Origin of the sequence: Delftia sp. SD018 (assembly GCF_017355445.1) — a bacterium.
Classification (GTDB): domain Bacteria; phylum Pseudomonadota; class Gammaproteobacteria; order Burkholderiales; family Burkholderiaceae_C; genus Comamonas; species Comamonas acidovorans.
The window spans coordinates 56,493-171,835 of record NZ_JADDRN010000013.1 but is presented as its reverse complement, the minus strand read 5'-3'; the positions used below and the strand labels follow the sequence as shown (position 1 = coordinate 171,835).

Genomic DNA, 115,343 nt, shown 5'->3' with positions numbered 1-115,343 from the left:
GCCCGAAGAGCCCCAGGGCGAGACAGATGCCACGGAATCGGACGGGGCAGATGCCGCAATGGCAGCAGATACGGCTCAAGCAAATACAGCAGACCTGTCGGATGCAGCGGATGCGGCAGACGCAGCGGATGCGGCAGAGACAACAGACGCAACGGATACAGCGGATACAACGGATACGGACGGCACTGCAAAGCAGGCCGAAGAAGGAAAGCCATGACGGGTAGTGATATCTCCAAAGACCAGGACGCCCAGCCGGCGTCCGATGAGGCCGGCGCGCAGCGCAAGGCCCGCCCTGCGCGCTCGCGCGCTCCCAAGGCCGGGGCGCGGCCCGGCGCCAAGCCTGTGCGCAAGCCGCGTCCGGCCGCCGAGGCGGTGCATGCCGAAGACACCGTGCAAGAGCTGGTGCCGGCTGATGCATCAGAGCCGACCGACTCAGGGTCTGTCGAAGGCTACGGTTTTGCGGACGTCATCTCGGGCGAACTCGACGCCGCCGAAGAACGCGACGATGCCGCGCCTGCCAAGCGTGTGCTGCTGCCCCAGGTCGATTCGCCCAAGCTGCACAAGGTGCTGGCCCAGGCCGGGCTGGGATCGCGCCTCGAAATGGAGCAGCTCATTCTTGAAGGCCGCATCTCGGTCAACAACGAGCCTGCCCACGTGGGCCAGCGCATCCAGTTCGGCGACCAGATCAAGGTCAATGGCCAGCCCATCCGCTTTCGCATCGACCCGCCGCCGGCGCGTGTCATCGCCTATCACAAGCCCGTGGGCGAGGTCGTCACGCATGACGATCCGCAAAACCGTCCCACGGTGTTCCGCAAGCTGCCTCGCCTGCAGCATGGCAAATGGCAATCGGTGGGCCGCCTGGACCTGAACACCGAAGGCCTGCTGCTGTTCACCAGCTCGGGCGAGCTGGCCAACTCCCTGATGCACCCGCGCTTCGGCCTGGAGCGCGAATACGCAGCCCGTGTGCTGGGTGCGCTCAGCAAGGAAGAAAAGCAGCGCCTGACCGACGGCGTGCAGCTGGAAGACGGCGTGGCCGCCTTCGGCTCCATTGAGGACGGCGGTGGTGAAGGCGCCAACTGCTGGTACCGCGTGACCATTTCCGAAGGCCGCAACCGCGAAGTGCGCCGCATGTTCGAGGCGGTGGGCCATGCCGTGAGCCGGCTGATCCGCATCCGCTACGGCGCCATGGTGCTGCCGCGCGGCCTCAAGCGCGGCGCCTGGGTGGAGCTGGACCAGGCCGATATCCAGTCCCTGGCTTCGGCAGCCGGCATGCAGGCGCGTGCGCCCGCTGCACCCAAGCCACCGGTCGGAGGCCGCCGTGGTGGCCCGGCCGACCGCAATACCGTTCGCCGCGAAGGCGGCGGCCGCTACTTCGACGGCAATCGCCCGGCGCCCAACGCCATGCTCGACGGCCCGCGTGCCAAGCCTGCCGCCAAGGGCGGCAAGGCTGACGGCGGCCAGGGACAGGGCAAGGGGCAGGGCGGTGCAGGCGGGCGGGGCAAGGGCGGCGGCAGCCAGCAGCCCGATCCGATGCGTACATCGGTGGGCTACATCGGCTCCGACAGCCTGTCGCGTGCACGCCAGAACGCCAAGCGCAAGCCGGGAGGACGCCGCTGAAAGGCGGCCGGGCCGTCCGCCTTCTGGTTCATCCAGAGGTGGTCGGCCCGCCCTGTAAGCCTGCCATTTGGCAGCACCATGTCATCAAGGACTTTGATGGCACAGCTAGAATCAACGGTTTTGTCCAATTGACAAAAATCCATAGTAACCCTGATTAGGAACCATTCAAATGGCCATCGAACGCACTCTTTCCATCATCAAGCCCGACGCCGTTGCCAAGAACGTGATCGGCCAGATCTACGCACGCTTCGAAGGCGCTGGCCTGAAGGTCATCGCTGCCAAGATGGTGCACCTGTCGCGCGGCGAAGCCGAGCAGTTCTACGGCGTCCACAAGGAGCGTCCTTTCTTCAAGGACCTGGTGGACTTCATGGTCTCCGGCCCCGTGATGATCCAGGCTCTGGAAGGCGAGAACGCCATCCTGAAGAACCGCGAACTGATGGGCGCCACCGACCCCAAGAAGGCTGAGAAGGGCACGATCCGCGCCGACTTCGCCGACAGCATCGACGCCAACGCCGTGCACGGCTCTGACGCCGCTGAAACTGCAGCCGTGGAAGTGGCTTTCTTCTTCCCCGGCATGAACGTCTACTCGCGCTAATCCCCGCGTCTTCCGCGGCCGTCATGGTCTGTCCGGTGCAGGCCGTGCCTGCCGCGGAAGAGCCGAGAGCGGCGTGGCACCGGCCTGCCGACATGAATACCAATTTGCTAGATTTTGATCTCGACGGACTTGCCGCTTACTGCGAGCAACTCGGCGAGAAGCGTTTCCGCGCGACGCAGCTGTTCCGCTGGATCCACCAGCGAGGCGCCAGCGACTTCGACCAGATGAGCGATCTGGCCAAGTCCCTGCGCGAAAAGCTCAAGGCGTGTGCCCACATCACGGCCCTGCCGGTTCTGACCGAGCATGTGTCTGCCGATGGAACAGTCAAGTGGCTGTTCGACGTGGGAGGCGGCGATGCCGTCGAAGCCGTTTTCATTCCCGAAGATGACCGGGGCACGCTGTGCGTGTCGTCCCAGGCGGGCTGCGCCGTGGGCTGCCGCTTCTGCTCCACGGGTCACCAGGGCTTCAGCCGCAACCTCAGCACGGGCGAGATCCTGGCCCAGCTGTGGTACGCCGAGCATGCGCTGCGCAAGCGCCTGGGCACGGGCGGCGAGCGCGTCATCTCCAACGTGGTGATGATGGGCATGGGCGAGCCGCTGCAGAACTACACGGCCCTGGTGCCGGCGCTGCGCGCCATGCTCGATGACCATGGCTACGGCCTCTCGCGCCGCCGCGTGACCGTGTCCACCTCGGGCGTGGTGCCGATGATCGACCGGCTGTCCCAGGACTGCGCCGTGGCCATGGCCGTGTCGCTGCATGCGCCCAATGACGAGCTGCGCGACCCGCTGGTGCCGTTGAACCGCAAGTACCCCATCCACGAGCTGCTCGATGCCTGCGAGCGCTACCTGGAATTCGCGCCCCGTGACTTCATCACGTTCGAATACTGCATGCTCGATGGCGTCAATGACCAGCCTGAGCATGCGCGCCAACTGATAGAGTTGGTCCGCGCGCGTGGCGATGGCCGCAGCTGGTGCAAGTTCAACCTGATTCCGTTCAATCCGTTCCCGGCCTCGGGGCTGCTGCGTTCACCCGCAGCGCGGGTGACGGAATTCGCCAGCCTGCTGAGCAATGCCGGCATCGTGACCACGGTGCGCAAGACACGTGGCGACGACATCGACGCAGCCTGCGGACAGCTGGCTGGCGATGTCAAGGACCGCACGCGCGCTGCCGAGCGCATGGCCAGGCAGCGCACCATTGTTCTCAAGCAGGTGCCTTGAGAAGACCTGGGGCATGCCTGGCATGCCCCGACGGAACAAAGGACAGTTCATGAAGTCAGTGGCTCGGCGGCTGCGAACGGGGGATTTCGGTACAGGCATGCGCTGGGCAGTGCCCGCGCTGGTTCTTTTCTTGGCGGGCTGCGCAGGCAAGCAGCCTTTGGTGCCCCCGACGAATTCTGGCTCCGGCAACGCTTCCTCCGTCTCCAATGCCTCGATGGCTTCTGCCGCCGAGGCCGATCCCCGCCGCCGCGCAAGCATCCGCCTGGAGCTGGCGGCTTCCTATTTCCAGGCTGGCCGCATCGATGTGGCCCTGGAAGAGGTAAACCAGGCGCTGGCCGCTGACCCCAGTTCCGCCGACGGTTACGGCCTGCTGGCCCTGATCTACATGCGCAACCAGGACTGGGACCAGGCCGACGCCAGCCTGCGCAAGGCGATGTCGCTGCGTCCCCAGGACGGCGACCTGCAGCACAACTACGGCTGGCTGCTGTGCCAGCGCAAGCAATACGCGCAAGCCCAGGAATGGCTGGACAAGGCCCTGGCCCAGCCCGGCTACCTGGAGCGCCCCAAGACCTGGATGGCCAAGGGCCTGTGCCTGCAGCAGGCCGGCCTGCTGGTCGAGGCCCAGCAGGCGCTGCTCAAGGGCTATGAACTCGATCCCGCCAACCCGGTGATCGCCTACCACCTGAGCAACGTGATGCTGCAGGGCGGCGACGCCAAGAGGGCGCAGTTCTACATCCGGCGCCTGAACAGCAGTCCCCAGTCCAATGCGGAAAGCCTGTGGCTGGGGATCAAGATAGAGAGGGCGCTGCAGCAATCTGCAGCGATGCGGCAGCTGGCTGACCAGCTGCACCAGCGCTTCCCCGAGTCCCGCCAATGGCTGGCCTACGAGCGTGGAGCATTCAATGAGTGAGGTGTTGGCGGTGCATGACGAAGCAGGTACGCAAGGCGAGAACGCACAAACTTCCATGACGGCGGGCACGCTGCTGCGCCAGGCGCGCGAGGCGGCGGGTCTGTCTCTGGCCGGGCTGGCGGCGGCACTCAAGGTGCCAGCCCCCAAGCTGGAGGCGCTGGAGGCGGATGACTACGCCGCATTCCAGGACCATGTCTTCATGCGGGCCCTGGCGCAAAGCGTCTGCCGCACGCTGCGCATGGACTCGGCATCGGTGCTGGCCCTGCTGCCGCGCACCCAGCTCAAGAGCCTGGCCGATGATCGCGGCAGCATCAACGCCACGTTCAAGGAGCGCTCCTTCAAGGCCACCGGAACATCGCTGGGACGTGAAAACGGCTCGCGCAAGGTGGCCATCATCGTGCTGCTGCTGCTGGCTGCTGCCGCTGCCGTCTACTTCCTGCCCAAGCATGAAGGCGACGCCGAAGAGCCGCAGGCCGGCGCTTCCGATGCCGCTGCCCTGGTGCAGCCTGCAGGGACTGTGTCCGAGCCCGTGGCCGCCCAGGAGCCCGTTGCGCCTGCGGCGACGACGCCGGCCGATGTGCCGGCTGCATCTGCACCTGCACCCGCATCTGCCTCTGCACCGGCAACTTCAGCGCCTGCAGCGGCAGCCGTTCCGGCTCCTGCGTCCACCACAACGCCTGCTGCCCCTGCCGCCGATGCGCCTGCCGAGGGCGCCGCAGCGACATCGGCAGCCACTGCGGCGCAAACGCCTGGTGGCGTGCTGGTCATGAAGGCCAACGCACAATCGTGGGTGCAGGTCAAGGATTCCAGCGGCCGCGTGGTGCTGCAAAAGACGCTGGCGGCCGGTGAATCCATTGGCGCCGAGGGCGCGCTGCCGCTGTCGGTCATCGTCGGCAATGCCAGCGGCACCGAGGTACGTGTGCGTGGCGAATTGCTGGAAGTCGCCAAGACCACCCGCGACAATGTGGCCCGCTTTGAGGTGAAGTGACCGTGCAAGATCTCCCCATCACGCAGCAGCCGATAGCGATTGCCTCGCCGCTGCCGCGCAAGTCCCGCCAGGCCCGTGTGGTCTGGCGCAACAACGTCGTCACCGTGGGTGGCGATGCGCCTGTGCGCGTGCAGTCCATGACCAACACCGATACGGTGGACGCGGTCGAGACGGCCATTCAGGTGCGCCAACTGGCCCAGGCCGGCTCGGAGATGGTGCGCATCACCGTCAACACGCCCGAGGCGGCCGCCGCCGTGCCCTATATCCGCGAGCAGCTGGACCGCATGGGCGAGTACGTGCCGCTGGTGGGTGACTTCCACTACAACGGCCACCGCCTGCTCACTGAATACCCGGCCTGCGCCGAGGCACTGTCCAAGTACCGCATCAACCCCGGCAACGTGGGCAAGGGCGACAAGAAGGACAAGCAGTTCGGCCAGATGATCGAGGCGGCGGCCCGCTACGACAAGGCCGTGCGCATCGGTGTCAACTGGGGCTCGCTGGACCAGGAACTGATGGCCCGGCTGATGGACGAGAATTCGCGCCGCGCCCAGCCCTGGGACACGCGCCAGGTCATGTTCGAGGCGCTGATCTCCTCGGCCGTCGATTCCGCGCGCCTGGCCGAGTCCATGGGGCTGAACGGCGACAACATCATCCTGTCGTGCAAGGTCAGCGGCGTGCAGGACCTGATCTCGGTCTACCGGGCCCTTGCGCAGCGCTGCGACTATGCGCTGCACCTGGGCCTGACCGAAGCCGGCATGGGCACCAAGGGCACGGTGGCCTCGGCCGCCGCGCTGTCCGTGCTGCTGCAGGAAGGCATTGGCGACACCATCCGCGTCTCGCTCACGCCCCAGCCCGGCGAAGCGCGCACGCAGGAAGTGGTGGTCGCCTCCGAAATCCTGCAGGCCCTGGGCCTGCGCATCTTCGTGCCCAGCGTCACGGCCTGCCCGGGCTGCGGCCGCACCACCAGCACCACCTTCCAGGAACTGGCCAAGCAGATCGATGACTATCTGCGTGGCCAGATGCCGCTGTGGCGCATGAAGTATCCCGGTGTCGAGGCGATGAAGGTGGCCGTGATGGGCTGCATCGTCAACGGTCCCGGCGAGAGCAAGCACGCCAACATCGGCATCAGCCTTCCCGGCACGGGCGAGGCGCCCGCCGCCCCCGTCTACATCGACGGGGAAAAGGCGCTCACGCTGCGCGGCGAGCGGATTGCCGAGGAATTCCAGGCACTGGTCGAAAATTATGTGGCGCGCACCTATGGCGCCACCGCCGCTGCACCCGCCTGATCGGCTGCATCGAGCATTGCAGTTATTGCAAAATAGATAGCGCACCACGCTTTGCCTCATTGGCTCTCACGCGAAACAGGCGTTGAGAGTATGGGCGAAAAAAGCGGGGTCAGCGCCTGTTTCCGAGCATTCATCGAACGAGAACAACGTGGCCAAACCCGAAAAACTTTCCGCCGTCAAAGGCATGAACGACATTCTTCCCGCCGAGTCCGCTCGCTGGGAATGGCTGGAAGCGCAGGTGCGTGAATTGATGGCGCGCTTTGCCTACCGCAACGTGCGCACGCCCATCGTCGAGCATACGCAGCTGTTCGTTCGTGGCATCGGCGAGGTGACGGACATTGTCGAGAAGGAGATGTACTCCTTCGAGGACAAGCTCAACGGCGAGCGCCTGACGCTGCGCCCCGAAGGCACGGCCAGCCTGGTGCGCGCCACCATCGAGAACAATCTGCTGTACGACGGCGGCAAGCGCATGTGGTACATGGGCCCCATGTTCCGCCATGAGCGCCCGCAGCGCGGCCGTTACCGCCAGTTCCACCAGATCGGCGCCGAGGCCCTGGGCTTTGCCGGCCCCGATGTCGATGCCGAACTCATCATGCTGGCCGTTTCCCTGTGGAAGCAGCTGGGCCTGACCCAGTGGCGCCTGGAAATCAACAGCCTGGGCCAGCCTGAGGAGCGCCAGGCACACCGCCAGGCCCTGATCGCCTACCTGGAGCAGCACCAGGACGTGATGGACGAAGAGGCCAAGCGCCGCATGTACAGCAACCCGCTGCGCGTGCTGGACACCAAGAACCCCGCCATGCAGGACATGGTCAACGGCGCGCCGCGCCTGCTGGACTTCCTGGGCGAGGGCTCGCTGGCCCACTTCGACGGGCTCAAGGCCATCCTGGACGCCAACGGCGTGCCCTGGACCGTGAACCCGCGCCTGGTGCGCGGCCTGGACTACTACAACCTGACGGTGTTCGAGTTCATCACCGACATGCTGGGCTCGCAGGGCACCATCTGCGCGGGCGGCCGCTACGACTACCTGATCGAACAGGTGGGCGGCAAGAGCGCGCCTGCCGTGGGCTGGGCATTGGGTGTGGAGCGTGTGCTGGAACTCGTCAAGGAGCTCGGCACCGACATTCCCGCGCCCACGCTGCATGCCTACGCCATCGTCCCCGACGTGGCCGCCATGCCCGTGGCGCTGCGCACCCTGCAGCAGCTGCGTGAGGCCGGTGTGCGCGTGCAGATGCACGCGGCCAGCGCCGAAGGCATGGGCAGCATGAAGTCGCAGTTCAAGAAGGCCGATGCCAGCGGCGCGCATTTCGCGCTGATCTTCGGCTCCGATGAGCTGCAGCAGGGCCTGGTCACCGTCAAGTCGCTGCGCGACGGCGCGGGCCAGCAGGTGCAGCAAGCCCTGGCTGATGCGGCCCAATGGGCTGCCACCCTACAATCGGCGGTTTGACCAGCATCCGCAGCTTTTCAAGCGACCGCTCCAGCGGCGACCTCCATACATAAAGCGACACAGGCGATCCATGGCAAACCATTTCGATCTCGAAGAACAAGAGCAGATAGAGCAGCTCAAGCATTTCTGGAATACCTGGGGCACGTTGATCACCGGCGTGCTCGTGGTCATCTTCGTCGGCTTTGCCGGCTGGAATGGCTACCAGTACTGGGAAAAGCGCCAGGCCACGCAGGCTGCCGCTCTGGCGCATGCCGTTGACGTGGCGCTGGCTGGCAAGGACGCGGCGCGCGCCGGCCAGGCCTTCGCCGATCTCAAGGACAAGTACGCCGGCACCACGCAGGCGGCCCAGGCCGGCCTGCTGCTGGCCAAGGCTGCAGTGGACGAAGGCAAGCTCGATGACGCCAAGGCAGCCCTGAGCTGGGTGGCCGACAAGGGCGACGAAGGCTACAAGGCCCTGGCCAAGCTGCGCCTGAGCGCCGTGCTGGAGCAGAAAAAGCAATACGACGAAGCCCTCAAGGCGCTGGAAGGCAGCATGCCCGAATCCTTCGCCGGCATCGTGGCCGATCGCCGTGGCGACATTCTTGCGGCCCAGGGCAAGCAGGCCGAGGCCATTGACGCCTACCAGCGCGCCCATGCCGCCCTGGACAAGGGTGTGGACTATGGCCGTCTGATCGAGTTCAAGCTCAATGCGCTGGGTGCTGAACCCACCGTGCTGGCACAGGCCAAGACGTCGACTTCGGAGAAGCAACCTTGAAAACCTCGACTGATCAATTGATGGCGATTTCGCGCCCGCGCGGCGTTGCGCGCTGGATGGCTCTGGGCCTGCTGGCCGGTGCCCTGGGTGGCTGCTCCACCGTGTCCTCGTGGTTCAGCAGCGACACCAAGCCCAAGCCCCAGGAGCTGGGTGCCAACCCCGGCCTGCTGGCCGTGCACCAGGCCTGGACCGCCAAGCTCGGCGCCGAAGTGCCGCTGGCCACCGACATCCATGTGCAGGGCGACACGCTGCTGATCGCTGCCAAGGACGGCAGCGTCACGGCCCTCGATGCACGCAACGGCAGCCAGCTGTCGCGCTTCACTGTTGGCGAGCCGCTGACCGCAGGCGTGGGCGGTGACGCCGAGCGCCAGGCCGTGCTCACGCGCAGCAACCAGGTCATCGTCTACTCGCAAGGCAAGCAGCTGTGGAAGCAGCCGCTGCCCGCAGCCGCCTACACGCCGCCTCTGGTGGCGGGAGGCCGCGTCTTCGTGCTGGCAGCCGACCGCTCGCTGGCCGCTTTCGATGCCGCCAACGGCCGCAAGCTGTGGACCGCGCAGCGCCCGGGCGAGCCCCTGGTGCTGCGCCAGCCCGGCGTGCTGATCGCCGTGGGCAACACGCTGGTGGCCGGCCTGTCGGGCCGCATGGTGGGTATCGATCCCGACACCGGCGCCGTGCGCTGGGAGGCCCCGCTGGCCAGCCCGCGCGGCACCAATGACGTGGAGCGCCTGGTGGACCTCGTGGGCCGCGTCAGCCGTGTCGGTGACAGCGTCTGCGCGCGTGCCTTCCAGGCTGCCGTGGGCTGTGTGGATACGCAAAACGCATCGGTGCGCTGGACCCAGCCGTCCAAGGGTGCCGATGGCATCGACGGCGATGGTGATTTCGTGTTCGGCGCCGAGAGCAATGGCACCGTCCAGGCCTGGCGCCGCGGCGACGGCTCGCGCGTGTGGTCCATCGACCAGCTGCAGCACCGCCGCCTGACGGCGCCGTTGATGCTGGGCCGCTCGGTGGTGTTTGGTGATGACTATGGTGTGGTGCACCTGCTGTCCAAGACGGACGGACAGGCGCTGGCACGATTGAAGACGGACGACTCCGGCGTGGCCTCGCCCCCGGTATCGGCTGCCAATACGCTGGTGGTGGTAAGCCGCAGCGGAACTGTGTACGGCTTCAGGCCGGATTGATAGGTATTTTCGGGAATGAAGCCAGTTATTGCCCTGGTAGGGCGACCCAATGTGGGCAAATCGACGCTGTTCAATCGGCTGACCAAGTCGAGGGATGCAATCGTCGCGGATTTCGCGGGCCTCACGCGTGACCGCCACTATGGACAGGGCCGCCAGGGTAAGCACGAGTACATCGTGATCGATACCGGCGGTTTTGAGCCAGATGCATCCAGCGGCATCTTCAAGGAGATGGCGCGCCAGACGCAGCAGGCTGTTGCCGAGGCTGACGTCGTTGTCTTCGTTGTCGATGCGCGCCTGGGCATGTCCGCCCAGGACCACGACATCGCCAAGTACCTGCGCCGGCTGGGCAAGCCCTGCGTGCTCGTGGCCAACAAGGCCGAGGGCATGAAGGAAGGCGTGCAGCTGACCGAGTTCTACGAACTGGGCCTGGGCGATGTGCTGCCGGTTTCCGCGGCACACGGGCAGGGCGTGCGCGACCTGCTCGACCTGGCCCTGGGCCAGCTCAACCTGCCCGAGCCCGAGGAAGATGACCCCTTCGACGATGTGGCCCAAAAGCCCATCCGCCTCACCGTGGCAGGGCGCCCCAACGTCGGCAAATCCACGCTGATCAACACCTGGCTGGGTGAGGAGCGACTGGTCGCCTTCGACATGCCGGGCACCACGCGCGACGCCATCTCGGTGCCCTTCGAGCGCGCCGGTCAGAAGTTCGAGCTGATCGACACGGCAGGCCTGCGCCGCAAGGGCCGGGTGTTCGAGGCCATCGAGAAGTTCTCCGTGGTCAAGACGCTGCAGGCCATCGAAAGCGCCAACGTCGTGCTGCTGCTCATCGATGCCACGCAGGGCGTGACCGACCAGGATGCGCACATTGCCGGCTACGTGCTGGAAAGCGGCCGTGCCGTGGTGCTGGCCGTGAACAAATGGGATGCGGTGGACGACTACCAGCGCCAGATGCTGGAGCGCTCGATCGAGACGCGCCTGTCCTTCCTCAAGTTCGCTCCCATGCATTTCATCTCGGCGGAAAAGCGCCAGGGCCTGGGTCCGCTGTGGAACTCCATCATCCAGGCGCACAAGGCTGCCACCTGCAAGATGCCCACGCCGGTGCTCACGCGCCTGCTGATGGAGGCCGTACAGTTCCAGACGCCCAAGAAGACGGGCATCTACCGCCCCAAGATGCGCTATGCGCACCAGGGTGGCATGAACCCTCCGGTCATCGTCATACACGGCAATTCGCTCGAGCATGTGACGGAGGCCTACAAGCGCTTCCTCGAAGGGCGATTCCGGAAGGAATTCAATTTGGTCGGCACGCCGTTGCGGATCGAGTTGAAAACCTCTCATAATCCTTTTGCCGACAAGGACAAGTAACAAGCTACGGGATTTCGGGAAAACCCTTGTGCGAACAAGGGCCCCAAAACACTGTGGTAAGGTGTCGGTTTACAACAACACTCTTCGAACACGGAGAATATCGTGAGCAACAAAGGCCAACTCCTCCAAGACCCGTTCCTGAACGCGCTTCGCCGCGAACATGTTCCGGTGTCCATCTACCTCGTCAACGGCATCAAGCTGCAAGGCCAGATCGAATCCTTCGACCAGTACGTGGTTCTGCTTCGCAACACCGTCACGCAGATGGTTTACAAGCACGCCATCTCCACCATTGTTCCCGGCCGCGCCGTGAACTTCTCCACGGCCGAAGCTGCCGGCAGCGACGCCAGCGCTTGAGCTCGCTGCGCCCTGATGCCTCCCCGCACCGCCGGGGAGCTTCCTCACCCTTCGGGAGAGGTTTTTCTTGAGTTCTGAATCTTTTGACCGGTCCACGCCAACGCCAGTGCTGCTGGTGGGCGTGGATTTCGGCTTTCCCCATTTCGATGGCGAGTTGGAAGAGCTGGGCCTGCTGGCCGGCACGGCCGGCCTGCGTCCCGTTGCACGCCTGACCTGCAAGCGCAAGGTGCCCGATGCGGCGCTGTTCGTGGGCAGTGGCAAGGCTGACGAAATCCGCATGCTCGCCCAGATGCACGGTGCCCAGGAAGTGCTGTTCGACCAGGCCCTGAGCCCGGCCCAGCAGCGCAATCTGGAACGCCATCTGCAGATGCCGGTCAACGACCGCACTTTGCTGATCCTGGAGATCTTCGCCCAGCGCGCGCGCAGCCATGAAGGCAAGCTGCAGGTGGAACTGGCGCGCCTGCAATACGTGGCCACGCGCCTCGTGCGGCGCTGGACCCACCTGGAGCGGCAGATGGGCGGCATCGGCGGCCGTGGCGGTCCTGGCGAAAAGCAGATCGAGCTGGACCGCCGCATGATCGACGAGTCGATCAAGCGCACCAAGGAGCGGCTGCAGAAGGTCAAGAAGCAGCGCGCCACGCAGCGTCGGCGGCGCGAGCGCCATGGCATCTTCAATATCTCTCTGGTTGGCTACACCAACGCCGGCAAGTCCACGCTGTTCAATGCGCTGGTCAAGGCGCGCGCCTATGCGGCCGACCAGCTGTTCGCCACGCTGGATACGACCACGCGCCAGCTGTACCTGAATGAAGCCCAGCAATCGGTGTCCCTGTCGGATACCGTGGGGTTCATCCGCGACCTGCCGCACGGCCTGGTCGATGCATTCCAGGCCACGCTGCAGGAGGCGATCGATGCCGATCTTCTGCTGCATGTGGTCGACGCCTCCAATCCGAATTTCCCAGAGCAAATCCAACAAGTCCAGAAAGTTCTGAAGGAAATCGGTGCCCAGGAGGTGCCTCTGGTACTGGTTTTCAACAAATTGGACGCCGTCGATCCGGAGCGGCTTCCAGCGCAGTTGCAGGACCAGTACGAGCTTGACGGGCTGCCTGTTTCACGGGTGTTCGTCAGCGCCCGCTCCGGCGAGGGGCTGCCGCAGCTGCGGCAGTTGCTGGCCGAGCATGCGCTGCGCGCGGAGGCGGAACACGCCGAAGCGCACGGTGGTGATGAGCGGGATCAGGAGGAGGTGGATGGCGCGATGCCCCCTGGGCAGGACGCCGAATACTAGGGGCTAGCGCCCTGATTGGGCAAAATGCCGATTGGGTCCCTGTCTTTACCGAAGAAACCGAGACTTCTCGCATGAATCTTTCACAACGCGCCCATCGCTGGGCGATGCTGCCGCAGCGCCTTCGCGGGATGTTCAACCTGAATGATCCGCGATGGGGACGTGGCGACGACAAGAACGACGATGCTTCGCGCCCCGATGCCGACCGTCCCGCGCCGCCGCCCCCGCCTGCGGAACCTGCACGCGACAACCGCGACAGCCGTGACAACCGCCCCTCGTCGGGCGTCGGCCAGCCGCCTGATCTGGATGAGCTGTGGCGCGACCTCAACCGCAAGCTCTCGGGCCTGTTCGGCGGCAAGCCGGGCGGCGGCCGTGGCCAGCCTCCCATCCGCAATGGCGGCGGCAGCCAGCCGCCGGACATGCGCAGCGCCGGCATGGGCGTGGGCCTGATCGCCGGCATTGCCTTCATCATCTGGATGGGCACGGGCATCTTCATCGTCCAGGAAGGCCAGCAGGCCGTCATCACCCAGTTCGGCAAGTACAAGAGCACGGTGGGCGCCGGCATCAACTGGCGGCTGCCGTACCCGATCCAGCGCCATGAACTGGTCTTCGTGACGCAGATCCGTTCGGCCGACGTGGGGCGCGACACCATCATCAAGAGCACGGGCCTGCGCGAGTCGGCCATGCTCACCGAGGACGAGAACATCGTCGAGATCAAGTTCGCCGTCCAGTACCGTCTGAGCGACGCGCGCGCCTGGCTCTTCGAGAGCAAGAACCCGTCCGAAGCCGTGGTCCAGGCCGCAGAGACTGCCGTGCGCGAAGTCGTCGGCAAGATGAAGATGGATACGGCGCTGGCCGAGGAGCGCGACCAGATCGCCCCGCGCGTGCGCGACCTGATGCAGACCATCCTGGACCGCTACAAGGTGGGCGTGGAAGTCGTGGGCATCAACCTGCAGCAAGGTGGCGTGCGTCCGCCCGAGCAGGTTCAGGCCGCCTTCGACGACGTGCTGCGTGCCGGCCAGGAGCGTGAGCGTGCCAAGAACGAAGCGCAGGCCTACGCCAACGACGTGGTGCCGCGCGCAGCCGGCTCGGCAGCGCGCCTGCTGGAAGAGTCCAACGGCTACAAGGCCCGCATCGTGGCCCAGGCCCAGGGTGATGCGCAGCGCTTCAGCTCGGTGTTCACCGAGTACCAGAAGGCTCCCCAGGTCACGCGCGACCGCATGTACCTGGAAACCATGCAGCAGATCTACGGCAACGTGACCAAGGTGCTGGTGGAATCGCGCCAGGGCTCCAACCTGCTGTACCTGCCGCTGGACAAGATCATGCAAGGCGTGAGCGGCAATGTGCCGGCAGCCGACAGCTCGGCGGCCCCCAGCACCCAGGCGCCTGCGCCTGCCGCCATTCCCGGCCTTTCGAACGATGCGCGCAGCCGCGACAGCAGTCGCAGCCGTGACCGCGAAGCACGCTGAGGAGCAGCCCAAGTGAACCGAGTTGGATTTTTCATCACCAGCATTCTTCTGGCGCTCGCGCTGCTCAGCTCCATGCTGTTCGTCGTCGATCAGCGCCAGTTCGGCGTGGTCTATGCCCTGGGTCAGATCAAGGAAGTGATCACCGAGCCGGGCCTGAACATCAAGATGCCGCCGCCGTTCCAGAACGTGCGCTACATCGACAAGCGCCTGCTCACGCTGGACAGCACCGACACCGAGCCCATGCTCACTGCCGAAAAGCAGCGCGTGGTCATCGACTGGTACGTGCGCTGGCGCATCTCCGATCCGTCGGAGTACATCCGCAATGTGGGCCTGGACGAGTCGGCCGGCGCCATGCAGCTCAACCGCGTGGTGCGCAATGCCTTCCAGGAGGAAATCAACCGCCGCACCGTGCGCGAACTGCTGTCCAGCAAGCGCGATGCGCTTATGAACGACGTCAAGCGCGAAGTGCTGGAGACCGTGCGCGGCGCCAAGCCCTGGGGCGTGGACGTGGTGGATGTGCGCATCACGCGCGTGGACTATGCCGAGACGATCACGGAATCGGTCTACCGCCGCATGGAAGCCGAGCGCAAGCGCGTGGCCAACGAGCTGCGCTCCACCGGCGCCGCCGAAGGCGAGAAGATCCGCGCCGAGGCCGATCGCCAGCGCGAGATCACCATCGCCAATGCCTACCGTGATGCCCAGAAGATCAAGGGCGAGGGCGATGCCGAGGCCGCCCGGACCTACGCCGAGGCCTTTGGCAAGGACCCGCAGTTTGCGCAGTTCTACCGCAGCCTGGAGGCCTACAAGGCCAGCTTTGCCAAGAAGAGCGATGTGCTCGTGCTCGATCCTTCGCAGACCGATTTTTTCAAGGCCTACCGCAGTGGTGGAAGCTCTGGAAAATAAGCGCGCCTGAGCGGTAACGCCGCCCGGCCCCTGCACGGCGCCCCTGTTGGGGCGCCGTTTTTTCTTGCGCCGCCGCTGTCGCCCGTGCACCGAATCGATTCGGAATACCGAACACCCGCCGTGGGCCTTGGGTCACCCCCAATTTGGGCTGGCCCGCAACAGCCGGTAGAATCACGTTTTTAACAGCCTCCCCCTTTTCCATGTCTGCTTGGGTCCTGCCGGATCACATCGCCGATGTCTTGCCTTCCGAGGCCCGGCACATCGAAGAATTGCGTCGAGGCCTGCTCGATACAGCGCGTGGCTATGGCTATGAACTGGTCATGCCGCCCATGCTGGAGTACCTCGAATCCCTGCTCACCGGCACAGGGGAGGCGCTGGACCTGCAGACCTGCAAGCTCATCGACCAGCTGACAGGCCGCACCATGGGTCTGCGTGCAGACACCACGCAGCAGGTGGCCCGCATCGACGCCCATCTTCTCAACCGCAAGGGCCTCACGCGCCTGTGCTACTGCGGCCCCGTCGTCCATGCCCGCCCTGACCGCCCCCGCGCCACGCGCGAGCCGCTGCAGTTCGGTGCCGAGATCTACGGCCACCAGGGCATGGAAGCCGACCTGGAGGCACTGCACCTGGCGCTGGACTGCCTGCGCAGCGCAGGCGTCACCAACATCAATGTCGATCTGGCCGATGTGCGCATCGTGCGCAGCCTGCTGGCTGGCGTGATGGTGGACATGCAGGTGCTGCGCGGCGTGCACGCTGCGCTGGCCGCCAAGGATGCGAGCGAGCTCGAGCGTCTCACACGCGACTTCCCTGCCGCATCGCGCGAAGGCCTGATGGCCCTGCTGCAGCTGTATGGCGGCATCGAGGTGCTGGACCGCGCTGAGAAGCTGCTGGCCCGCACCGCAGGCGTGCAGCCTCTGCTGGACCAGCTGCGCTGGCTGGCGCAGCGCCTCGAAGGCGTGAGCGTGAGCTTCGATCTGGCCGATCTGCGCGGCTATGCCTACTACAGCGGCACGCGCTTCGCCATCTATGTGCCGGGTGCCAGCGATGCGCTGGTGCGCGGCGGCCGCTATGACGAGGTGGGTGCGGTCTTTGGCCGCAACCGGCCCGCCGCCGGCTTCAGCCTGGACATCAAGCAGCTCGTCGCCGTCGTGCCCGAGCGCCCGCTCAAGGCTGCCATCCGCGCGCCCTGGGGCGACGATCCCCAGGTTGCGGCTGCCATTGCTGCATTGCGCCGGCAGGGCGAGACCGTGGTCTGCGTGCTGCCAGGGCATGAAAGCGAAGTGGACGAATTCCACTGCGACCGCGAGCTCGTGCAGGTTGCCGGGCAGTGGGCCGTGCAAGCCATCTGACGCATTTGTCAATTTCTTCGGATTTCATCGGATTTGAATATGAAAGCTACCAAAGGTCGCAACGTGGTCGTGGTCGGCACCCAGTGGGGTGACGAAGGCAAGGGCAAGCTGGTGGACTGGCTGACCGAAAGCGCCCAGGGCGTGGTCCGCTTCCAGGGTGGCCACAACGCTGGCCACACGCTGGTCATCAACGGCGTGAAGACCGCACTGCACCTGATCCCCAGCGGCATCATGCGCCCCGGCGTGAAGTGCTATATCGGCAACGGCGTGGTGCTCTCTGCCGCCAAGCTGTTCGAGGAAATCGAAGGTCTGGAGAAGGCCGGCGTGCAGGTGCGTGACCGTCTGCGCGTGTCCGAAGCCTGCCCGCTGATCCTGCCCTTCCACTCGGCGCTGGACGTGGCGCGCGAAGCTGCGCGCGAGCAGGGCGGCACCGAGAAGATCGGCACCACCGGCCGTGGCATCGGCCCCGCCTACGAAGACAAGATTGCCCGCCGCGCACTGCGCGTGCAGGACCTCAAGTACCCCGAGCGCTTCGCCACCAAGCTGCGCGAACTGCTGGCTCTGCACAACCACATCCTGGTCAACGTGCTGGGTTCGAAGAACTTCACCTTCGGTGACGCGCTCAAGCCGTACATCAAGGATGGCGAAGTGCAATTCGACGCGGTGTACGAAGAGGCCATGCGCCATGCCGAGCTGCTCAAGCCCATGATGGCCGACGTCTCCCGCGAGCTGAACGCCGCGCACGCCGAAGGCGCCAACCTGCTGTTCGAAGGCGCGCAGGGCACGCTGCTGGACGTGGACCACGGCACCTATCCCTATGTCACCTCGTCCAACTGCGTCGCCGGCAATGCGGCTGCAGGCTCGGGCGTGGGCCCCGGCATGCTGCACTACATCCTGGGCATCACCAAGGCCTACTGCACCCGCGTGGGCGGCGGTCCTTTCCCCACCGAACTGGATTGGGAAAAGGAAGGCACGCCGGGCTGGCACATGAGCACCGTGGGCGCCGAAAAGGGCGTGACCACCGGCCGCTCGCGCCGCTGCGGCTGGTTTGACGCCGCGCTGCTCAAGCGCAGCGCCCAGGTCAACGGCCTGTCGGGCCTGTGCATCACCAAGCTCGACGTGCTCGACGGCCTGCAGGAACTGCTGCTGTGCGTGGGCTACGAGCTCGATGGCGAGAAGATCGACCTGCTGCCCATGGGCGCCGACGAGATCGCACGCTGCAAGCCCATCTATGAGTCCATCCCCGGCTGGACCGATTCCACCGTGGGCGTGACCGACTACGACAAGCTGCCGGCCAATGCCCGCCGCTATCTGGAGCGCATCGAGGAAGTGACGGGCGTGCCCATCGCCATGGTTTCGACCAGCCCCGACCGGGATCACACCATCCTGATGCAAAACCCCTACGCCGCCCAGTGAACCACTGGCGGCTGAACCCCAAGATTGAACCAGGAGCCATTCCATGCTGACGGAAGACGGTCAACACCTGTATGTGAGCTACGACGAATACCACGGACTGATCGAAAAGCTCGCGATCAAAGTGCACCAGTCCGGCTGGGAATTCGACACCATTCTCTGCCTGGCCCGTGGCGGCCTGCGTCCCGGTGACATGCTCAGCCGCATCTTCGACAAGCCGCTGGCCATCATGTCCACCAGCTCCTACCGCGCCGAAGCCGGCACGGTGCAGGGCCATCTGGACATCGCGCGCTTCATCACCACGCCCAAGGGCGAGATCGCCGGCCGCGTGCTGCTGGTCGATGACCTGGCCGATTCGGGCCACACGCTGAACGCCGTGATCGCCATGCTCAAGACCAACTACCCGCCGATCACCGAGCTGCGCAGCGCCGTGATCTGGACCAAGGGCCTGTCGGCTTTCACGCCCGACTACTCGGTGGACTACCTGCCGACCAACCCCTGGATCCACCAGCCCTTCGAGCACTACGACACCCTGCGTCCCGAAAAGCTCATGGAGAAGTGGAAGATCTGATCGCCACTGCGCCTTCGGGCGCATGCCAGCGAAGGGAGCCTGTCGGCTCCCTTTTTCGTTGTGGCGGGTATTTCCATGCGCCGTTGTCATGCCTTGATGCAAGTCATGGATTGGCGCGCTTGCCGCGATATCTCGGGCCAACGTCGCGCAAATGTCGGTTTTTTGCACAGCAGCAAAAGCCGATGCCCCAGAGCGTCCGAGGGGCTGATTGGCGCAGCTACACTGCGCAGATTCTCAGAAGGTGGTGCTTTGTGAAACGTCTTTCCGTCGGGCGCTTGAGCGCGGCTGTGGCTTTGGTTGTGGGCGGCGGTGCGCTGGCCTGGCTGGCCGTGGCATCCCTGCCCGGATCCAAATCGGCCCGCGCGGCCTCGGCCACGTCTGCTGCCGTGCAGGCGCAAGCCGCATCGGCCCAGGCGGCCGCCGTTCCTGCCGCGCCTTCCGTTCCCTCGGCTACGGCAGCTCCCGCGGCCCCGGTCGCGCGTGTCACGCCGCCACCGCAGACCCAGGGCCCCACGCCCATCTTTGTGCTCAACTCGCTTGATGCCAACATCAGCATCGTGGACCCGGTCACCTGGCAGGAGACGGCACGCATTCCCACGGGCAAGGAGCCGCATCACCTGTACCTCACGCCGGACGAGAAATCGCTGGTCGTGGCCAATGCGCTGGGCGACACCCTGACCCTGGTCGATCCGCGCACGGGCGAGGTGCAGCGCGTGATCCGCGACATCATCGATCCCTATCACCTGCGCTTCAGCCCGGACATGAAGTGGTTCGTCACGGCGGCCAACCGCCTCAACCACATCGACATCTACCGCTGGGATGGCCAGAACCCGCAGCTGGTCAAGCGCGTGCCCACGGGCAAGACGCCCAGCCATCTCTGGATCGATGCCAAGAGCACGACCATCTATTCCACCATGCAGGACAGCGATGCCCTGGTGGCCATCGACATCGCCACCCAGACCATCAAGGCCCGCGTGCCCACCGGCCCCATGCCGGCCGATCTCTATGGCAGCCCGGACGGCACCAAGCTGTTCATCGGCCTGACCGGCAGCGATGGCGTGGAAGTGTTCGACATCACCGGCTCCGAGCCGCGCAGCGTGGCCCGCATCAAGACAGCCGCTGGCGCCCACGCCATGCGCGCCGCCGGCGACGGCCGCCACCTGTATGTGAGCAACCGCGTGGCCAACACCATCAGCAAGATCGACATGCAGACCAACCAGGTCGTGGCCAACTACCCGGCACCGGGCGGCCCCGACTGCATGGACGTCTCCGCCGACGGCCGCTACCTGCTGGTCAGCTCGCGCTGGGCGCGCAAGCTGTCGGTGATCGACACCGTGGAAAAGAAGGTGGTCCAGCAGGTCAAGGTCGGCAAGTCGCCGCACGGCGTATGGACGCTGGCCCACGCGCAACGCTGATGGACCGCCGTCTCTTTGCGCAATCGCTGGCCGGTGCGGCGGCTTTCGGCCTGCTGCGCCCCGCCTTGGCGGCAGGGCAGGGCACAGGCTGTGCCAAGACCGTGTATCTGACCTTCGACACGGGCCACATGGGCATTGCCGACCTGGTGGCCGATGTGCTCAAGCGCCATGCGGTGCCAGTGACGTTTTTCGCGGCCAACGAGCCCACCCAGCAAGGCGATGGCAGCCTGGGCGAGACCTGGGCGCCCTGGTGGCGCGCACGCGCTGCCGAAGGCCATGAATTCGCCTCGCACACCTACGACCACATGTACTGGCGCGGTGATCTGCGCGCCTCGAAGAACGGGCCGGTCACGGGTTTTCGCGTGCGCCCCTCGGCAGGGCCTCGCGCCAACGAGAACTTCACGGTCGATGCGGCAGGCTATTGCGACGAGATCCGCCGATCCGCACAGCGGCTGCAGCAGATCACCGGACGCAAGCCTCTGCCGCTGTTCCGTGCGCCCGGCGGCAAGACCTCGCCCGCGCTGCTGGATGCCGCGCGGCAGGGCGGCTACATGCATGTGGGCTGGGCCAGCGCGGGTTTTCTGGGCGATGAGCTGCCCAGCGACCGCTACCCGAATGCGCAGCTGCTGGCCCAGGCGCTCAAGAACATCCGCAGCGGAGACATCCTGCTGGCCCATCTGGGCATCTGGTCACGCAAGGACCCCTGGGCACCTGCCGTGCTGGAACCTTTGATCACGGGCCTGCTCAAGCAGGGGTTCTGCTTCCGCACACTGCGGGAGCATCCCGACTATCGGGATTGGGTAGCAAAATTCGCATAGTGTCCGCGCGCGCAGCGCGGCGGGCGATGGGAGCGTGGTGTGGACTGGTGGATTCAGTGGTTCGGTAATGCGCAGCAGCGCCTGTTCGAGGGCGTTGTCCAGCCCCTGCTGTTCGGCCTGGGGCAGGCCAGCCTGCTGGAGGACGCCTATGGCGCCACGGGCTGGCTGCTGGTGGGCCTGCTGCAGATCTTCATCATGGTGGCGGTGATCGCGCCGCTGCAGTACTGGCGGCCCGTCGAGCCCGTCACCGACCGGCGCGCCATCCACGTGGACATCATCTATACCGTGGTCCACCGGCTGGGCCTGTTCCGGCTGGCCCTGTTCTTCACGCTGGACCCGCTGTGGGACGAGCTCATGGGCCGCCTGCATGTCTGGGGGCTGCCGAGCTTTCACCTCGACGGCGTGTGGCCCGGCGTCACCGACCTGGCCTGGGTCAGCCTGATCATCTACCTGCTGGCCTTCGACTTCCTGGACTACTGGATACACCGCGGCCAGCACAGCATCGGCTGGTGGTGGAAGCTGCATGCGCTGCACCACTCGCAGCGCCAGATGACGGTGTGGAGCGACAACCGCAACCACCTGCTCGACGATGTCATCCGCGACACCATCATCGTGCTCGTGGCCCAGCTCATCGGCGTGGCGCCAGGCCAGTTCGTGGCCATCGTGGCCTTCACCCAGCTCAGCGAGAGCTTCCAGCATGCCAACCTGCGCGTCTGGTTCGGCACCATCGGCGAGCGGCTGTGGATCAGCCCGCGCTTTCACCGCCGCCACCACGCCATCGGCATTGGCCATGAGCCTATGGCGCCCGTGCGCAACAAGAAGGCGCATGGCAACAACTTCGGCGTGCTGCTGCCCTGGTGGGACATGCTGTTCGGCACCGCCAACTTCGAGCTGCGCTTCGATCCCACCGGCGTGCGCGACCAGGTCCAGCCCAATGCCCAGGGCCAGCTGCGCGACTACGGCCAGGGCTTTTGGGCCCAGCAATGGCGTGGGTTCCTAAGGTTGATGGGTCGCGCTTGAGGCTGGGCTCGGGGTATGCTTGCCGGCATGGGCTTGCTACTCGATTCCTTCTGGCGTGCGACGGCGTATTGCCTGCATAAGCGGGTGATTGCATGGTCGCTGTTTCCCTTGCTGTTCATGGCCATCACGGCCTGGCTGCTGGGCTATTTCTTCTGGGCCGATGCCGTCGTCTGGACGGAAGGGGTCCTGCAGGGCGTGGGCTGGCTGCACACCGTCTGGTCCTGGATGGGCGTGCAATCGCTGCCCGAGCTGGTGGCGCCGGTGCTGGTCGTGCTCTCGGTCACGCCGGTGCTGGTCGTGGTCTCGCTGCTGCTGGTGGCGCTGTTCATGACGCCGGCCCTGGTCGAGCTGGTGGCCCAGCGGCGTTTTCCCGCGCTGGAGCGCAGGCAGGGCGCCACCCTTGTCGGCAGCCTGGTGTGGTCCGCAGGCTCTTCGCTGATTGCCTTGGTCGCGCTGCTGGTTTCGGTGCCGCTGTGGTTCGTGCCGCCCCTGGTGGTGGTGATCCCGCCGCTGATCTGGGGCTGGCTGACCTATCGCGTCATGGCCTTTGACGCGCTCTCTGCCCACGCCAGCAAGCCCGAGCGCCGCAGCCTGTTCCTGCGCCACCGCCTGGCGCTGATGCTCATGGGCGTGGTCTGCGGCTATCTGGGCGCGGCGCCGGCCATTGTCTGGGCCTCCGGCGTGGTCTTCATCGCGGCCTTCTGGATACTGATTCCGGTGGCCATCTGGATCTATGCGCTGATCTTCGCTTTCTCCTCGCTGTGGTTTGCCCACTTCTGCCTGGCCGCGCTGCAGCGCATGCGCGAGGAGGAACCGGCGCTGCCCGACACCCCCATCGTGCCCTACGCTCCCGACGCGCCGCTCGGAGCCGGCGCGGCCTCTCCCCCCTCCACCCCGCAAGAAAAGACCTCATGACCCTTCAAGTAGGCGCACTCATCATCGGAGACGAAATCCTGTCGGGCAAGCGTGCCGACAAGCACCTTCCCAAGCTGATCGAGCTGCTGGGCGCGCGTGGCCTGTCCCTGGCCCATGCCGAGTACGTGGGCGATGACAGGGCGCGCATCACCGACGCCCTGCGCCGCGCCTTCGCATCGCAGGCCGTGGTCTTCAGCTTTGGCGGCATAGGCGCCACCCCCGACGACCACACGCGCCAATGCGCGGCCGAGGCCCTGGGCGTGCCGCTGGCACTGCACCCGGAAGCCGTGGCCCTCATCCGCGAGCGCATGCGCGATGTGGCCACCGAAGAAGGCAAGCCCTACGAACCCCAGCGCGCCGACAACCTGCACCGGCTGCAGATGGGCAACTTCCCCGAAGGCGCGCGCATCATCCCCAACGTCTACAACAAGATCCCGGGCTTTTCCTGCTCGGGCGCAATGGGCAAAACGGGTGCAGCGGGCACCGTGCACTTCGTGCCCGGTTTCCCTGTCATGGCCTGGCCCATGGTCGAGTGGGTGCTGGAGCAGCGCTACGCCAAGCATTTCCACAGCACGGTGCAGCGGGAGCATTCGGTCATCGTCTACGGCGGCATGGAGGCCACGCTGACGCCGCTGATGGTGGCCATAGAGCGCGACCACCCGGGCGTCAAGGTGTTCAGCCTGCCCAGCGTGGATGATTCCAAGCACGGCCGGCACATAGAACTTGGTGTCAAGGGCGAAGCTGGTGCCGTCACCAAGGCCTGGCCCACGCTGCTGGAAGGTTTGCACTCATTTGGTGCAAGTCTTGGCCCTGAATTGGTGCGCAATATCTGATTTACGGGCCGGTCCCTGAATCTGCACCGATTTGGTGAAGATGCCGGGCGGTGGATCGAATGCCGACAGAGGCCTCAATGTCATCCACAAGCCCTTCCCAAGGCGGCAGAATCACGGGGCTGGCGCGCCAAGCAGGTGCCAGTCTGCAGGCATGCACTCAATGGATGCAGCCTGGCACGCAAACTGCTTAAGAGTATTTATCTTTTTTGATCAGCCAGATTGGCAGGAGAGATCTGATGGCAAAGACCGTTGCAGACGTGTTGAACATGGTGAAGGAGAACGAGGTCAAATTCGTGGACCTTCGTTTTACGGACACCCGTGGCAAGGAGCAGCACGTCACGGTGCCGGTGTCGCACTTCGACGAAGACAAGTTCACCTCGGGCCACGCCTTCGACGGCTCGTCGGTGGCAGGCTGGAAGGGCATTGAAGCATCTGACATGCAGCTGATGCCCGATCCCGCTACCGCGAACATCGACCCCTTCTTTGAAGAGACCACGCTGTTCCTGCAGTGCGATGTGATCGAACCCGGTGATGGCAAGGCCTACGACCGCGATCCCCGCTCCGTGGCCAAGCGCGCCGAAGCCTATCTGAAGGCATCGGGCCTGGGCGACACAGCCTACTTCGGACCCGAACCCGAATTCTTCATCTTCGACGGCGTGCGCTGGAACACCGAACCCGGCAGCACCTTCTACGAAATCGAAGAGTACGAAGCACCCTGGAATTCGGGCGCCAAGTTCGAATCCGGCAACCGCGGCCACCGTCCGCGCAACAAGGGCGGCTACTTCCCCGTGCCCCCCGTGGACAGCACCCAGGATCTGCGCGCCGAAATGGTGCTGCTGCTCGAACAGCTGGGCATTCCCGTCGAAGTGTTCCACCACGAAGTGGCAGGCGCCGGTCAGAACGAGATCGGCACCCGCTTCAGCACCCTGGTGGAGCGCGCCGACTGGACACAGGTCATGAAGTACGTGATCTGGAACGTGGCCAACACCTACGGCAAGACCGCCACCTTCATGCCCAAGCCCTATCCGGGCGACAACGGCTCGGGCATGCACGTGCACCAGTCCGTCTGGAAGGATGGCAAGAACCTGTTCGCAGGTGACGGCTACGCCGGCCTGTCCGACTTCGCGCTGTACTACATCGGCGGCATCATCAAGCACGCCCGTGCCCTGAACGCCATCACCAACCCCGGCACCAACAGCTACAAGCGCCTGGTGCCCGGCTTCGAGGCTCCGGTCAAGCTGGCCTACTCGGCCAAGAACCGCTCGGCATCGATCCGCATCCCCTACGTGGCCAACCCCAAGGGCCGCCGCGTCGAGGCACGCTTCCCCGATCCGCTGATGAACCCCTACCTGGGCTTCTCGGCCCTGTTGATGGCAGGTCTGGACGGCGTGGAAAACAAGATCCATCCCGGCGAAGCCGCGACCAAGGATCTGTACCACCTGCCCCCGGAAGAGGACAAGCTGGTGCCCACGGTCTGCCACAGCCTGGACCAGGCTCTGGAAGCGCTGGACGCGGACCGCTCGTTCCTGACCAAGGGCGGCGTGTTCTCGGACAGCATGCTCGATGCCTACATCGAGCTGAAGATGGGCGAAGTGACCCGTTACCGTCAGGCCGTGCATCCGGTCGAGTACGACATGTACTTCTCGCTGTAAGGCGAGTCGGCAAAAAGGCGGCGCAAGCCGCCTTTTTTGCTTTCGGCAAGGACCTGGGTATGCTGGGCGCGGAACCAAAAGGGGTTGGCCCGCTCAAGAAATGACGTCCAGCCCGGAAGATGGAGCGATACTTGCCCGGATAAGCCGGGCCCTTCCGATCTGGCTACCCGAGGGAATGGAATGAAGAAACTGTTTGTGTCACTGCTGCTGCCCCTGCTGTCGGTGGGAGCCTGGTCCCAGGACGTGATCTACCGCTGCGGCAACGAGTACACCAACAACGTCAGCCAGGCCAAGGCCAAGGACTGCAAGCCGGTGGACGGCGGGCATGTGACGGTGATCCATGGCGGCAGCAAGCCGGCGGCCTCGGGCGGCAGCCAGGCACCGCGCACCTCCGCCGCTCCGGCCGCAGGATCGCCCGCTCCGGCCAAGGTCAACAGCAGCGCCCAGAAGGCCCGCGACTCCGATGCGCGGACCATTCTGGAAAGCGAGCTGGCCCGCGCCCAGGAGAAGCTGACACAGCTGCGTCAGGAGTACAACGATGGCAATCCCCAGCGCACCGCATTGGAGTTGCGCAATCCCCAGGGCTATCTGGAACGTGTCGAGCAGCTCAAGAGCAGCATCTCGCGGCAGGAAGGCGATGTCGCCGGCATCCGCCGTGAGCTGGATCGACTTCCCAAGAACTGACGGGCCCGCGCGGCCCACCGGAGCCCGGCCATGATCCAGGACGACCGGCCGGCGCCCCCGGCCTCCTATCAGGCGCTTGACCTGCTGTGCACGCTGATGACCGTGCTCGACGAGCAGGGTGCCGTGCTTTTCGCCAACGCAGCCCTTGAGAACGCACTGGGCCTGTCGCGCCGCATGCTCGAAGGCAGCGAGCTGGCGGCCTGCTTCACCGAGCCGGCCTTGCTGGACAAGGCCTTGCGTGGCGCCCAGGACAACGACTTCGCGGCCCTGCGCTTCGAGGCCAGCCTGCACCGCGTGGGCGGCGATGCGCTGCCCGTGCACGTCACGGTCTCGCTGGCCGAGCGGCCCGGCCATGTGCTGGTCGAGTTCTGGCCGCTGGAGCAGCAGGCCCGCCAGGACCGCGAGGAGCGGCTGCGCGAGCAGGCCCAGGCGCACAAGGAGCTGATCCGCAACCTGGCCCACGAGATCAAGAACCCGCTGGGCGGCATCCGTGGCGCAGCCCAGCTGCTGCAGATGGATCTGGACGCCCCCGAGCTGCGCGAGTACACCGAAGTCATCATCCACGAGGCCGACCGGCTGCAGGCGCTGGTGGATCGGCTGCTGGCGCCGCACCGCCATCCGCATGAGGTGGGCGACGTCAACATCCACGAAGTCTGCGAGCGCGTGCGCTCGCTGGTGCTGGTCGAGCACCCTGCCGGGCTGACCATCACGCGCGACTACGACATCTCCATCCCGGAGTTCCGGGGCGACAGCGCCCAGCTGATCCAGGCCGTGCTCAACATCGTCCAGAACGCGGCGCAGGCGCTGCAGGAGCGCATCGCCGCCGGTGATGCCGAGATCATTTTGCGAACGCGCGTGGCCCGGCAGGTAACTTTTGGTCGCCAGCGCTATCGGTTGGCATTGGAATTGCATGTGATCGACAACGGGCCAGGCGTTCCCGATGCCATCAAGGAGCGGATCTTCTATCCGCTGGTATCGGGAAGGGATGGCGGTTCGGGACTGGGGCTGACGCTGGCGCAGACCTTCGTGCAGCGCCACCAGGGGCTGATCGAATGTGAAAGCCAGCCGGGCCGCACGGATTTCCGCATCCTCATTCCCCTGCCTTGAGGCCCACGGAAGTCAACACTGCAACAAGGGAAGGATGCACCACCAATGAAACCGATCTGGATCGTGGATGATGACCCTTCCATCCGCTTCGTGCTGGAAAAGGCACTGGGCCGGGAAGGCTGGGCAACGCGCAGCTTCATCCAGGCGCGCGATGTGCTCACGGCACTGTCCGATGTCGATGCCGGTGACCCGGCGCGCCAGCCACCCCAGGTGCTGGTGAGCGACATCCGCATGCCCGGCGGCTCGGGGCTGGAGCTGCTCGAGCAGATCCGCGCCCAGCAGCCGGGCCTGCCCGTCATCATCATGACCGCGTACTCCGACCTGGACAGTGCCGTCTCGGCCTTCCAGCGCGGAGCCTTCGAATACCTGCCCAAACCCTTCGACCTGCCCAAGGCCGTGGAACTCATCCGGCGCGCGGTCGAGGAAAGCCTGCGCGAGGACGTGGCCGAGGCCCAGGCCCCGCTGCAGGCCGAGATGCTGGGCCAGGCGCCTGCCATGCAGGACGTGTTCCGCGCCATCGGCCGGCTCAGCCAGAGCCAGGTCACGGTGCTGATCACGGGCGAGTCGGGCTCGGGCAAGGAACTGGTGGCGCGCGCGCTGCACAAGCACTCGCCCGTGGCGGGTGGCCCCTTCGTGGCCATCAACACCGCCGCCATCCCCAAGGACCTGCTGGAGTCCGAACTGTTCGGCCACGAGCGCGGCGCCTTCACGGGCGCCCAGACGCAACGGCGCGGACGCTTCGAGCAGGCCGAGGGCGGCACGCTCTTTCTCGATGAAATCGGCGACATGCCCTTCGACCTGCAGACGCGCCTGCTGCGTGTGCTGTCGGACGGGCACTTCTACCGCGTGGGCGGCCACCAGGCCGTCAAGGCCCATGTGCGCGTCATCGCCGCCACCCACCAGGACCTGGAGCAGCGCGTGCGCAACGGCGGCTTCCGCGAGGATCTGTTCCACCGCCTCAACGTCATCCGCCTGCGCCTGCCCGCGCTGCGCGAGCGCAATGAAGACGTGCCCATGCTGGCGCGCCACTTCCTGCAGCAAAGCGCGCGGCAACTGGGCGTGGAGCCCAAGCGCATGGGGGTCGATGCCATGCAGCGGCTGCAGACCTTTGCCTTCCCCGGCAACGTGCGACAGCTGGAGAACATCTGCCACTGGCTGACCGTCATGGCCCCTGCCCAGGTCATCTCGGTCAAGGACCTGCCCCCCGAGGTGCTGGGCGAAGCCGCCCCGCCCGTGGGCGGTGGCAACGGCGGCGTGCCTGCGCCGGCCACGCTGCCGCATGCGCCGGCGACGCTGGCGGAAGAGGGCTTTGGCCGACTGGCCGTGCCCGTGTCCGCGCTGGCCCCGCCACATGACGCGGCCCTGGCCGCCTCCGACCTGGACTGGGTCCATCTGCTGGGGCAACAGGCGCGCCAGCTGCTGGAGCACACCCACGCCCAGGGGCATGGTGAAGTCTGGGACCAGCTGTCCCGCCGCTTCGAGGCGCAGCTGATCCGCTCGGCCCTGGCCGTCACCCACGGCCGCCGGGTCGAGGCCGCCCAGCGCCTGGGCATTGGCCGCAACACCATCACCCGCAAGCTCCAGGAGCTGGGCATGGACGAGGACGCCTTCGAGTAAGGCAAGCCGGCGAGGCGGCCGGGCCCTTGCCTCGGCAAGGGTCCGGCTCCTACAGGCCGGCGCCCGGGGTGCTGACGGGCCGGGCCGCCCGGGCTTGGGACAATGGAGTCCTCTTCGCTGGAACGGCCTACGTCCCGACCTATCGTGCCCACAGTCCTCTCCAACCTCTGGCAAAAAGCCAAGCCCGCTCGTCCGGGCCTGATGTACCCATCGACACCGCGCACGCTTGGCGAGCCGGTCGATGCGTACTGGCATGACCGCTACTTCCTGGAGCCTTACTTCGTTGCGGGGCGTGGTTACGACCAATACCGTCCCGCCTACGCACTGGGCTGGAAAGCGTCACTTGAACCCGAGCACGCGCAGCAGGATTTCGACGATGTCGAATTCGAGCTCGAAGAGCGCTGGGAGCAGGTTCGGGGCAGCAGCCTGCTGCGCTGGAGCCAGGTGCGCGAGGCCGTCGAGGCCTCATGGCTGCAGGCGCGCCAGCGCACGCCCACACAGCCAGTGGCCACCACGCTGGAATTGCAGAGCACGGCCCTGCTCAATGCCGTGCTGGCCCTGGGCCGCCAGGCCCATGCACGCCTGGGTGAATGCATGAATCCCATGCCCCAGGGGCTGATCGGACAGGTGCTGGCGCGGCACTTCAATGCCAGTCAGATCCTGGTCGAGGACCTGGAACGTGCCATCGGCTCCAGCGGCGGCGTGGTCCTGCCCGTGCGCGACAGCCGTGCCGCACTGCGTCGCAACGCCTTCTGGGACGGGCTGCTGGGCAGGGAAGAGGGCGCGGACTACGTGCTGGACCAGGCCGAGTCCTGCCAGCAGCAATGGCTGAGCGCCTATGAGGCTGCCGAGCAGGTACGTCTGCCCAGGGCGCTCAGCGAGATTCTTCACCGCCAGTCCCTGATGCTGCGCGGCCATATCGAGGCCATCCACTGGCTGCGCCGCTACATGCTGTAGCCGGCTGGCTGGAATTCAGCCCAAGGTCACGACCACGGGCGCGTGATCGCTGGGCTGAGGGTTCTTGCGCGGCGCGCGGTCCACGCTGCAGGCGCTGACGCTGGGGCGCAATGCCTCGCTGACCAGGATGTGGTCGATGCGCAGGCCCCGGTTCTTCTGGAAACCCAGCATCCGGTAGTCCCACCACGAATAGCTTTTCTCGGGCTGGTCGAACATGCGGAAGGCATCGGTCAGGCCCAGCTGCACCAGCGCCTGGAAATGCGTGCGCTCTTCCACCGTGTGGTGGATCGTGTCCTTCAGGCCTATGGGATCGTAGGAGTCGCGGTCCTCGGGCGCCACGTTGAAGTCGCCCACGAGCACCAGGCGCGGGTGGGTCGCCATTTCGCTTTTCACCCAGTCCTGCAGCGCCTGCAGCCAGCGCATCTTGTAGGCGAACTTGTCGGTGCCCGGCGCCTGCCCATTCACGAAGTAGCCATTGATCAGGCGCACCGGGCCGCCTTCGGCATCGAGGGTGGCGGCAATGATGCGGGCCTGCTCGTCATCCAGGCCCGGAATATTGCGCACCACGTCGCGCACCGGCGTGCGCGTCAGCCAGGCCACGCCGTTGTAGGTCTTTTGCCCATGGCTGACCGCGTGGTAGCCGGCCTCCTGCAGCGCCTGCAGCGGAAACTTGTCGTCGGTGAGCTTGAGTTCCTGCAGCGCCAGCGCATCGACAGGATTGGCCTGCAGCCAGGCCAGCACCTGCGGCAGGCGCACGGACAGGGAGTTGACGTTCCAGGTGGCGATTTGCATAAATAAATCCAATTAAATCAAATGATTGCGTGATTTTTCGATGGTTGCTCTTGTGGCGGTTGCCAGCCTGTTCACCCGAAAAATCATGCCCTTGCCGCAGCAGTCAGCCCCTATTTTGATGCGCGATTGCGCTTGGGTGTTTTTCAGGCGATTCGGCAGCGCGGCTGTCAGCCCTGGCTTCGGCCAGCGTATCGGCATGCGGGGCTGTTGACGTGATGGGGCCTGCCTCGCCACGACCTTCATGGCACCGGGCAGACCTTGAATCAGATTGATCTGATTTCATCTCGGATGAAAGGTGTCTACGATTGAAAATTTTCCAAGGAAATGCGGCCTTGGAATTTTTTCATTATCCGGGGGTATTCAAAATGCATATATTCATAGGTGCTTTTTGCAGAATAAACAAGGCTGTCACGATATTTATTTTGGCAATGATGGCCACCTCCGCATGGTCCGCATGCGCAATTGAAGATACAAGTGATGGGTCAGGCTATTACAAGTATATGTTCAGTAATTTCAATCCTCCAGAATTCAATCCCAATGTGGCCAAGAACACGGTGATTTACTCAAAAACCGCTATAGCGGTAATGAGTAATGGGGTTGGCGCTAGATTGATGAATTGTAATCCAATGGTCACGGGCTATATTGTAGGTAAATCTACACCAGTCAATAATATATACCCGACGACAGTCGAAGGTATTGGAATCAGGGTTTCGTCTGGATATGGTGCTGCGCCTGTAAGTACTGCGCAGTATTCCAATCACCCCGGATCTTTTGCATATCAATATTCCGTTGTCACAGTTGAGTTGATCAAGACCACAGATGGCGATATCACTGCAGGTGGCGTGCTGGACAGCGATTTCCTGTACGAACGCGCGACTGATGCATTTGGCCAGCTTCTCGCTCAATACAGCTTTTCCTCGCCCGTCGTCCTCCGGCCCAAGGTGCCCACCTGTACCCCACAGGCGCCGGAGCCCGTGCGCATGGCCCAGACTGTCACTCAAAAACTCACCTCAATCGGCTCAACCGGTGCTCCCCGCTCCTTCCTCATCTCGTTGTTGTGCAAGGGCGGCATCCCAGGTTCGTTGACCAACGCCTATGTCACGCTGACGGACGTGGAAAATCCTGCAAATATCGGGAATGTTTTGACCCTGTCCAAAACCTCGGTGGCAAAAGGTGTGGGTGTGCAGATCCGCAAGGATGACCAGATACTGGGCTTTGGCCCGGACTCCAATGCCGCCGGCAACAGGAATCAATGGTTTGCAGGGGCTGTTGCCTACGGGCAGGCGCGGTTGGATATCCCGCTGACGGCGCGCTATGTCAAGACCGAAGAGAACGTGACCATAGGCAGTGCCAATGCGGCGGCGACCTTCACCATCAGCTACCAGTAGTTCCCCCTGATCCCGTGCGCTTTCGGTCTGACCGCTGGCAGGCCATTCAGCGTGGTCAGGCAAGTCTGCGGGTGTGCGGCCATGCCCGCAGAATACGCAGATGCTTGATCTACTCGTCATTCACGCCACGCTGCCCGACGGCCGCCAGGACATGTCCATCGCCGTGCAGGGCGGGCGCATCGTCGAGGTCGCGGCCGGTCTTTCAGCGCCAGCCCACCAAGTGGTCGATGCGCAGCACCAGCTGGTGTCGCCGCCCTTCGTCGATCCGCATTTCCATATGGATGCCACGCTGAGCCACGGTCTGCCGCGCGTCAACCGCAGCGGCACGCTGCTGGAGGGCATAGCGCTGTGGGGCGAGCTCAAGCCGCTGCTCACGGCCGAGGCGCTGATCTCGCGCGCGCTGGAGTATTGCGACTGGGCGGCGGCCAAGGGGCTGCAGGCCATCCGCAGCCATGTGGATACCAGCGATGCCCGCCTGCTGGCCGTCGATGCGTTGCTGGAGGTCAAGCGCCAGGTGGCTCCCTATATCGACCTGCAACTGGTGGCGTTTCCGCAGGACGGCGTGCTGCGCTCGCCCGGCGGCGTCGCCAACCTGCGGCGGGCGCTGGACAAGGGCGTGAACGTGGTGGGCGGCATTCCCCACTTCGAGCGCACCATGGCCGAGGGTGCCGACAGCGTCAGGCTGCTGTGCGAGCTGGCGGCCGAGCGCGGCCTGCTGGTGGACATGCACTGCGACGAGTCCGACGACCCGCTGTCGCGCCACATCGAAACCCTGGCCTTCGAGGCGCAGCGCCTGGGCCTGCAGGGCCGCGTGACGGGCTCGCACTGCACCTCCATGCACAGCATGGACAACTACTACGTGAGCAAGCTGCTGCCGCTGATCGCCGAAAGCGGCGTGGCCGTGATTGCCAATCCGCTGATCAACATCACGCTGCAGGGTCGCCAGGACAGCTATCCCAAGCGCCGCGGCATGACGCGCGTGCCCGAGCTGCTGGCCGCAGGCGTCAACGTGGCCTTCGGCCATGACTGCGTGATGGACCCCTGGTACGGTATGGGCTCGGGCGACATGCTGGACGTCGCCCACATGGGCCTGCATGTGGCGCAGATGACCAGCCAGGACGGCATGCGCGACTGCTTCGACGCCGTGACCACGCGCGCGGCGCGTGTGATGCACCTGGACGGCTATGGCATCGAGGCCGGCTGCGATGCCAGCTTCGTGCTGCTGCAGGCGCGCGATGCGGCCGAGGCGATACGGCTGCGCGCCACGCGCCTGAAGGTGTTCCGCAAGGGCCGGTTGCTGGCCGAGGCGCCTGCTGCAACGGCTGCGCTGCATCTGCCGGGCCGCCCGGCAAGAATCGACTGGCGCCGCTGAACCGGCGCTGCGCTGGCGCCGGCCTCAGGCGCCGGCCAGGCTGGCCTCGCGCACGATGGTCTGCAGGGCCACCAGGTCCCTCACCACCAGGCCCTGGGCTTCCACGCGAATGCAGGCGTCGCGCTCCATGCGCTTGAGCTCCTGGTTCACGCGCTGGCGCGAGGCGCCCAGCAACTGGGCCAGCTCCTCCTGCACCAGTTGCAGGCCTATGCGCAGCTCGCGCGGGTCGTCCAGCACCTGTGTGCCGTAGCTGCGCGACAGGTGCAGCAACTGCTTGGCCAGGCGTGCGCGCAGGGGCAGGGTGTTGAGGTCTTCCACCAGCCCGTAGGTCTGGCGTATGCGGTGGGCCTGCAGGCGCAGCAGGGCGTCGTAGAACTCCACATGCGTTGCCAGGATGGCGTGAAAGCTCTCCTTGTCCACGCACAGCAGCGTGGTGTCGCCGTGGGCATAGGCATCGCGCGTGCGCGGCTCGTCAAGAAAGGTGGACATGGCACCGAACCAGGCACCCGGCTCCACATAGGCCAGCGTGGTCTGCCGACCCGACAGGCTGGTCGAGCTCATGCGCACGGCGCCCTGCGCACAGGCATACCACCTGTGCGGCACATCGCCGCGTGCATAGATCAGTGCCCCGTCCTTGAGCCGCCGGACCGTGGTCTGACGCAGGATGTCATGGCGCAGCGAGGGCGAAAGGCTGCAGAACCACTGGCCGGAATTGATGGCCTCGCGCTCGGCGGGGGTGAGCATGGGCTCGTGGGTACTCGTTTGCAAACCGCTTGTCTCCAATCGGCCGCAATTTTAGGGCGTGCGCGCCTGCGGATAGGCGTGCAATTGCTCGCGCAGCAACTGCACGAAGCAGTCAGCCCTTTCGGTGGGCGCGTATTGGGGCGGCAGGGCCAGCACCACCTCCACCGCACAGGCTGGAAGCAGTGGCAGCACACGCAGGTCGCGCGCGAACACCGAGGCCACGTAGGGGTTGACCACGCCCAGCCCCAGCCCCTGTGCGGCCAGGCTGCAGATGGTGGAGGAGTAGGTGGTCTCCATGGTGGAGCCGGCCTCTATGCCCTGCTCCTGCATGGTGCTGCGCAGTTGCAGGTAGATGTCGTCATCGGCGTTGAGGGTCAGCAGCAGCTGGCCCTGCAGATCGCGCACATGCAGCCGCGTGCGCGTGGCCAGCGCATGGTCCGGGTGCATGACGCAGACGGCGCGGCTGCGGTGCAGCACGGTGGCATCCAGCTCGGGCGTGCTCAGCGCCATGGTGCTGACCACCAGGTCGAAGTGGCCATGCAGCAGGCCCTCGCGCAAGGGCGTGGAGCCCAGGGTCTGCAGGCTGATGTGGGTGCCCGGGTAGCGCTGCGCGAAGCTGCGCACCACGGCCGGGATCACGCTCAGGCCCAGGGCCGGCGTGCAGCCTATGCGCAGCGTGCCGGCGCCGGACTGGCGCAGTGCGGCCAGGTCGCGCTCTATGCGCTCGCGCCCCAGGAAATGCTGCTGCACGGTGGCGAACAGTTCCACGGCCTCGGCCGTGGGGCGCAGGCGGCCTTTGTGCATGTCGAACAGCTTGAGCCCTGCGGCCGCCTGCATCTGGGCCAGCAGCCGGCTGACCGAAGGCTGCGTGGTGTGCAGCAGCCGCGCGGCGGCCGTGGTGGTGCCGGTCTGCATGACGGCGCGGAAGGCTTCGATCTCTCGGGCGCTCAGGGGTCTGGACATGGCGATTCGGTCCTGCTCGGGGTGGCTGGCAATGTATATCTTTTCTGTATAGAGGCCGCGGAAAAATGCATTTTTCCAAAGATGCCCGGCTTTCTACACTGGCCCCATTGCATCGTTTGCCCAGGCGCAGCAGCGCCATCGAAAGGATTCCATGATCAAGACAAGCGCAGGCCGCAAAGCCGCCATGCTCGCTGCGGCCATCTCCGCCTCGGTGGCAGGCGCGGCGCCAGTCGCCGCCATCGCGCAGGACGGCTTTCCCCAGCCCGGCCGACAGATGCGCATCATCGTGCCGTTCACTGCAGGCGGCAGCTCCGACGTGCAGGCACGCATGCTGGCCGACCGCCTGAGCAGGCTCTGGGGCCAGCCGGTGGTGGTGGAAAACAAGCCCGGCGCCGGAGGGCACTTGGGAGGCAAATACGTGTCCGATCAGCCGGCCGACGGCTACACGCTGATGGTAGGCTCCATCGGCCTGCATGCCGCCTATGGCGTGTACGGCAAGCTGGCCTATGACCCCGCAAAGGATCTGCGCGTGGTGACCGTGCTGGCCGAGATGCCGCATGTGGTGGTGGCCACGCCCAGCCTTGCCGCCAGCAACCTGGCCGAGCTGACGGCGCTGGCCAAAAAGGCGCCTGGCACGGTCAACTTCGGCTCGGCCGGCGTGGGCTCGTCCGTGCACATGATGGGCGAGCTGTACAAGCTGCAGGCGGGCGCGCCCATCGTGCACGTGCCTTATCGCGGCAGCTCGGCCGCGCTCAACGACCTGCTGGGCGGCCAGATCCAGCTCATGTTCGAGAACCCGCCCACGGTGCTGTCGCACATACGCGGCGGCAAGCTCAAGGCGTTGGCCGTCACGGGCAGCCAGCGACTGCCGGCCCTGCCGGATGTGCCCACGGCGGCCGAGTCCGGGCTCAAGGACTATGTGGCCACCTCCTGGACCACGGTGGCCGTCTCCTCCAAGGTGCCCGAGGCCATCGTCAAAAAGCTCAATGACGACATCCGAAAGGTCGTGGCCACGCCCGAGTTCCGCAAGGGCCTGCAAGAGCAGGGCATGAGCGCCGTCGCCAACAGCCTGCCTGAGGCGCAATCCTTCGTTGCCCGCGAAAAGCAGCGCTGGGACCGCGTGATCGCCGAAGGCCACATCTCCGCCCAATGAAACGCTCCATGACTTCGAACACCCCCGCATCCTTCGTCCCCTGCCGCCGCCTGGGCGATGGCCGCCAGCACCACTTTTTCGGCTACTACAACAAGTCCAGCTGGGACCGCAGCAATCGCCTGGTGCTGGCGCAGCAAACGCCGTGGATGGACCAGTACCTCACGCCCCAGGCGCGGGCGTCCATCGGCTACTTCGATACCGAAAACGGCGACCGCTTCCACGCCGTGGGCGAGACCGGCGCCTGGAACTGGCAGATGGGCAGCCAGCTGCAGTGGCTGGACGGACTGGAGGGCCGCCAACTGATCCACAACGACAGGACGGCAGATTCCGGGGGGCGCTATCCGGGGTTCGGCTCCGTGGTCATCGATGTGGACAGCGGCGAGCGGCGCACCCTGCCCATGCCCGTCTATGTGGTGGCGCCCAGCAGCGCCTGGGCGCTGTGCGTGGACTACCGTCGCCTTTACATCACGCACGAAACCATTGGCTACAGCGAAGAGGGTGGTCCCTTCGCGTTGCCCTTGGCGCCCGAGGACGACGGCATCTGGCGCATGGAGGTCGCGACGGGCGAGGCAAGGCTGCTGGCCAGCTATGCGCGGCTCAAGGCCTTTCATCACCGTACATCGATGGACAAGGCCATCCACTGGGTCAGCCATATCGAGATCAACCCGTCGTCATCGCGCATCCTGTTCCTGCACCGCTGGACCGAACGCGTCAAGGACGAAACCTGCTTTCTGCACCGCCTGATCACCATGGCGCCCGACGGCTCCGACATGCGCCTGCTCGAATGCTCGGACCATCCGCTGCCCCAGCTGGCCGACGACTTCGACCCGATGGCCGTGGGCACCTTCGACTACGAAAAGTCCGAATACCAGATCTCGCATCCGCTATGGCAGGACGACAGCCACATCATTGTGTGGGGCCCGCATGCCGGGGAGATCCACTATCACCTCTATGACGATGTGGAGGGCGGTGACGTTCAGGTGGTGGGCGCAGGCGTGCTGGTGGAGAACGGCCACATGAGCTTCTCGCCCGTGGACACGCGCTGGCTGCTCAGCGATACCTACCCCGACGACCGAACGCACGAGCGCTTTCTGTTCCTGTACGACATGCACACGGGCGAGCGCCACGACCTTGGCAGCTTCTACGCCTCGCCCGTTCTCAGCAAGGAAAACCGCTGCGACCTGCACCCGCGCTGGAGCCGTGACGGGCGCCAGGTCTGCATCGACTCCGTGCACGAGCACCAGCGGCAGATGTATGTGCTGGATGTGTCGGGGATCGTGGAGGCTTGACTCGGGTAGTCGGGGGCGCGTGAGCAGCCCCCGGCTACAGCGTACGACTCAGCGCGGCTTGCGCATTCGCGTGCGGCGTCCGGCCAGGACTGCGACGCCCAGCATCAGCGCTGCCAGCATCCACTGACCCCGTTGCGAAAGCGTGGGAATGGCCGCGGGGCTGCCGCCGGCAGCGGCGGCCACCACGGCCACGCCGCCCGGGTCACTGATGAAGGCGTTCACATCCAGGTCGTCATCGCCGTTCCTGCCGTCTTCAATCGTCAGCGTCACGCTGTTGTCGCTGGAGTTGAACTGCGCGCCGGTGAAGTGATACCAGTGCGGCGTTGCGTTGTCGGACGTGGGGCCGTACTTCCAGTACTGTGCATTGCGGGGCAGATTGTTCGGGAACGTGAGCTTGATGCTCACCGTGGATCCCGGCGCACCGTTGTGGACAGCGAAATCGAACAGGCCCAGCGGGAACTGAAGATTGGCAGGCGGTGCGTCGGCAGGTGACCTGATGTGCCCCTGCAGCGGGATGAAGCCCGCAGTCTGCGCCGGGCCTGTTCCCATGGGTGTGAAGACCCATGGGCTTCCCGCAGCAATCTCTGCTGAGACCGTCGTTCCGCCCACGGCACCGGTGATGGTGCTCAGAGAGTGGGGGGGCAGGGTGATCGTGAAGGTCTGGTTCACGGGCGTTGCCGCGGCGTACTCGGCATCGCCGGCCTGGCTGGCCTGCAGCGTGCAATCTCCCGTGCGCATCAGCCGCAGCGAGGTGCCGGTGACCACACAGGTCTGAGGAGTGAGGCTGCTGAAGCTGATCGGCAGGTTGGAGTTGGTTCCGGCGGCGTTTGCCAGCGACAGGGCCTGGGGGCTCAGATAACGCAGGGACGAGAAATCGAAGGTGATGTTCTGGATTGCCTTGCCGACGGCAATCTGTACCGAGCCGGTGGCCTGTGCATGGTTGGCATCGGCCGCCTTGGTCGCCGTCACCGTGCAGCTGCCTACGGCCGTGCCGGTGACAGTGCTGCCGAACAGCGCGCAGTTGCCAGCGCCTGCCGTCAGCGCCAGCGTGAGTGCACCGCTGCCGCTGCCGCCAGTGACGGTGACCGTGCTGGAGTCGCCTTTGGGAATGCTGGCGGGTGATGCCACCACGGACAGGGCCACCTGGCTTGCCTGTGACACCGTCACCGAAGTGCTGGCCGTGGCCTCTTCATGGTCGGCATCCGCTGCCTTGGTGGCCGTTACCGTACAGGTTCCGACAGCCAGGCCGGTGAGCGTGGAGCCCGCGATGCTGCAGGGGCCCGCGACGCTCAAGCCGATGGCGCCGGTGCCCGAGCCGCCCGTGGTGCTCAGTTGCGAAATGCCGCCAAAGCTGATGGCTGCAGGACTGGCCTGCACCGACAGTGCTGTCTGTCCAGCCTTGGCCACGATGACGGTGGTGCTGGCGCTGATGGCCTGGTGGTTGATGTCGCCAGCCTTGGTGGCCGTGATGGTGCAACTGCCGGCGCCAATGGCACTCAACTGGTTGCCGGTCACCGCGCAGAACTGGGCACCACCCGTCACGGCGTAGGTGACGGCGCCGCTGCCCGAACCCCCAGTGGTCGCCAGGGTTGCCGTGGCGCCGAAGGTCAGGGTCGAAGGCGTGGACTGCACGCTCAGGGTGACCTGGGCTGCAGGGGTCACGGTCACCACGGTGGTGGCCAGCGTGTCCTGGTAGTTGGCATCCCCCAGCTTGGTGGCAGTCACTGTGCAGGAGCCCGTGCCTTCCGCAGTGAGAGTGTTGCCGTTGACGGAGCAAAAGGCGGCTCCATCCGTGATGGAAAAGCCCACGGCGCCGGCCCCTGCTCCGCCACTGGTTGACAGCGCGGCCGTGCTGAAGGCCGCCAGCGTGCTGGGCGTTGCCATCGCCGTCAGAGCAGGCTGCTGGGCCTTGATCACCGAGACGTCCACGGTGGTCGTGGCGGCCAGGTAGCTGGCGTCTCCCGCCTTGGTCGCCGTCACGGTGCAATCGCCCACGGCCGTGGCTGTGACCGTGTTGCCTGTCAGGGCGCAATAGGCCGCGCCTGCGGTTACGGCGTAGCTGATGGCGCCTGCGCCAGAGCCGCCGTTGGTGCTCAGCGTGGTGGTGCTGGCATAGGGCAGGGTCTGGAGTGCTGCACTTGCCGTCAGTGCAGCCTGCGGGCTCTTGTCATTGGTCAGCGAGAACGAGGTGCTGGCCGCCCCTGCCTGCGCCGTCACGGTATAGCTGCCGGCGAACAGGTTGGCCGTGGCACTCAGCGATGCGATGCCCTGGGCGTTGGTCGTGACCGAGGTTCTTGTGGCAAAGGTCGTGGATGGCCCCGATGCGGCAGGCGCATTGAAGTCCACCATGATGCCGGCAAGCGGCTGGTCGTCGATGTCGGTGACCTTGACCGACAACGGCGTGGCAAAAGGCTGCTGGATGCGGGTGGACTGTTGAGAGCCAGTGAGCACCGCCATGGCCGCAGGTGGGCCGAAAGGATCGATGCGAAACACCAGGCCATTCGAAAGGCTCGCGTTTGCGCTGAGGGCGCTGTTCGCAGGGTTGGTCAGGCCGTTGGTGCCCGATGTGGTGGTGGCGCCGCCCACGGAAAGAAGGGTCCTGCCCTGCACATTGGTTGCGGCCAGGCTGCGCATGGCCTCGTTTTCCGAGGTGCCCAGGAACCCGGCATAGTCCCAGCTGTTCGGATTGTTGATTGCGACGCTGACCAGGAAGCCGTCCTGCTTGCCACCTGGCGTGGTGGACAGGCCGCTTTGAGCCTTGACGGGAAAGCCTGCGCCATTGCTGGTGCTGCCCGTGGCGAACCAGTTCCTGCTGTCGCTGGCCAGCCCTTCCACGCTGTCGTAGCCATTGCCACCCAGGTAGGTGGCGTCCAGCACCTGGTCTCCTGATGCATTCAGGCGCAGCACAAAGCCGTCCATGCCGGTGCTGCGCGCGATCTGCGGCCCGAGGCCCTGGCTCCGTCCGCTGTTGTCGGCGGGAAAGTTGTCGGACCCGGTCTCCCCGCCCACGAGCAGTGAGCCGTCATACATCAGGTTCAGGGCCAGTGCACGGTCCGCACCGGCGCCCGAACCTGTCAGCAGCGTGAAGTAGTCGAAGGCGCTGCCGTCGGCCCGGATCTTGGCGACGAAGCCGTCTGATCCATCGATGGCGCGCGAATTGATTTGTGTCCTGAGGCCCGTGGCGCCCGGCATCCCCGAGACAGAGTCGGTCGCGCCAGCCACATAGGCCGCGCCGGTGCCGTCCACGGCAATGGCATATCCGATGTCGGCGCCGCCGTCGCCGCCGATGTATCCGGCGTACTCCAGCCCGCTGCCTGAAGCGTCGATGCGGGCCACGAAGGCGTCCCGCATTTCTGACTGCGCAGGGCCGGAGCCGTGGTTGAGCTGCGGTCCGCTCACAGCAGGAAAGCCTTTGCCTTCCGTGAATCCGGTCACATAGACCCGGCCAAGGGTGTCCAGAGCCAGGGCATTGGCCTGATCGTCACCCGTTCCACCAATCAGGCCCGAATACAGAATGCCGGCACCGTCTGGTGCCAGGCGCATGACGAAGGCATCCCTATCCGTCGTGCTCTTGCTGCGCCGAAAGCGTTGGTTGGCATCTGTGCCAAGCAGGGGGAAGCCGGTGGATTCCGTGCTGCCCGCCAGGTGGATGCGGTTTTGTATGTCCACGGCCAGGCCGTTGCAGGCGTCGTCTTCCGATCCGCCCACATAAGTGACGCTCATGGGGACACCCTTGGGATCGAATCTGACGACGAAGGCATCCTCGCCACCTTTGCTGCTGCCCGCGTTGGGCAGGTCGGACGATTGCGTCACGCCACAGGCGTAGGTGTTGCCGTCGCTGTCTCGCGCCACGGCGTTGACCTGGTCGGCCGAGTTGCCTCCGACCAGGCCCGAGTAGCCGGTCCAGGCCGGATCGATGACCAGCGGCAGGCCTTTGTCATGGCTGCCCAGCTCAAAGCCCACGCGCCAGGTGGTGGCGTCCACCTGCTCCAGCCGGTAGCGGGCGGGCACGTCCACGCGGCCATTGCCCCGGGGTTGGTAGACCAGCGGTGCATCGTCGGTGAAAAGGTCGTTGCCTATGCTCCACTGCAGCGCTCCCGTGGGCAGGATGCGTGCATCCGTCGCACCTTCCACGCGCAGCCAGACCTGTGCGGCATCGGCACCAGGAGCCAGTTCAAACTGGTACTTCAGACCGCCGGGCTCGCCCTGGAAAACGGCATCAATGCCTGGCCAGACGCTGCGGTAGCCCAAGGCGCCGAAGCTGCGCAGGCCTTTGCGCCATTGCGCGGCTTCGCCGACCAGCCAGTGGTAGAGCGTGGGCGAAGGCTGCATGCCCTGCGGCGTCGACATGGTCCCGTTCTCGAAGCTGTAGCGCAGGCGCGAATCCGGGCGCAGGCTCAGGCTCCGGGCCACGCCGGATGCGCCCACCGACCGGCCTTGCACGCCGTTGGTCTGGCCGGGCAGGTCGATGCTCATGCCTTGCGCATCGAAACTGATGCGCTTGCCTGCGGCCATGGCGCGAAAGCCGGCACCGGGTATCTCTATGAAGCGGTTGTCCCTGCCGGAGAATTCGCGTTGGACCAGGGGATCGGCCTGGACCCCCGTGGTCAAGGCCAACAGGGTCAGGGCCGCAATGGAACTGCGCATAGGTGTACTCAGCTCCGAGGGGGAAAGACGCCCTGCAAGGCGATGATGAAATTCATGACCAGGAAGGGCGGAAGATTGTTGTGTGGCTGGCTGCCGCCCGCAGCTTGAGGGGGAGCCATGGTGACCGCAGAGGTGTTGGAGGCTGGCGCGATGTAGGGGCGCGTCGGTGCAGCGCCCAGGGTTGCGCCGGCCGGGCTTGCCACGGCGGGATCTGCGGGCGAAGCAGCCAGGGCCTGATGGGTGTGCCTGGGAATTTCCGATTCCAGCAGCGTCACGGTTTCAGTACCGCCGGTTTCGCCCAGATCGTGCAAGGACAGCCCCGGTCCCTGGCCTGGATGCATGGGCATGCGCCCTTGAAGGTTGGGAAGGGAGAAATTGGATTTTCCATCGCCACCATAGGTTGTTCCCAGCAGGGAAAACAGCGCCGTGTTCTGAGAAAGCGGCAGGAGCTGACCATCGCAAAAGGCCCAGCCCTTGGGTGCGAAGTTGAACCCGCCAAGGCGGATTTCGGCGACGAAGGGATCGGACATGGTCTTCAGGTCTGAGAAGGAAAGAGGCCTTGCATGGCCATGCAAAAGCTCAGTGCCAGATAGGGCGGCATATTGAGGTGTGGCTGGCTGCCGCCCACATTGGCCAACAGGGCGGGCATGCTCGTATTGCCGCTTTGCGCATAGTGGCCGCGCGCCGCTGCAGGCAGGTTGCCGTTGCCCGATGTCGCCTGGCCCGTGGTGCCGGAAGCGGCCATGGCGTGGCTGTGCTGCGGTATCTCTGGCAGGGTCAGGGTATGGGCTTGCTCGCCTGCTCTCTCTCCCAGCGTATGGCCGGCCCCCATGTGCATGGGCATGCGGCCGCGCAGGTCGGGCAGTGCAAAGTTGGTCTGCCCGTTGCCACCGTAGGTGGTGCCCAGCAGCGAGAACAGTGCCTGGTTCTGGTTGATGGGCAGCAATTGCCCATTGCAAAGGGCCCAGCCTTTGGGGGCGAAGTTGAAGGAGAAGACGCGAACCTCTCCGAGAAAAGGGGTAGACATCAGGTGGGTGAGGGATAGATGCCGAACAGCGAGATGATGAAGTTCACGCAAAGATAGGGCGGCATATTGGTATGCGGCTGTGACCCACCGACCGCGCCCACCATCGAGGCCGCCATGGGCGTAGCGGGGGTACCGTTCGCAAAGGCCTTGTGATCCCTGTGCTTGGCAAACACCGCATCGGCGGGCGAGGCCAGAAATCCGGTGCCGGAGGACGCGGGGACGCCGTGCGTGTGGGCTGGAATCTGATTGACGGTCAGCGTGACCTCTTCGACTCCAGCGGCCTGTGCCAGCGTGAATTCGTTGCCTGCGTGCAGGGGAATGCGGCCACGCATGTCTGGCAGGGCGAACGTGCTTTGGCCATCACCGCCGTATGTCGTGCCGATCAGAGTGAAAAGGGTTTCGTATTCCGAGATGGGCATTTGCTGCCCTTCGCAGAACATCCAGCCTGATGGCGCGAAGTTGCCGGCAAACATCCGGATTTCCCCAACATAGGGTTGAGCCATGGCAAAGTGGGGTGAAGTTAGAAAACGTTAATAATTGCAAAATAGTTTAGTATGCCAACCTGTTGTGCGGCAAAAATATTTTGCTGCCGTTGCTTTGGCAGGAAGGGCCACGATGAAGACAGGACGCCGTGCTTTCATGCAGGTTGCAGGGGCCTTGCCCGCTGCAGCGGCCGTTTCCGGGATTCCAGTGATCGCCTGTGCGGCTGGCATGGAGTTGCGCCGCAGCCACTTTCAGCCGCTGCTGGGCCATAGCTTCTCGGTAGCAGGAGAAGTTTCCGAGTTACGTTTGGTTTCGTTGGCAGCGCTGCCGCACACACTGCAGGGCGACCGCTCTTTCAGCGCACTGTTCGAGTTGTCCCGCCCTGGTGCCTTGCCACAGAACACCTGGGAAATCGCTCACCCGGCTCTGGGACGCCACGCTGTTTTCCTGAGTCCCAGCGACGCGCAAGGCGGTCTGCTGGAAGCCGTGTTCAACCGCGGCTGAGCGCCGCGGTCCTGCGCATGCGCAGGTAGATGCCTTCCTGGTCCTGCTCGACAAAGCCCAGGCGCGTATACAGGCGCCGGGCTGGATTGTTGGCTTCCACGAACAGCTGCATGTCGCGCCCTTCTTGATCCGCCCAGCCGGCCAGCCATTGCATGAAGGCCGTGCCCAGTCCTTGGCCTTGAACAGCGGCGTCGAGCGAGATGTCCATCACTCCCAACGGCCCGGGTGCGAGATTGAGGTAGAGCCGGCCTATAGGCAGACCTGCCCTCTCGATCACGAAAAACGCGCTGTGTGCGTAGTGCTTGCGGTAGTGCTGGTCCTGCAAAGCGAACTGCGAATCGCAGAAGGCATGCTTTTCAGCTTCGCTCCAGGGCACGGGCGCCAGTTCGGCAGCGCGTACCTGGCGGTACAGGGCGCGGAGAAAAGCGTAGTCGGCTTCTTCGGCCAGGCGCAGCCGCACATCCTCCAGATTCAGCGGCGGCAGCTCGGGCACGAACGGCTCAGACGGCATGGGAAAAGCAGGCCTCGTAATCGACATGGCCTGCCGACTGCGCAATGGGCGTGATGAAGATGGCGTAGTCACCGAGCTGTGCATGGCGCACGCGGTAAGTGCGCTGCGGCAGCTGCGGCTGGCGCGGACCGCGAAACACCAGGGAGAACTGCAGCATGCCGGGCGTGTCGGCCGATGTCTGCGTTGCGCCGAGCACTTGCATATCGATGCCGATGGTGCGCTCGCCCTCCGCCGTGAAGAAGCTCACGGTCTGCTGGGCCAGGGCCTGGGCGTCGCTCCAGGTCAGGGCTCTTGCATACAGCGCGTCGTCCAGCTCGAAGTCGGAAGGGGGCAAAGAGGTGGCGGACATGGGCGGCAGTCGATTCATTGGGGCTGGGCAGGCAGAGCGGCAGCATAGCCCATGCGCAGGCGGCTGCAGCCCTCTGGTGCCCCTCTAGTGCCCCTCTAATGCGCCCCCAACAACCCAATCCCTCAGCGCCCCCAGCGCAGCACCAGCGGATCCAGCCGCCGCGCAATGTCCAGCAACTGGCGGCGCACCTCGGGGTGCATGGGCGGCCAGGGCGCGCGCGGCGCGTCGCAGGCGATCACGCCGCCGGCCTTCATCAGCGCCTTGGCGGCCAGGAAGCCGGCCTGGCGGTTTTCGTGGTTGATCAGGGGCAGCCAGCGCTGGTAGAGGGCGAATGCGGTGTCGGGGTCGCCGTTTCTGTGGGCTTCGATGATGGGGCGTATGCCGTCGGCAAAGCCGCCGCCCGTCATGGAGCCCGTGGCACCGGCCTCCAGGTCGGCCAGCAGGGTGATGGCTTCCTCGCCATCCCAAGGGCCTTCGATGGCCTCGCCGCCCAGGGCGATGAGTTCGCGCAGCTTGCCGGCGGCGCCTGCGGTTTCCATCTTGAAGTAGCAGACCTGCTCGATCTCGCGGGCCATGCGCGCGAGGAAGGCGGGGGACAGCGGCGTGCCTGCGGCGGGCGCGTCCTGCACCATGATGGGAATGGCGATGGCATCGGACACGGCCTGGAAGAAGCCCTGGATCTGGGGCTCGCCGAAGCGGAAGGTGGCGCCGTGGTAGGGCGGCATGACCATCACCATGGCCGCGCCCATGTCCTGCGCGCGGCGGCTTCGCTCGGCGCACACGCGCGATGAGGTGTGCGTGGTGGTGACGATCACGGGCACGCGGCCCGCCACATGCTCCAGCGCCGTGCGCGTGAGGACCTCGCGCTCGTCATCGGCCAGCAGGAACTGCTCGGAGAAGTTGGCCAGGATGCACAGGCCGTCCACGCCCGAGTCGATCATGAAATCCAGGCAGCGCCTCTGGCTGGCCAGGTCCAGCGTGCCGTCCTCGTGGAAGGTGGTGGGTACCACGGGAAAGATGCCGCTGTAGCGCGGCCAAGAAATTCCGGGCATGGCGTGCTCCCTCATTCGACGATGCGGAACTGGTCCAGGTACTCGGTCTTGAGCGTGAGGCCCAGGCCCGGCACATCGTCCCTGAGCTGCAGGAAGCCGTTCTCGGCCACGGGCTCGCCGTCGAAGATGTACCAGAACAACTCGTTGCCCACCTCCACGTCGAAGATGGGAAAGTACTCGGCCATGGGCGAGGCCAGCGTGCTCATGGTCAGGTGGTAGTTGTGCATCTGGCCCGCATGCGGGATGACGGGCACGCTGAACGCCTCGCACAGCGCATTGATCTTGTGCGCGGCCGTGATGCCGCCCACGCGGTTGGTGTCGTACTGCACGACGCTGACGGCCTTTTTGTCGAGCAGCTGCTTGAAGCCGTAGAGGCTGAACTCGTGCTCGCCGCCCGAGATCGGAATGCTGGTGAGCCGGTTGAGTTCGGCGTAGCCGTCGATGTCGTCGGCGATCACGGGCTCCTCTAGCCAGCGCGGCTCGAACTTCTCCAGCTTGGGCAGCATGCGCCTGGCGTACTCCAGGTTCCAGCCCATGTAGCACTCCAGCATCAGGTCGCAGTCGTAGCCTATGACTTCGCGCACGGCCTCGACCGAGCGCAGGTTCTCGCGCACGCCTTCCTGCAGATGGGCCGGGCCGTAGCCGAAGCGCATCTTGAAGGCCTTGAAGCCCTGGTCCAGGAATTTCTGCGCCTCTTCCTGCATGGCCTTAAGGTCGGTGCGGTAGAGCTTGCTGTAGTAGCAGGGAATCCTTTCCTTGGTGCGCCCGCCCAGCAGCTTGAACACAGGCTTGTTCACGCTCTTGCCCAGGATGTCCCAGATGGCCAGGTCCACGGCCGAGATGGCTGCCATGGTCACGCCCTTGCGGCCCCAGGCGTGCGTGGCGCGGTACATGCGCTGCCACAGGTATTCGTAGTCCCACGGGTCCTGGCCGATGACCAGGGGCGCCAGGTACTCGTCGATGATGGCCTTGGCGATGCGCGGCGCCAGCGCCACGTTGCCCAGGCCGACGATGCCGTCGTCGGTCTCGATCTCCACCACCGTCCAGGAATGGAAGCGGAAGGTGGACATGGTCTCCTGCGGCGCATAGAGCAGGTCCATGGCGTTGGAGCAGAAGTTGCCCTGGGGCGGCACGGTCTTGCCTTGCCATTCGTAGACGCGGGCGCGGACGGATTTGATTTTCATGATGGTGATGGCGAGGGAGTGAAGTCAGTCAGCACAGGCGCGCGGCGCCCATGCGGCAGGCGATCAGAAAGGCCTGCCAGGTGGCCTCCACGCTGGCCCGGCCCTGGCCCGCGATGTCATAGGCCGTGCCGTGGGCCGGCGTGGTGATGGGGATCGGCAGACCGCCCTGCACGGTCACGCCGCGCGAGAAGCCCAGCAGCTTGATGGCGATCTGGCCCTGGTCGTGGTACATGGTCACGATGGCCTGGTACTCGCCGGCCTGGGCCTTCAGGAAGATGGTGTCGGCCGGGAAGGGGCCGTGGAACGGATCGGGCGTAGGCCAGTCGCGGGCCTGCAGCGCGCGCACGGCCGGCGCGATGATGTCGATCTCCTCGCGCCCGCAGGTGCCGCCATCGCCGTTGTGCGGGTTGAAGCCCGCCACGGCCACCTTGGGGGCCGCCATGCCGCTGGCCAGCAGCGCGCGGTAGATCAACTCGGCCGCCTGCGCGATGCGCTCCTGGCTTAGATAGTTGGCCACGTCCCTGAGTGGCACATGCGACGAAATGCGCGAGGTCCACAGATCGCCCAGCGTATTGAATTCGCAGAAATAGCCGGTGACGCCCAGGTGCTCGGCAAAGTGGTGCAGCTCGTCCTCATGGCGCAGGCCGCCCAGCTTCATGGCCTGCTTGTTGAGCGGCGCAAAGCAGATGGCGTCGATCTGGCCGGCCTGGGCCGCGTCCATGCACCGGTCCAGCACCTGCAGCACCGAGCGCCCGCCTGCGGCTTCGGCACGGCCCTGGTGCACGGCATCGGGGGCCACCGTGTCCAGGGCCAGGAAGGCGGGCAGGGCGGTATCGGTGCGGCCCCGTGCATGGGCCATGCTGGCGATGGGTGTGGTGGCCACCTGCAGGCCCGCGATGCGCTGGCCCTGCTGCCACAGCCAGGGGTCGCCGGCCAGCACGATGTTGGCCTTTTGCATGGCCTCGGGCCGCGCCAGCAGGCGTGCGATCAGTTCGGCGCCTATGCCGGCGGGATCGCCCAGGGTCAGGGCGACGACGGGAAGTTCGGATGCGGGCATGTGCGGCTCAGTCGATCTTGATGTGGTTCTTGCGGATGATTTCGCCAAAGCGCTGGTACTCGGCGTTGTGCAAGGCGATGAACTCCGCCTGGCCCATGGGCTGCAGCTCGGCGCCCACGGCCTCCAGGCGCGTGCGTGTCTCGGGCATGGCCAGCACCTTGTTGACCTCGTCGTGCACCCGGGCCTGCACGGCTCGGGGTGTGGCCGCTGGCATGTAGATGCCGTACCAGGCGCCTATCTCCACGCCGGGCAGGCCGGCCTCGGCCAGCGTGGGCACCTGGGGCAGCTGGGCGTTGCGCCGGTGCGATGTCACGCCCAGGGCGCGCAGCTTGCCGGCCTTGATCTGGCCGATCACCGAAGGCATGGTGTCGAAGCTCATCTGCACCTGGCCGCTGACCAGGTCCACCAGGGCGGCGGCGCTGCCCTTGTAGGGCACGTGGGTCAGTTCAATGCCGGCCGCGTCCTTGAACATCTCGGCCGCGATGTGCTGGGTGCTGCCAGTGCCGCTGCTGGCGAAGTTGATCCTGCCGGGCTCCTTGCGGGCCAGGGCGACCAGTTCCTGCACCGAGTTCGCGGGCAGGTTGTTGCCCACCACCAGCACGTTGGGCACTGCGCCCACATAGGCCACCGGCACCAGGTCGCGGTTGCTGTCGTAGCCCAGCTTGAGCAAGTGCGGGGCAATGGCATGGGCCGTGACCACGCCCATCACCATGGTGTGCCCGTCCGTGGACTTGGCCGTCATGTCCACGGCCAGGGTGTTGGAGACGCCGGGGCGGTTTTCCACGATCACCGGCTGGCGCAGCAGCGGCGCCAGCCGGTCGGCCACGGCGCGTGCCATGGCGTCGGTGCCGCCGCCCGGGGCCGAGCCCACAAGCATGCGCACAGGCCGCGTGGGCCAGTCCGGCGAGGTTTGGGCCAGGGCGATGGCGGGCAGCAGGGCAGCTGCGGCCAGCAGCAGAGGGCGGCGTTGCATGTCTTGTCTCCGGTGCTTTTGTTGTGGACCCATGCTAGGCAGATGATTGATTGCCGTAAACTGAAAGTTGCTGATGAATCAATAACCTTGGGTAATCAATTCGCGGGATATTCCTATGGGCTCCATCGACCGCAGGGACAGCACGCCGCAACTGCTCAACCGCCTGCGCATGCGGCAGGTGGCGCTGATGCTGGCCATCGACCAGAAGGGCACGCTGCGCGGCGCCGCAGCCGAGCTGGGACTGAGCCAGCCGGCCGCCACCAAGATGCTGCATGAGCTGGAAAGCGCGCTGGGCCTGCCCCTGTTCGACCGCGTTGGGCGCGGCCTGCAGCTGAACGCGGCGGGCGAGCGCGTGACGGGCTACTTCCGCCACCTGCGCGGCGGCATGGAGGCGCTGAACCGCGAGCTGCAGGAACTGCGCGAGGGCTGTGCGGGGCGGCTGGCCGTGGGCAGCATCATGGCGGCCTCGCCGGGGCGGCTGACACAGGCGCTGCTGGCGCTCAAGCGCCAGTGGCCGCTGCTGTCCATCGAGGTGGCCGTGGACACCAGCGACCGGCTGCTGGCGCAGTTGCAGGACGGCGTGCTGGAGGTGGTGGTGGGCCGGCAGACCGGGCAGGCCGATCCCGCCCATCTGTTCCGCACCATAGATGACGAGGCCCTGTCCATCATCGTGGGCTGCAACCATCCGCTGGCGCGTGCCCGCAGCGTGGGCTTTGCGCAGCTGCAGGCCCATGGCTGGGTGCTGCAGCCGCCCGGCAGTCCCATGCGCGCACTGATCGACCAGGAATTCCAGGCCCATGGCCTGCCGCTGCCGCGCGGCCTGATCGAGACGGGCTCCATCCTCACCACCATGAACCTGGTGCGCAACTCCGACCTGATCGCCGTGATTCCGCAGGCCGTGGCCCGGGACAGCGCCGCGCACGGCATGGTCCGCATCCTGCCCTATCGCATGCGCCGCAACCTGCAGGCCTACGGCAGCCTGGTGCGCCGCGACCGGCCGCTGAGCCAGGCGGCCGCCAGCTTTCTGGCGCTGTTGCATGGGCAGGAGCCGCCGCCGGCATCCGCGCCCTAGCCGATGTACCGCGCCAGATGCGGGCTGACCCGCTTGCAGTAGCTCTTGCAGACGCGGCGCAGCACCTGGGCGGTGTCGGTGACGCCGGGCGACGGGCTCTTGGGGTACCAGGTGGTGATGCGAAAGGAGGGCGGCGTGGGCAGTTCCAGCTCCACCAGCTCCCCGCTTTCGAGCTGCGGCGCCACCAGCATGCCGTGCATGATGGCGACGCCCAGGCCCTCGCGCACCAGCGAGACCAGCGCCGCCAGCGAGGGCGATCCCGAGATGCGCAGGTCGCTGGAGACCATGCCGCTTTGCACGGCCAGCTGCTGTGCCATGGCCACGGCCTGCTCGTAGGGGCCGGTGCCGCGCATCTGGGTCAGCAATTGCTTGCCAAGCGCCTTGTGCAGACCATCCTTCCTGGGCACCAGGCCCCGCCTGGCGATCCAGTGCACGGGCACTTCCAGCAGGTTCTCGACCACGGCGAACTGCGGGTCCACGCCGCTGCCGGTGCGCACGATCAGGTCCAGGTCGCGCCGCATCATCTGCTCCGACAGGTGGGTGCTCAGATCGACGGTCAGGTCCAGCTCGATGTGCGGCAGGCTGGCGCCCATCGCCTTGACGAATTCGGGCAGGAAGGTGTGTACCGCCGTCTCCAGCACGCCGACCCGCAGGCGGCAGCCGATGGCATCGTCGGACCTGGCGGCACGCTCCAGGGTGCGTGTGGCTTCGATGACGGCTTCCGCATGCCGCAGCAAGCGGGCGCCGGCATCGGTGATCTGCAGCGTCTTGCGGTCCCAGTGAAACAGGGTCACGCCCAGGTCCGACTCCAGCCCGCGTATGCGCATGGAGACGGCGCCGGGGCTGGCATGCACGAGTTCGGCCACGCGGCGCACGCTGCCGATGCGTGCCAGCAGCACAAAGGTTTCCAGAAAGCGGATGTTCATGGGGAGGCTGCGCGGGCTGCAGTGGCTGTTCAGTTTTCCTGGGGGAGGCTGCGCACAATTCCTGAGTGGACCGGTGGCCTGCTGCTTTTTACATTGGGAGGCATCTCCATTCAATAGAGGCTCCCCCATGACGCATTGGACCCATCCGACCGAATTCCGCCAGGAGGTGCGCGCCGGACGCTTTCGCGGGCAGACGGCCGGGCAGTGCCCCGGCTACACCCAAGGCAACCTGGCGATACTGCCGCGCGAGTGCAGCGAGGAGTTCCTGCGCTTTGCCCGGCTGAACCCCAAGTCCTGCCCGCTGATCGGCGTGACCGAGCCCGGCAGCAGCCGCGTGCCCGAGCTCGGCGATATCGATCTGAAGACCGATCTGCCCTCGTACTGGGTGTTTCGCGATGGTCACAGGGCCGAGCAGGTGAATGACCTCACGGACCTGTGGCGCGACGACCTGGTGGGCTTCGTCATCGGCTGCTCTTATTCCTTCGAGGACGCGCTGCGCGATGCGGGCGTGCCCGTGCGCCATATCGACGAGGGCCGGGGCGCCCCCATGTTCATCACCGACATTGCCAACGGCCAGGCGGGCCGGTTCGGAGGCCGGATGGTGGTCAGCATGCGGCCCATGACGGCCGCCCAGGCCATCCGTGCGATCCAGGTGACTTCGCGCTTTCCCAGCGTGCATGGGGCGCCCGTGCACCTGGGCGACCCCGCGCAGATAGGCATTGCCGATATCGAGCGGCCGGACTTCGGCGAGCCCATGGCGCTCAAACCCGGGGAGATCCCCGTGTTCTGGGCCTGCGGCGTGACGCCCCAGCAGGCCATACGCTCGGCGGCCCTGCCATTCGCCATCACGCACGAGCCGGGCCACATGCTGGTGACGGAGTTGCGCAACAGCCATCTGGCCGCGTTCTGACGGCCTGCCTGCCTGGCATGGGGCCCGCTTCGGCGGGCCTTTTTCTTTGCGTTGCCGGCCGGCAAGGGGCCGCTCCTGTTCAGTTTTCGTGAACAGAGGGGGCGAAAACTTCTCGATGGACGCGGTCCAGGTGCACTTTTAGATTGGACGCCAGTGGTGGGCACCGGCGGAGGGCCGTGCTCCAGGCCACGGTTTTCCTGACTTCAACTTCGAGACAAACGGGTTCCGACACCATGCAAGAACGCTCCACTCCCCATGACAGGCGCTGGCAATTCTGGATAGACCGCGGCGGCACATTCACCGACATCGTGGGCAAGCGGCCCGATGGCAGCCTGGCCACGCACAAGCTGCTGTCGGAAAACCCCGAGCAGTACCGTGATGCGGCCGTGGCCGGCATCCGCCACCTGCTGGGCCTCAAGCCCGGCGAGCCGGTCACGCCGGACCTTGTGGAGTGCGTGAAGATGGGCACCACGGTGGCCACCAATGCGCTGCTGGAGCGCAAGGGCGAGCCCACGCTGCTGGTGACCACGCGGGGCTTTCGTGATGCGCTGCGCATTGCCTACCAGAACCGCCCGCGCCTGTTCGACCGGCATATCCAGCTGCCCGAGCTGCTGTACAGCGATGTGGTGGAGGCGCTTGAGCGCGTGGATGCCCGTGGGGAAGTGCAGCAGGAACTGGACGTGCTGCACCTGCACACCGCGCTGCTGCAGGCCCATGCCCGGGGCCTGCGCAGCGTGGCCATCGTCTTCATGCATGGCTACCGCTACATGCGGCACGAGCAGATTGCGGCGCGCATTGCGCGGCAGGCGGGATTCACGCAGATCAGCACCTCGCACGAGACCAGCCCGCTGATGAAGTTCGTGAGCCGGGGCGACACCACGGTGGTCGATGCCTACCTCTCGCCCATCTTGCGCCGCTATGTACAGCAGGTCGCTGGCGAGATGCCGGGCGTGCGGCTGTTCTTCATGCAGTCCTCCGGCGGGCTGGCCGATGCGGGCAGCTTCCAGGGCAAGGATGCCATCCTGAGCGGGCCGGCCGGCGGCATCGTGGGCATGGCCCGCACGGCGGGGCTGGCCGGGCACGACAAGGTCATCGGCTTCGACATGGGCGGCACCTCCACCGATGTCAGCCACTACGCTGGCGCCTTCGAGCGCGAGTTCGAGACCCAGGTGGCCGGTGTGCGCATGCGCGCGCCGATGATGAGCATCCACACGGTGGCAGCCGGTGGCGGCTCGGTACTGGCCTATGACGGCTCGCGCTTTCGCGTGGGCCCGGAGAGCGCGGGTGCCAACCCCGGCCCCGTGAGCTACCGCCGTGGCGGGCCCCTGGCCGTGACCGATGCGAACGTGATGGTGGGCAAGGTCCAGCCCCGCTACTTCCCCAGCGTGTTCGGCCCGGCCGCCAACGAGCGGCTCGATGGCGAGGCCGTGCGGGCGCGCTTCGATGAACTGGCGGTGCAGACGGGGCGCAGGCCCGAGGAAGTGGCCGAAGGCTTCATCCGCATCGCCGTGCAGCAGATGGCCAACGCCATCAAGAAGATCAGCGTGGCGCGCGGCTATGACGTGACGCGCTACACGCTGCAGTGCTTTGGCGGTGCGGGCGGCCAGCATGCCTGCCTGGTGGCCGATGCCCTGGGCATGACCCGTGTGTTCGTGCATCCGCTGGCCGGCGTGCTCAGCGCCTACGGCATGGGCCTGGCGGACCAGACCGTCATCCGTGAACAGGCGATGGAGGTGGCGCTGTCTGCTGCGGCCTTGCCGCTGATCGCGGAGTCGCTGGATTCGCTGGGCGACGCGGCCAAGGCCGAGCTTGAGCGCCAGCAGGTCGGCGCCAGTCCCGTGCAGGTACGCTACAACGTGCATGTGCGCTATGAGGGCACGGATTCCGCCCTGGCCGTGCCCTTCGGCGGGCTGGCCGACATCCAGGCGGCCTTCGAGTCGGCCTATCGCCAGCGGTTCGCCTTCCTGATGGCGGGCAAGGGCCTGGTGGTGGAAGCCGTTTCCGTCGAAGCCGTGATTGCGGGCGATGCGCCCAGCGAGCCGGTGCTGCAGGAGCATCCGCCGCGCACGCATCCGCGCCGAGAAACCGTGCGCATGTACTCCGACGGTGCCTGGCATGACGCGGCCCTGGTGGTGCGCGAGGACCTGCGGCCCGGCGACGCCATTCCCGGCCCGGCCATCATCGCCGAGCGCAATGCCACCACGGTGGTCGAGCCCGGCTGGCTGGCGCGGCTCACGGCGCTGGACCATCTGGTGCTGGACCGCGTGGTCGCGCGCAAGGTCGAGTACGCGGCCGGCACCTCGGTGGACCCGGTGCTGCTGGAGGTCTTCAACAACCTGTTCATGAACATCGCCGAGCAGATGGGCCTGCAGCTGCAGAACACGGCCTACTCGGTGAACATCAAGGAACGGCTGGACTTCAGCTGCGCGCTGTTCGACGCCGAGGGCCACCTCATCGCCAATGCGCCGCACATGCCCGTGCACCTGGGCTCCATGGGCGAGAGCATCCAGACGGTGATCCGCAAGAACGCCGGGCGCATGGCCCAGGGCGATGTCTATGTGCTCAACGACCCCTACCAGGGCGGCACCCACCTGCCCGACATCACGGTCATCACGCCCGTGTACGTGGCCGACGAGGCCTCCCCCACCTTCTACGTGGGCAGCCGGGGCCACCATGCCGACGTGGGCGGCATCACGCCCGGTTCCATGCCGCCGTTTTCCACGCGCATCGAGGAAGAGGGCGTGCAGATCGACAACTTCAAGCTGGTCGATCGCGGCGTGCTGCGCGGCCAGGAGATGGTCGAGCTGCTGCAAAGCGGCGAGTACCCGAGCCGCAACCCGCACCAGAACCTGGCCGACCTGAAGGCCCAGATCGCGGCCAATGAAAAAGGCGTGCAGGAGCTGCGCAAGATGGTGGCCCAGTTCGGCCTGCCCGTGGTGCAGGCCTATATGGGCCATGTGCAGGACAACGCCGAGGAGTCGGTGCGCCGCGTCATCACGCGGCTCAGGAACGGGCAGTTCACGCTGCCGCTGGACAACGGCGCGCAGATCCGCGTGGCCGTCACCGTGGATACGGCGGGCCGCAGCGCGGTCATCGACTTCTCGGGCACCAGCGCCCAGCAGACCAACAACTTCAATGCGCCGCGCGCCGTGTGCATGGCGGCCGTGCTGTACGTGTTCCGCACGCTGGTGGACGACGACATCCCGCTCAACGCGGGCTGCCTCAAGCCTTTGAAGGTCATCATTCCCCAGGGCTGCATGCTCAACCCCAATGCACCGGCCTCGGTGGTGGCGGGCAATGTGGAGACCTCCACCTGCATCACCAATGCGCTGTTCGGCGCGCTGGGCGTGATGGCGGGCAGCCAGCCCACCATGAACAACTTCACCTTCGGCAATGCGCGCCACCAGTACTACGAAACCATTGCCGGCGGCAGCGGCGCGGGCGCGGTGCTGGACGCCGAGGGCCGGGTGGAGCGCGGGTTCAACGGCACCAGCGTCGTCCAGACGCACATGACCAATTCGCGCCTGACAGATCCGGAGGTGCTGGAGTTCCGCTTCCCCGTCATGCTGGACAGCTATGCCATCCGCGAAGGCTCGGGCGGCAGCGGGCGCTGGCATGGGGGCAGCGGCGGTGTGCGGCGCGTGCGCTTCCTGGAAGCCATGACGGCCAGCATCCTGTCCAACGGGCGCCTGAACCCGGCCTTCGGCATGGCGGGTGGCCAGCCGGGGCAGCCGGGCATCAACCGTGTGCTGCGCGCCGATGGCCAGGTCGAGGCGCTGGAGCACATCGGCGCCGTGCAGATGCAGCCCGGCGATGTGTTCGAGGTCTGCACGCCGGGGGGCGGCGGCTACGGAACGGCGGCCTGACACGCCGCCTGCAGGGGTCTGTCCGGGTGGTGGATGAGGGCCGCCCGGCCAGGCCTGGTTCATCACCGATGCAATGCCATTGAAGGCAAGACGCTTCTGCATACCGAAGCGCAAGGAGACTGAAAAATGACAAGCCTTGAAAATGCCAAGCCCCTGGCTGGCGAACAGTCGCAGGGCAGCTGGCTGGGCCAGCTCGAACCCCGGGAAAAACGCGCACTGACGGCCTCGTTCGGCGGCTACGCGGTCGATTCCTTCGACTACTACACGCTGCCCCTGGTCACGCCCATCCTGCTGTCGCTGTGGGGCATGAGCAAGACCGAGGTCGGCCTGATCGGCACCTCGACCCTGGTGGCCTCGGCCGTCGGCGGCTGGATGGCCGGCATCCTGGCGGACCGCTACGGGCGTGTGCGCGTGCTGCAGTGGACCATCCTCGTGTTCGCCCTTTTCACCTTCGCCTGCGGCCTGGCGCAGACGCCGGTCCAGTTGCTGCTGGCGCGCACGCTGCAGGGTCTGGGCTTTGGCGGCGAATGGGCCGTGGGCTCGGTGCTGATCGCCGAGACCATACGGCCGGCTTTCCGTGGCAAGGCGGTGGGGCTGGTGCAAAGCAGCTGGGCCATAGGCTGGGGGGCGGCCGTGCTGGTGTCCATGGCGCTGTTCTCGTTTCTGCCTCCCGAGATCTCATGGCGGGCCATGTTCCTGCTGGGCCTGCTGCCGGCCCTGCTGATCCTGTTCATCCGCCGTTCAGTCAAGGACCCCGAGGTCTACCTGAAGACCCGCGCCGCCGTGGGCCGGGGCGAGCGCAGCGGGCACTTCCTGGACATCTTCAAGGGCGGCATGCTCAAGACCACGGTGCTGGCCAGCCTGATGTTCACGGGCATGCAGGGCGGCTACTACGCCATTGCCGTGTGGCTGCCTACCTTCCTGAAGAACGAGCGCCACCTGACGGTGCTGGGCTCGGGCGGCTACCAGTTCATGTTCATCTTTGGCGCCTTTGCCGGCTACCTGTGCGGTGCCTACGCTTCCGACCGGCTGGGCCGGCGCCTGGCCTTCACGCTGTTCGCCATCGGCGCCGGCAGCCTGGCCTATGCCTATACGCTGCTGCCCATCACCGATGCCTGGATGCTGGTGTTGGGCTTTCCGCTGGGCTTTTTCATGTCGGGCATATTCAGCGGCGCCGGAGCCTTCCTGGCCGAGCTGTTCCCCAACGAACTGCGCGGCTCCGGCCAGGGCTTTTGCTACAACTTCGGCCGCGGCATCGGGGCCACCTTCCCCGCGCTGGTGGGCGTGTTCAGCGACCGGCTGGGCCTGTCGCTGGGCACGGCCATCGGTATCTGCGCCACGGCCGGCTACGTGATGGTGGTGATGTTCGCCATGTGCCTGCCGGAGACGCGGGGCCGGGATCTGGCCGCGCAGTGAAGCGCTGGCCAGACCGGCCACGGCACGCTCAGTAGCTGCCCATGTAGTCGCGCTTGCCGACCTCGACGCCGTTGTGGCGCAGCAGGGCATAGGCGGTGGTCACATGGAAGAAGAACTGCGGCAGGCCGTAGTGCAGCAGGTAGGCGCTGGCGCTCAGCTTCTTTTCCTTGGGCGTGCCGGGGCGCAGCACGATCTCGCGGGACTCGCTTTGCGCGAACTGCTCGGGCGCGAACGAGCCCACATGGTCCAGCGCCTTGGTGATCAGCGCCTGCAGGTCGGCAAAGCTGGTCTGCGTGTCGGGCCACGAAGGCACCTCGGCGCCGGCCAGGCGCGAGGCGATGCCCTTGGCGAAGTCCGCAGCAATCTGCACCTGGCGCACCAGCGGGAACATGTCGGGGAACAGGCGGGCCTGCAGCAGGGCGTCGGGATCTATGTTCTTCTGCGCGGCGTGTTCCTCGGCCTTTTTGAGCACGTCGGACAGGGCTTTCAGCATCTGCTGCAGGACGGGAATGGAGGCGGTGTACAGGGGGCTGGTCATTGCGGGCTCGCTAAGGATTGTGAAGGGCTGGCAATCGCATGCATCTGCATCCATCGCCAGCCGGCACAGGCTAACAGCAACTGCTTTCACTTGCCGCCTGCGCTAGCATGCGCGCCATGCAAATCCCTGAAGCCGCTCCCTCGTTCGAAGGCCTTGGCCAGGCCGGATTCGGCGCCGCCATCTTCGACATGGACGGCCTGCTCATAGACTCCGAGCCCTTCTGGAAGCGTGCCGAACGCGAGTCCTTTGCCGAGGTCGGCATCGACATCACGGCCGAGATGTCCCGCGTGACGGCGCCCATGACCACGGCGCAGGTGGCCGCGCACTGGTATGCCCACCGGCCCTGGCAGGGGCCCAGCCAGCGCGAGCTGGAGAGCCGCGTGGTCGCGCGCGTGGCGGCCCTGGTCAGCGCGCATGGACGGGCCCTGCCCGGCGTGCGCGAAACACTGAGCGCCTGCCGCGCCCTGGGCTGGCGCGTGGCGCTGGCCTCGAACTCTCCTTTGTCTTTGTGCCACCACACCCTGGATGCGCTGGGCATGCGGCCGGCGTTCGACGCCATCGTCTCGGCCGAGCAGGTGGTGCGCGGCAAGCCCGCGCCCGACATCTACCACTTCGCGGCGCAGCGCCTGGGCGTGCCGGCCGGGCGCTGCCTGGTGTTCGAGGACTCCGTCACGGGAACACATGCGGCGCGGCAGGCCGGCATGACCGTCATCGCCGTGCCGTCCGAGGACCAGTGCTTCGACGGGGCGCAGCCTGCGCCGCACTGGGTGGTGCCCACGCTGGTGGCGCTGCATGGGGCAGCGGGCCGGTAAGGCATTGGCAGCACTCTCATCGCATGGCGCGTGCCGGCCGCAAAGGTGTTGATGAGAACCATTCTCAGTACAATCGCCGCCCGTGCCGTTCTTCTTCGTCCTGTCCGTTTCCCATGCTGGCGTGCCTGCCCGCGTCCAGACCGCCGTGCCGGGAGCCTGCCCGTGAGCGCGCGCGTGCCAGGCGCGGACGATGATGCCGCTCCCTCTCTGCTGGCCCGCGTGTATGCGCGCTGGCACCAGCCTCTGCGCCGCCTGCTGGGCCGGCAGATGCGCAACCGCGAGGATGCCGAGGATGCGGTCCAGGAGGTCTTCGTGCGCTATGCGGCCTCGGGCAAGGCCCTGCCGCCCGAGGAGCAGGAACCCTATCTGCGCGTGATCGCCCGCCATGTCTCGCACGATGCCTGGCGCCGCTCGGCGGGCGCGCCGGGGCGCGAATCGGTCTCGCTGGATGAACACATGGAACTGGCGCAGCAACTGCCGGCCGGCGAGGGGTCGGACCCCCTGCAGGCGGCGCACCACCGCGAGCGCCTGGGCCGGCTGGAGCAGGCCATGGCCGAGCTGCCCGAGCGCCGCCGCGAGGCCTTCGTGCTGCACAGCATCGACGGGCTCACGCAGACCGAGGTGGCGCAGCGCATGGGCATTTCGCGCCGCATGGTGCACAACCACGTGACTCTGGCCATGGCCTATTGCGAACTGCGCGTGCAGTACGGCAGCGCCGAAGACATGCGCCTGATGCAGGGCCTGCTGGCGCAGGCCGCGACGGACGGGGAGGGCCGGGAATGACGCTGACCCCGAAACGCCTGCAATTGCATGCCCGCGCCGCCGACTACTTCGCCCGCCGCCGTGAAGCCGACTGGACCGGCGCCGACGAGCGCGAACTCGACGCCTGGCTGGCCGCCGACCCGCAGCACCGCAGCATCTTCGAGAGCCTGGGGCGCACGGTGCTGGACCTGCAACAGTTGCGCAGGCCGGCGCTGGCCTGCGACGCGGCGGCTGCGCCGCAAGCCAGGGCGAGCGGGCCGCGTGCGCAGACACAGGCCCACTTGCCCGCGCCGGCACGTCAGCGCACACGCCGCGGCCTGATGCCTGCGTTGCTGTCGGTGGCTCTGGTCGCGACGCTGGCCCTGGGCGGCGGCTGGTATGCCTGGGACAGCCACGCAAGCCATGTGATCGAGATGGCCACCGGCCCCGGCGAGGTGCGCGAGGCCGAACTGCCCGATGGCACGCGGGTCACGCTGAATTTTTCCTCCAGGCTGCAGGTGCGCTACTACCCGCGCCGCCGCGAGACGGTGCTGGACCAGGGCGAGGCCTTCTTCCAGGTCGCCACCGACCGCTCGCGGCCCTTCACCGTGGACAGCGGCGCCAGCCAGGTCCGGGTAGTGGGCACGGCCTTCAATGTGCGCGCCGGGCCGCCCGCGCTGGTGGTGAAGGTGCTGGAGGGCAAGGTGGAACTGCGTCCCGACCGCCATGCGGCGGACGGCAGGCGCCTGCTGCTGGGCGCGGGTGCCGGCATGTCCGTCGATGCCCGTGACGGCACGCAGCATCCGCTGGCGGCCGGCGCGGACACGGTGGGCGACTGGCGCAGCGGCCAGATGGTGTTCCAGCAGGCAACGCTGGCCGAGGTCGCCGCCGATCTGTCGCGCTACCTGGGCCAGCCCGTACGGGTGGATGGCGATGCGCGGCTGGCCGCGCTGTCCGTGTCCGGCGTGGCGCTGACGGGCAAGCCCGAGGTGTTTCTGCGCTCGTTGCCGCACTTGTTGCCGGTGCGTGTGCAGGCCGAAGCGCAGGGCGGCTGGCGAATCTCGGCGCATTGAGTGCCTTGTCTATTTGTAAATTAATGTAAACAACCCGCTTTCTCGGTTCGTCCACGTTCCCACTTTGGCGCGGTAGCGGGTTTTACCTTCATGGAGGCCGGGTTTTCTCGCGCCTCCATGGTTGCCAGCCAGGCCGCTGCCCAGTGCACAGCTCAGCCAACAACCGCGACGGCCGCGCACGCGCGTGGCGGGTGGAACGCTCAACTGTCTGCCTGCCACCCGCCGCGCACACCGCGACAGCGGGCAATGGACACAGTGCAGCAGGAGCAGGGATGCAAGCAGGAAAAGAACACGGCAGCGCCGCCATGGGCGCGGGCATTTGGGGAGGAGAGTTTCAGCACAGGGGCAGGCCATGGCGGCGGGCAAGGATGCCGTCGCTGGTGGCCGCAGCCCTGGTTGCGCTGGCGCAGCCGGCGGTGCAGGCGCAGCAGCCATCGTCCGTGCAGGCGGGGCAGGCGGGCCAGGCAGGGGAGCTGGCCTTCAGCATCGCGCCCCAGCCGCTGGCCGGCGCGCTGCGCCAGTTCACGCAGCAGGCCCAGCACCAGGTGCTGTTCGATCCGCAGATCGTTGCGGGCCGCACTTCGCCGGCCTTGCAGGGCCGCTTCACGCCGCGCCAGGCGCTGGACCGGCTGCTGGCCGGAACGGGCGTGACCGTGATCGACGCCGTGCCGGGCGCCTACACGCTGAAGGCGCCGCTCAGGGAGCCGTCGCCGGCAGCCGATGCTGCGCTGGGCACGGTGCTGGTCACGGCCCAGGCGCACGCTGGCGATACCACGGAGGGTTCGGGCTCCTATGCGGCCTCGCGCGTGTCGCTGGGCAAGGGGCAGAGCGTGCGCGAGACGCCGCAGTCCATCTCCGTGATCACGCGCCAGCGCATCGAGGACCAGGGCCTGGTCTCCGTGGGCGACGTGATGCAGCAGACCACGGGCGTGACGGTGGACTACGCGGGCTCGGGTGGCCTGGGCGGCACGGCCAACAGCTTCTACGTGCGGGGCTTCCAGATCAGCAATGTCCAGATCGACGGAGCGGCGGTGGATGCCTTCAGCCAGGGCACCTTCGACCCCAACATGGCCATGTACGACAGCGTGCAGGTGATCCGCGGCGCGGACGGCCTGTACAGCGGCAATGGCGAGCCCGGCGGCTCCATCAACCTGGTGAGAAAGCGCCCCACAGCCCAGCCCCAGGTGCTGGCCTCGGCCTCGGTGGGCAGCTGGAACCAGCGCCGTGCCGAACTTGATGTGGCGGGCCCCCTGGCTGCCGATGGCCGGGTGCGCGGCCGCGCCGTGCTGGCGCACAGCGACCGCGAGTTCTTCTATGACTACGCCGATGCGCGCAACACCTTGCTCTACGGCATCGTGGAAGCCGATCTCACGCCTGCGACCAAGCTGACCCTGGGCGGCAGCTACGACAAGTCGGCCAGCCTGCCTTGGCGCGGTGGCCTGCCGCGCGCGGCCAATGGCGACGATCTGCACCTGCCGCGCCATACGGCACTCATGGCGGGCTGGGGCCATTACGACAGGACCAACAAGGAGCTGTTTGCCCAGCTGGAACAGAAGCTGGAGGGCGACTGGCGCGTCCGCGCCCATGCCAACTATGTCAAGGTGGACAGCGACAGCCGGTTGGCCGACGTCACCGGCGCGGTCGATCCGACGACGGGCCTGGGAGCCACGCTCAACGGCTTCTCCAACGACTTCTATTCCACCAAGAAGGCGCTGGATGCCAACGTCAGCGGAACGTTCTCCCTGCTGGGGCGCAGGCACCGGCTGCTGCTGGGCACGGACTGGGCCAAGATCCGTGACACGCAGGACACCTTTCTGTCCGAGGTGGACATGCCGGGGGGCATCAACGTGTTCGGCTTCGACCCGGGCGCCATTCCCCTGCCCAGCTTCGTCTGGAAGACACGCAGCTTCGCGGGCTATGGCGCCACGCAGAAGGGCCTGTACGGCCGGCTCAACCTGAGCCTGACGGACCGCCTGACGGCCATCGTCGGCGCGCGCCGCGCCAGCTACGACACGCAGACGCCCTGGCTGCGCTTCGACCGGGCCGGCAATCTCACCAGCCGCATCGTGTCGTCCTATGGCGAGAGCGGTATCTTCACGCCCTATGGCGGCCTGGTCTACGACATCGACGACCGCTGGACGGCCTACGGCAGCGTCGCCGAGATCCACAAGTCCCAGGCCGACAAGCTGGGTGGGCCCTTGCCAGGCACGCCGCTGGACCCCATCAAGGGCCGCAATTTCGAGCTGGGCGCCAAGGGCGAGTTCAACGAGGGCCGGCTGATGGCCTCCATGGCCCTGTACCGCATAGAGCGCAATGGCGAGGCCGTGGCCGATCCCTCCTACCCCAACACCGACATCGGCGACGCGGGCCTGAACTGCTGCTGGCTGAGCAAGGGCAAGGTGGTCAGCCAGGGCGTGGAAGGCGAGATCTCGGGCGAGCTGGCGCGCGGCTGGCAGCTGTTTGCCGGCTACACCTTCAACCGCAACCACAACAAGACGCCGGGCATCGAAGGCATCTACCACTCCGTCACGCCCAAGCATCTGTTCAAGCTGTGGAGCACCTACCGCCTGCCGGGCGAGCTGTCGCAATGGACGATTGGCGGCGGCGCCAATATCCAGAGCGCGCATTTCGTCAGCGGCACGGCCAATGCCTTCAATCCTGACACGGGCAAGTTCGATGGCGCGGCCGTGCCCTTCAAGTTCAGCCAGGGTGGCTATGCCGTGTGGAATGCCAGCGTGCAGTACCGCATCAACCGCAACTGGCAGGCCGTGCTCAACCTGAACAACCTGTTCGACAAGGTCTACTACCGCACAGTGGGCACCAGCGGCGGCAACAACTGGTATGGCGAGCCACGCAATGTGATGCTGACGCTGCGCGGTAGCTTTTGAAGACCCCCTGAGGCGCTGCGCGCCTTCCCCCTGAAGGGGGACGACACCCTCGGTGCGAGGCGGCTCTTCCTCGGTGTCTCTGGTTCTGGAGCGCGCCGGTTTGCGAAGGGGAGGGCATCAAGGCCTAATCCTTATAGAATGAGAATCTTTCTCATTCATGTGGCACACGCCTGCACGTGCTGCCGCACCAGGAGCCTGTCTTGCCCGCCGCCCCCGCCGCTTTGCACCAAGAGGTCGATACGCTGTACCGCGTCCACCATGGCTGGCTCCAGGGCTGGCTGCGGCGGCGATTGGGCAATTCCACGGAGGCGGCCGATCTGGCGCAGGACACTTTCATGCGCCTGCTCACGCGCTGCGAGCCCATTGCCGCACGCGAGCCGCGTGCCTTTCTGACCACGGTGGCGCAGGGCGTGGTGGCCAATTTCATGCGGCGCAGGCAGATCGAAGAGGCGTACCTGGCCACGCTGGCGCATTTGCCCGAGCCGCAGGTGCCGGGCCCCGAGACGCGCGCCATCCTGCTGGAGACGCTGGTCGAGCTGGACCGCCGCCTGGACACGCTGGCACCCCCCGTGCGCCGTGCCTTCCTGCTGTCGCAGCTCGACGGCATGAAGCAGGCCGACATCGCGGCCGAGCTGCAGCTGTCGCTGGCCACGGTGCAGCGCCATATCGCCAAGGCCGCGCACTGCTGCTTCTTCGGCGGCTGAGCGCCAGCCCATGACCGAATTCCGCCACGCATCCACCGGCCTGCCCGTTTTTGAAGGCCCACCCGTTTCAGAAGCCGTGAGCCTGCAGGCCGTGCAATGGCTGGTGGCCCTGCAGGCCTGCGATGCCGGCGAGGACACGCAGGCCTCGTGGCGGCGCTGGCGTGCCGATCATCCCGACCATGAGCGCGCCTGGCGGCACATCGAGGCCTGCGGCCTGCACCTGCGCGATCTGCCCGCACCGCTGGCGCATGGAGCGCTGCAGCCGCGCCACAGCCGTGCGCGCGGCCGGCGCCAGGCCATGAAGCTGCTGGCCCTGGCCGCGTTCACGGGCAGCAGCGCCTGGTGGATACAAGGCGGCGATTGGCGCGAATGGTCGGCCGACCACCGCACGGCCACCGGCGAGCGCCAGGCACTGGCCCTGGCCGATGGCACGCGCATCCACCTGAACACGGCCAGCGCCATCGATGTGCGCTTTGACGCCAGCCAGCGCCTGCTGCGGCTGCTGGGCGGCGAGGTGCTGGTCACCACGGCCAGCGACCCGCAGGCCCGCCCCTTTCTGGTTGAAACCGCGCAAGGGCGGCTGCGTGCGCTGGGCACGCGCTTTGCGGTGCGCCAGCGCGATGGCGCCAGCCATGTGGCCGTCTTTGAGGGCGCGGTCGAGGTGCGGCCGGCCGACGCCCCGCAGGCCGTGCGCATTCTGGCCGCAGGCGAGCAGGCCGGTTTTGACCGCCTTGCCGTGGACGCGCCCCAGCCCGCCGACGAACTGGCCGCCGCCTGGAGCACAGGCCTGCTGGCCGCGCGGGACATGCCGCTGACCGACTTCATTGCCGAGCTGGCGCGCCACCGCAGGGGCCGCCTGGCCTGCGATCCCGCGCTCGCCTCGCTGCGCGTCTCGGGCATGTATCCGCTGGACGATACCGACCGTGTGCTCGACATGCTGGTGCGCACCAAGCCCATCGAGCTCACCGGCTTTGGCCGCTACTGGCTGACCGTGCGTGCCCGGCAGAGCAGGACATGAGCCAAGACAGGCTGGATGGTTGGTGTTGCGAATTGTTGCAATTTGATCGATGCCTGGACCCGTTGGCATGAGGTGTTTTCTTTTCTCGCGTGGCAAGTCCTGAAGAAGCCACTTTTCAGGGAAGAGATATTTCATGGTCCAACGACTTGCTCACACTGCGGCACCGGCCTTCCGGCGCCATTCGCTGGCACTGGCTGCCAGCACCACGCTGGCGCTGTGCGCCGTCAGCGCAGCCCTTGCGCCGCAAACCGCGCAGGCCCAGGCCCAGTCACCCTCCGAAGTGCGCAGCTACGCCATACCGGCAGGCCCGCTGGAAGGCGCGCTGGCCCGCTTCGCCCAGGAAAGCCGCGTCATGCTGTCGTACACGGCGGTCGACATCGCGGGCAGGCGCAGCGCGGGCCTGAGTGGAAACCATGCAGCGCCTGCGGCCCTGGATGCGCTGCTGGCCGGCACGGGGCTGGCCGCCCATGCGCAGCCCAATGGCGGCTATGCGCTGCGCCCCTTGCCCGAGGTGCGCACATCGCGCGGCCAGGCCGCCGCTGGGGCAGAGGCGGGCCTGCCGGCCGTCATGGTGACCGACACGCGCATCCGTGACGGTGTCACCGAAGGCTCGGACTCCTACACCAGCGGCACGGTCACGCTGGGCAAGACCGCGCAGGCGCTCAAGGACATTCCGCAATCGGTCAGCGTGCTCACGCGCCAGCGCATGGATGACCAGGGCATGACCAACCTGCCCGACGCCATCCACAACGCCACCGGCATGGTGGCCGTGCAGGGCGTGGGCGCGGGCCTGGCCATCAATTCGCGCGGCTTTGCGGTGGACTCGCTGCAGTACGACGGCCTGCCGTTCACGCGCAATACCTACAGCCTTGGCAACTGGGAGCAGGAGTCGCTGGTTTTCTATGACCGCGTGGAGATCCTGCGCGGCGCGGCCGGCCTGCTGCAGGGTGCGGGCAGCCCCGGCGGCGCGATCAACCTGGTGCGCAAGCGCCCGGGCCGCGAGCGCTCCGTGGTCTTCACGGGCAAGCTCGGCTCCCATGACCACTACGGCCTGCAGATGGATGCCAGCACGCCGCTCAATGCCGAAGGCACGCTGCGCGGCCGCGTGGTGCTGGACGGGGACTACAGCCACGGGTTCACCGAATACACGCGCGACCGCGTGCGCAACATCTACGCGGCGCTGGACTACGACATCAGCGCCAGCACCACGGTGGGCCTGGCCGTGGGGCAGCGCCACAGCCGCTCGCGCCCCATGATCGTGGGCCTGCCGCGCTTTGCCGACGGCAGCGACATCGGCCTGCCGCGCTCCACCTACACAGGCGCCATGTGGAACCGCGCAGGCAATGACCAGAACATGCTGTTCGCCGACCTGGAACACCGCTTCAATGCGGACTGGCGCTTCAAGATGGTGGGCATGGCCATGAACGAGAAGAACACCAACGTGCACCAGCGCGCCGTGGGCCCCATCAAGCCCGATGGCAGTGGCATGAGCTACGGCGATTTCGGCGTGGACTTCAACAACCAGCAGCGTGGCCTGGACATGTCGCTGTCGGGCCGCTTCAAGGCGCTGGGCATGGAGCAGGAAGTGCTGCTGGGCGCCAACTACGCTGGCTACACCACCAGCGACCGCTTCGTGCGCGCCTGGACCGCGGGCGGCAACATCTTCGATATAGACCACAACCGCCCCTGGCAGGACATGGAAAGCATCGCCGCGCGTGGCGCGGATGTGCGCAGCAATTACGACATCACGCAAAAGGGCCTGTACGGCACCTGGCGTGTCAGGCCCACGCAGGCGCTCACGCTGATCGCCGGAGGGCGCCTGGGCTGGTATGACTTCGCCTACCGCGCGCAATCGGGCGATTCTTCCACCAGCAAGACCACGGGGCGTTTCATCCCCTACGCGGGTGCCGTCTATGCGCTCAACGACAACTGGTCGCTGTACAGCAGCTACTCCACCGTCTTCGAGCCGCAGACCGCGCGCACCGTGCAGGGCGACCTCATCAAGCCGGTGCAGGGCCGCAACTACGAGGCCGGCATCAAGGGCGAGATGGCCGACGGCCGCCTGAACATGGCATTGGCCGTGTTCCGCTACGAGCACAAAAACCGCGCCGTCAACGACTACGACAGCGGCTTTGCATGTGATGACTGGTACTGCTCGCGCTCCTCCGGCAAGGTGCGCAGCCAGGGCCTGGAGGCCGAGATCTCCGGCAAGGTGGCCACAGGCCTGGAACTGGCGGCGGGCTACACCTACAACACCACGCGCTACCTGTCCGACCCCGACTACCAGGGTCAGATCTTCAACACCTGGACGCCCCGGCACATGCTGCGCCTGTGGGGCAGCTACCGCCTGCCGGGCGAGCTGGGCCGCTGGACGGTGGGCGCGGGCGTGAATGCGCAGACCGACACCCTCAGCTCCGACCGAGCCTTCCGCCTGGCAGGCTTTGCGCTGTGGAATGCACGCGTGGCCTACCAGGTCTCGCCCGAGCTGAGCGTGGCGCTCAACGTCAGCAACCTGCTGGACAAGCGCTACTACGTGCCTTCTTACAACACGGTGTCGGGCAACAACTACTACGGTGCGCCCAGGTCGCTGTTGCTGACGCTGCGCTACGCGCCGCGGATCTAGCGCGTGTTATGCGGCAGCGGCCGCCGCAACGCCGAACTCCTCGCTGTCCGCCTGGGCACCGTCGTCGAAGACCAGGCGGCGCTCGGGCCAGCGCATGGCGGCAAGCTTGAAGCGCTGCTGCGGGTCCTCGCCCGCCAGGCGGGCGTTCCAGCGGCCACCGACCGAGTAGTCCACGCAGAACACATTGCCGCGCCGGCCATGCCAGGACAGCGGACCGGTCTGGCCGAACAGGTTCTCGGCCTGGGCGCCATGGAAGGACGGGCCGCCCCGGTTCAGGCGCCGCCAGTAGTGGCCCACGACCACGGCCTGGGCATCCTCATATTCGTTCCACCAGGCCACGCGCTCGACGAAGCGCCACTTGCCGCCCGCGTAGAAGGGATTGCGGCATTCGCGCTCCACGCCCGAGGTCAGCACCTTCAGCGGATTGACCATGGCCTTGGCCAGTTCGCTCTCGCTGTGCGCGGGCAGGAAGGGCGGCAGCCAGTTGCGGTCTTCCAGGTCATGCGGCCATTGCTGGCGTTCGGCACGCATGCGCTCGGCCACCTTGTTGACCTGGGCCTGCTGGGCGGCCAGGGCCTCGTAGTGGTCATAGGCGCTGCGTGCGCTGCCCAGCGGCAGCTCGCGCGCCATGGCGATCTGCTGCGGGCGCCAGGCCGCATGGACCACGCGCAGGTCCTCGCGCTCCATGGCGATCGGCAGGCGTTCCAGCAGGGCCAGGGTGTCAGGGATATCGCACAGCGGCATGCGCGCGAACGGCGCGTACTTGGGCGTATCGGAGGCCACGCGGCTGTCGAAGAACCAGCCGGAGCCGTCCTTGGCATCCTCGCGCAGCAGGTTGATTTCATGGTTGCCGAGCACGGCCAGCGCATGGCCCGACTCCAGCATGGGCACGACGCGGGCGAGCACGCCCGGGCTGTCGGGCCCCCGGTCGCAGAAGTCGCCGACGAAGACCAGGCGCCGACCCTGGGGATGGCGGCCCAGCGCGTCGTAGCCCAGGTGCCCCAGCAGCTGGTCCAGCGCCTCGGACTCTCCATGGATGTCGCCGACGATGTCGAGCGGACCGGGGGGCAAGGGCTGGACGAGGCTCATGGCGAAGAGGCGCGAAAGACGGCGAAGGCGTGGAAAAACGACATTATTTGCACAGACCCGCCGCGCCCGCCAGCCCCGTGTGCGACAGGGGTATGTCAGCGTCGTTGCAGGCGCACAAAGCTGTAGGGCAGCCCGTTGGCGGCCACATGGCGGCTGCGTGACGCTTCCTGCCACTCGGGGCCGAGCGTGGGGGCGAAGGCATCGCCTTCGTAGTCACGCTCTATCTCGGTCACCTCGATGCTGTCGGCCAGCGGCAGGGCCTGGGCGTAGATCTGGGCACCGCCCATGACCCAGACGTCGGCCGATGCCTGGCGGCCCAGTTCCATGGCCTGCTCCAGGCTGGTGGCATGCAGCACGCCGGGGGCGGCCGGCTCGGGCGCCCAGTCCTCCTGGCGCGTGACGACGATGTTGGTGCGCCCGGGCAGCGGCCTGAAGCGGGCCGGCAGCGAGTCCCAGGTCTTGCGGCCCATGACCACGGCCGAACCCTGGGTCAATTGCTTGAAGTGCGCCAGGTCCTCGGGCAGGTGCCAGGGCATGGCATTGTCCTTGCCGATGACGCCGTTGGCGGCGCGTGCGTAGATGAGATGGATGGCCATCGGGAGGGTCTTTCTGCAGCCTCAGACGGCCACGGGGGCCTTGATGGGCTCGTGGTGCTGGTAGCCGACGACCTCGAAGTCCTCGTACTCGTAGCCGAAGATGGAGTCGGGCCGGCGCTTGATCTGCAGCGTCGGGTAGGCGAAGGGCTGGCGCGCCAGCTGGGTCTCGACCTGGGCGAAGTGGTTGTTGTAGATGTGGCAGTCGCCGCCGGTCCAGACGAAGTCGCCCACCTGCAGGTCGCATTGCTGGGCCAGCATGTGGGTCAGCAGCGCGTAGCTGGCGATGTTGAAGGGAACACCCAGGAAGATGTCCGCGCTGCGCTGGTACAGCTGGCAACTGAGCTTGCCGTCGGCCACATAGAACTGGAAGAAGGCGTGGCAGGGCATGAGCGCCATCTGCGGCAGGTCGGCCACGTTCCAGGCGCTGACGATGATGCGGCGGCTGTCCGGGTTGCTCTTGAGCTGCTTGACCACTTCGGCGATCTGGTCGATGTGGCCGCCGTCCGGCGTGGGCCAGTTGCGCCATTGCACGCCGTAGACCGGACCCAGGTCGCCGTCCTCGCGTGCCCATTCGTTCCAGATGGTGCAGCCGCGCTCCTGCAGCCAGCGCACGTTGCTGTCGCCGCGCAGGAACCACAGCAGTTCCAGGATGATGGATTTAAGGTGCACCTTCTTGGTGGTGACCAGCGGAAAGCCTTCGGACAGATCGAAGCGCATCTGGTGCCCGAACACGCTGCGCGTACCCGTTCCGGTACGGTCGGTCTTGGACACGCCATGTTCGTAGACATGGCGCATGAAATCTTCGTACTGTGAGCGGGCAGGGCGGGGCGCGGCAGTCATGTTCATGGCGGGGATTATCCCTTGATGAATACGGCGCCTTGTCCGACGGCATCCATGCCCCTCGAAACAAGGTTTGCAACCCCGGGTGCGAAAATGGCTGCCGACGGGCGCCGGAGTCTTGCCTGGGCTTTCACACCGGCGCCATGGTTTTTTCGCATCCGCTTTGACAAGGAGCTTGCGCATGTCTTCCATGCTCTCCCCCTGGCAGGCCGGAATCGCACTGGGTGCCGCCATGCTGGCGCTGACAGCCTGTGATCCGCGCTCTCCCACCGTTCCCACTCCCAAGGCCGTGCAGTCCGTGGCACTCGATGTGGCCGCGCCCGCGCCCGCATTGACGCTGAACTTTCCCGAGCGCACCCGCCTGCCGTCCACGGCCAAGGCTGGCGAGCCCGGCCTGGACAGCCTGGCCGAGTACCTGGGCAAGTACCCCTATGACGGCACCAACTATCTGGAGCAAGGCGTGCTGGCCGAGCGGCTCAAGGCGCTGCTGGGCACCAGCTACCCGACCCTGCTGAGCAATATGCGCACCGTGGGCCCGCTGACCAAGGAAGGCGATGTCTGGAGCATCGTCGGCCTGCGCCCGCACCAGGGCGGCGAGGAGATGGGCGCCATCGTGATCGATCCCGCGCGCAACGCACTGCGCGTGTGGCTGCTGACCGATGGCAAGCAGACCGACTTCTCCGACGCGGCCGGTGCCGACATCGCCTGGCCCAGCCAGGTGCAGAAGTCCTTTGCTGTGGTCGAGAGCAACAAGCCCGCTTCCTGATCTGCACCTGGCCGCACCTGGCCGAGTTTGGCCGCACCTGACCGCGTTTGGATGCAAGAAGGGGCAGCGCCGCCACGCGGCCCTGCCCCTTCTTGATAAGCCGGCGCTGCCCGATCAGGCGCGCGCCAGGATGCAGCCGGGATTCATCAGGCCTTGAGGATCCAATGCCTGCTTGATGGCGCGCATCATGCCCAGGGCCACGGGCGACTGGTACTTTTCCAGCTTGTCCACCTTGAGCGCGCCCACGCCGTGCTCGGCAGAGAACGAGCCGCCGAATTCGGCCACGGCTTCATAGACGAGGTGGTTGACCAGGTGCTCTCGCTCGTTGAGGAAGGCCTTGGCGTCGCCGCCCTCTGGCGCCTGCACGTTGTAGTGCAGGTTGCCGTCGCCCAGGTGGCCGAAGTTGACCAGGCGCACACCCGGGATCTCGCGCTGCAGCACGGCATCGGTGTGCTCGACGAAGGCGGGAATGCGCGATGCCGCAATGGAGATGTCGTGCTTGATGTTCAGGCCTTCCTCGGCCTGGGCCAGTGGAATGCTTTCGCGGATGTGCCACAGCTCATGGGCCTGCGACAGGCTTTCGGCCACCACGGCGTCAAGCACGCAGCCGTCCTCGAAGGCCAGCTCCAGCAGGGCCTCGAAACGCTCGCGCGCATGCTGCTCGGACTCGCTGTCCGAGTTCTCGACCAGCACGTAATAGGGCGGCGCGCCGTCCAGGCCCGCAAAGGGCACGCGCAGCTGGGGCATGTGCTTGATCACCAGGGACAGCGCGAACTGGCCCATGACCTCGAAGCCCGTCAGCCCCGCGCCCAGATGCCTGTGCGCCATGCCCAGCAGGCGCACGGCCGCTTCCATGGACGGCACGGCGGCAAAGGCCGTGAGCTGGGCCGCAGGCTGCGGGAACAGCTTCATGGTGGCGGCGGTGATGATGCCCAGCGTGCCTTCGCTGCCGATGAACAGGTCGCGCAGGTCGTAGCCGGTGTTGTCCTTGCGCAGGCCCTTGAGGCCGTCCCAGACCTCGCCCTGCGGCGTGACCACTTCCAGGCCCAGGCACAGCTCGCGCGTGTTGCCGTAGCGCACCACCTGGGTGCCGCCGGCGTTCGTGCCCAGGTTGCCGCCAATGGTGCAGCTGCCTTCGGCGGCCAGCGACAGCGGGAACAGCAGGCCCTCTTTCTCGGCAAGCTCCTGCAGGCTTTGCAGGATGCAGCCGGCCTCGACGGTAAAGCTCAGGTTGTCGCGATCGATGTGGCGCACGGCATTCAGGCGCGTGAGGCTGAGCACGACCTGCGTGCCGCTGTCGTCCGGCGTGGACCCCACCGACAGGCCGGTGTTGCCGCCCTGGGGAATGATGCTGGTGCCTGCGGTCGCGCATTCGCGCACCACGGCAGCCACCTCGGCCGTGCTGGCCGGGCGCACCACGGCCAGGGACTTGCCGCGCACGCGGCGGCGCCAGTCCTGTTCATAGGCGACGAGGTCGCCCTCGGTGAGGACATGGGCTTCGCCGACGATCTGGCGCAGGCGTTCAAGCAGTGCAGTCATGTTGCAACTTCTTTCAAAGACGTGAAGGCATGAAAACGGGGACTCAGCCGCCGGCCGCCTGGGCCGCGCGGCGCGCGCTGCGCTGGCGCCAGCGCACATGCAGGGCGCAGGCGGTGAACAGCATCAGGCACAGGAAAACTTCGAGCAGCGCCAGCCAGCGGCCGGGCGCCGCGTCGCTCCAGGCGCGCACCACGCCCTCGGTGAAATAGATCCACACCAGCAGGCTGACCCAGCGGTAGGTATACATGCGGTGCTTGAGCAGGCCGATCAGCGGAATCGCCAGCGGAAGGGCCTTGAGCACCAGCCAGGAGCCCCCTGGCCGCATGGGCGCCAGCCACAGTTCCCAGGCCAGGCTCAGCACGATCAGGCCCATGAGGCTGGAGACCGCCAGCCAGCGGGTGGCGGCGACATCGGCGCCGGGGCGAGAAATGGAATCAGTCATCGGGGTGGCATCATATCGGCCATGGTCTTGTCCTTTGAACATGTGATTGCTTGGATGGTCACGCGCGTTCCCGTTTCAGGCACGCGCGTTGCAGCGGAGATATGGCGATGAGCGGCGGCCCCGGGCAGGAGCCTGCCGGTGGCCTGGAGGACGGTGCCGTTGCACTGCCCGCGCCCGAACAGGAGCGCAGCCTTTCGCTGATGGAGCGGCCCGAGCCTGTGGTGCCCCCATCCTGGCGCGAGCGCCTGCGCTGCTTTCCCTGGCGCAATACCGCGCACACGCTGCGCGAACGCTTTCGCGAGGACCGGCTGGGCGTCACCGCCAGCAGCCTGACCTTCACCACGGTGCTGGCCCTGGTGCCGTTCTTCACGGTGGCGCTGGCGCTGTTCACGGCGTTTCCCATCTTCTCGCGCGTGCAGATCGTGCTGGAGCGCTGGCTGATCGACAGCCTGATTCCGGAGACCATTGCGCGCCAGGTGCTGGGTTATCTGACGCAGTTCGCCTCCAAGGCCAGCCAGCTGGGCATGGCCGGTTTTTCCATTCTGGTGATCACGGCGGTCGCGCTGATCCTCACCATAGACCGCACGCTCAACAACATCTGGCGCGTGCGCCAGCTGCGGCCGCTGGGCCAGCGCGTGCTGATCTACTGGGCCGCGATCACGCTGGGCCCGCTGGTGCTGGGCCTGAGCCTGGTGCTGTCGTCCTATGTGATGTCGGCCTCGCGCGGGCTGGTCAATGCGCTGCCCGAAGGGTTGCGCTTCATCTTCGATTCCATCGAGTACCTGGCGCTGGCCGCTGGCATGGCGGGCCTGTACCACTATGTGCCCAACACGGCGGTGCGCTGGCGCCATGCCTGGGTGGGCGGCCTGTTCGTGGCCACCTGCATGGAGCTGGCGAAGAAGGCGCTGGGCCTGTACCTGGCCTCGGTGCCTACCTATTCGGTCATCTACGGCACCTTTGCCACCTTGCCGATCCTGCTGATCTGGATCTACATGGCCTGGATCATCGTGCTGCTGGGCGCCGTGGTCACCGCGTATCTGCCCATCGTCATGGCCGGCGTGCAGCGCATGCCCGGACAGCAGGGCTGGCAGTTCGAGATGGCCGTGGAAATCCTGCAGTACCTGGAGCAGGAGCGCGAGTCGCCCGCCAAGGGCCTGTATGCCAGCGATCTGGCACGCCGCCTGCATGTGGACTGGCAGCAGATCGATCCGGTGCTGCAGGCGCTGTCCGTGCTCGACTGGGTGGGAACGGTGCAGGCGCCAGGCGTTGCGGCGGGCAGCGAGGGCACCGAGCCCCGCTACATGCTGCTGGTGGACCCGCAACACACGCCCTTGGCCCCCCTGGTCGAACGCCTGCTGCTGGCTCCTTCCGCGGCCGTGCAGCCGCTGTGGGAGCGCACGGGCCTGGCGGGCATGACGCTGGCCAGCCTGCTGGAGAGCCGGCCCCGGCCGTAGTGCCCGGCGCGGCGCTTTAGAGCGCAATGCGTCCGGTGAGGATGTCGCGCCACATCACCCAGTCGCCGCGAAAGCTGTACAGCGGGCGCTTGAAGCTGGCGGGCCGGTTTTTCTCGAAGCCGAAGTGCCCTATCCAGGCAAAGCCGTAGCCGAACAGCAGGCCGCCGAGCAGGAACCAGAAATTGCCGGTCAGGAACAGCGCGAACAGGCACAGCAGCGCCAGCGTGGAGCCGACGAAGTGCAGGCGCCGGCAGGTACGGTTGCTGTGTTCCTGAAGGTAGAACGGATAGAACTCGGCAAAGCTCTTGAACTGGCGCGGGTCCACGGCAGCCTGTGCGGCGCCGGGCAGGGGAGCGGAAGCGTGTGACATGGCAGGCCTTCGCGTGCATGGGGTGGCTTCAACTTATACGCCGCTGCCTGGCCTTTCACCATCGGAGGAACCCGCGCGCCCGGGTTCGCAAAAGCTGCCCCGAGAGAGACAAAAGCTGCCGCATTCCGCCCCGCGCGTCGCCACGGTGTCGCCCTCTGGCGGCATGCAGGCGCATGATGTCTGCCGGGCCGGCGCCGACCGGCATGGAGTTTTTTTCGATGCCTTCCTCGTGCATGACCGACATCCCCGCATCCTTGAACGAAATCCGCATTCCCACGCCGCAGGGCAGCATCTACGTCAGGCGCTGGCAGGCGCCGGCGGCCGGCGAAGGCGAACAAGGCCCGGCGCGCGCGCCCATCGTGCTGCTGCACGACTCGCTGGGCTCGGTGGCGCTGTGGCGCGATTTCCCGCAGCAATTGGCCGAGGCCACGCGCCGCGATGTGCTGGCCTATGACCGGCTGGGCTTTGGCCAGTCCGATCCCTATCCGGGCACGCTGGGGCCGGGCTTTGTGGCCCGGGAGGCAGAGACCGTGTTCCCGGCCGTGCACCAGGGGCTGGGCCTTGAGGATTTCATTGTGCTGGGCCACAGCGTGGGCGGCGGCATGGCCGCCATGGTGGCGGCCCGATATGGCGCGCAGTGCAAGGCGGTGATCACGGAGTCCGCCCAGGCCTTTGTGGAAGATCGCACCTTGCAGGGCATTCGCGCGGCCCAACAGGATTTCGCCCGGCCCGGCCAGCTGGCGCGCCTGGAGAAATACCACGGCGACAAGGCCGCCTGGGTGCTGTCTGCCTGGGTCGATACCTGGCTGTCCCCGCCTTTTGCCGACTACCGGCTGGACGAGGCGCTGGAGCGCGTGTGCTGCCCGGTGCTGGCCATCCATGGAGAGCTCGACGAGTTCGGCTCCCTGGTCCACCCCGAGCGCATCCGCGACCGCGCCAGCGGCCCGGTGGAAGTGGAGATCGTGGCCGGCGGCGGCCACGTCCCCCACCGCGAGCAGCCCGAGCGCATTGCCCAGCGCATCGCCCGCTTCCTGGCACGGGTCTGATCCCGGGTGGGCTTCATGGGCCCTCCTGGGCGGACGCCGAGAGTTCCGGCGGAAACAGCGTCTTCTTGATCACGGCGTGCACGCCCCAGTTGCCGTCGACCACCTGCGTCACGGCGAAGTCCACGGCCACGGAGATCAGCGATACGGCCTCGTCCTCGTCCAGCCCGTGGGCCAGCATCAGATAGCGCCTTGCCTTGTGGAAGGCGTCACGCATGGCGCCTTCCAGCGATGACTTGCGATAGACCTGGGACTGCGCCTGGCTGCCCAGTTCGGCCAGGTGGTCGGTGAAGCTGAAGCCCTGTATCACCCATTCGGAGCCGGTCTCCAGGAAAGGGTGGTCCAGCTCTGCAAGGAAGCGGTTGTCCAGCGCGGCGCGCTTGTGCACCCGCAGCTCGAAGCTGCCGGTCAGCGAACATTCGATGGCCGTGCCACACAGTTCCGAGTCGCCTTGGGATGCATGCGGGTCTCCCACCGAAAACAGCGCGCCTGGCACCGATACGGGCAGGAAGAGCGTCGCGCCCTTGCCGGCACGCCAGTTGTCCAGGTTGCCGCCGAAGTAGCTCGGCGGTATGGAGTCGATCAGGCCGGCCTCTCGCGGTGCCACGGCCAGCATGCCGAAATGCGGACGCAGCGGCACGCGTGCCTTGTCCAGCACACCAAAGCGCCGTGTGATGCTGGCGGGGTCCACGGGCACGCCCGGGTAGTCGATGGTCGGATGGACCACGCCGAAGGGGTCGGTCTGCGGCGTCCAGCGGTAGTTGTAGACAGCGCGGGCCGTGGGCTCCTCGGGCAGTGCGTGGTCGATTTCGTAGATGGTGACCACTTCGCGCTGGCGGGGCTCCGTGATCTGGTCGCGGTAGTGAAAGCCCCACCAGGCGGCGGCGTTGCTGCCGAAGACACGGCCGTGGTGAGCGGGGCTGCAGCTGGGGCGTGGCTGCACATCGAGGATGCGTATCTCCAGCAGGTCGCCGGGTTCGGCCTCATGCACATAGATGGGGCCGGTGCAGATGTGCACGCCGAAGCCCTCGCCCGCGCCGCGGCCGTAGATCGAGGCGTCCATCGGGCCCGCGCCGCGCCGGTCCACGGCCTTCTGGGCCGCGGTCCAGTGGAACACGCTTTCGGCGCCCGGATCGCCTTCGATCATGCGTTCCCAGTCGTCCGAGGCATGCTGGGTCAGCGTCTCCATGGTCACTACGTCACCCGAGCGCACCGAAAGCACGGGCTTGAGTGAACGGCTCAGGTAGCCCCAGTGCACGGTCTTGTCGGAGACCGGAAGGTAGTAATGCTGGGGCGACGCACCGCCATTGTCTGCGTGCGCCGAGCGCTTGGGCACAAGGGCCAGCGCCTGGGCGTAGCGTGCATGGTCGCGCAGCAGGGCCTGGAACGGGCTGTGTGCCAGGCGCGCTGCGGCCGGTTCTGCACCCTGTGCAGCGCTCTCGGCGGGCGAGGGGCGTCCGCGCTGGCCGGGCGGCGCATCCTGCACGCGCGCCGGACTGGTGCGATAGGCCTTGGGGGACAGACCATAGCGGGCCGTGAAGGCGCGGCTGAAGTTGGCGGCATCGCCAAAGCCCCAGCGAAAGCACAGCTCGGCAATGGAGAAATGCTGCAGCGAGCGGTTGCTCAGGTCCATGCGGCAGCGCTCCAGCCGGCGTTCGCGCAGGTAGGTGCTGAAGCTGGTGGCCGCTCCCTTGAACAGCTTTTGCAGATAGCGCGTGGACAGCCCCTCGGCGTCGGCGATGGCATCGATGGACAGTTCGGCATCGCCCAGCCGGGTTTCGATGGCGCGGCAGATGCGGCGCAGATGGCCAAGCTGCACGGCGCTGGGCGGCTCGGTCGCCTCGGCCTGCTCCTGCTCGGGATTGCCGGCGCGCGGTGTCAGGCAGGTGACCAGCATGTCGGTGAGCGTGGCCTCCACCGACAGCAGATCGTCCTGTGCCAGTGTGTCGATCTGCTCTGCCAGTGAGGCCGCCATTGCCATGCACATGGCCCCCACGCCGCCTGTCCCGCCGATGTGCCTGGCCTCGGGCGGGCACGAGCGCAGCAGGCGCAACAGAAAGCTCGAGGACTCCAGCCGCGCCAGCAGCAGGCGGCCGTCGCCGGGCAACTGCAGCTGCCAGTCCCGGTCTGACTCCAGCAGCAGGGCCGAGCCGGCCTTGATCGGGAACGCGGCGTCCTCGATCACCGCATCGGCGCTGCCTTGCAGCAAGGCGCACAGCAGCAGGCCCGGGCCGCGCAGCCGCTTGGCCACGGCCCGCAGCGTCAGGGGCGAGGTGGCCAGCGTGATGAACACCGATCCCAGTGGCGAGCTGCGCAGCGCCAGGTGGGTGGCCGGTGGCGTGGGCGCTTCGCCATGGATGTCTGCCCTGGACAGCGCCTCATTGAGCGCAGCCTGCCGCAAGGCATCGGGAAATGCGTGGGTGGAAAAGCGTCTTGGATCGTCGTGCATCAGGGGCGAACTATGAACGCCCGCGTACTGCCTGTCCAAGCCCGGCGCACTGGATGGCAGCCGCGACAAGTTTTTGTGCGCGCAGGAACAACCGGCCTGGACATGCTCGCCTGGACACTGGCGCTGCCGGCACCGATCCACAACAGCAGGAGTATTTTCGATGACCATCCCCCACCAGGAACATATCTGCGGCCCGGGCTGCCAGCACGGTGCTTCGCCAGCCGACGAGAAGCTGATCCGCGAGGAATTCCAGGTTGCACGCCGTTCCTTCCTGCGCGACGCCATGGTGGTCGGTGGCGGCGCGGTCTCGGCCGGCGCCATCAGCGGCGCGATGGCACCGTCCCGGGCCTTTGCCCAGGGCGCGCCTGGCGCCCGGGCCGGCCAGGGCATGGCCAGCCACTACTACATTCCCGCCTCTGCCAGCACCGTGCTCTGGGGCTACTTCAGCAGATCGGCCAAGCCGGTGGTCGAAGTCGAATCGGGTGACTACGTGACCATGGAGACGCTGACCCACCACGCCAATGACGATGCCGAACGCATGGTCCGGGGCGACCCTGGCGCCGAGAGCGTGTTCCACTGGGACAGCCAGCGCAAGAACGTCGATCGCCGGGGCGCCGGTCCCATGGATGCCAAGAACGGCGCAGGTGGCGGCCAGGGCGTGCACATCTGCACGGGGCCGGTACGCATCAAGGGCGCACAGCCCGGCGATGTGCTGGAAGTGCGCATCATTGATGTGGTGCCACGCCCCTCGGGCAACCCGCAGTTCAAGGGCCGGACCTTCGGCAGCAATGCGGCGGCGAACTGGGGCTTTCACTATGGCGACACGCTCACCGAGCCCCGAAAGCGCGAGGTGGTCACCATCTACGAGGTGGATGCGACCGGCGAGCGCAACTGGGCCCGCGCCGTCTACAACTACCGCTGGACGCCACAGACCGACCCCTTCGGCGTGGTCCACCCGACCATCGACTATCCGGGCGTGCCCGTGGACCACCGCACGATCAGCAAGAACGAAAACGTGCTGCGCAATATCCGCGTTCCCGTGCGCCCGCACTTCGGCACCATCGGCGTGGCGCCGGCCGAGGTGGAGATGGCCAGCTCCATTCCGCCCAACCACACGGGCGGCAACATCGACAACTGGCGCATCGGCAAGGGGGCGACCATGTATTTCCCCGTGGCCGTGCCAGGGGCCAACTTCACCGTGGGCGATCCGCATGCCTCGCAGGGGGACTCCGAACTGTGCGGCACGGCCATCGAGTGCTCGCTGACCGGCACCTTCCAGCTGGTCCTGCACAAGAAGGCGGACCTGCCTGGAACGCCGCTGGCCGAACTGGCCTATCCGCTGCTCGAAACCCAGGACGAATGGCTGCTGCACGGCTTCAGCTACGCCAACTACCTGGCGGAGCTGGGGCCTGATGCGCAAAACCAGATCTTCAAGAAGTCTTCCGTGGACCTGGCGCTGCGCGACGCCTATCACAAGATGCGCCATTTCCTCATGACCACCCAGGGGCTGGGAGAGGACGAGGCCATCTCGCTGATGTCGATTGCCGTGGACTTCGGCATCACCCAGGTGGTGGATGGCAACTGGGGCGTGCACGCGCTCGTGAAAAAGAGCATCTTCCCCGCGCGCGGCGCGTGAGTGCGTCCGGGCCCTGCGGGCAGGACCCGGCCGGGCTCAGCGCGCCAGGAAATCCCGGATGGCGAACAGCGTCTGGTCGGGCGCCTCGGTCATCTGGTTGTGGCCGCTGGGCAGGTGCACGATGCTGACCTGGCGCTGCGCGCCCCGGGCCGCCTCGATCAGGCCCTTGGCGGCCTTGGGCGGCGTCATCTGGTCCTGCTCGCCCAGGGCGAACAGGACCGGGCATTGCAGCGCCGCCATGGCCGCCTCGCCGCCCGCGTAGCTGTCGCAGGCCTTGAAGCCGGTGTGCAGCAGGTTGGTGCGGTCATTGCTGGCCAGCACGCGCCGGCCCAGCGCCATGCCGGCGCCGAATACCCAGCTGCCTGCGCCGCTGGGTGGCGCCAGCGTGGCGCGCGAGAACACATTGACCATGCGGATGGCCTGCTCGGGCGTGCTGAGCGCGGAGTCCAGCAGGGCGGGCGAGACCTTCATCGGATAGGCCGTGCCCACCAGCGCCAGGTGGCTGACGCGCGCGCCCAGCCGGGCGGCCGCTTCCATGGCGATCAGGCTGCCCCAGCTGTGGCCTACCAGTGCGGCCTTCCCGATGCCTGCCGCATCCATGAGCTGGCCGATGAAATCCGCTGCTGCCTCCACGCTGGCGGGCGCGTCACCCGCGCTGCGGCAGTGGCCGGGCAGGTCTATGGCCAGCACGTTCCAGCCGTGGTTGGCCAGGTAGCGGCTTTGCAGGGCCCAGACGCTGTGGTCGCACAGCACGCCGTGGATGAGGATGGCCGTGGGCTGGGCGGGGTTGAAGGCCTTGCCGCCGGTATAGGCGTAGATGGCGTGGCCCTGAACATCGATCTTCATTGTTGGTGTCTCCCTTGTCGGCTCACGCTGCCTTTTCAGCGGCCTTGAGGGCGCGCTTGAGGTCATCGATCAGGTCGTCGGCATCCTCCAGTCCGATGGACAGGCGTATCGTGCCCTGGCCGATGCCGGCCTGAGCCAGTGCTTCGTCGCTCATGCGGAAATGCGTGGTGCTGGCCGGATGGATCACCAGGCTGCGGCAGTCGCCCACGTTGGCCAGGTGGCTGAAGACCTTGAGCGTCTCGATGAACTTGCGCCCCTGGTTGCGGTTGCCCTTGATGTCGAAACTGAACACCGAGCCCGCGCCGCGCGGCAGCAGCTTCTTTGCCAGTTGGTGCGAGGGATGGGTCTCCAGCAGCGGGTGGCCCACGCGGCCCACCAGCGGATGGCTGGCCAGGAATTGCACCACCTTCTCGGTATTGCGGATGTGGCGCTCCATGCGCAGTGGCAGCGTCTCTATGCCCTGCAGGATCAGCCAGGCCGTGTGCGGGCTCATGCAGGCGCCGAAGTCGCGCAGGCCTTCGCGCCGCGCGCGCAGCAGGAAGGCGCCGGTGCTGCTTTCCTCGCTGAACACCATGTTGTGGAAGCCGTCGTAGGGCTCGGTCAGCTCCGGGAAGCGCCCCGACTTTTCCCAGTCGAAGCTGCCGCCATCCACCACGATGCCGCCGACCACGGTGCCGTGGCCCGACAGGAACTTGGTGGCCGAGTGGTAGACGATGTCCGCGCCATGCTCCAGCGGCTTCATCAGCCAGGGCGAGGTCAGCGTGGAGTCCACCAGCAGCGGCACGCCGGCTTCATGGGCTATGGCGCTGATGGTGGGGATGTCCAGCACATCCAGGCCCGGGTTGCCCACCGTCTCGCCGAAGAACAGCTTGGTGTTGGGACGCACCGCGGCGCGCCAGCCGTCGATGTCGCCGGGCTTGACGAAGGTGGTCTCTATGCCGAAGCGCGCCAGCGTGTAGTGCAGCAGGTTCTGCGAGCCGCCGTACAGCGCCGTGCTGGCTACGATATGGCTGCCCGCGCCCATGAGCGTGGCCACCGACAGGTGCAGCGCTGCCTGCCCACTGGCCACGGCGATGGCGCCCACGCCGCCTTCCAGGGCCGAGACGCGCTGCTCCAGCACGGCGTTCGTGGGATTGGAGATGCGGCTGTAGACGTGCCCTGGGCGCTCCAGGTTGAACAGCGAGGCCGCATGGTCGCTGGACTCGAACACGAACGAGGTCGTGAGGTGGATGGGCGTCGCGCGCGCTCCGGTGGCGGGGTCGGGCTGTGCGCCCGCGTGCAGCGCCAGGGTGTCAAAGCCGGGGTCCGAGTAGCCGGGCATTCCTGTCTCCATGGTTGTCAAGGCAAGCGGGCATTGTGGGCTATATTTCCTGTCAGACACGGGCTTGCCGCAACCACGGCGACACAGACAAATTTGGAGATACGGCATGAAAGTAAGTGACATCCTGCGCGTCAAGGGCAACACCCTCTACACGGTGTCGCCGGACGAAAGCCTGGCCAGCGCGGTGCAGGTGATGTCGGAGCGCGATATCGGCTCCCTCGTGGTCATGGAGCATGGCGACGTGGTCGGCATGCTGACCTTCCGCGAAGTGATCCAGGGCTTCGTCAAGCACGGCGGGGTGGGCGAGACGCTGGTGCGCTCGGCCATGGACGACGCTCCCATGACCTGCACCATGGAAACCGACATGGACGAGGTGCGCCGCATGATGCTGGACCGCCACGCACGCTACATGCCGGTGATGGACAAGCGCATGCTCATGGGCGTGATCAGCCTGTACGACGTGGCCAAGGCCGTGGTGGACAGCCAGAACTTCGAGAACCGCATGCTCAAGGCCTACATCCGCGACTGGCCCGAGGGCGAGCGCCAGGGCGCAGACTGATCGTCGGGGCGATATCGACCTTTCGACCATTCGACCGTTTCACCTAGGGCAGCAAGGCCTCCGAACGCAAAATGCGGCGGAGGCCTTTGTCTTTGTGCGCAGGGCGCAAAGCAGACAGTCGCGTGAACAGCGAATGGATGGGCCGCAGGACCTGTCAGTGCACGCGGCGGCGTTTGGGCTTGAGCAAGGCGCTGGGCGGCACGTCATAGGCCTGTCTGAAGACACGGCTGAAGTGCGAGAAGCTGGTGAAGCCACAGGCCAGCGCCACATCGGTCACGCGCCGCGCATTGTCTGCCCGAAGCAGCAGGTGCGCCTGGGCCAGCCGTTCGTTCCAGAGCCAGCGGCTCGGGGTCAGTCCTTCGGTGGCAAACAGCCGCGCCAGGCTGCGCAGCGACATGCCCATGTCCTGGGCCACCTGCAAGGGCTTGAGCTCGGGGTCGTCGAGCCGGGCCCGCATGTACTGCTTGGCCTGGGCAAGCCTGTTGCGGGTTCTGAAATCGCCAGGGCTGGACGATGTCAGCAGCACATTCAGCAGCGAGGGGCGAAGGTCCTGCTCCTCGTCCTTGGGCTGAAGGCCTGGCGATGCCGGTGGAGTGCTGCCCGCAGGGTCGCTGTGATCCTGGCTTTGCGTTGAGTCGTAAGAGGCCTGCATTTCACGAACCTCCCGCAGTTTGCGGCTGGTGCCTGTGTGGTGATCCGCAGGCGGTTGAAAAAGGGTGGATTGCAATTTTAACTATGAATATTCGTAATCCGATAGCTATATTTGTTTTTGCTGGACGATGGCTGCCTGCGCAATGCACCGCCGCCGCAGGCACGGCGCTTGCGGGCTACCCGGGCATAATCGTCGGCCTATGAGCGGCAACACCTTCGGCACCCTATTCACTGTCACCAACTTCGGCGAATCGCATGGCCCGGCCATAGGCTGCGTCATCGACGGCTGTCCGCCCGGCATGGCGCTGAACGAAGCGGATATCCAGCAAGAACTGGATCGCCGCCGTCCCGGCACCAGCAAGTTCGTGACCCAGCGCAACGAGCCCGATGCGGTGGAAATCCTCTCGGGCGTCTACGAAGGCCGCACCACGGGCACGCCGATCGCGCTGCTGATCCGCAATACCGACCAGCGCAGCAAGGACTACTCCAACATTGCGCAGAGCTTTCGTCCCGGCCATGCCGACTACGCCTACTTCCAGAAATACGGCATCCGTGATCCGCGCGGCGGCGGCCGTTCCTCGGCACGGCTGACGGCCCCCACGGTGGCCGCTGGTGCCGTGGCCAGGAAGTGGCTCAAGGAAAAGTTCGGCACCGAGTTCCGCGCCTGCATGACCCAGGTGGGCGAGCTGTCGCTGCCCTTCGAGAGCTGGGAGCATGTGCGCAACAACCCCTTCTTTGCGCCGGTGGCCGATGTGTCCCAATACGAGGAATACATGGATGCGCTGCGCAAGTCGGGCGACTCCTGCGGCGCGGCGCTGCGCGTGCAGGCCAGCGGCATGCCGGTGGGCCTGGGCCAGCCGCTGTATGACCGCCTGGATGCCGACGTCGCCTACGCCATGATGGGCCTGAACGCGGTCAAGGCCGTGGAGATCGGTGCCGGTTTCGACAGCGTGGTCCAGCGCGGCACCACGCACGGTGACTCGCTGAGTCCCGAAGGCTTTCGCAGCAACAACGCCGGTGGCATCGTCGGCGGCATCAGCACGGGTCAGGATCTGGAAGTGCGCATAGGCATCAAGCCCACCAGTTCCATCATCACGCCGCGCGAATCCATCGACGTGCAGGGCCAGAGCACCGAGGTCATCACCAAGGGTCGCCACGACCCCTGCGTCGGCATCCGCGCAGCGCCCATCGCCGAGGCGCTGCTGGCCCTGGTGGTGATGGACCATGCGCTGCGCCACCGCGCACAGTGCGGTGACGTGGATTCGGGCCTGGCTCCCATCCCTGCCGCCGCACCCTGAAAGCACTGCCAGGCCACCAAAGAAAAAGCCGCCCAAGGGCGGCTTTCTTGCGTCCTGCCGGCCTGATCAGCCGGGATTGCGCACCTCATCCATGACGTTCTTGAAATCGTCCACATCCTCGAAGCTGCGGTAGACGCTGGCGTAGCGGATGTAGCCGACCTTGTCGAGCAGCTTGAGCTCGCGCATCACCATCTCGCCCAGGCGGCTGGAGAGCACTTCGCGCTCGCCCAGGTTGCGCAGTCGCTCCTCGATGCGCTCGATGGCGGCATCGATCTGCTCTGTGCTCACGGGGCGCTTGCGCAGCGCGATCTTGAACGAGCCCAGCAGCTTGGCGCGCTCGTACTCGATGCGCCGCCCGTCCTTCTTGACGATGGCGGGAAAGCTGACCTCGGGTCGCTCGTAGGTGGTGAAGCGCTTGTCGCAGCCGCCGCACTGGCGGCGGCGGCGGATGAAGCCCCCATCCTCGGCCTCACGGGTCTCCACGACCTGGGTGTCCGGATGGCTGCAGAACGGGCACTTCATGGCAGGCCTCTATGCGTGCAACTCAGGCGCCGTAGACCGGGAAGCGGGCCGTCAGCTCTGCCACCTGGGCGCGCACGCGGGCCAGGTTGGCTTCGTCGGCGGGGTTCTCCAGCACGTCGGCCAGCAGGTTGGCTGTCAGGCGGGCTTCCTCTTCCTTGAAGCCGCGCGTGGTCATGGCGGGCGTGCCCACGCGAATGCCGCTGGTCACCATCGGCTTTTCGGGATCGTTGGGGATGGAGTTCTTGTTGATCGTCATGTGGGCGGCACCCAGCGCGGCTTCGGCCGCCTTGCCGGTGATGCCCTTGGCGCGCAGGTCCACCAGCATGACGTGGCTTTCCGTGCGGCCGGAGACGATGCGCAGGCCGCGTGCCGTCAGCGTTTCCGCGACAACCTTGGCGTTCTTCACAACCTGCTCCTGGTAGGTCTTGAACTCGGGCGACAGCGCTTCCTTGAAGGCCACGGCCTTGCCGGCAATGACATGCATCAGCGGGCCGCCTTGCAGGCCGGGGAAGATGGCGCTGTTGATGGCCTTCTCGTGCTCGGCCTTCATCAGGATCACGCCGCCGCGCGGGCCGCGCAGGCTCTTGTGCGTGGTGGTGGTGACCACGTCGGCGTGGGGCACGGGGTTGGGGTACACGCCTGCGGCGATCAGACCGGCATAGTGGGCCATGTCCACCCAGAAGATGGCGCCGACTTCCCGGGCGATCTTGGCGAAGCGCTCGAAGTCGATGGCCAGGGCGTAGGCCGATGCGCCGGCCACGATGATGCGGGGCTTGTGCTCGCGCGCCAGCGCTTCCATCTTGTCGTAGTCGATGGCTTCTTCGGCATTCAGGCCGTAGGAGACCACGTTGAACCACTTGCCCGACATGTTCAGCGGCATGCCGTGCGTCAGGTGACCGCCTTCGGCCAGGCTCATGCCCATGATGGTGTCGCCGGGCTTGGCAAAGGCCATCAGCACGGCCTGGTTGGCCTGGGAGCCGGAGTTGGGCTGCACGTTGGCGGCTTCGGCGCCGAACAGCTTCTTGACGCGGTCGATGGCGAGCTGCTCGACCACATCGACGTTCTCGCAGCCGCCGTAGTAGCGCTTGCCCGGATAGCCTTCGGCGTACTTGTTGGTGAGCTGGGAGCCCTGGGCTTCCATGACGGCAGGCGAGCAATAGTTCTCGCTGGCGATCAGCTCGATATGTTCTTGTTGACGCAGGTTCTCGGCCTGGATGGCGGCAAAGACTTCGGCGTCGACCTTTTCGACGGTATTGGTGCGTTGAAACATGGCAGTCCTGTGAACTTGAAATTCCCTTGAGGCCAAGGGCTGCCCAGGCGAACGGCGGAACACTCCAGATCCCGCGTGCGCATGGAGGCTGGGCGGTACGCTCCCCGGTGGTTCACAGAAGGTGGTCCTTCTCGGGCCTTCTGCTGGTTTCCACGTCAGCGGCAGCGGTGCGTGAAGCGGCTGCGCCTATCGCCAGTTGCGTACCCCGCTAGTGTAGCTGAGCCGGTGGCGCCGAAGACCTGGCAGGGGCGTTGCAGAAGGCGTTTGCGTGGGCCACCTGCAGTTGGATCGGGCATGAAAAAAGCTGGCCTTGGCCAGCTGTGCACTCACTATGCCGGGAAGTCAGGCTACAGCGCCGGCTCCTGGGACTGAAGAGCCACCTGCTCGGAGCGGGCAGAGGTGTTGCTCGAGCTGACCGGCACGGCTGCAGGCGCAGCCGCTGCTGCCGGGCCCGAGGCCTCGGCCACGGGGGTGGCCGGCTTGGTGGAGGCGATCTGTACAGCCTGCCGGGGCTGATCGACCTTGGCGGTCATCAAAGGCACGGCACGCAGGCCGGCGGCCATGCGCAGGCGCTGGTGCTCGGCCAGCACCTTGGCGGCGTAGCCACCATCGGTGGGCAGGTTGGCCGCGCCCACGTAGTAGCGCAGGCCTCCTTCGATGGAGCCGGCGCGCTCGATGCATTCCTTGAGCACGCGCACGCCCACGCGCAGATTGCTGACCGGGTCGAAGGCAGCATTCTGGCCACCGAAGTTCTCATACTTGTCGGTATGCACCGTGGTCATCACCTGCATCAGGCCCTGCGCGCCGACAGCGCTTTGCGCAAACGGGTTGAAGCTGGATTCGATGGCCATGATGGCCAGGATCAGCGTCGGGTCCAGGCGGTTGACCTTGCCCAGGTCATAGGCCTCGCTGACCAGTGCCGCGATGGGCTCGGGCGCCACGCGGTACTTCTTGCTGAGCCAGAAGGCCACGGCTGCCTGCTCCTTGGGCAGGTTCTTGGGGTTGGTCGCCGTCGCCCGATCGCTGGCAGCGAGTTCGACGGGAACACCCAGCTCGGCCATCTGGCGAGCGGTCAGCCAGGAGCGCAGCTGGCTCTCTCCGGCATCGCGCAGGTCAGGGCGGGCGAACAAGGTGATGGCCATGAAGGCCACAGCAAGGCCCAGCAGGGCGAAGCTGTTGTGGATGATGGCAAGAAAACCGTTGGCCACATCGATGGCGAACGTTCGCGCGGCGGCGAAAAATTTTCCTGACGCTGGCATAGCTTTTTCCTTTCTAGGGGCACCAACCCGAAACGGCCTTCGCCGAAGCGAAGGCCGGTGAGGCTGACACCCTGGATTGGGTGCTGCGGATCCGGGAGGCTGGCGCTTGGTGCGCCATTGCGTTGTAGGCCTGCGGGATCTGCTCAGTCGTGAGGCAGCAGAAACAAAAAACGCTCTATTCGAGCGCTGGCGGATTCTAGGAGTTCACCAAATACACGGTCAACACTATGAAATCAACTTTTTAGATCAATGAATAATAATAAACCATGGATGCAAACACAGTTTTGAGGTCTTGAAGAGCGGGTGGCGTGCTACCGATGTACGCCGCTTCCGCCGTTTTCAGAGTGCGTCATGAAATTGCAATGAAATGCAAAAGCACTGGCAGGCCGACCCTGCGTCCTTCTATATTGGAGGCGACTGCTCCTGCAGTCGTCTCGCCAAGGTGGAAGACAGGTAAAAGTGGTGTTCGATAGTGCGGACACCGTGGTTCAAGTCTTCTTCCGCGGCCTTCCTGGAAGCAATCTCTTGCTTCCAAGCAGCAAGGACCATCCTCTCCTTGACTGCGGAAAACGGTCGGGACTTGTGCCCGCCGTAAAGCCCGGAAGCCGGTTCACGGCTTCCGGGCTTTGTCGTTCAAGGATGGCCGCAACGTCAAGAAATGTGCCGTGGTGCGGACCCAGCCCTTGCTGCCGCCCCAATTTCTGGTGCAATGCAGCCGTTGCCCTGTCCTGTGTCCCAGGATAGGGCTGTACTAGTTACCAGAGCCCCATGCAATCTCTCTTCAAGCACCGCTGGCTGCGCAGGCTGGCCATCGCCCTTGTGGCGTTCCTTTTGCTGTGGCTGCTGCTGTGGGCGCTGGTGCCCGTTGTGGCCAAGAGTCAACTGGAAAAGCAGGCATCGGCCAAGCTGGGCCGTCAGGTCCGTGTGGGTGCAGTGGAGTTCCGGCCCTGGTCGCTGGAGCTGACCCTGCGGGACCTGAGCATTGCCAGGAGCCAGGCGGAAGGCGCGGCGCCGGAGTCCGTGCCGTCTTCATCTGCGTCCCCCCAGCTTCAGATCGACCGCATCTATGTCAATGCCAGTATCCAGTCGCTGTTTCGGCTGGCGCCGGTGCTGGATGCCATCGAGGTCGATGCGCCGGTGCTGCGCCTGACCCAGCAGAGCATGGGGCATTTCGATGTGGACGATGTGCTGGCCAGGCTGGCCGAACCCGGCGACACGCCGCCCTCCAAACCAGTGGGCTTTGCGCTGTACAACATTGCGCTGCGCGACGGCCGCGTGGAATTGCAGGACGAGGTCCAGCAGCGCCAGCACATGCTCGAGCAGTTGCAGCTGCGCCTGCCCTTCATCAGCAACCTGGAGTCCAAGCGCGAGATCAAGGTGCTCCCGCACCTGTCCTTTGCGCTCAACGGCAGCCGGTTTGAATCCAGCGCCCAGAGCACGCCCTTCACCGAGCAGCGCCAGACCGCTGTCGATCTGAACTGGCAGGGCGTGGACCTGACGCCTTATTTGGGCTATGTGCCCGTCACCGCGCCTGTCAAGCCGCGTTCCGGTGTGCTGGATGCCAACCTGCACATCTCCTTTGAGCAGGCCGAGCAGGCCGTGGTCCGCATCACCGGGGAGGTCAGCCTGTCCGGCGCCGAGCTGCACGACCGCGACGGCGTCCCCCTGCTGCGCTTCGAGCGCCTGGCCGCCGTGCTCAAGAACGTGCAGCCGCTGCAATCGGTTGCGGAGCTGGAGTCCGTGCAGTGGAGCGCTCCCGAGATTTTTGCGGCCCGCGATGCGCAAGGCCGCATCAATTGGACGGCGATGGGGGGTGCTTCCTCCCCGGATGCCAGGCCGGCAGCGGAAAAGCCTGCCTCCGACGCGCCCCAGCCGTGGAAGGTCAGCCTGGACAGGCTGTCCGTTGCCAATGCCACGGTGCACTGGCGCGATGCCGCTCCCGACGCTGGAAAGTCGGGCGCTGCGCTGCAGGCGCGCGAGCTGTCGTTGCAGGTGCGCGATATCCGCTGGCCCCTGGAGCAACCGCTGCAGCTTGCTGCCAGCATGCAGATGCAGCCCGAATCGGCGGGGGAGGGGACGAAACCTGCCGAGTTGCAGCTGCGAGGCGCCTTGACCGACAAGCAGGGCCAACTGGCCATCTCCGCGCGGCAATTGCCGCTGCAACTGGCAGCACCTTACCTGTCTGCCCATCTCAAACCCGAGCTGACGGGCCTGTTGAGCACCGACGCCGGCCTGGGCTGGAACGGCTCCGCCATGGTGGTTCAGGTGGCCGGGCTGGGCGTGGAGCAGTTGAGCCTCAAGGACAAGGCCGCGCCCGTCGATATCGCGCACCTGCAGCTGGAGCAGGTGCAGGTCAATCTGGCCAGCCAGCAGGTCTCTGTTGGCCGCTTGGCACTGCAAAAGCCGCAGCTGGCCGTGTTGCGCGATGCCCAGGGCCGGTGGATGTACGAGCAATGGCTGCCGCCCGCCTCCTCGGCACCCGCATCGCAGGACGCCGGCAAGGACAAGTCCCGGCCCTGGGGCCTGAAGCTGCAGGCGGTGGAGGTCGATGGCGGCGCCATTGCGCTGCGTGACGAAGCGCCCGTGCGCAACGCGGATTCGGCGCGCACCGTGTCGCTGGACCTGGGTTCACTGCGCCTTCGCATGGGCGCCATCGAGCCGCTGGCCGCAAAATCCGCGCCCACGCCGCTGGAGCTGTCCGCCCAGGTCGGCTCGGGCCGGCGTGTCCAGGCGGGCTCGCTGAGCCTGCGGGGGGACCTGGGGCTGGCGCCGCTGTCGCTTCAGGGCAAGTTGCAGGCGCGCAGCCTGCCGCTGCATGCGCTGGAGCCCTACTTTGCCGACATGCTCAATGTGGAGTTGGTGCGTGCCGACGGCAATTTCCTCGGACAACTGCGCTTTGTCAGCCAACCGGCCGGCCCCGAGCTGGCGGTGCAGGGGGATGTCGAGCTCGTGGATCTGCGCATGCGCTCCGCGCTGGCCTCTCCCGTGCAAGCGGCGGGCGAGGCCGCAGGGCAGGGCGCGCCACGCACGGCGGCAGGCGCCGTGGCTGCCGTGCTCAGCGAGTCCACGGCCGACCGGGCCAAGGCCCAGTCGGTTGCCTTGGGACTCGGCCTGCGCGATGAACTCGTGGCCTGGAAGACGCTGGCCGTGCGCGGCCTTGACCTGCAGATGCAGCCCGCCCAGCCGCTGCGCCTGAGCGTGCGCGAGACGGCTCTCAGTGACTTCTTTGCGCGCGTCATCGTGCAGCGCAACGGGCGCATCAACCTGCAGGACATCGTCAAATCGGCGAAGTCCCAGCAGTCCCTGGAGCAGAACGCCACGCAGGCTGCGGATGGCACGGCGGCTTCCGCTGAACCGGCGCCGCCGCAGGCTGCCTCCGGGCCTGCGCCCGTCATCAAGATCGGGCCGATTGTGCTGACGGGCGGCAGGGTGCAGTTCTCCGACTACTTCATCCAGCCCAACTACTCGGCCGACCTCAGCGAGCTGGCGGGCCGCCTGAGCGCCTTCTCGTCCGAGCAGCCTGCCAGCCAGCAGGCGCCGCAACTGGCGGATGTGGAACTGCGCGGCCGCGCCCAGGGCACGGCTTCGCTGGAGATAACCGGCCAGGTCAATCCGCTGGCCAAGCCGCTGGCCCTGGACATACGTGCCCAGATGCGCGACCTGGAACTGCCCCCGCTGTCGCCGTACTCCATCAAGTACGCGGGCCACGGGATCGAGCGCGGCAAGCTCAGCATGGACGTCAACTACAAGATTGAGCCCGATGGCCAACTCACGGCGCGCAACAAGCTGGTACTGCATCAGCTCACTTTCGGCGAAGCCGTCGAAGGCGCGCCCGCCTCGCTGCCCGTGCGCCTGGCGGTGGCGCTGTTGGCTGACCGCAACGGAGTCATCGACCTGGACCTGCCGGTCAGCGGCTCGCTCAACGACCCGCAATTCAGGCTGGCGCCGGTCATCTTCAAGATCATTGGCAACCTGATCATGAAGGCCATCACCTCGCCTTTCTCGCTGCTGTCGGGCGCTTTTGGGGGCGGCAGCGAATCGGGCGTGGTGGCCTTTGCGCCGGGGCGTGCCCAGATCGACAGCAAGGCCCGCGAGAGCCTGGACAAGGTGGTTGCCTCCCTCAAGGATCGCCCGGCTCTCAAGCTCACCGTGATCGGCGAGGCGCGCGAGGCGCAGGACAAAGAGGCCTGGAAGCAGGCGGAGCTCGATCGCCTGCTGCTCGCCCAGAAACGCCGCCAGGTGCTGCGCGACGGCAAATCGGCAGAGTCCGTGACCGAGTTGCCCGCCTCCGAAGTACCGGCCTTGACCAAGGCGCTGTACAGTCGCGCCGACTTTGCCAAGCCGCGCAATGTCATCGGCATGGCCAAGGACCTGCCCACCGACCAGATGCGCAGTCTGCTGCTGGAGCAGATTGCCGTGCCCGACGACGCCATGCGCGAACTGGCGCTGGCCCGCGCCGTGGCCGTGCGCGACTACCTTGCCCAGCAGCAGTTGCCGCTTGAGCGCCTGTTTCTGGGGGCTCCAAAACTGGACTCCGACGACCAGGAATGGAGTCCGCGCGCCCAGCTCAGCCTGTCCACGCAGTAGCCCGGTTTTGGCTCCGCTTCAAATAACGGCGAGAATATGGTTTTCCCGGTCCGGCTAGCATGCCCGCATGCGGCCTGGCCGGCCGCGTCTGGCGGCCCGCGGCAGCCAGACATTCAACGATTGATTCATGTCTTCTCTTTCCCCCCGCAGCACCATGTCCGATGCACCTGAAGTGAGCCCTGCTTCTGCCAAGAATCCCGAACAACACCCCTTGGATGTGCTCACGGGCGGTGCCTTCTCCGCCGAAACCTCGGGTGATCGCGCCGCGCGCATCCGCGACTGGCTGGCAACCCAGCCTTCGGTCGAGCAATTGCAGGACGTCCTCAAGGAACTGAGCGCGCGCGACAAGGGCGCGGCCCGTGCCGTGCGTGAGCGCCTGGACGAGATCCGCCGCACCAAGGACCAGGAAAAGATCGCAGTGGAGTGGGCTGAAAAGGCCCAGGCGCTGCTGGTCGCATCGCCCTTCAATGCCGCCGACGCCATCGCCTGGCAGCGCGACGCCGCCAAGGCGGGTGCCCCGCTGTCGCGTGAACCTCTGTCGCAGCACAAGGCCCAGCTGGCCGAGCGTGTCAAGGCCATCGAAGAGCTGCAGCACCGCGTGCAGGTCCAGCGCGAAGTGGCCGTTTTGCTGGCCCAGCGCATCGAGGTCCTGTCCACCAAGCCCTGGCGCGATGCCCAGGCTGTGCTCGACAACCTGCGCGCCGACGTGGCCCGTTGGCAGGAGCAGGCCGGCGAACTGACTGGCGATGACAACTGGGCCAGCGTGGACGGACGTTTCCCGCCCCAGCTGGAAGCCGCCAGCGCACAGCTGATGCTGGTCTGGGATGCCTTCCAGTCTGCACTGGCGCTGACCGAAGCTGCCGCCGCCGACGAAGCCGCTCCGCTGCCCACCGTGCCCGTGTGGGCCGATGAGCTTCGCGTGGCGCGTGGCCTGCCTCCCGAGGCAGCGGCTGCCGAGCCGTCCAAGCCCGCTCCCGCTGCCCGCAGCGCAGCCCAGCCCAAGGCGAAGACATCGCCTGAGCAGGTGGCTGCCGCCAGCAGTGCACTGACCCAGGCGCTGGAGCAGCTCCAGGCCGAGACGGCTGCCGGCGAAAGCAAGGCCGGTTCCGCCGCCGTGCAGGCCGTGCGCGCCGCCATCAAGGCCCATGGCCGCCTGGTGGACGATGCACTGGTCACCAAGGTGCATGAGGCCCTTCTGGCAGCTGGCGAGTCCGAGGGCTGGCCGCGCCAGAACGCCGACAAGCTGCGCGAGGAACTGGTTGCCAAGGCGGAAGCCCTGCTGAACCGCCCTGAAGGCCAGGCGCTGGGTGGCCGCAAGATCCAGGAATCGCTGCGCAGCCTGCGCGAGCAATGGAAGCTGGCCGACCAGGGCAGCGCAGCCAACCACGCACTGTGGAAGAAGTTTGACGAAGCCTGCAACACGGCCCACAAGGTGGTCGAGTCCTGGCACGACAAGCTGCGCACCGAAACCACCCAGTCCAAGGCACAGCGCCTGGCGCTGATCGAAGAGATCAAGGCCTGGGCAGCACAGCAGTCCGCCAGCGAAGACCTCAAGGGCGCGGCGCGCGCACTGCGCCAGTTCGCTGAACGTTGGCGTGAAAGCGGCCACATCGGCGAGAAGCTGTTTGCCGAACTGCAACCCCAGTTCAAGCAGGCCATGGCCCTGGCCGAGGCCCCGTTGCATGCCGCGCAAAAGGCCAGCCTGCAGCGTCGCCACGCCATGATCGACGAAGCCACGGCGCTGGGCGCAGCGCCCAGCCTGCGCATCGACGCCGTCAAGGCCCTGCAGCAGCGCTGGCAGGCCGAGGCGCAGGCCGTGCCTCTGGACCGCAAGCACGAGCAAAAGCTCTGGGATGCCTTCCGCAAGCCACTGGACGAAGCCTTCAACCGCAAGGGCACCGAGCGGGGCCCCCGCGCCGCAGCCGTGGCGCTCAGCGACCATGATCGCCGCGTGCTGGAAGCGTCTCAGGCCGTGGAAGCTGCCAATACCTCGGGTGACGTGCAGCAAATCCGCGCTGCGGTGGAGGCCCTGGAGCAAGCGCTGCGTGGCCGTGCCGATGCTTCCGTGAATGCGGCCCAGCCAGCGCAGGAACCTGCCGCTGCTGCTGCTGCTAGTTCGGAAGAATCCGAAGCCAAGCCGGTGCCGGTGCGCCCCGTGGTTGCCGTGCGCGGCGACGATCGTCCTGGCATGAAGAAGGAAGAGGGCGGTGCACGTGCTGCCCGTCCTGGCGACCGCCGCGATGGTGGCCGTGGCCGGGATGGCCGAGACAGCCGCGACAGTGGCCGTTTCAGCCGCGAGCCGCGCGAAGAGCGGGGACCGCGCCTGGCGGACCCCGCCTTCCGCGCCCAGCGTGAAGCCATGGAACATGCCCAGGACGCCCTGCGCAAGCTCGCGGCCCAGGCCCATGGTGAGGCACTGACCCAGTTGATGGCGGCATGGGAGTCGCGTGATGCTGCCCAGATGCCGGCTGCCCAGCAGCTTGGCGGCCGTGTGTCTGCACAAGTGCGCAGTGCCTGGTCGCAGGCCCTGGGTCAGGCGCCCAAGGGAGACGCGGGCGAAGCCCTGCTGCGCCTTGAAATGGCCGCCGACGTTCCCACACCTGCGGAACATCTGAGCGCCCGCCGTGCCCTGCAGCTGCAGCTGCTGACGCGCCGCAACGATCCTGCTCCGCAGGAAACCTGGGGCAACGATGCCGCCCGGGTGCTGGCATCGCCGCGCGATGATGCCAGCGCGCGCCGCCTGCAGAACGTGCTCAAGCAACTGCTGCGCAAGTGATGCACGGGAGGTGATCCTCTCATCCAGGAAGGGAGCCGCTGGCTCCCTTTTTTTGCGCCATGGATGCGGTCTTCTGAGGCCAATGCGTCTGCAGCGCCCAAGAAAAAAGGCCGTTGCATGTGCAACGGCCTTTTCATGTTTGGTGCCCAGGAGAGGACTCGAACCTCCACGGAGTTACCCGCTAGTACCTGAAACTAGTGCGTCTACCAATTCCGCCACCTGGGCATTTCAGAGTGAGCAAATTATATAGCGCGAAATCTCCGTCTGAAGCCGATTTCCCAAGTTTTTGAGGAATTTCTGCGGGATGGGGGAGGGGCTTGCGACGCTGCCGGCGAGGCAAAGAAAAAAGGCCGTTGCGTGTGCAACGGCCTTTTCATGTTTGGTGCCCAGGAGAGGACTCGAACCTCCACGGAGTTACCCGCTAGTACCTGAAACTAGTGCGTCTACCAATTCCGCCACCTGGGCATTTCAGAGTACGCAAATTATATAGCGTGAAAGCGATGTGCCGGGCAGGTTTGCAAAGATTTCCTGAACTTTTCTTGGCGAGATGTTCTTGCCACCGGCTTTCAGCGATCAGAAAAGAAAAAGGCCGTTGCGTGTGCAACGGCCTTTTCATGTTTGGTGCCCAGGAGAGGACTCGAACCTCCACGGAGTTACCCGCTAGTACCTGAAACTAGTGCGTCTACCAATTCCGCCACCTGGGCTTGCTGAAGCTGAAATTCTACTGCATTTTTTGCAGAAGCATCCCGATCTTCGATTTTTTTCTTGAGACTGTCATCTGCCAAGTCATGAAGCCAGGGAACTGCCTTCTGCTGAAGATAGTTCCTTAGTTCACCGCAACCTCTGCAGGTTGTCGTTAAACTTGGTGCCCAGGAGAGGACTCGAACCTCCACGGAGTTACCCGCTAGTACCTGAAACTAGTGCGTCTACCAATTCCGCCACCTGGGCATCTCAGGAAAGATTTAGATTGTATACCAAGAAAATGAACCCTCACGCCAAAAGCGCCGATGTGAACGACGAAATCGAGGGCAGTGTGCAGGGGCACCGCGACGGACATGGCTTCGTCATCCGCGATGACGGCGAAGGCGACATCTTCCTTCCCCCCAATGAAATGCGTGCCGTGCTGCACAAGGACCGCGTGAAGGTCCGCATCGTGCGCCAGGACCGCCGCGGCCGGCCTGAAGGCCGTGTGGTCGAGATCATCGAGCGCCCTGCGCACAACATCATTGGCCGCTTCTTGCAGGAAAGCGGTGTGTGGCTGGTGGCGCCCGAGGACAAGCGCTACGGTCAGGACATCCTGATCCCCGCCAATGCCACAGGATCGGCCAAGATCGGCCAAGTGGTGGTGGTGGAACTGACCGAGGCGCCTGCGCTGTTCGGCCAGCCCGTGGGACGCATCATCGAAGTGCTCGGTGAAGTTGATGATCCCGGCATGGAGATCGAGATCGCGGTGCGCAAGTACGGCGTCCCGCATGTGTTTTCCGATGCCTGCCTGGCGCAGGCCAAGGCGCTGCCGGACAGGGTGCGGCCTGCCGACTGCAAGAAGCGCATCGATCTGACCGATGTGCCCCTGGTGACCATCGACGGCGAGGACGCGCGCGATTTCGACGATGCCGTCTACTGCGAGCCCGCCAAGGTCGGGCGCAGCAAGGGCTGGCGCCTGCTGGTGGCGATTGCCGATGTGAGCCACTACGTGACCACGGGCAGCGCCATCGACATCGATGCCTATGACCGCGCCACCAGCGTCTATTTCCCGCGCCGCGTGATCCCCATGCTGCCCGAGAAGCTGAGCAATGGCCTGTGCTCGCTCAACCCCGATGTGGACCGCCTGTGCATGGTCTGCGACATGCTGATCACCGCCAAGGGCGAGATCCATGCCTATCAGTTCTATCCGGCGGTGATGCATAGCCATGCGCGCTTCACCTATACCGAGGTGGCGGCCATCCTGGCCAATACGCGTGGCCCGGAGGCTGCGCGGCGCTCGGAGCGCGTGGGTGACTTGCTCAATCTTCATGGTGTCTACCAGGCGCTGCTCAAGTCGCGCGAGGCGCGCGGCGCCGTGGACTTCGAGACCACGGAGACGCAGATCGTCTGTGACGAGAACGGCCGCATCGAGAAGATCGTGCCGCGCACGCGCAACGAGGCGCACAAGCTGATCGAGGAGGCCATGCTGGCCGCCAATGTCTGCAGTGCGGACTTCATCGAGCAAAGCGGTCGCGTCGGCCTGTTCCGCGTGCACGACAAGCCCTCGCTGGAAAAGCAGGACATTCTGCGCAACTATCTGAAGGCCATGGGGGTCGGTGTGGCGCTGAGCGAGAACCCGGCCACGTCCGAGTTCCAGGCCATTGCCAACGCCACCAAGGACCGTCCCGACGCCCAGCAGATCCACACCATGCTGCTGCGCTCGATGATGCAGGCCTTCTACACGCCCGAGAATTCGGGCCACTTCGGCCTGGCATTCGACGCCTATACGCACTTCACCAGCCCGATCCGCCGCTATCCCGATTTGCTGGTGCACCGCGTGATCAAGGCCGAGCTCGAAGGCACGCACTATCGCCTGCCCGAGCTGCCCACCCCCGGAGAAGCCGAGGCCAAGCTGGCCAAGCGTCTGGCATCACGCGTCAGCCCACCCGGCCAGAAGCCGCGCAAGCGCGCGCCCGCTGCCGAGGTCCAGGCCTGGGAAGCCGCTGGCCTGCACTGCAGTGCCAACGAGCGCCGGGCCGACGAGGCCAGTCGCGATGTCGAAGCCTGGCTCAAGTGCAAGTACATGCGCGAGCATCTGGGCGAGGAGTTCGGCGGCATGGTCTCCGCGGTGACCACCTTCGGCATCTTCGTCACGCTCGACGCCATGTATGTGGAGGGGTTGGTCCACATCACCGAGCTGGGCGGCGACTATTTCCGCTTTGACGAGGCGCGCCAGGAACTGCGCGGCGAGCGCTCGGGCATTCGCTATGGCATCGGCACGCGGCTGCGCGTGCAGGTCAGCCGCGTGGACCTGGATGGCCGGCGCATCGATTTCCGCCTGGTGCGCGATGGCGAAGAGCAGCCGGCCTCGGGCCGGCCCGGCAGGGCGCCCGCGCGCACGGAAACCCATCAGGGCGAAAAATGGGGCCGCCGCGATGCCAAGGAAAAGCGGGCGCAGCGCAATTCGGGAGGCTCCGGCGGTGCAAGGCCTGAGTCTGATGCAGCGGCGTCGGCCGGCAAGCAGGGGCGCAAGGCGTCTAAAAAGGCCATGGTCAAGGGTGTGAACCTGGCCGCGCTGGAAGCTGAATATGCGAATGCCCAGCCGCGCCCGGCTACCACGGCGCGGCAGAGCGATATGGGTGAGGCGGTTGCGGAACCATCATCCGCTGGCTCCGCTGCGCGACCCCGCAGAGGCCGGGCGTCCGAGGCGCGCAAGTCCGAGGCGCGCAAGCCTGCGGCCACGGATGCTGCTGCCCACGGCCTGCCGCAGCTGCCCCCACCGTCGCCGGTGCAGGCACTGCGCGCCTTGGGCAAGAAGGCCTTGGGCGCCGTCAAGTCCAAGGTGACGGGCAACACATCCAAGCCCCGGCGCAAGTCCTGAGGGTTTTTATGCTCCGAGCTGCTGGGCCAGTGCGCTGGCGCTGAACGGGATGTGCGCAGGCCAATGGTCTGCTGCAAATCCATGGCGCCAGGCCGCCAGGGCTGCTGCCTGCGTGGGCTCCAGGCCCTGAGCCCACAGCGCGGCAATCAGCCCGGCCAGCACATCGCCGGTTCCTCCGGTCGACAGGCGGGCGTTTCCCGTGGGATTGATCCAGCAAGGCGGTGCATCGCTCTCTTCCTGGGGCCCGGCGATCACGGTGCCGGAGCCTTTGAGCAGCGCGGTGCAGTCGAAGCGTTGCGCCAGCTGCCTGGCGGCGTGCAGCCGCTGTGCCTGGACCTGTGCGGTGTTCGTCTTCAGCAGGCGGGCGGCCTCCAGCGGGTGGGGCGTCAGCACCGTGTGCAGGTCGCGCTGGCGGCGCTCTTTCAGGAGCGAGGCCAGCGATTCATCTTCGGCAACGGCATTCAGTGCGTCTGCGTCCAGCACCAGCCTGGGGGCTTGTTCCAGTATCTGGGGCAGCCATGCGCGCACCGCCACGCCGCCCCCGCATCCGCACGCCACGGTGGTGCTGCGCCAGTCCTGCGCTTCAGGGCTGCGCAGCATGATTTCGGGCCAGGGCGCGGTGGCCTGGCCTGACCCGGCCGAGGCATCGAGCAGGGCGAGCATCACGCGCCCCGCGCCACCATGCAGCGCGGCCAGGGCAGCCAGCCAGGCGGCGCCGGTCATGGAAAGGCCGCGCTGTCCCAGCCCCTCTCCGCCAAGGATGGCCACGTCGCCAAAGCTTCCCTTGTGGCTGGCATGCGGGCGCGGGGTGCTGGCGCCTGGTGAAAACAGTTGTGCGCAGGGCAGGGGAGTGAGGATTGGCTCGCCTTTCGCCAGTCCCGTGTCCAGGTCATCCCACCATATCTGGCCGCAGGCATCGCGGCCACTTCCTGTGAACAGTCCGGGCTGCAGCGTCAGCAGCGCCAGTGTGTGCCGTGCGCTGGCTGGGGCGTTCGGGGGCGCGAATCCAGGCAGGTACTGCCCGGTGTCGGCATCCAGTCCGGAGGCTATGTCCGCGCAAAGGACCGGGCTGGTGCTGGACTGCAGGCTGCGCAGCAGAGTGAGCAGGCGCTCATTCGTGCTGGTGCGTGGGCTTGCGGCGTCTGGCTGGCGCAGGCCGATGCCCAGCAATGCGTCAATGCACAAGTCCTGTGGCCCCATGTCGGCGGGCATGTGCTCGGTCCATTGCACGCCGGCTTCGTGGGCGGCGTCCCAGGCGGCGCGTGCATCGTCTGGCATGTGGGCGCGTTCGCGCACGCAGCTGACCAGAATGCGGCAACTGCGGGCCTTTTCTGGCGCCGCATTCAGGCTTTGTTGCAGCCAGGCGGCTGCCTGCAAGCCATCGCCGCCGTTGTTGCCGGGGCCACAGGCTATCCAGATGCAGCGTGCATGGGGAGCGATGGCGCGTGCCAGGCGTGCCAGGCCCGCACCAGCGCGTTGCATGAGGCTGTGCGCGGGCAGTCTGGCTGCCGCCTGCTGTTCCAGGGTGCGAGTGGCCGCCGTATCAAACAGCGGCAAGGCGGTGGATGTGGGAATGCGCAGCATGGACCGAGCATAGCGGTCCGCCGCCCGGTGGTGGAGGGGGCGATCAGCCGAAGCGGCGCGGGTCGAGCAGTGCGCTGTCCAGGAAGCTGGCGCGGTTGTCCATCAGGTCGCTCAGCATGCTTGCGCACCCCTGCGCGATGGCGGCGCCGCAGCTGCCGTGTCCCAGGTTGAGCCAGATGCCGGGCAGTCCGCTGGCGCCCACCAGCGGCAGCCCATCGGCCGTGCACATGCGCGTGCCATGCCAGATCTGTACGCCCGAGGCCAGCACCGCGCTGCCGGGAAAAACCATGTTGAGGCGGTGATACATGCGCTGCAGCGTGGCCTCATGCATGGGGCTGCGGCGGCCCAGCTCCGCGCCGGCCACGATGCGCATGCGTTGGCCCAGGCGGACCAGGGTCATCTGCTCACTCCAGTCCACGATGGCGTGGCGGGGTGCATAACCTTGTTCGCGCAAAGGGGCGCTGACGCCATAGCCGTGCAGGGCGATCATCGGTGGGCGCAGGCCCAGCGGCGTGAGCAGGTTCGCGGCCTCGGCGCCGGCGCAGACGACGATGGCGTCGTGCGAACGGGGGGTGTCTTCGCCCAGCAATTGCAGGCGTGCGGTGCGCCCGGCGCCGCTGGGCTGCAATTTCTGCACCAGGCGCTGCGTCTCGAATCGTGCTCCTGCCGACTGCGCTGCCTGGCGTTGCATCAGCGTGGCAAGGCGGCCATTGGCTGCGCCTGCCTGTGGAAAATACAGGGCGCCTGCGAGCGTGGTTTCCTCGCCCAGGGCGGGTTCGCGCAGCCGGGTCTGGGTGGCATCCAGCGCCTCGCAGCGTGTGCCGGCCTCGGCCAGTGCGTCCAGCGCAGGCTTGAGTTGTTCGTGCTCGGCCTCGCTGCCCAGCAGCACCAGGCTTCCGGCGACATATTCCGGGTCAAACTCCCATTGCCGCCACAGCGATTGCTGGAACTGCTGGCTGCGCTGGGTGAGCTCCTCCAGCGCCGCCATGGCGGCTGTGGGCACGTTGCCTTTGCGCAGTTGCCGTCCGGCCTGGCGCCATTGCCATAGCCAGCGCAGCTGGGCTGCGAGGTTTCCGGAGCCCAGTCGCGGCAGGGCCTGCCGGCCGGGAAGGGCGGGGGAGCGTTCGGCGGTCGAAAGGCCGGGGACGCTCCAGGGCTGGAGCAGGCTGGGGCCCAGCCAGCCGGCATGTCCGAAGCTGGCTTCTTCGGCTGCGGTGCCGTGACGCTCGTAGACGGTGACCTCGTGGCCGGCCTGTGCCAGTGCGTGGGCTGTCGCAACGCCAATGCTGCCGGCGCCCACAATCGCGATGTTCATTTTTGGGTGGAATCTGCTGAAGTGCCCGGATTATCAAGCGGATGCAGCTATCACTACAGGAGTGTGTGCATGTTGTGCAACTGCCGCGGCCGTGAGGGGTGGTGAGCGCGCTTTGAGAGCGAAGCCTCGGTTGAGGGGTGGCGTGTGCTAGAATCTTGCGGCTTTGCTAGGGGTTCCCCCTGATTTTCTCCGCGATTGCCGGGGGTCAGGCGAAAGCTTTTGGGTGCGGGGTGTTCGTCAAGAACGCCTGCCCATGCTTGGGGATCCTGCGCAAAGTCAATCGCAAACCAGTCCCTTCAAGGTGTTGCGCCCTGTGTTTCAGGGGGCAATTGTCGGGCTGGATTTTAGACCTAACCTTTGAGGTATTCATATGTCCGTCACTATGCGCGAGATGCTGGAAGCAGGCGTCCACTTCGGTCACCAGACCCGTTTCTGGAACCCCAAGATGGCCCCCTTCATCTTCGGTCACCGCAACAAGATCCACATCATCAACCTGGAAAAGTCGCTGCCGATGTTCCAGGACGCCCAGAAGTTCGTCAAGCAACTGGCGTCCAACGGCGGCACGATCCTGATGGTCGGCACCAAGCGCCAAGCCCGCGAGATGGTGGCTGCTGAAGCCCAGCGCGCTGGCGTGCCCTTCGTTGACCAGCGTTGGCTGGGCGGCATGCTGACCAACTTCAAGACCGTCAAGACGTCCATCAAGCGTCTGAAGGAAATGAAGGCCCAGCAAGAAGCCGGTCTGGAAGCCATGAGCAAGAAGGAACAGCTGATGTTCGTTCGCGAACTGGAAAAGCTGGAAAAGGACATCGGCGGCATCCAGGACATGAACAGCCTGCCCGACGCCATCTTCGTGATCGACGTGGGCTTCCACAAGATCGCCGTGGCCGAAGCCAAGAAGCTGGGCATCCCCCTGGTTGGCGTGGTTGACTCCAACCACAACCCCGAAGGCATCGACTATGTCATCCCCGGTAACGACGACTCTGCCAAGGCTGTGCAACTGTACGCCCAAGGCATCGCCGACGCGATCCTGGAAGGCCGCGCTGCTGCACTGACCGACGTGGTCAAGGCTGCATCCGGCGAGAGCGGTGACGAGTTCGTGGAAGTGGAAGAATCCGCTGCCTGATTGAGCTTGTCCGGCTGAGCGACCTCGTCGCTGAATAAGAAGCGGGGCTCAGGGTAGCCCCGTTTTTTTAGCCGAAATCCTGTAACGAATCGAACTGACATTGGAGAAATACGATGGCTGCAATTACCGCAAGCATGGTGGCTGAACTGCGCGCAAAGACTGACGCGCCCATGATGGAATGCAAGAAGGCCCTGACCGAAGCCGAGGGCGATCTGGTCAAGGCCGAAGAGCTGCTGCGCGTCAAGCTGGGCACCAAGGCTGGCAAGGCTGCCTCGCGCGTCACCGCTGAAGGCGTGATCACCGCCTTCATCGATGGCAACAAGGGTGCCATGATCGAAGTCAACAGCGAAACCGACTTCGTGTCCAAGAACGACAGCTTCATCGCGATGGCCAATGCCGCCGCCAAGCTGGTCGCCGAGCAAAACCCCGCTGACGTGGCCGCGCTGAGCGCCCTGGCCTATGAGCAGGACGGTTTCGGCCCCACCCTGGAAGACGTGCGCAAGGGCCTGATCGGCAAGATCGGCGAGAACATGTCCTTCCGCCGCTTCAAGCGTTTCGACGGCACCAGCCTGGCTTCGTACCTGCACGGTTCGCGCATCGGCGTGATCGTCGAGTTCGAAGGCGATGCAACCGCTGCCAAGGACGTCGCCATGCACGTGGCCGCCATGAAGCCCGTGTCCGTGACCAGCGCTGACGTGCCTGCCGAGCTGATCGAAAAGGAACGCACCGTTGCTGCCGCCAAGGCTGCCGAATCCGGCAAGCCTGCCGAGATCGTCGCCAAGATGGTCGAAGGCTCGGTTCAGAAGTACCTGAAGGAAGTCTCGCTGGCCGACCAGGTCTTCGTGAAGGCTGCCGACGGCAAGCAGACCGTGGCCCAGATGCTCAAGGCCGCCAACACCAACGTCAAGGGCTTCACCCTGTACGTGGTCGGCGAAGGCATCGAAAAGAAGGTTGACGACTTCGCTGCCGAAGTGGCTGCCCAGGTGGCCGCTGCCAAGGCCGGCGCCTGATTCGTCTGAGCGCCTGAACCGTTCCCTTCACCATCCACCACCATCCACCTTTCGGAGAAACACCATGTCCAACGCCGCACCGGCCCACAAGCGCATCCTGCTCAAGCTGTCCGGTGAGGCGCTCATGGGCGACGACTCGTTCGGCATCAACCGTGCCACCATCGAGCGCATGGTCTCCGAAATCGCCGAAGTCACCCGCGTGGGTGTCCAGGTGGCCGTGGTGATCGGTGGAGGGAATATTTTCCGTGGCGTGGCTGGTGGTTCGGTCGGAATGGACCGCGCCACCGCCGACTACATGGGCATGCTGGCCACCGTGATGAATGCCTTGGCCCTGGCCGATGCCATGGACAAGCAGGGCCTCATCGCCCGTGTCATGTCGGCCATTGCCATCGAGCAGGTCGTGGAGCCCTATGTGCGCCCCAAGGCCCTGCAGTATCTCGAAGAGGGCAAGGTGGTGGTGTTCGCGGCCGGCACCGGCAACCCGTTCTTCACGACCGATACGGCCGCGGCACTGCGCGGCGCGGAGATCGGTGCCGAAGTGGTGCTCAAGGCCACCAAGGTCGATGGTGTCTACACCGACGACCCGATGAAGAATCCCAACGCGACCCGCTATCACAAGCTGGCTTTCGACGAGGCCATTTCGCGCAACCTGGGCATCATGGACGCCACTGCCTTTGCGCTGTGCCGCGATCAGAAGCTGCCGATCCGGGTGTTCTCCATCATCAAGCCCGGCGCGCTCAAGCGCGTGGTCATGGGCGAGGATGAGGGCACGCTGGTGTACGCTTGAGCGTTTTGATCCCGCGTTTCACAGCTCTTCAAGGAACAAGAACATGACGATTGCAGACATCAAGAAGACCACCGAGTCCAAGATGGGCCAGTCCATCGAAGCGCTCAAGAACAATCTTGCGCGTGTGCGTACCGGCCGTGCCAACCCCTCGCTGCTGGACTCCATCCATGTGGATTACTACGGCTCCATGGTGCCGCTGTCCCAGGTGGCCAACGTGAACCTGCTCGATGCGCGCACCATCAGCGTGCAGCCCTGGGAAAAGAGCATGTCCGCCAAGGTGGAGAAGGCCATTCGCGAAAGCGATCTGGGCCTGAACCCTGCCTCGCTGGGCGATCTGATCCGCGTGCCCATGCCTCCCATGAGCGAGGAACGCCGCAAGGAAATGACCAAGCTGGCCCGCAACGAAGGCGAAGCTTCCAAGATCGCCGTGCGCAACCTGCGCCGCGACGCCAACGAAGCCGTCAAGAAGCTGGTCAAGGACAAGGAAGCCTCGGAAGACGACCAAAAGCGTTGCGAAGCCGATGTCCAGAAGATGACCGACAAGCACATCACCGAGATCGACGCGCTGGTGGCTGCCAAGGAACAAGACATCATGGCGGTCTGAGGCGTTCTGCCTCGCTTGCCTCAGGGCCCGTACCTTTGACAAACCAAGACTCCGGCGCGGTGCCGCGCCATATTGCCGTCATCATGGATGGCAATGGACGCTGGGCCAATCGCCGCTTTCTGCCGCGACTGGCCGGCCACAAGCAGGGCGTGGAATCGCTGCGCCGCTGTGCCCGCGCCTGCGTCCAGCGCGGCGTGCAGGTCCTGACCGTCTTCGCTTTCTCTTCCGAGAACTGGAACCGCCCCGAAGAGGAGGTTTCCGGTCTCATGGGCCTGCTGGCCAATGCCCTTGCCAAGGAAGTGCAGCAGCTGAGCCGCGATGGCGTGCGCCTGCACTTCATCGGCGACCGCAGTGGCCTGAGCGAGAAAGTGTGCGCAGGCCTGGCCCAGGCCGAGCAGGTCACGGCACACAACAACCGCCTGGTGCTCAATGTCTGCTTCAACTACGGCGGGCGCTGGGACATTGCCCAGGCCGCAGCCCGGCTGGCAGAGCAGGGCGAGCCCATCACTGCGCAGAGCCTGGACCGCGCACTCGCGCTGGCCCATGTGCCCGACCCGGACCTGCTGATCCGCACTGGCGGGGAGATGCGCATCAGCAACTTCCTGTTGTGGCAGGCCGCGTATTCAGAGCTCTTCTTCAGTGCCAGCCTGTGGCCTGATTTCGACGAGGCCTGCCTGGACGAGGCCATTGCCGCCTTCACTTCGCGCGAGCGGCGCTTCGGCCAGACCTCCGCGCAAGTACACCAATCACAATCGAAGTCGTCCCATCAACAGACGACCTGAACAAGGGGGAGCCATGCTCAAGCAGCGAGTCATCACCGCCCTGATCCTGCTGGCCATCTTGCTGCCTGCGCTGTTCTATCCGACGGGTGTTCCGTTCGCCGTGGTGGTGCTCGTGCTCATGGCGGCGGGTGCCTGGGAATGGGGTCGTCTCAACGGCTTTGGCTCCGCTGGTGCCATCGGCATAGGTGCCATCTGCACGGCGATGTGCGTGGGGACCTGGGCCGCGGGCTGGCTGGAGCGTCCCCTGGCCGCGGTCTGGGTGGTCGCTGGCTCCGCCTGGGTGCTGGGCGGCGCGGCGCTGCTGCGCGCAGGCGTGGCCGGTTGGCCGCGCATTGCGGGGCCTGTGCGACTGGTTGGCGGAGTGCTGGCCCTGTGGCTGGCCTGGGTGGCCGTGGTGCAGGCGCGCATGACGGGCATCAACTTCCTGCTGTCGGTGCTGGTGCTGGTCTGGGTGGCCGATGTCTTTGCCTATTTCGCAGGCCGGACCCTGGGCCTGAAATTCACCAAGTCCAAGCTCGCGCCGTCCATCAGTCCCGGCAAGAGCTGGGAAGGCGTGTGGGGCGGCATGGCCGGCGTGCTGGTGCTGGCCTTGGCCTGGGTCTGGGCGGACCGCCACTACGCGGTGGCCGTGCCCAGTTTCTATTCGTTGCTGTTGGCGCGCGGGGCCTGGTTCCTGCTGCTGGCGGTTGTGTTCATGGCCGCGATGAGCGTGGTCGGCGACCTGGTCGAATCCCTGGTCAAGCGCAGCGTGGGTGTCAAGGACAGCAGTGGTCTGCTGCCCGGCCATGGCGGCGTGCTTGATCGCGTCGATGCCCTGCTGCCGACCCTGCCGCTGGCCATGATGCTCTCCTCTTTTGCGCATTCATGAAGCAGAAAATCACCGTCCTGGGCTCCACGGGCTCCATCGGTACCAATACGCTGGACGTGGTGGCGCGCCACCGCGAGCACTACGAGGTCTTTGCACTCAGCGCGGCCACGCAAGTGGACCTGATGCTGCGCCAGTGCGCCGAATTCAAGCCCGCCTATGCCGTCATGGCCAGCGCGCCACACGCGAAGCTGCTGGCTGAGCAGCTGCGCAGCAATGGATTGGCGACCGAAGTGCTGCAGTCGCCAGACGCGCTGGAGCAGATCGCCTCGCATCCCGAGGTCGATGCCGTCATGGCTGCCATCGTCGGTGCGGCGGGCCTTGCGCCTTGCCTGGCGGCCGCGCGCGCGGGCAAGCGCCTGCTGCTGGCCAACAAGGAGGCTCTGGTCGTTGGCGGCGCACTATTCATGGACACGGTCAAGCGCCACGGCGCGACCCTGCTGCCCATAGACAGCGAGCATTCGGCCATTTTCCAGTGCCTGCCGGAAGACCGAGCCAGCTGGCCCGATCGCGTGGACAGTCTGCTGCTCACGGCGTCGGGCGGACCCTTTCGCCTGCGCGATCCGGCCACCTTGTCCGAGATCACGCCGGAGCAGGCCTGCGCGCACCCGAACTTCTCCATGGGGCGCAAGATCTCCGTGGACTCGGCGACCATGATGAACAAGGCGCTGGAGGTCATCGAGGCACGCTGGCTGTTCGACATGGCTCCCGACAAGATCAAGGTCGTCATCCACCCGCAGCAGATCGTGCACTCCATGGTGCAGTTCAAGGATGCCTCGGTGCTGGCGCAACTGGGCACGCCCGACATGCGCGTGCCCATCGCCTGCGGCCTGGCCTGGCCACGGCGCATCGCCAGCGGCGCGGCGCCCCTGGATTTCGCGAAGCTGTCGGCCCTGACCTTTGAAGAGGCGGATGCCGTGCGCTTTCCGGGCCTGCATCTTTCCTGGCAGGCGCTGCTCGCCAGCGAGGGAACTACGGCGGTTCTCAATGCTTCCAATGAAGTCGCCGTTGCCGCTTTCCTGGAGCGACGCCTGGCATTTGACCGTATCCACGCTGTGAATTTGCGCACTCTCGAAACCTTGCTGCCGCCTACACTGGGCAGCCTGGACGACCTGCTGGCCCTGGACGCCCAGGCCCGCGAAATCGCGCACACCGTGGCGCGGCAGTGGCAGCTGTAATGCGGGCTTCGCGGGCCAGACCGGGTTTCTCGGTGGGCCTGCGGCGGTATCCAGGTGCGCATTGGATTCAAAGGAGTATCAATTGTTGCTGACCGTAGTTGCATTCGTGGTCGCGCTGGGCGTGCTGATTGCCGTCCACGAGTGGGGCCACTACCGCGTCGCTGTGGCCTGCGGCGTGAAGGTGCTTCGGTTTTCCGTCGGCTTCGGTCGCCCCATCCTGCGCTGGAAGCGCAAAGGTTCGGACACGGAATTCGTCATCGGTGCACTGCCGCTTGGCGGCTATGTGCGCATGCTCGACGAGCGTGAGGGCGAAGTCCCTGCCGACCAGCGCCATCTGGCATTCAACACCCAGCCGCTGCGTGCACGTGCGGCCATCGTGGCGGCAGGCCCGGTGGCCAATCTCGTGCTGGCCATTGCGCTGCTGGCCATCGTCAATTGGATGGGCATGCAGGAGCCCGTGGCGCGATTGGCCACGCCGCCGGCGGGCACGGTGCTGCAGATGGCGGGCGTGCAGGGCGGTGATCGCGTGCTGCGCATCGCCTTGGGCGACCAGGAGTGGGAAGAGGTTCGCTCCATCAATGATCTGCGCTGGACACTGACGCGCGCCGCGCTCGATGACGAGTCGGTGCGCATGGAAGTGCTCCAGGGCCGGCGCACCGCACCGTCCGAACTGCAGCTGGCGCTGGCCGGGCAGGTGCAGGGCGAGCCCGATGCCGCCTTCTTCGAGCGCCTGGGCCTGCTGGGGCCCTGGACGCAGCCCGTGCTGGACAAGGTGATTGCCGGTGGTGCCGCCGAAAAGGCCGGCTTGCGCCAGGGCGACCTGGTGCTGCGCGTGGGCAGCACCTCGGTGGATGACGGCACCCAACTGCGCAATCTCATCCGCAAGATGGGTGCATCGGGCCAGGTCCAGCAGCAGGTCTGGCTCGTGGAGCGCGATGGCAGGCAACTGCAGATCCCCGTGCTGCCCGATCTGGGCCGCTCGGAAGATGGCAAGGAGAGCATTGCCCGCATCAGTGCCTACATCGGCAGCGCTCCCGAGATGGCTCTGGTGCAGCGCGGTCCGCTGGAAGGCTTGTGGGCTGGCGTGCAGCGTACCTGGGAGCTGTCGTCGCTGACGCTGCGCATGATGGGCCGCATGGTGATAGGCGAGGCATCGCTCAAGAACATCAGCGGCCCCTTGACCATTGCCGACTATGCGGGGCGTTCGGCCAGCATGGGCCTGGTTCAATATCTTTCGTTCCTGGCGCTGATAAGCATCAGCCTGGGGGTTCTCAACTTGCTCCCCCTGCCGGTGCTCGATGGCGGGCACCTGATGTATTATCTTTGGGAGGGCGTGACTGGCCGAAGCGTGTCGGAAGTCTGGGCCGGACGCTTGCAGCGTGCAGGTGTGGCGGTTTTGATGATGATGATGTCCGTCGCCTTTTTCAACGATATCAACCGGCTTTGGGGCTAACTTTTCAGCCGTTTTCGGCAAGCCGCAGCGGCGGCAAATCCATTCATGACTAAACGTATCAATCGCCTGGGCGTGCGCGCTGCATCGACCCTGGCTGCCATGGTTTTGGCTGCCAATGCAGCCTGGGCGCTGGAGCCCTTCCGGGTACAGGACATCCGCATCGAAGGCCTGCAGCGCGTGGAGCCGGGCACGGTCTTCGCATCCATCCCGCTGCGCGTGGGCGACCAGTATGACGATGACAAGGGCGCAGCTGCGATCCGCTCGCTGTTCGCGCTGGGATTGTTCAAGGACATCCGCCTCGAAGCCAATGGCAACGTGCTCGTTGTCGTCGTCGAAGAACGCCCGACCATCGCCGAGGTGAACTTCGCCGGCACCAAGGAGTTCGACAAGGAAACCCTGCAAAAGGCCATGCGCGATGTGGGCCTGGCAGAAGGTCGTCCCTTCGACAAGGCCCTGGCCGACCGTGCCGAGCAGGAGCTCAAGCGCCAGTACATCAACCGCAGCCTTTATGGGGCGGAGGTCGTCACCACGGTCACGCCCATTGAGCGCAACCGCGTCAACCTGACCTTCACGGTGACCGAGGGCGATCCGGCCCGCATCAACGAGATCCACATCGTCGGCAACAAGGCCTTCAGCGAATCCACGCTCAAGGACCTGTTCGATCAGGACACCGGCAACTGGATGAGCTGGTACACCAAGTCGGACCGCTATGCGCGCAACAAGCTCAACGCCGACCTGGAAACGCTTCGCTCTTACTACCTGCAGCGTGGCTACCTGGAGTTCCGCGTGGACTCCACCCAGGTGGCCATCTCGCCCGACAAGCAGACCATCTCGCTGACCCTGAACATCCATGAAGGCGAGCGTTTCGTCGTCTCCGGCGTCAAGCTGGAGGGCAACTACCTCGACCGCGACGACGAGTTCAAGTCCCTGGTCAAGATCAAGCCCGGCGAGCCCTACAACGCCGACCAGGTCACGGCGACGACCAAGGCCTTCACCGAGCACTTCGGCAACTTCGGCTTTGCCTTTGCACGCGTCGAGGCCGTGCCGGACATCGACCGTGCAACCAACCGGGTGGCCCTGGTGCTGCACGCCGAGCCTTCTCGCCGCGCCTATGTGCGACGCATCAATCTCAGTGGCAACAACCGCACGCGCGACGAAGTGATCCGCCGCGAATTCCGCCAGTACGAGGCCTCCTGGTATGACGGCGACAAGATTCGCCTGTCGCGCGACCGTGTGGACCGCCTGGGCTTCTTCACCGAGGTCAATGTCGAGACCCAGGAAGTGGCGGGTTCGCCCGACCAGGTGGATCTGGTCATCTCGGTGGCTGAAAAGCCCACCGGCTCGCTGCAGCTGGGCGCTGGTTTTTCCAGCGCTGAAAAGGTTTCGCTGTCGTTCGGCATCAAGCAGGAAAACGTGTTCGGCTCGGGCAATTACCTGGGCGTGGACGTGAATACCAGCAAGTACCGCCGCACCATGGTGCTGTCCACCACGGATCCGTACTTCACGGACACCGGCATCTCGCGCACCTACGACCTGTACTACCGCACTGACCGTCCCTACTACGACGATGCGGCCTACAAGATCGTCACCTCGGGCGGCAGCGTGCGCTTTGGCGTGCCCTTCAGCGAGATCGACACGGTGTATTTCGGCGGCGGCGTGGAGCGCTCCGAAATCAAGCCCGGCACCTACCTGCCCCAGGCGTACAAGGACTATGCCGACAAGTACGGCTACTCCAACACCGGCATACCGCTGACCCTGGGCTGGTCACGCGACAGCCGTGACAGCGCGCTGGCGCCCAACTCCGGTCTCTACCAGCGCCTGAACACCGAGTGGTCGGTGGGTGGCGAGGCCCGCTATGTGCGAGCCAACTACCAGATCCAGCAGTACATCCCTCTGAGCAAGAAGTACACGCTGGCACTGAACGGTGAACTGGGCTACGGCAAGGGCCTCAATGGCCGTCCGTTCCCGCTGTTCAAGAACTTCTTCTCGGGTGGCCTGGGTTCGGTGCGTGGCTTCGAGCAGGGCTCGCTGGGTCCGCGCGACACCAAGGAAAACCTGGCGCTTGGCGGCTCCAAGAAGGTGACCTTGAACGCAGAGTTCATGATTCCCTTCCCCGGTGCCGGCAATGACAGGACTTTGCGTCTTTTTACATTCCTCGATGTGGGCAATGTCTACGGGGCCAACGAGAACTTCGATCTCGGGGAGCTGCGGGCTTCCACGGGCCTGGGCATCAGCTGGATTTCCCCGCTGGGCCCCCTGCGTCTCGCCTTTGCTCAACCCATCCGCAAGCAGACCGGGGATAAAATCCAGCGACTGCAATTCCAAATCGGAACCTCTTTCTAATGAAATCTCTATCTAGCCATTTTTCCCTGGCTGTGCTGCTTGGCGCCATGGCTGTTTCTGCGCACGCTCAAGAGTTCAAGGCCGGCTTTGTGAACACGGACCGCATCTTCCGTGAAGCGTCGACGGCCAAGGCTGCGCAGTCCAAGCTGGAGCAGGAATTCTCCAAGCGTGAGAAGGAACTGGTCGACCAGGGCAATACGCTCAAGAGCGCTTCGGAGAAGTTCGAGCGTGAAGCGCCCACCATGGCCGAAAGCCAGCGCGTCTCCCGTCAGCGTCAGCTGGTGGACCAGGACCGCGAGTTCCAGCGCAAGCGCCGTGAGTTCCAGGAGGACCTGAACTCCCGCAAGAACGAGGAACTGGCCCAGGTGCTGGAGCGCGCCAACAAGGTGGTCAAGCAAGTGGCCGAATCCGAGAAGTACGACGTCATCCTCCAGGAAGCCGTCTACATCAACCCCAAGTACGACATCACTGACAAAGTGATCAAGGCGCTGAACGGCGGCGGCAAGTAAGCCAGCGTCCAGGGCTGCATGCCGTGAGCGTATTGTTGGGTCAGATCCTCGATGCACTCGGTGGCGAACTGGTCGGTGGCGGCAGGGAGATGCCCATCTCCCGCATCGCCCCGCTGGATTCCGCCGGGGCCGGGGATCTCAGTTTTCTGAGCAACCCCCGCTACCGCCAGCAACTGGCCGCCTCCGAGGCGGCCTGCGTTATTGTGGCGCCCGCCATGCGTGAGCTGGCGCAGCAGCGGGGTGCCTGCATCGTGGTCCCTGACCCGTATGCCTACTTCGCCAGGGCCACGCAGTGGTGGAAGCGGAACTGCAGGTCTGTGGCGCCGGCCGGTATCCATCCAAGCGCGGTGGTGCACGAGAGTGCCATCGTTGATGCCTCTGCCACGATCGGCCCGCTCTGCGTGGTTGAAGAGGGTGCCACCATCGGTGCCCACACCGTGCTCAAGTCGCGCGTCACCATTGGCGAGAACTGCCATGTGGGGGCGCGCTGTCTGCTGCATTCCGGCGTGGTGCTGGGAGCGGACGGCTTCGGGTTTGCGCCCGAGAACGGAGCATGGGTGAAGATCGAGCAGCTCGGTGGCGTGCGGATCGGCGACGATGTGGAAATCGGCGCCAACACTTGCATAGACCGCGGAGCGCTGGACGACACGGTGATCGAGGACGGGGTCAAGCTCGACAACCTGATCCAGATCGGTCACAACGTGCATGTCGGCAAGCATACGGCCATGGCCGGTTGCGTGGGGGTGGCCGGCAGCGCGCGCATTGGCGCGCATTGCACCGTGGGAGGCGGCGCCATCGTGCTGGGCCATCTGCAGCTGGCCGACAGGGTGCATATTTCGGCAGCGACGGTAGTGACCCGTTCGCTGACACAATCAGGTGTTTACACGGGCATGTTTCCCGTGGATGAAAACGCCAAATGGGAAAAAAATGCTGCGACGCTGAAGCAGCTGCACTCCATGCGCGATCGCATCAAGGCCCTGGAGCGGCAACTGCAGCAATCGGCGGATCAAGGCCATAACGGAACGCAATGATGGATATTCACGCAATTCTCAAGCAACTGCCCCACCGCTACCCCTTCCTGCTGGTGGACAAGGTCACGGAGCTTGAGCGCAATACACGCATCAAGGCGATCAAGAACGTCACGTTCAACGAGCCCTATTTCATGGGCCATTTCCCAGGCCGTCCCGTCATGCCGGGCGTGCTCATCCTGGAGGCGCTGGCGCAGGCTGCCGGCCTGCTGGCCTTCGATGCCATGGGCCAGGTTCCCGACGAAAACAACATCTACTATTTCGTGGGCATCGACGGTGCGCGCTTCAAGCGCCCCGTGGAGCCGGGCGACCAGCTGGTGCTGGAGATCACCATCGATCGCGTTCGCGGCGGCATCTGGAAGTTCAAGGGCGTGGCCCGCGTCGAGGACGAAGTGGCCTGCGAAGCCGAGCTGATGTGCACCATGCGCAACGTGGGCTGACGGGCGCATGGCTGGCATTGAACGCATCCATCCCACGGCACTGATAGATTCCGCTGCACAGCTGGATTCATCGGTGTCGGTCGGCCCCTATGCCGTCATCGGGCCGCATGTGGAAATCGGCGCCGGCACCACGATTGGCGCGCATTGCGTTGTCGAAGGCCATACCCGCATTGGTTGCGACAACCGGATTTTCCAGTTCGCGTCCCTGGGCGCTCAGCCCCAGGACAAGAAGTACGCAGGCGAGCCCACGCGGCTTGTCATCGGTGACCGCAACACGGTGCGCGAGTTCTGCACCTTCAATGCGGGCACCGTGCAGGACCAGGGTGTCACGGTCATCGGCCATGACAACTGGATCATGGCCTATGTGCATGTGGCCCACGACTGCGTCGTGGGCAGTCACACCATCCTGGCCAACAACGCCACCCTGGCCGGCCACGTGCATGTGGGCGACCATGTGATCCTGGGCGGCCTGACGGGCGTGCACCAGTTCACCAAGGTGGGCGCCCATGCCATGGCGGGCTTTGCCAGCCATATCTCGCAGGATGTGCCGCCCTTCATGATGGTGGATGGCAATCCCCTGGCCGTGCGTGGCTTCAATATCGAAGGCCTGCGCCGGCGCGGATTCGGGCCGCAGCGTATCCAGGCCATCAAGCAGATGCACCGTCTGCTGTATCGCCAGGGGCTGACCCTGGAGGCCGCGCGCGACGCCATTGGAGCGCTGGCTGGCGAGCAGCCCGAGGCCGTTGCCGATGTATCGCTGATGCTGGATTTTCTGGCCGCTTCGACCCGGGGCATTGCGCGCTGATCCGGCGCGCGAAAGGACGGCATGACAGAGAACGCGGCGCCATTGGCGCGCCTGAGTCCATCGATTGCCATGGTCGCCGGGGAAACCTCAGGCGACCTGCTGGCGTCCTTGCTCCTGGGTGGGCTGCAGGCCCGCTGGCCCGAGGCTTCGGCCTTTGGCATCGGCGGCCCCCAAATGCAGCAGCGCGGTTTTGAGGCATGGTGGTCCTGCGAGCGGCTGGCCGTGCATGGCTACAGCTGGGAAGTGTTTCGCCGACTGGCCGAGATTCTGAACATCCGCCGGCAGTTGCGCCAGCGCCTGCTCAAGCAGCCGCCAGCCGTTTTTGTCGGCATCGATGCGCCCGACTTCAACCTGGGCCTGGAGACCGATCTGCGGGCTGCGGGCATCAAGACCGTGCATTTCGTCTGCCCTTCGATCTGGGCCTGGCGTGCCGATCGCGTCGAGAAAATTCGGCGTGCGGCCGACCATGTGCTGTGCATCTTTCCCTTCGAGCCCGAGTTGCTGGCCCGTCACGGCATAGATGCCACCTACGTGGGCCATCCCCTGGCCAGCGTGATTCCGCTGCAGCCCGACCGTGCCGCCGCGCGCCGTCGGCTGGGTCTGCCGGAAGATGGTCTGGTGCTGGCCGTGCTGCCCGGCAGCCGACGCTCCGAAATCCGCTATCTTGCAGCCCGTTTCTTTCAGGCTGCAGCTTTGGTCCGGAAGGCGCTGCCAGCTATTAAAATAGTAGTGCCTGCCGTGCCTTCGCAACTGGACGAGTTGCGGCGCATTGCCCAGGAGTCCGGCATGGCCTCGTCGCTGCACATCGTGCGCGGCCAGTCCCATGATGCATTGGCAGCCTGCGACGTGACGTTGAT

98 protein-coding genes, 4 tRNA genes and 1 riboswitch (2 of these 103 cut by a window edge) are annotated in these 115,343 nt (G+C 66.0%); of the genes, 67 read left to right on the top strand and 35 right to left on the bottom strand.

All coding sequences use genetic code 11. The features are described from left to right. The 28 genes from scpB to INR38_RS14945 all read left to right on the top strand — a co-directional run. Positions 1-217: the 3' portion of an SMC-Scp complex subunit ScpB gene (gene scpB, locus INR38_RS15080; RefSeq protein WP_207442299.1), read on the top strand. It extends 602 nt beyond the left edge of the window; the window shows 217 of its 819 coding nt (coding positions 603-819); its start codon lies off the left edge, out of view; it ends in the stop codon at positions 215-217. Next, entirely contained in the window at positions 214-1,617 is a 1,404-nt protein-coding gene (locus INR38_RS15075) for a pseudouridine synthase (protein ID WP_207442300.1), read from the top strand. The genes scpB and INR38_RS15075 overlap by 4 nt, the downstream gene beginning before the upstream one ends. A 169-nt stretch (positions 1,618-1,786) precedes the next feature. Then, positions 1,787-2,212, top strand: a complete 426-nt coding sequence (ndk, locus tag INR38_RS15070) for a nucleoside-diphosphate kinase (RefSeq protein WP_012206822.1) — start codon at positions 1,787-1,789, stop codon at positions 2,210-2,212. Positions 2,213-2,304: 92 nt separating this feature from the next. Beyond that, complete coding sequence (gene rlmN / locus INR38_RS15065) at positions 2,305-3,429, top strand: 23S rRNA (adenine(2503)-C(2))-methyltransferase RlmN (protein WP_034396288.1); 1,125 nt, start codon at positions 2,305-2,307, stop codon at positions 3,427-3,429. 13 nt (positions 3,430-3,442) lie between these two features. Further along, positions 3,443-4,339 carry a type IV pilus biogenesis/stability protein PilW gene (gene pilW / locus INR38_RS15060; protein WP_315530164.1) on the top strand — a complete coding sequence of 299 codons (897 nt, stop codon included), beginning with the start codon at positions 3,443-3,445 and terminating at the stop codon, positions 4,337-4,339. Then, complete coding sequence (locus INR38_RS15055; protein WP_063325332.1) at positions 4,332-5,327, top strand: RodZ domain-containing protein; 996 nt, start codon at positions 4,332-4,334, stop codon at positions 5,325-5,327. Before pilW ends, INR38_RS15055 begins: the two co-directional genes overlap by 8 nt. Before the next feature lie 2 nt (positions 5,328-5,329). Next, a complete protein-coding gene (gene ispG, locus INR38_RS15050; protein WP_012206818.1) occupies positions 5,330-6,613 on the top strand; it encodes a flavodoxin-dependent (E)-4-hydroxy-3-methylbut-2-enyl-diphosphate synthase in 1,284 nt (427 codons plus the stop codon). 184 nt (positions 6,614-6,797) lie between these two features. Beyond that, complete coding sequence (hisS, locus tag INR38_RS15045) at positions 6,798-8,057, top strand: histidine--tRNA ligase (RefSeq protein WP_216595210.1); 1,260 nt, start codon at positions 6,798-6,800, stop codon at positions 8,055-8,057. A gap of 70 nt (positions 8,058-8,127) precedes the next feature. Then, positions 8,128-8,811, top strand: coding sequence for a tetratricopeptide repeat protein (locus INR38_RS15040; RefSeq protein ID WP_207442301.1), 684 nt, complete (start codon positions 8,128-8,130; stop codon positions 8,809-8,811). Between the two features lie 20 nt (positions 8,812-8,831). Further along, positions 8,832-9,989 carry an outer membrane protein assembly factor BamB gene (bamB, locus tag INR38_RS15035; RefSeq protein WP_207442388.1) on the top strand — a complete coding sequence of 386 codons (1,158 nt, stop codon included), beginning with the start codon at positions 8,832-8,834 and terminating at the stop codon, positions 9,987-9,989. Between the two features lie 15 nt (positions 9,990-10,004). Next, the gene (gene der, locus INR38_RS15030; RefSeq protein ID WP_012206814.1) at positions 10,005-11,351 is read left to right on the top strand and encodes a ribosome biogenesis GTPase Der; all 1,347 of its coding nucleotides are present in this window, start codon (positions 10,005-10,007) and stop codon (positions 11,349-11,351) included. Positions 11,352-11,453: 102 nt separating this feature from the next. Further along, positions 11,454-11,705 carry an RNA chaperone Hfq gene (hfq, locus tag INR38_RS15025; protein WP_012206813.1) on the top strand — a complete coding sequence of 84 codons (252 nt, stop codon included), beginning with the start codon at positions 11,454-11,456 and terminating at the stop codon, positions 11,703-11,705. A gap of 67 nt (positions 11,706-11,772) precedes the next feature. After that, the gene (gene hflX / locus INR38_RS15020; RefSeq protein WP_012206812.1) at positions 11,773-12,987 is read left to right on the top strand and encodes a GTPase HflX; all 1,215 of its coding nucleotides are present in this window, start codon (positions 11,773-11,775) and stop codon (positions 12,985-12,987) included. Positions 12,988-13,058: 71 nt separating this feature from the next. Beyond that, complete coding sequence (gene hflK / locus INR38_RS15015) at positions 13,059-14,453, top strand: FtsH protease activity modulator HflK (RefSeq protein WP_207442302.1); 1,395 nt, start codon at positions 13,059-13,061, stop codon at positions 14,451-14,453. Between the two features lie 12 nt (positions 14,454-14,465). Continuing rightward, the gene (gene hflC / locus INR38_RS15010) at positions 14,466-15,356 is read left to right on the top strand and encodes a protease modulator HflC (protein WP_012206810.1); all 891 of its coding nucleotides are present in this window, start codon (positions 14,466-14,468) and stop codon (positions 15,354-15,356) included. Between the two features lie 200 nt (positions 15,357-15,556). Beyond that, the gene (locus INR38_RS15005) at positions 15,557-16,705 is read left to right on the top strand and encodes an ATP phosphoribosyltransferase regulatory subunit (protein WP_012206809.1); all 1,149 of its coding nucleotides are present in this window, start codon (positions 15,557-15,559) and stop codon (positions 16,703-16,705) included. Between the two features lie 39 nt (positions 16,706-16,744). Then, entirely contained in the window at positions 16,745-18,121 is a 1,377-nt protein-coding gene (locus INR38_RS15000; protein WP_012206808.1) for an adenylosuccinate synthase, read from the top strand. A gap of 43 nt (positions 18,122-18,164) precedes the next feature. Further along, a complete protein-coding gene (locus INR38_RS14995; RefSeq protein WP_012206807.1) occupies positions 18,165-18,689 on the top strand; it encodes a phosphoribosyltransferase in 525 nt (174 codons plus the stop codon). 287 nt (positions 18,690-18,976) lie between these two features. Then, positions 18,977-20,104: a beta-propeller fold lactonase family protein gene (locus INR38_RS14990; protein ID WP_347566757.1), complete on the top strand. Its 1,128-nt coding sequence runs from the start codon at positions 18,977-18,979 to the stop codon at positions 20,102-20,104. Beyond that, the gene (locus INR38_RS14985; RefSeq protein WP_043819097.1) at positions 20,104-20,922 is read left to right on the top strand and encodes a polysaccharide deacetylase family protein; all 819 of its coding nucleotides are present in this window, start codon (positions 20,104-20,106) and stop codon (positions 20,920-20,922) included. The genes INR38_RS14990 and INR38_RS14985 overlap by 1 nt, the downstream gene beginning before the upstream one ends. A gap of 39 nt (positions 20,923-20,961) precedes the next feature. Continuing rightward, positions 20,962-21,942: a sterol desaturase family protein gene (locus INR38_RS14980; RefSeq protein WP_012206804.1), complete on the top strand. Its 981-nt coding sequence runs from the start codon at positions 20,962-20,964 to the stop codon at positions 21,940-21,942. Positions 21,943-21,957: 15 nt separating this feature from the next. Then, positions 21,958-22,857, top strand: coding sequence for an EI24 domain-containing protein (locus INR38_RS14975; RefSeq protein WP_207442305.1), 900 nt, complete (start codon positions 21,958-21,960; stop codon positions 22,855-22,857). After that, the gene (locus INR38_RS14970; RefSeq protein WP_088164064.1) at positions 22,854-23,690 is read left to right on the top strand and encodes a molybdopterin-binding protein; all 837 of its coding nucleotides are present in this window, start codon (positions 22,854-22,856) and stop codon (positions 23,688-23,690) included. Before INR38_RS14975 ends, INR38_RS14970 begins: the two co-directional genes overlap by 4 nt. Positions 23,691-23,926: 236 nt before the next feature. Further along, on the top strand, positions 23,927-25,342 hold the full coding sequence (glnA, locus tag INR38_RS14965; protein WP_012206801.1) for a type I glutamate--ammonia ligase: 1,416 nt from the start codon (positions 23,927-23,929) through the stop codon (positions 25,340-25,342). A gap of 180 nt (positions 25,343-25,522) precedes the next feature. Beyond that, positions 25,523-26,026 carry a hypothetical protein gene (locus INR38_RS14960; RefSeq protein ID WP_013801180.1) on the top strand — a complete coding sequence of 168 codons (504 nt, stop codon included), beginning with the start codon at positions 25,523-25,525 and terminating at the stop codon, positions 26,024-26,026. Positions 26,027-26,056: 30 nt separating this feature from the next. Continuing rightward, positions 26,057-27,133, top strand: coding sequence for a nitrogen regulation protein NR(II) (gene glnL / locus INR38_RS14955; RefSeq protein ID WP_012206799.1), 1,077 nt, complete (start codon positions 26,057-26,059; stop codon positions 27,131-27,133). A gap of 45 nt (positions 27,134-27,178) precedes the next feature. Continuing rightward, positions 27,179-28,750 carry a nitrogen regulation protein NR(I) gene (gene ntrC / locus INR38_RS14950; protein ID WP_207442307.1) on the top strand — a complete coding sequence of 524 codons (1,572 nt, stop codon included), beginning with the start codon at positions 27,179-27,181 and terminating at the stop codon, positions 28,748-28,750. 144 nt (positions 28,751-28,894) lie between these two features. Then, positions 28,895-29,707, top strand: a complete 813-nt coding sequence (locus tag INR38_RS14945) for a hypothetical protein (protein ID WP_224986152.1) — start codon at positions 28,895-28,897, stop codon at positions 29,705-29,707. 15 nt (positions 29,708-29,722) lie between these two features. On the opposite strand, the gene xth is transcribed toward INR38_RS14945, so the two are convergent. After that, positions 29,723-30,499 carry an exodeoxyribonuclease III gene (gene xth / locus INR38_RS14940; RefSeq protein ID WP_207442309.1) on the bottom strand — a complete coding sequence of 259 codons (777 nt, stop codon included), beginning with the start codon at positions 30,497-30,499 and terminating at the stop codon, positions 29,723-29,725. A 12-nt stretch (positions 30,500-30,511) separates the two neighbouring features. Further along, positions 30,512-30,697 carry a hypothetical protein gene (locus tag INR38_RS14935; protein WP_143290004.1) on the bottom strand — a complete coding sequence of 62 codons (186 nt, stop codon included), beginning with the start codon at positions 30,695-30,697 and terminating at the stop codon, positions 30,512-30,514. Between the two features lie 107 nt (positions 30,698-30,804). On the opposite strand from INR38_RS14935, the gene INR38_RS14930 reads away from it, so the two are divergent. Then, entirely contained in the window at positions 30,805-31,887 is a 1,083-nt protein-coding gene (locus INR38_RS14930; protein ID WP_207442310.1) for a fimbrial protein, read from the top strand. Between the two features lie 100 nt (positions 31,888-31,987). Beyond that, positions 31,988-33,259, top strand: a complete 1,272-nt coding sequence (locus INR38_RS14925) for an amidohydrolase family protein (RefSeq protein ID WP_207442311.1) — start codon at positions 31,988-31,990, stop codon at positions 33,257-33,259. A gap of 24 nt (positions 33,260-33,283) precedes the next feature. Here INR38_RS14925 and INR38_RS14920 read toward each other — a convergent pair whose 3' ends face one another. Both INR38_RS14920 and INR38_RS14915 read right to left on the bottom strand, forming a co-directional pair. Then, positions 33,284-34,003, bottom strand: a complete 720-nt coding sequence (locus INR38_RS14920; protein ID WP_016451304.1) for a Crp/Fnr family transcriptional regulator — start codon at positions 34,001-34,003, stop codon at positions 33,284-33,286. A gap of 51 nt (positions 34,004-34,054) precedes the next feature. Then, on the bottom strand, positions 34,055-34,966 hold the full coding sequence (locus tag INR38_RS14915; protein ID WP_034396253.1) for a LysR family transcriptional regulator: 912 nt from the start codon (positions 34,964-34,966) through the stop codon (positions 34,055-34,057). A 151-nt stretch (positions 34,967-35,117) separates the two neighbouring features. Here INR38_RS14915 and INR38_RS14910 point away from each other — a divergent pair, with 151 nt between their 5' ends. Further along, positions 35,118-36,119, top strand: a complete 1,002-nt coding sequence (locus INR38_RS14910; protein WP_207442312.1) for a tripartite tricarboxylate transporter substrate binding protein — start codon at positions 35,118-35,120, stop codon at positions 36,117-36,119. Continuing rightward, positions 36,116-37,408 carry a hypothetical protein gene (locus INR38_RS14905; protein ID WP_207442313.1) on the top strand — a complete coding sequence of 431 codons (1,293 nt, stop codon included), beginning with the start codon at positions 36,116-36,118 and terminating at the stop codon, positions 37,406-37,408. Before INR38_RS14910 ends, INR38_RS14905 begins: the two co-directional genes overlap by 4 nt. A 48-nt stretch (positions 37,409-37,456) precedes the next feature. On the opposite strand, the gene INR38_RS14900 is transcribed toward INR38_RS14905, so the two are convergent. From INR38_RS14900 to INR38_RS14885, 4 genes are read right to left on the bottom strand one after another with little or no spacing between them, the layout of a single operon-like run. Beyond that, on the bottom strand, positions 37,457-42,055 hold the full coding sequence (locus INR38_RS14900; protein WP_207442314.1) for an IPTL-CTERM sorting domain-containing protein: 4,599 nt from the start codon (positions 42,053-42,055) through the stop codon (positions 37,457-37,459). Positions 42,056-42,063: 8 nt separating this feature from the next. After that, the gene (locus tag INR38_RS14895; RefSeq protein WP_047471992.1) at positions 42,064-42,585 is read right to left on the bottom strand and encodes a tail fiber protein; all 522 of its coding nucleotides are present in this window, start codon (positions 42,583-42,585) and stop codon (positions 42,064-42,066) included. Positions 42,586-42,590: 5 nt separating this feature from the next. After that, positions 42,591-43,082 (bottom strand): tail fiber protein, encoded by a 492-nt coding sequence (locus tag INR38_RS14890; RefSeq protein ID WP_047471991.1) that lies wholly within the window; start codon positions 43,080-43,082, stop codon positions 42,591-42,593. Further along, on the bottom strand, positions 43,082-43,555 hold the full coding sequence (locus tag INR38_RS14885) for a tail fiber protein (protein WP_207442389.1): 474 nt from the start codon (positions 43,553-43,555) through the stop codon (positions 43,082-43,084). The genes INR38_RS14890 and INR38_RS14885 overlap by 1 nt, the downstream gene beginning before the upstream one ends. A gap of 142 nt (positions 43,556-43,697) precedes the next feature. Here INR38_RS14885 and INR38_RS14880 point away from each other — a divergent pair, with 142 nt between their 5' ends. Next, positions 43,698-44,069 carry a hypothetical protein gene (locus INR38_RS14880; RefSeq protein WP_047471987.1) on the top strand — a complete coding sequence of 124 codons (372 nt, stop codon included), beginning with the start codon at positions 43,698-43,700 and terminating at the stop codon, positions 44,067-44,069. On the opposite strand, the gene INR38_RS14875 is transcribed toward INR38_RS14880, so the two are convergent. From INR38_RS14875 to INR38_RS14850, 6 genes are all read right to left on the bottom strand, one after another. After that, entirely contained in the window at positions 44,056-44,580 is a 525-nt protein-coding gene (locus tag INR38_RS14875; RefSeq protein WP_207442315.1) for a GNAT family N-acetyltransferase, read from the bottom strand. The genes INR38_RS14880 and INR38_RS14875 overlap by 14 nt on opposite strands. Further along, complete coding sequence (locus INR38_RS14870) at positions 44,570-44,929, bottom strand: hypothetical protein (protein WP_065346001.1); 360 nt, start codon at positions 44,927-44,929, stop codon at positions 44,570-44,572. Before INR38_RS14870 ends, INR38_RS14875 begins: the two co-directional genes overlap by 11 nt. A gap of 122 nt (positions 44,930-45,051) precedes the next feature. Beyond that, positions 45,052-45,981 carry a dihydrodipicolinate synthase family protein gene (locus INR38_RS14865; protein WP_207442317.1) on the bottom strand — a complete coding sequence of 310 codons (930 nt, stop codon included), beginning with the start codon at positions 45,979-45,981 and terminating at the stop codon, positions 45,052-45,054. 11 nt (positions 45,982-45,992) lie between these two features. Next, a complete protein-coding gene (locus tag INR38_RS14860) occupies positions 45,993-47,165 on the bottom strand; it encodes an L-rhamnonate dehydratase (protein WP_065345999.1) in 1,173 nt (390 codons plus the stop codon). A 28-nt stretch (positions 47,166-47,193) separates the two neighbouring features. After that, positions 47,194-48,222, bottom strand: a complete 1,029-nt coding sequence (locus INR38_RS14855; protein WP_207442318.1) for a 4-hydroxythreonine-4-phosphate dehydrogenase PdxA — start codon at positions 48,220-48,222, stop codon at positions 47,194-47,196. 7 nt (positions 48,223-48,229) lie between these two features. Then, complete coding sequence (locus tag INR38_RS14850) at positions 48,230-49,195, bottom strand: tripartite tricarboxylate transporter substrate binding protein (protein ID WP_207442319.1); 966 nt, start codon at positions 49,193-49,195, stop codon at positions 48,230-48,232. A 115-nt stretch (positions 49,196-49,310) separates the two neighbouring features. On the opposite strand from INR38_RS14850, the gene INR38_RS14845 reads away from it, so the two are divergent. Beyond that, positions 49,311-50,267, top strand: coding sequence for a LysR family transcriptional regulator (locus INR38_RS14845; protein ID WP_207442320.1), 957 nt, complete (start codon positions 49,311-49,313; stop codon positions 50,265-50,267). Here the strand turns inward: INR38_RS14845 and INR38_RS14840 are convergent. Further along, positions 50,264-51,193, bottom strand: a complete 930-nt coding sequence (locus INR38_RS14840; RefSeq protein WP_034396231.1) for a LysR family transcriptional regulator — start codon at positions 51,191-51,193, stop codon at positions 50,264-50,266. The two genes, INR38_RS14845 and INR38_RS14840, sit on opposite strands and share 4 nt — an antisense overlap. A gap of 127 nt (positions 51,194-51,320) precedes the next feature. Between INR38_RS14840 and INR38_RS14835 the strand changes: the two genes are divergently transcribed. The 3 genes from INR38_RS14835 (at position 51,321) to INR38_RS14825 (ending at position 57,385) form a co-directional block, all read left to right on the top strand. Further along, positions 51,321-52,103, top strand: a complete 783-nt coding sequence (locus tag INR38_RS14835) for a putative hydro-lyase (RefSeq protein WP_012206776.1) — start codon at positions 51,321-51,323, stop codon at positions 52,101-52,103. A 233-nt stretch (positions 52,104-52,336) separates the two neighbouring features. Next, entirely contained in the window at positions 52,337-55,969 is a 3,633-nt protein-coding gene (locus INR38_RS14830) for a hydantoinase B/oxoprolinase family protein (RefSeq protein ID WP_207442321.1), read from the top strand. A gap of 126 nt (positions 55,970-56,095) precedes the next feature. Further along, positions 56,096-57,385: an MFS transporter gene (locus tag INR38_RS14825; RefSeq protein WP_207442322.1), complete on the top strand. Its 1,290-nt coding sequence runs from the start codon at positions 56,096-56,098 to the stop codon at positions 57,383-57,385. A gap of 28 nt (positions 57,386-57,413) precedes the next feature. Here the strand turns inward: INR38_RS14825 and INR38_RS14820 are convergent, their stop codons facing one another. Further along, entirely contained in the window at positions 57,414-57,923 is a 510-nt protein-coding gene (locus tag INR38_RS14820) for a DUF1993 domain-containing protein (RefSeq protein WP_012206773.1), read from the bottom strand. Between the two features lie 116 nt (positions 57,924-58,039). On the opposite strand from INR38_RS14820, the gene hxpB reads away from it, so the two are divergent. The 7 genes from hxpB to INR38_RS14785 all read left to right on the top strand — a co-directional run bounded on the left by hxpB (position 58,040) and on the right by INR38_RS14785 (position 67,782). Next, positions 58,040-58,735, top strand: coding sequence for a hexitol phosphatase HxpB (hxpB, locus tag INR38_RS14815; RefSeq protein ID WP_242699076.1), 696 nt, complete (start codon positions 58,040-58,042; stop codon positions 58,733-58,735). Between the two features lie 162 nt (positions 58,736-58,897). Beyond that, the gene (locus INR38_RS14810) at positions 58,898-59,518 is read left to right on the top strand and encodes a sigma-70 family RNA polymerase sigma factor (RefSeq protein WP_013801422.1); all 621 of its coding nucleotides are present in this window, start codon (positions 58,898-58,900) and stop codon (positions 59,516-59,518) included. Next, a complete protein-coding gene (locus tag INR38_RS14805; protein ID WP_207442330.1) occupies positions 59,515-60,549 on the top strand; it encodes a FecR domain-containing protein in 1,035 nt (344 codons plus the stop codon). Before INR38_RS14810 ends, INR38_RS14805 begins: the two co-directional genes overlap by 4 nt. A gap of 272 nt (positions 60,550-60,821) precedes the next feature. Further along, a complete protein-coding gene (locus INR38_RS14800; RefSeq protein WP_207442331.1) occupies positions 60,822-63,437 on the top strand; it encodes a TonB-dependent siderophore receptor in 2,616 nt (871 codons plus the stop codon). Between the two features lie 200 nt (positions 63,438-63,637). After that, entirely contained in the window at positions 63,638-64,141 is a 504-nt protein-coding gene (locus INR38_RS14795; protein ID WP_199960046.1) for a sigma-70 family RNA polymerase sigma factor, read from the top strand. A gap of 10 nt (positions 64,142-64,151) precedes the next feature. Next, positions 64,152-65,159 carry a FecR domain-containing protein gene (locus INR38_RS14790; RefSeq protein WP_207442332.1) on the top strand — a complete coding sequence of 336 codons (1,008 nt, stop codon included), beginning with the start codon at positions 64,152-64,154 and terminating at the stop codon, positions 65,157-65,159. Positions 65,160-65,292: 133 nt separating this feature from the next. Next, complete coding sequence (locus INR38_RS14785; protein WP_207442333.1) at positions 65,293-67,782, top strand: TonB-dependent siderophore receptor; 2,490 nt, start codon at positions 65,293-65,295, stop codon at positions 67,780-67,782. 6 nt (positions 67,783-67,788) lie between these two features. Here INR38_RS14785 and INR38_RS14780 read toward each other — a convergent pair whose 3' ends face one another. From INR38_RS14780 to INR38_RS14770, 3 genes are all read right to left on the bottom strand, one after another. Beyond that, entirely contained in the window at positions 67,789-68,871 is a 1,083-nt protein-coding gene (locus INR38_RS14780) for a metallophosphoesterase (protein ID WP_013801428.1), read from the bottom strand. Between the two features lie 95 nt (positions 68,872-68,966). Continuing rightward, positions 68,967-69,467, bottom strand: a complete 501-nt coding sequence (locus INR38_RS14775; RefSeq protein WP_207442334.1) for a dihydrofolate reductase — start codon at positions 69,465-69,467, stop codon at positions 68,967-68,969. 21 nt (positions 69,468-69,488) lie between these two features. After that, positions 69,489-70,313, bottom strand: coding sequence for a thymidylate synthase (locus tag INR38_RS14770; protein ID WP_012206769.1), 825 nt, complete (start codon positions 70,311-70,313; stop codon positions 69,489-69,491). Between the two features lie 175 nt (positions 70,314-70,488). Here INR38_RS14770 and INR38_RS14765 point away from each other — a divergent pair, with 175 nt between their 5' ends. Continuing rightward, the gene (locus tag INR38_RS14765; RefSeq protein ID WP_034396206.1) at positions 70,489-71,073 is read left to right on the top strand and encodes a hypothetical protein; all 585 of its coding nucleotides are present in this window, start codon (positions 70,489-70,491) and stop codon (positions 71,071-71,073) included. 114 nt (positions 71,074-71,187) lie between these two features. On the opposite strand, the gene INR38_RS14760 is transcribed toward INR38_RS14765, so the two are convergent. Together INR38_RS14760 and INR38_RS14755 are read right to left on the bottom strand one after the other, a co-directional pair. Continuing rightward, positions 71,188-72,612 carry an FAD-binding oxidoreductase gene (locus tag INR38_RS14760; protein WP_071956512.1) on the bottom strand — a complete coding sequence of 475 codons (1,425 nt, stop codon included), beginning with the start codon at positions 72,610-72,612 and terminating at the stop codon, positions 71,188-71,190. A 43-nt stretch (positions 72,613-72,655) separates the two neighbouring features. Next, positions 72,656-73,054: a DUF2069 domain-containing protein gene (locus tag INR38_RS14755; protein WP_013801432.1), complete on the bottom strand. Its 399-nt coding sequence runs from the start codon at positions 73,052-73,054 to the stop codon at positions 72,656-72,658. A 107-nt stretch (positions 73,055-73,161) separates the two neighbouring features. Here INR38_RS14755 and INR38_RS14750 point away from each other — a divergent pair, with 107 nt between their 5' ends. Beyond that, positions 73,162-74,508 carry a YihY family inner membrane protein gene (locus tag INR38_RS14750; RefSeq protein WP_013801433.1) on the top strand — a complete coding sequence of 449 codons (1,347 nt, stop codon included), beginning with the start codon at positions 73,162-73,164 and terminating at the stop codon, positions 74,506-74,508. Between the two features lie 16 nt (positions 74,509-74,524). Here the strand turns inward: INR38_RS14750 and INR38_RS14745 are convergent, their stop codons facing one another. Beyond that, positions 74,525-74,878, bottom strand: coding sequence for a DUF962 domain-containing protein (locus INR38_RS14745; protein ID WP_012206764.1), 354 nt, complete (start codon positions 74,876-74,878; stop codon positions 74,525-74,527). A gap of 218 nt (positions 74,879-75,096) precedes the next feature. Between INR38_RS14745 and INR38_RS14740 the strand changes: the two genes are divergently transcribed. Then, a complete protein-coding gene (locus tag INR38_RS14740) occupies positions 75,097-75,924 on the top strand; it encodes an alpha/beta hydrolase (RefSeq protein ID WP_207442336.1) in 828 nt (275 codons plus the stop codon). 13 nt (positions 75,925-75,937) lie between these two features. On the opposite strand, the gene INR38_RS14735 is transcribed toward INR38_RS14740, so the two are convergent. Next, entirely contained in the window at positions 75,938-78,370 is a 2,433-nt protein-coding gene (locus tag INR38_RS14735) for an acetamidase/formamidase family protein (protein WP_207442338.1), read from the bottom strand. Positions 78,371-78,530: 160 nt separating this feature from the next. On the opposite strand from INR38_RS14735, the gene INR38_RS14730 reads away from it, so the two are divergent. Continuing rightward, positions 78,531-80,006 (top strand): acetamidase/formamidase family protein, encoded by a 1,476-nt coding sequence (locus INR38_RS14730; RefSeq protein ID WP_013801436.1) that lies wholly within the window; start codon positions 78,531-78,533, stop codon positions 80,004-80,006. 36 nt (positions 80,007-80,042) lie between these two features. On the opposite strand, the gene INR38_RS14725 is transcribed toward INR38_RS14730, so the two are convergent. Next, positions 80,043-80,852, bottom strand: a complete 810-nt coding sequence (locus INR38_RS14725; RefSeq protein WP_034396198.1) for an alpha/beta hydrolase — start codon at positions 80,850-80,852, stop codon at positions 80,043-80,045. Positions 80,853-80,874: 22 nt separating this feature from the next. Then, positions 80,875-82,173 (bottom strand): O-acetylhomoserine aminocarboxypropyltransferase, encoded by a 1,299-nt coding sequence (locus INR38_RS14720; RefSeq protein ID WP_012206759.1) that lies wholly within the window; start codon positions 82,171-82,173, stop codon positions 80,875-80,877. 106 nt (positions 82,174-82,279) lie between these two features. On the opposite strand from INR38_RS14720, the gene INR38_RS14715 reads away from it, so the two are divergent. Next, complete coding sequence (locus INR38_RS14715) at positions 82,280-82,732, top strand: CBS domain-containing protein (RefSeq protein WP_012206758.1); 453 nt, start codon at positions 82,280-82,282, stop codon at positions 82,730-82,732. Positions 82,733-82,886: 154 nt separating this feature from the next. Here the strand turns inward: INR38_RS14715 and INR38_RS14710 are convergent, their stop codons facing one another. Beyond that, positions 82,887-83,384, bottom strand: a complete 498-nt coding sequence (locus INR38_RS14710; protein ID WP_197943972.1) for an AraC family transcriptional regulator — start codon at positions 83,382-83,384, stop codon at positions 82,887-82,889. Positions 83,385-83,583: 199 nt separating this feature from the next. On the opposite strand from INR38_RS14710, the gene aroC reads away from it, so the two are divergent. Continuing rightward, the gene (gene aroC, locus INR38_RS14705; protein WP_013801440.1) at positions 83,584-84,681 is read left to right on the top strand and encodes a chorismate synthase; all 1,098 of its coding nucleotides are present in this window, start codon (positions 83,584-83,586) and stop codon (positions 84,679-84,681) included. Between the two features lie 66 nt (positions 84,682-84,747). Here aroC and nrdR read toward each other — a convergent pair whose 3' ends face one another. The 3 genes from nrdR to INR38_RS14690 all read right to left on the bottom strand — a co-directional run bounded on the left by nrdR (position 84,748) and on the right by INR38_RS14690 (position 87,732). Then, entirely contained in the window at positions 84,748-85,203 is a 456-nt protein-coding gene (gene nrdR, locus INR38_RS14700; protein WP_012206755.1) for a transcriptional regulator NrdR, read from the bottom strand. A 22-nt stretch (positions 85,204-85,225) separates the two neighbouring features. Beyond that, a complete protein-coding gene (gene glyA, locus INR38_RS14695) occupies positions 85,226-86,473 on the bottom strand; it encodes a serine hydroxymethyltransferase (protein ID WP_034396192.1) in 1,248 nt (415 codons plus the stop codon). 34 nt (positions 86,474-86,507) lie between these two features. Continuing rightward, a riboswitch (ZMP/ZTP riboswitch) is annotated at positions 86,508-86,683 on the bottom strand. Positions 86,684-86,820: 137 nt separating this feature from the next. Next, positions 86,821-87,732 (bottom strand): lytic transglycosylase domain-containing protein, encoded by a 912-nt coding sequence (locus INR38_RS14690; RefSeq protein ID WP_034396191.1) that lies wholly within the window; start codon positions 87,730-87,732, stop codon positions 86,821-86,823. A gap of 768 nt (positions 87,733-88,500) precedes the next feature. Here INR38_RS14690 and INR38_RS14685 point away from each other — a divergent pair. Together INR38_RS14685 and INR38_RS14680 are read left to right on the top strand one after the other, a co-directional pair. Further along, a complete protein-coding gene (locus tag INR38_RS14685; protein WP_207442340.1) occupies positions 88,501-92,319 on the top strand; it encodes a DUF748 domain-containing protein in 3,819 nt (1,272 codons plus the stop codon). Positions 92,320-92,473: 154 nt separating this feature from the next. Continuing rightward, positions 92,474-95,095, top strand: coding sequence for a DUF349 domain-containing protein (locus tag INR38_RS14680; RefSeq protein WP_207442390.1), 2,622 nt, complete (start codon positions 92,474-92,476; stop codon positions 95,093-95,095). 140 nt (positions 95,096-95,235) lie between these two features. Here the strand turns inward: INR38_RS14680 and INR38_RS14675 are convergent. From INR38_RS14675 to INR38_RS14660, 4 genes are all read right to left on the bottom strand, one after another. Continuing rightward, positions 95,236-95,320 (bottom strand) — tRNA-Leu (locus INR38_RS14675). Positions 95,321-95,475: 155 nt separating this feature from the next. Then, positions 95,476-95,560 (bottom strand) — tRNA-Leu (locus INR38_RS14670). A 154-nt stretch (positions 95,561-95,714) separates the two neighbouring features. After that, positions 95,715-95,799, bottom strand: a tRNA-Leu gene (locus INR38_RS14665). Positions 95,800-95,958: 159 nt separating this feature from the next. Beyond that, positions 95,959-96,043 (bottom strand) — tRNA-Leu (locus INR38_RS14660). A 34-nt stretch (positions 96,044-96,077) separates the two neighbouring features. Here INR38_RS14660 and rnr point away from each other — a divergent pair. Then, positions 96,078-98,660, top strand: coding sequence for a ribonuclease R (rnr, locus tag INR38_RS14655; RefSeq protein WP_099733101.1), 2,583 nt, complete (start codon positions 96,078-96,080; stop codon positions 98,658-98,660). A 6-nt stretch (positions 98,661-98,666) separates the two neighbouring features. Here the strand turns inward: rnr and INR38_RS14650 are convergent, their stop codons facing one another. Continuing rightward, on the bottom strand, positions 98,667-100,244 hold the full coding sequence (locus INR38_RS14650; protein ID WP_207442344.1) for an NAD(P)H-hydrate dehydratase: 1,578 nt from the start codon (positions 100,242-100,244) through the stop codon (positions 98,667-98,669). A gap of 43 nt (positions 100,245-100,287) precedes the next feature. Next, positions 100,288-101,559, bottom strand: a complete 1,272-nt coding sequence (locus INR38_RS14645; RefSeq protein WP_207442346.1) for an FAD-dependent oxidoreductase — start codon at positions 101,557-101,559, stop codon at positions 100,288-100,290. 370 nt (positions 101,560-101,929) lie between these two features. On the opposite strand from INR38_RS14645, the gene rpsB reads away from it, so the two are divergent. From rpsB to lpxB, 14 genes are all read left to right on the top strand, one after another. Then, positions 101,930-102,682 carry a 30S ribosomal protein S2 gene (gene rpsB / locus INR38_RS14640; RefSeq protein WP_012206747.1) on the top strand — a complete coding sequence of 251 codons (753 nt, stop codon included), beginning with the start codon at positions 101,930-101,932 and terminating at the stop codon, positions 102,680-102,682. A gap of 113 nt (positions 102,683-102,795) precedes the next feature. Continuing rightward, on the top strand, positions 102,796-103,692 hold the full coding sequence (gene tsf, locus INR38_RS14635) for a translation elongation factor Ts (RefSeq protein WP_013801447.1): 897 nt from the start codon (positions 102,796-102,798) through the stop codon (positions 103,690-103,692). A 64-nt stretch (positions 103,693-103,756) separates the two neighbouring features. Beyond that, the gene (gene pyrH / locus INR38_RS14630) at positions 103,757-104,479 is read left to right on the top strand and encodes a UMP kinase (RefSeq protein ID WP_012206745.1); all 723 of its coding nucleotides are present in this window, start codon (positions 103,757-103,759) and stop codon (positions 104,477-104,479) included. 43 nt (positions 104,480-104,522) lie between these two features. Continuing rightward, entirely contained in the window at positions 104,523-105,083 is a 561-nt protein-coding gene (gene frr, locus INR38_RS14625; protein ID WP_012206744.1) for a ribosome recycling factor, read from the top strand. Positions 105,084-105,118: 35 nt separating this feature from the next. Then, entirely contained in the window at positions 105,119-105,865 is a 747-nt protein-coding gene (gene uppS, locus INR38_RS14620) for a polyprenyl diphosphate synthase (protein ID WP_207442349.1), read from the top strand. A gap of 13 nt (positions 105,866-105,878) precedes the next feature. After that, a complete protein-coding gene (locus INR38_RS14615; protein ID WP_199135147.1) occupies positions 105,879-106,733 on the top strand; it encodes a phosphatidate cytidylyltransferase in 855 nt (284 codons plus the stop codon). Beyond that, complete coding sequence (gene ispC, locus INR38_RS14610; protein ID WP_043819021.1) at positions 106,730-107,908, top strand: 1-deoxy-D-xylulose-5-phosphate reductoisomerase; 1,179 nt, start codon at positions 106,730-106,732, stop codon at positions 107,906-107,908. The genes INR38_RS14615 and ispC overlap by 4 nt, the downstream gene beginning before the upstream one ends. 82 nt (positions 107,909-107,990) lie before the next feature. Next, positions 107,991-109,361, top strand: a complete 1,371-nt coding sequence (gene rseP / locus INR38_RS14605) for an RIP metalloprotease RseP (protein WP_207442357.1) — start codon at positions 107,991-107,993, stop codon at positions 109,359-109,361. 45 nt (positions 109,362-109,406) lie between these two features. Next, on the top strand, positions 109,407-111,704 hold the full coding sequence (bamA, locus tag INR38_RS14600; protein WP_013801452.1) for an outer membrane protein assembly factor BamA: 2,298 nt from the start codon (positions 109,407-109,409) through the stop codon (positions 111,702-111,704). Beyond that, positions 111,704-112,213 (top strand): OmpH family outer membrane protein, encoded by a 510-nt coding sequence (locus INR38_RS14595; protein ID WP_013801453.1) that lies wholly within the window; start codon positions 111,704-111,706, stop codon positions 112,211-112,213. Before bamA ends, INR38_RS14595 begins: the two co-directional genes overlap by 1 nt. 23 nt (positions 112,214-112,236) lie before the next feature. After that, entirely contained in the window at positions 112,237-113,244 is a 1,008-nt protein-coding gene (gene lpxD / locus INR38_RS14590; protein WP_192366384.1) for a UDP-3-O-(3-hydroxymyristoyl)glucosamine N-acyltransferase, read from the top strand. Continuing rightward, positions 113,241-113,681, top strand: a complete 441-nt coding sequence (gene fabZ, locus INR38_RS14585) for a 3-hydroxyacyl-ACP dehydratase FabZ (protein WP_012206736.1) — start codon at positions 113,241-113,243, stop codon at positions 113,679-113,681. The genes lpxD and fabZ overlap by 4 nt, the downstream gene beginning before the upstream one ends. Before the next feature lie 7 nt (positions 113,682-113,688). Next, positions 113,689-114,486, top strand: a complete 798-nt coding sequence (gene lpxA / locus INR38_RS14580; RefSeq protein WP_207442359.1) for an acyl-ACP--UDP-N-acetylglucosamine O-acyltransferase — start codon at positions 113,689-113,691, stop codon at positions 114,484-114,486. A 21-nt stretch (positions 114,487-114,507) separates the two neighbouring features. Next, positions 114,508-115,343 carry the 5' portion of a lipid-A-disaccharide synthase gene (gene lpxB, locus INR38_RS14575; RefSeq protein ID WP_034396164.1) on the top strand. Its footprint extends 355 nt past the window's final position, so 836 of the gene's 1,191 nt are visible here — the first part of the coding sequence; the start codon lies at positions 114,508-114,510; its stop codon lies off the right edge, out of view.

Excerpts from the sequence above, each read along its gene's own strand:
- INR38_RS14780 (WP_013801428.1), bottom strand. The coding sequence starts at position 68,871 with ATGAGCCTCGTCCAGCCCTTGCCCCCCGGTCCGCTCGACATCGTCGGC.
- ndk (WP_012206822.1), top strand. The coding sequence starts at position 1,787 with ATGGCCATCGAACGCACTCTTTCCATCATCAAGCCCGACGCCGTTGCC.
- INR38_RS14785 (WP_207442333.1), top strand. The coding sequence starts at position 65,293 with ATGGTCCAACGACTTGCTCACACTGCGGCACCGGCCTTCCGGCGCCAT.
- INR38_RS14690 (WP_034396191.1), bottom strand. The coding sequence starts at position 87,732 with ATGCCAGCGTCAGGAAAATTTTTCGCCGCCGCGCGAACGTTCGCCATC.
- INR38_RS14975 (WP_207442305.1), top strand. The coding sequence starts at position 21,958 with ATGCTTGCCGGCATGGGCTTGCTACTCGATTCCTTCTGGCGTGCGACG.
- pyrH (WP_012206745.1), top strand. The coding sequence starts at position 103,757 with ATGTCCAACGCCGCACCGGCCCACAAGCGCATCCTGCTCAAGCTGTCC.
- INR38_RS14770 (WP_012206769.1), bottom strand. The coding sequence starts at position 70,313 with ATGAACATGACTGCCGCGCCCCGCCCTGCCCGCTCACAGTACGAAGAT.
- INR38_RS14895 (WP_047471992.1), bottom strand. The coding sequence starts at position 42,585 with ATGTCCGATCCCTTCGTCGCCGAAATCCGCCTTGGCGGGTTCAACTTC.
- INR38_RS14890 (WP_047471991.1), bottom strand. The coding sequence starts at position 43,082 with ATGTCTACCCCTTTTCTCGGAGAGGTTCGCGTCTTCTCCTTCAACTTC.
- INR38_RS14860 (WP_065345999.1), bottom strand. The coding sequence starts at position 47,165 with ATGAAAATCAAATCCGTCCGCGCCCGCGTCTACGAATGGCAAGGCAAG.
- xth (WP_207442309.1), bottom strand. The coding sequence starts at position 30,499 with ATGCAAATCGCCACCTGGAACGTCAACTCCCTGTCCGTGCGCCTGCCG.
- rlmN (WP_034396288.1), top strand. The coding sequence starts at position 2,305 with ATGAATACCAATTTGCTAGATTTTGATCTCGACGGACTTGCCGCTTAC.
- INR38_RS14970 (WP_088164064.1), top strand. The coding sequence starts at position 22,854 with ATGACCCTTCAAGTAGGCGCACTCATCATCGGAGACGAAATCCTGTCG.
- INR38_RS15055 (WP_063325332.1), top strand. The coding sequence starts at position 4,332 with ATGAGTGAGGTGTTGGCGGTGCATGACGAAGCAGGTACGCAAGGCGAG.
- hxpB (WP_242699076.1), top strand. The coding sequence starts at position 58,040 with ATGCAAATCCCTGAAGCCGCTCCCTCGTTCGAAGGCCTTGGCCAGGCC.
- INR38_RS15005 (WP_012206809.1), top strand. The coding sequence starts at position 15,557 with ATGTCTGCTTGGGTCCTGCCGGATCACATCGCCGATGTCTTGCCTTCC.
- INR38_RS14650 (WP_207442344.1), bottom strand. The coding sequence starts at position 100,244 with ATGCTGCGCATTCCCACATCCACCGCCTTGCCGCTGTTTGATACGGCG.
- INR38_RS14845 (WP_207442320.1), top strand. The coding sequence starts at position 49,311 with ATGGGCTCCATCGACCGCAGGGACAGCACGCCGCAACTGCTCAACCGC.
- fabZ (WP_012206736.1), top strand. The coding sequence starts at position 113,241 with ATGATGGATATTCACGCAATTCTCAAGCAACTGCCCCACCGCTACCCC.
- ntrC (WP_207442307.1), top strand. The coding sequence starts at position 27,179 with ATGAAACCGATCTGGATCGTGGATGATGACCCTTCCATCCGCTTCGTG.
- INR38_RS14855 (WP_207442318.1), bottom strand. The coding sequence starts at position 48,222 with ATGCCCGCATCCGAACTTCCCGTCGTCGCCCTGACCCTGGGCGATCCC.
- INR38_RS14615 (WP_199135147.1), top strand. The coding sequence starts at position 105,879 with ATGCTCAAGCAGCGAGTCATCACCGCCCTGATCCTGCTGGCCATCTTG.
- glyA (WP_034396192.1), bottom strand. The coding sequence starts at position 86,473 with ATGTTTCAACGCACCAATACCGTCGAAAAGGTCGACGCCGAAGTCTTT.
- INR38_RS14915 (WP_034396253.1), bottom strand. The coding sequence starts at position 34,966 with ATGTCCAGACCCCTGAGCGCCCGAGAGATCGAAGCCTTCCGCGCCGTC.
- INR38_RS14685 (WP_207442340.1), top strand. The coding sequence starts at position 88,501 with ATGCAATCTCTCTTCAAGCACCGCTGGCTGCGCAGGCTGGCCATCGCC.
- INR38_RS14960 (WP_013801180.1), top strand. The coding sequence starts at position 25,523 with ATGAAGAAACTGTTTGTGTCACTGCTGCTGCCCCTGCTGTCGGTGGGA.
- INR38_RS14720 (WP_012206759.1), bottom strand. The coding sequence starts at position 82,173 with ATGCCCGGCTACTCGGACCCCGGCTTTGACACCCTGGCGCTGCACGCG.
- der (WP_012206814.1), top strand. The coding sequence starts at position 10,005 with ATGAAGCCAGTTATTGCCCTGGTAGGGCGACCCAATGTGGGCAAATCG.
- INR38_RS14745 (WP_012206764.1), bottom strand. The coding sequence starts at position 74,878 with ATGTCACACGCTTCCGCTCCCCTGCCCGGCGCCGCACAGGCTGCCGTG.
- INR38_RS14730 (WP_013801436.1), top strand. The coding sequence starts at position 78,531 with ATGACCATCCCCCACCAGGAACATATCTGCGGCCCGGGCTGCCAGCAC.
- INR38_RS14850 (WP_207442319.1), bottom strand. The coding sequence starts at position 49,195 with ATGCAACGCCGCCCTCTGCTGCTGGCCGCAGCTGCCCTGCTGCCCGCC.
- INR38_RS14765 (WP_034396206.1), top strand. The coding sequence starts at position 70,489 with ATGTCTTCCATGCTCTCCCCCTGGCAGGCCGGAATCGCACTGGGTGCC.
- rnr (WP_099733101.1), top strand. The coding sequence starts at position 96,078 with ATGAACCCTCACGCCAAAAGCGCCGATGTGAACGACGAAATCGAGGGC.
- INR38_RS14925 (WP_207442311.1), top strand. The coding sequence starts at position 31,988 with ATGCTTGATCTACTCGTCATTCACGCCACGCTGCCCGACGGCCGCCAG.
- bamA (WP_013801452.1), top strand. The coding sequence starts at position 109,407 with ATGACTAAACGTATCAATCGCCTGGGCGTGCGCGCTGCATCGACCCTG.
- INR38_RS14595 (WP_013801453.1), top strand. The coding sequence starts at position 111,704 with ATGAAATCTCTATCTAGCCATTTTTCCCTGGCTGTGCTGCTTGGCGCC.
- INR38_RS15000 (WP_012206808.1), top strand. The coding sequence starts at position 16,745 with ATGAAAGCTACCAAAGGTCGCAACGTGGTCGTGGTCGGCACCCAGTGG.
- INR38_RS14910 (WP_207442312.1), top strand. The coding sequence starts at position 35,118 with ATGATCAAGACAAGCGCAGGCCGCAAAGCCGCCATGCTCGCTGCGGCC.
- INR38_RS14750 (WP_013801433.1), top strand. The coding sequence starts at position 73,162 with ATGAGCGGCGGCCCCGGGCAGGAGCCTGCCGGTGGCCTGGAGGACGGT.
- INR38_RS14835 (WP_012206776.1), top strand. The coding sequence starts at position 51,321 with ATGACGCATTGGACCCATCCGACCGAATTCCGCCAGGAGGTGCGCGCC.
- rpsB (WP_012206747.1), top strand. The coding sequence starts at position 101,930 with ATGTCCGTCACTATGCGCGAGATGCTGGAAGCAGGCGTCCACTTCGGT.
- INR38_RS14900 (WP_207442314.1), bottom strand. The coding sequence starts at position 42,055 with ATGCGCAGTTCCATTGCGGCCCTGACCCTGTTGGCCTTGACCACGGGG.
- INR38_RS14760 (WP_071956512.1), bottom strand. The coding sequence starts at position 72,612 with ATGACTGCACTGCTTGAACGCCTGCGCCAGATCGTCGGCGAAGCCCAT.
- INR38_RS14985 (WP_043819097.1), top strand. The coding sequence starts at position 20,104 with ATGGACCGCCGTCTCTTTGCGCAATCGCTGGCCGGTGCGGCGGCTTTC.
- INR38_RS14680 (WP_207442390.1), top strand. The coding sequence starts at position 92,474 with ATGTCCGATGCACCTGAAGTGAGCCCTGCTTCTGCCAAGAATCCCGAA.
- lpxA (WP_207442359.1), top strand. The coding sequence starts at position 113,689 with ATGGCTGGCATTGAACGCATCCATCCCACGGCACTGATAGATTCCGCT.
- ispC (WP_043819021.1), top strand. The coding sequence starts at position 106,730 with ATGAAGCAGAAAATCACCGTCCTGGGCTCCACGGGCTCCATCGGTACC.
- INR38_RS14710 (WP_197943972.1), bottom strand. The coding sequence starts at position 83,384 with ATGCAGGCCTCTTACGACTCAACGCAAAGCCAGGATCACAGCGACCCT.
- glnA (WP_012206801.1), top strand. The coding sequence starts at position 23,927 with ATGGCAAAGACCGTTGCAGACGTGTTGAACATGGTGAAGGAGAACGAG.
- INR38_RS14880 (WP_047471987.1), top strand. The coding sequence starts at position 43,698 with ATGAAGACAGGACGCCGTGCTTTCATGCAGGTTGCAGGGGCCTTGCCC.
- INR38_RS14740 (WP_207442336.1), top strand. The coding sequence starts at position 75,097 with ATGCCTTCCTCGTGCATGACCGACATCCCCGCATCCTTGAACGAAATC.
- glnL (WP_012206799.1), top strand. The coding sequence starts at position 26,057 with ATGATCCAGGACGACCGGCCGGCGCCCCCGGCCTCCTATCAGGCGCTT.
- INR38_RS14790 (WP_207442332.1), top strand. The coding sequence starts at position 64,152 with ATGACCGAATTCCGCCACGCATCCACCGGCCTGCCCGTTTTTGAAGGC.
- INR38_RS14995 (WP_012206807.1), top strand. The coding sequence starts at position 18,165 with ATGCTGACGGAAGACGGTCAACACCTGTATGTGAGCTACGACGAATAC.
- INR38_RS14870 (WP_065346001.1), bottom strand. The coding sequence starts at position 44,929 with ATGTCCGCCACCTCTTTGCCCCCTTCCGACTTCGAGCTGGACGACGCG.
- INR38_RS15040 (WP_207442301.1), top strand. The coding sequence starts at position 8,128 with ATGGCAAACCATTTCGATCTCGAAGAACAAGAGCAGATAGAGCAGCTC.
- INR38_RS14645 (WP_207442346.1), bottom strand. The coding sequence starts at position 101,559 with ATGAACATCGCGATTGTGGGCGCCGGCAGCATTGGCGTTGCGACAGCC.
- INR38_RS14800 (WP_207442331.1), top strand. The coding sequence starts at position 60,822 with ATGCAAGCAGGAAAAGAACACGGCAGCGCCGCCATGGGCGCGGGCATT.
- INR38_RS14735 (WP_207442338.1), bottom strand. The coding sequence starts at position 78,370 with ATGCACGACGATCCAAGACGCTTTTCCACCCACGCATTTCCCGATGCC.
- INR38_RS14805 (WP_207442330.1), top strand. The coding sequence starts at position 59,515 with ATGACGCTGACCCCGAAACGCCTGCAATTGCATGCCCGCGCCGCCGAC.
- INR38_RS14840 (WP_034396231.1), bottom strand. The coding sequence starts at position 51,193 with ATGAACATCCGCTTTCTGGAAACCTTTGTGCTGCTGGCACGCATCGGC.
- nrdR (WP_012206755.1), bottom strand. The coding sequence starts at position 85,203 with ATGAAGTGCCCGTTCTGCAGCCATCCGGACACCCAGGTCGTGGAGACC.
- tsf (WP_013801447.1), top strand. The coding sequence starts at position 102,796 with ATGGCTGCAATTACCGCAAGCATGGTGGCTGAACTGCGCGCAAAGACT.
- INR38_RS14755 (WP_013801432.1), bottom strand. The coding sequence starts at position 73,054 with ATGACTGATTCCATTTCTCGCCCCGGCGCCGATGTCGCCGCCACCCGC.
- INR38_RS14885 (WP_207442389.1), bottom strand. The coding sequence starts at position 43,555 with ATGTTTGCCGGCAACTTCGCGCCATCAGGCTGGATGTTCTGCGAAGGG.
- INR38_RS14725 (WP_034396198.1), bottom strand. The coding sequence starts at position 80,852 with ATGAAGATCGATGTTCAGGGCCACGCCATCTACGCCTATACCGGCGGC.
- INR38_RS14775 (WP_207442334.1), bottom strand. The coding sequence starts at position 69,467 with ATGGCCATCCATCTCATCTACGCACGCGCCGCCAACGGCGTCATCGGC.
- hflK (WP_207442302.1), top strand. The coding sequence starts at position 13,059 with ATGAATCTTTCACAACGCGCCCATCGCTGGGCGATGCTGCCGCAGCGC.
- INR38_RS14935 (WP_143290004.1), bottom strand. The coding sequence starts at position 30,697 with ATGCCGATACGCTGGCCGAAGCCAGGGCTGACAGCCGCGCTGCCGAAT.
- INR38_RS15075 (WP_207442300.1), top strand. The coding sequence starts at position 214 with ATGACGGGTAGTGATATCTCCAAAGACCAGGACGCCCAGCCGGCGTCC.
- INR38_RS14715 (WP_012206758.1), top strand. The coding sequence starts at position 82,280 with ATGAAAGTAAGTGACATCCTGCGCGTCAAGGGCAACACCCTCTACACG.
- INR38_RS14905 (WP_207442313.1), top strand. The coding sequence starts at position 36,116 with ATGAAACGCTCCATGACTTCGAACACCCCCGCATCCTTCGTCCCCTGC.
- INR38_RS14830 (WP_207442321.1), top strand. The coding sequence starts at position 52,337 with ATGCAAGAACGCTCCACTCCCCATGACAGGCGCTGGCAATTCTGGATA.
- aroC (WP_013801440.1), top strand. The coding sequence starts at position 83,584 with ATGAGCGGCAACACCTTCGGCACCCTATTCACTGTCACCAACTTCGGC.
- frr (WP_012206744.1), top strand. The coding sequence starts at position 104,523 with ATGACGATTGCAGACATCAAGAAGACCACCGAGTCCAAGATGGGCCAG.
- pilW (WP_315530164.1), top strand. The coding sequence starts at position 3,443 with ATGCCTGGCATGCCCCGACGGAACAAAGGACAGTTCATGAAGTCAGTG.
- hisS (WP_216595210.1), top strand. The coding sequence starts at position 6,798 with ATGAACGACATTCTTCCCGCCGAGTCCGCTCGCTGGGAATGGCTGGAA.
- INR38_RS14825 (WP_207442322.1), top strand. The coding sequence starts at position 56,096 with ATGACAAGCCTTGAAAATGCCAAGCCCCTGGCTGGCGAACAGTCGCAG.
- bamB (WP_207442388.1), top strand. The coding sequence starts at position 8,832 with ATGGCGATTTCGCGCCCGCGCGGCGTTGCGCGCTGGATGGCTCTGGGC.
- INR38_RS14875 (WP_207442315.1), bottom strand. The coding sequence starts at position 44,580 with ATGCCGTCTGAGCCGTTCGTGCCCGAGCTGCCGCCGCTGAATCTGGAG.
- INR38_RS14820 (WP_012206773.1), bottom strand. The coding sequence starts at position 57,923 with ATGACCAGCCCCCTGTACACCGCCTCCATTCCCGTCCTGCAGCAGATG.
- INR38_RS14920 (WP_016451304.1), bottom strand. The coding sequence starts at position 34,003 with ATGCTCACCCCCGCCGAGCGCGAGGCCATCAATTCCGGCCAGTGGTTC.
- INR38_RS14865 (WP_207442317.1), bottom strand. The coding sequence starts at position 45,981 with ATGCCCGGAATTTCTTGGCCGCGCTACAGCGGCATCTTTCCCGTGGTA.